Annotated in this window: 92 protein-coding genes and 2 pseudogenes (1 of these 94 running past the window's edge); 26 read left to right on the forward strand and 68 right to left on the reverse strand. The window is 50.9% G+C overall.

Annotation, left to right across the window (positions count from 1 at the left end; genetic code table 11):
- The 7 genes from RIC29_00155 to RIC29_00185 form a co-directional block, all read right to left on the reverse strand.
- Positions 1–1,780, reverse strand: a 1,780-nt coding sequence (locus RIC29_00155) for a peptidase domain-containing ABC transporter (GenBank protein MEQ8733307.1), incomplete at its 3' end; no start/stop codon positions are given.
- A 196-nt stretch (positions 1,781–1,976) separates the two neighbouring features.
- Complete coding sequence (locus tag RIC29_00160) at positions 1,977–3,362, reverse strand: sigma-54 dependent transcriptional regulator (GenBank protein ID MEQ8733308.1); 1,386 nt, start codon at positions 3,360–3,362, stop codon at positions 1,977–1,979.
- Positions 3,363–3,522: 160 nt separating this feature from the next.
- Positions 3,523–4,335, reverse strand: a complete 813-nt coding sequence (locus RIC29_00165; GenBank protein ID MEQ8733309.1) for an alpha/beta hydrolase — start codon at positions 4,333–4,335, stop codon at positions 3,523–3,525.
- A 249-nt stretch (positions 4,336–4,584) separates the two neighbouring features.
- Complete coding sequence (locus RIC29_00170; GenBank protein ID MEQ8733310.1) at positions 4,585–5,226, reverse strand: VOC family protein; 642 nt, start codon at positions 5,224–5,226, stop codon at positions 4,585–4,587.
- 44 nt (positions 5,227–5,270) lie between these two features.
- A complete protein-coding gene (locus tag RIC29_00175) occupies positions 5,271–6,557 on the reverse strand; it encodes a nitrilase-related carbon-nitrogen hydrolase (GenBank protein MEQ8733311.1) in 1,287 nt (428 codons plus the stop codon).
- Between the two features lie 39 nt (positions 6,558–6,596).
- Positions 6,597–7,325, reverse strand: coding sequence for a CpcT/CpeT family chromophore lyase (locus RIC29_00180; GenBank protein ID MEQ8733312.1), 729 nt, complete (start codon positions 7,323–7,325; stop codon positions 6,597–6,599).
- Between the two features lie 41 nt (positions 7,326–7,366).
- A complete protein-coding gene (locus RIC29_00185; protein MEQ8733313.1) occupies positions 7,367–8,848 on the reverse strand; it encodes an FAD-dependent oxidoreductase in 1,482 nt (493 codons plus the stop codon).
- 148 nt (positions 8,849–8,996) lie between these two features.
- Between RIC29_00185 and RIC29_00190 the strand changes: the two genes are divergently transcribed.
- From RIC29_00190 to RIC29_00205, 4 genes are all read left to right on the forward strand, one after another.
- Positions 8,997–9,521, forward strand: a complete 525-nt coding sequence (locus tag RIC29_00190) for a DUF305 domain-containing protein (GenBank protein ID MEQ8733314.1) — start codon at positions 8,997–8,999, stop codon at positions 9,519–9,521.
- Between the two features lie 25 nt (positions 9,522–9,546).
- Positions 9,547–10,296: a glutaredoxin family protein gene (locus tag RIC29_00195; GenBank protein MEQ8733315.1), complete on the forward strand. Its 750-nt coding sequence runs from the start codon at positions 9,547–9,549 to the stop codon at positions 10,294–10,296.
- A gap of 570 nt (positions 10,297–10,866) precedes the next feature.
- Positions 10,867–11,016, forward strand: a complete 150-nt coding sequence (locus RIC29_00200; protein ID MEQ8733316.1) for a hypothetical protein — start codon at positions 10,867–10,869, stop codon at positions 11,014–11,016.
- Positions 11,017–11,205: 189 nt separating this feature from the next.
- Positions 11,206–12,453 carry a class I SAM-dependent methyltransferase gene (locus RIC29_00205; protein MEQ8733317.1) on the forward strand — a complete coding sequence of 416 codons (1,248 nt, stop codon included), beginning with the start codon at positions 11,206–11,208 and terminating at the stop codon, positions 12,451–12,453.
- 35 nt (positions 12,454–12,488) lie between these two features.
- Here RIC29_00205 and putA read toward each other — a convergent pair whose 3' ends face one another.
- The 4 genes and pseudogenes from putA to RIC29_00225 form a co-directional block, all read right to left on the reverse strand.
- Positions 12,489–16,031 (reverse strand): bifunctional proline dehydrogenase/L-glutamate gamma-semialdehyde dehydrogenase PutA, encoded by a 3,543-nt coding sequence (gene putA, locus RIC29_00210; protein ID MEQ8733318.1) that lies wholly within the window; start codon positions 16,029–16,031, stop codon positions 12,489–12,491.
- A gap of 69 nt (positions 16,032–16,100) precedes the next feature.
- Positions 16,101–17,627 carry a sodium/proline symporter PutP gene (gene putP / locus RIC29_00215; protein MEQ8733319.1) on the reverse strand — a complete coding sequence of 509 codons (1,527 nt, stop codon included), beginning with the start codon at positions 17,625–17,627 and terminating at the stop codon, positions 16,101–16,103.
- 40 nt (positions 17,628–17,667) lie between these two features.
- Positions 17,668–18,945, reverse strand: a pseudogene (locus RIC29_00220) (glutamate-5-semialdehyde dehydrogenase).
- Positions 18,946–18,995: 50 nt separating this feature from the next.
- On the reverse strand, positions 18,996–19,787 hold the full coding sequence (locus RIC29_00225) for a pyrroline-5-carboxylate reductase (protein ID MEQ8733320.1): 792 nt from the start codon (positions 19,785–19,787) through the stop codon (positions 18,996–18,998).
- 232 nt (positions 19,788–20,019) lie between these two features.
- Between RIC29_00225 and proB the strand changes: the two genes are divergently transcribed.
- Positions 20,020–21,180 carry a glutamate 5-kinase gene (gene proB / locus RIC29_00230; GenBank protein ID MEQ8733321.1) on the forward strand — a complete coding sequence of 387 codons (1,161 nt, stop codon included), beginning with the start codon at positions 20,020–20,022 and terminating at the stop codon, positions 21,178–21,180.
- Between the two features lie 9 nt (positions 21,181–21,189).
- Here proB and RIC29_00235 read toward each other — a convergent pair whose 3' ends face one another.
- Positions 21,190–21,672 carry a MarR family transcriptional regulator gene (locus RIC29_00235; protein MEQ8733322.1) on the reverse strand — a complete coding sequence of 161 codons (483 nt, stop codon included), beginning with the start codon at positions 21,670–21,672 and terminating at the stop codon, positions 21,190–21,192.
- Between the two features lie 210 nt (positions 21,673–21,882).
- On the opposite strand from RIC29_00235, the gene RIC29_00240 reads away from it, so the two are divergent.
- Genes RIC29_00240 through RIC29_00250 form a run of 3 tightly spaced genes read left to right on the forward strand, consistent with a single transcriptional unit; the run spans position 21,883 to position 26,722 of the window.
- A complete protein-coding gene (locus RIC29_00240) occupies positions 21,883–23,664 on the forward strand; it encodes an N-acetylglutaminylglutamine amidotransferase (protein MEQ8733323.1) in 1,782 nt (593 codons plus the stop codon).
- Between the two features lie 6 nt (positions 23,665–23,670).
- Positions 23,671–25,437 (forward strand): N-acetylglutaminylglutamine synthetase, encoded by a 1,767-nt coding sequence (gene ngg, locus RIC29_00245; protein MEQ8733324.1) that lies wholly within the window; start codon positions 23,671–23,673, stop codon positions 25,435–25,437.
- Positions 25,418–26,722 carry an osmoprotectant NAGGN system M42 family peptidase gene (locus tag RIC29_00250; protein ID MEQ8733325.1) on the forward strand — a complete coding sequence of 435 codons (1,305 nt, stop codon included), beginning with the start codon at positions 25,418–25,420 and terminating at the stop codon, positions 26,720–26,722. Before ngg ends, RIC29_00250 begins: the two co-directional genes overlap by 20 nt.
- 21 nt (positions 26,723–26,743) lie before the next feature.
- On the opposite strand, the gene RIC29_00255 is transcribed toward RIC29_00250, so the two are convergent.
- From RIC29_00255 to RIC29_00265, 3 genes are all read right to left on the reverse strand, one after another.
- Positions 26,744–28,222 (reverse strand): peptide ABC transporter substrate-binding protein, encoded by a 1,479-nt coding sequence (locus RIC29_00255; GenBank protein MEQ8733326.1) that lies wholly within the window; start codon positions 28,220–28,222, stop codon positions 26,744–26,746.
- A gap of 163 nt (positions 28,223–28,385) precedes the next feature.
- On the reverse strand, positions 28,386–28,565 hold the full coding sequence (locus tag RIC29_00260; protein ID MEQ8733327.1) for a DUF3008 family protein: 180 nt from the start codon (positions 28,563–28,565) through the stop codon (positions 28,386–28,388).
- Between the two features lie 11 nt (positions 28,566–28,576).
- Positions 28,577–29,101: a universal stress protein gene (locus RIC29_00265; GenBank protein ID MEQ8733328.1), complete on the reverse strand. Its 525-nt coding sequence runs from the start codon at positions 29,099–29,101 to the stop codon at positions 28,577–28,579.
- Positions 29,102–29,335: 234 nt separating this feature from the next.
- On the opposite strand from RIC29_00265, the gene RIC29_00270 reads away from it, so the two are divergent.
- Positions 29,336–30,895 carry a L,D-transpeptidase family protein gene (locus RIC29_00270; protein ID MEQ8733329.1) on the forward strand — a complete coding sequence of 520 codons (1,560 nt, stop codon included), beginning with the start codon at positions 29,336–29,338 and terminating at the stop codon, positions 30,893–30,895.
- Positions 30,837–31,853, forward strand: a complete 1,017-nt coding sequence (locus RIC29_00275; GenBank protein ID MEQ8733330.1) for a hypothetical protein — start codon at positions 30,837–30,839, stop codon at positions 31,851–31,853. The genes RIC29_00270 and RIC29_00275 overlap by 59 nt, the downstream gene beginning before the upstream one ends.
- Positions 31,854–31,999: 146 nt before the next feature.
- Here RIC29_00275 and RIC29_00280 read toward each other — a convergent pair whose 3' ends face one another.
- From RIC29_00280 to RIC29_00290, 3 genes are all read right to left on the reverse strand, one after another.
- Positions 32,000–33,562 (reverse strand): ABC transporter substrate-binding protein, encoded by a 1,563-nt coding sequence (locus RIC29_00280; protein MEQ8733331.1) that lies wholly within the window; start codon positions 33,560–33,562, stop codon positions 32,000–32,002.
- 127 nt (positions 33,563–33,689) lie between these two features.
- The gene (locus RIC29_00285; protein ID MEQ8733332.1) at positions 33,690–34,073 is read right to left on the reverse strand and encodes a hypothetical protein; all 384 of its coding nucleotides are present in this window, start codon (positions 34,071–34,073) and stop codon (positions 33,690–33,692) included.
- A gap of 11 nt (positions 34,074–34,084) precedes the next feature.
- The gene (locus RIC29_00290; protein MEQ8733333.1) at positions 34,085–35,185 is read right to left on the reverse strand and encodes a class I SAM-dependent methyltransferase; all 1,101 of its coding nucleotides are present in this window, start codon (positions 35,183–35,185) and stop codon (positions 34,085–34,087) included.
- A gap of 325 nt (positions 35,186–35,510) precedes the next feature.
- Between RIC29_00290 and RIC29_00295 the strand changes: the two genes are divergently transcribed.
- The 3 genes from RIC29_00295 to RIC29_00305 are packed head-to-tail and all read left to right on the forward strand — an operon-like array spanning position 35,511 to position 38,846.
- A complete protein-coding gene (locus tag RIC29_00295) occupies positions 35,511–36,515 on the forward strand; it encodes an alpha/beta hydrolase (GenBank protein ID MEQ8733334.1) in 1,005 nt (334 codons plus the stop codon).
- 17 nt (positions 36,516–36,532) lie between these two features.
- Entirely contained in the window at positions 36,533–38,053 is a 1,521-nt protein-coding gene (locus RIC29_00300) for an FAD-binding protein (protein MEQ8733335.1), read from the forward strand.
- Position 38,054: 1 nt separating this feature from the next.
- The gene (locus RIC29_00305) at positions 38,055–38,846 is read left to right on the forward strand and encodes an alpha/beta hydrolase (protein ID MEQ8733336.1); all 792 of its coding nucleotides are present in this window, start codon (positions 38,055–38,057) and stop codon (positions 38,844–38,846) included.
- A 26-nt stretch (positions 38,847–38,872) separates the two neighbouring features.
- Here RIC29_00305 and RIC29_00310 read toward each other — a convergent pair whose 3' ends face one another.
- The 3 genes from RIC29_00310 to RIC29_00320 all read right to left on the reverse strand — a co-directional run bounded on the left by RIC29_00310 (position 38,873) and on the right by RIC29_00320 (position 42,510).
- Positions 38,873–40,399 (reverse strand): ABC transporter substrate-binding protein, encoded by a 1,527-nt coding sequence (locus RIC29_00310; GenBank protein MEQ8733337.1) that lies wholly within the window; start codon positions 40,397–40,399, stop codon positions 38,873–38,875.
- A 50-nt stretch (positions 40,400–40,449) separates the two neighbouring features.
- Positions 40,450–41,433 carry an alpha/beta fold hydrolase gene (locus RIC29_00315; protein MEQ8733338.1) on the reverse strand — a complete coding sequence of 328 codons (984 nt, stop codon included), beginning with the start codon at positions 41,431–41,433 and terminating at the stop codon, positions 40,450–40,452.
- Between the two features lie 69 nt (positions 41,434–41,502).
- Positions 41,503–42,510, reverse strand: coding sequence for a phosphotransferase (locus RIC29_00320; protein ID MEQ8733339.1), 1,008 nt, complete (start codon positions 42,508–42,510; stop codon positions 41,503–41,505).
- 345 nt (positions 42,511–42,855) lie between these two features.
- On the opposite strand from RIC29_00320, the gene RIC29_00325 reads away from it, so the two are divergent.
- The gene (locus tag RIC29_00325) at positions 42,856–43,755 is read left to right on the forward strand and encodes a LysR family transcriptional regulator (GenBank protein MEQ8733340.1); all 900 of its coding nucleotides are present in this window, start codon (positions 42,856–42,858) and stop codon (positions 43,753–43,755) included.
- A 29-nt stretch (positions 43,756–43,784) separates the two neighbouring features.
- On the opposite strand, the gene RIC29_00330 is transcribed toward RIC29_00325, so the two are convergent.
- From RIC29_00330 to RIC29_00380, 11 genes are all read right to left on the reverse strand, one after another.
- Positions 43,785–45,041, reverse strand: coding sequence for an MFS transporter (locus tag RIC29_00330; GenBank protein MEQ8733341.1), 1,257 nt, complete (start codon positions 45,039–45,041; stop codon positions 43,785–43,787).
- Between the two features lie 82 nt (positions 45,042–45,123).
- Entirely contained in the window at positions 45,124–46,221 is a 1,098-nt protein-coding gene (locus RIC29_00335) for a hypothetical protein (GenBank protein ID MEQ8733342.1), read from the reverse strand.
- On the reverse strand, positions 46,218–47,570 hold the full coding sequence (locus RIC29_00340; protein ID MEQ8733343.1) for a DUF1552 domain-containing protein: 1,353 nt from the start codon (positions 47,568–47,570) through the stop codon (positions 46,218–46,220). Before RIC29_00340 ends, RIC29_00335 begins: the two co-directional genes overlap by 4 nt.
- Positions 47,567–49,204, reverse strand: coding sequence for a DUF1592 domain-containing protein (locus RIC29_00345; GenBank protein ID MEQ8733344.1), 1,638 nt, complete (start codon positions 49,202–49,204; stop codon positions 47,567–47,569). The genes RIC29_00340 and RIC29_00345 overlap by 4 nt, the downstream gene beginning before the upstream one ends.
- 65 nt (positions 49,205–49,269) lie before the next feature.
- Positions 49,270–50,475: a hypothetical protein gene (locus RIC29_00350; protein MEQ8733345.1), complete on the reverse strand. Its 1,206-nt coding sequence runs from the start codon at positions 50,473–50,475 to the stop codon at positions 49,270–49,272.
- 39 nt (positions 50,476–50,514) lie between these two features.
- Complete coding sequence (locus RIC29_00355) at positions 50,515–51,018, reverse strand: CHRD domain-containing protein (GenBank protein MEQ8733346.1); 504 nt, start codon at positions 51,016–51,018, stop codon at positions 50,515–50,517.
- A gap of 64 nt (positions 51,019–51,082) precedes the next feature.
- On the reverse strand, positions 51,083–53,149 hold the full coding sequence (locus tag RIC29_00360; protein ID MEQ8733347.1) for a PQQ-dependent dehydrogenase, methanol/ethanol family: 2,067 nt from the start codon (positions 53,147–53,149) through the stop codon (positions 51,083–51,085).
- Between the two features lie 172 nt (positions 53,150–53,321).
- Entirely contained in the window at positions 53,322–55,652 is a 2,331-nt protein-coding gene (locus RIC29_00365; protein MEQ8733348.1) for a TonB-dependent receptor, read from the reverse strand.
- Positions 55,653–55,779: 127 nt separating this feature from the next.
- Positions 55,780–55,968 (reverse strand): hypothetical protein, encoded by a 189-nt coding sequence (locus RIC29_00370; protein ID MEQ8733349.1) that lies wholly within the window; start codon positions 55,966–55,968, stop codon positions 55,780–55,782.
- Between the two features lie 87 nt (positions 55,969–56,055).
- Positions 56,056–57,603, reverse strand: coding sequence for a tannase/feruloyl esterase family alpha/beta hydrolase (locus tag RIC29_00375; protein ID MEQ8733350.1), 1,548 nt, complete (start codon positions 57,601–57,603; stop codon positions 56,056–56,058).
- A gap of 255 nt (positions 57,604–57,858) precedes the next feature.
- Positions 57,859–58,068, reverse strand: coding sequence for a hypothetical protein (locus RIC29_00380; GenBank protein ID MEQ8733351.1), 210 nt, complete (start codon positions 58,066–58,068; stop codon positions 57,859–57,861).
- 207 nt (positions 58,069–58,275) lie between these two features.
- Here RIC29_00380 and RIC29_00385 point away from each other — a divergent pair, with 207 nt between their 5' ends.
- On the forward strand, positions 58,276–60,972 hold the full coding sequence (locus RIC29_00385) for a bifunctional acetate--CoA ligase family protein/GNAT family N-acetyltransferase (protein ID MEQ8733352.1): 2,697 nt from the start codon (positions 58,276–58,278) through the stop codon (positions 60,970–60,972).
- 193 nt (positions 60,973–61,165) lie between these two features.
- Here RIC29_00385 and RIC29_00390 read toward each other — a convergent pair whose 3' ends face one another.
- The 4 genes from RIC29_00390 to RIC29_00405 all read right to left on the reverse strand — a co-directional run bounded on the left by RIC29_00390 (position 61,166) and on the right by RIC29_00405 (position 65,990).
- Positions 61,166–61,900: a hypothetical protein gene (locus RIC29_00390; GenBank protein MEQ8733353.1), complete on the reverse strand. Its 735-nt coding sequence runs from the start codon at positions 61,898–61,900 to the stop codon at positions 61,166–61,168.
- A 118-nt stretch (positions 61,901–62,018) separates the two neighbouring features.
- The gene (locus tag RIC29_00395; protein ID MEQ8733354.1) at positions 62,019–63,623 is read right to left on the reverse strand and encodes an MBL fold metallo-hydrolase; all 1,605 of its coding nucleotides are present in this window, start codon (positions 63,621–63,623) and stop codon (positions 62,019–62,021) included.
- Positions 63,614–64,507 carry a ribose-phosphate diphosphokinase gene (locus tag RIC29_00400; GenBank protein MEQ8733355.1) on the reverse strand — a complete coding sequence of 298 codons (894 nt, stop codon included), beginning with the start codon at positions 64,505–64,507 and terminating at the stop codon, positions 63,614–63,616. Before RIC29_00400 ends, RIC29_00395 begins: the two co-directional genes overlap by 10 nt.
- The gene (locus RIC29_00405; GenBank protein ID MEQ8733356.1) at positions 64,500–65,990 is read right to left on the reverse strand and encodes a thymidine phosphorylase family protein; all 1,491 of its coding nucleotides are present in this window, start codon (positions 65,988–65,990) and stop codon (positions 64,500–64,502) included. The genes RIC29_00400 and RIC29_00405 overlap by 8 nt, the downstream gene beginning before the upstream one ends.
- Positions 65,991–66,095: 105 nt before the next feature.
- Between RIC29_00405 and RIC29_00410 the strand changes: the two genes are divergently transcribed.
- The gene (locus RIC29_00410; protein MEQ8733357.1) at positions 66,096–67,190 is read left to right on the forward strand and encodes an ATP-dependent 6-phosphofructokinase; all 1,095 of its coding nucleotides are present in this window, start codon (positions 66,096–66,098) and stop codon (positions 67,188–67,190) included.
- An 85-nt stretch (positions 67,191–67,275) separates the two neighbouring features.
- On the opposite strand, the gene ccoS is transcribed toward RIC29_00410, so the two are convergent.
- The 11 genes from ccoS to RIC29_00465 all read right to left on the reverse strand — a co-directional run bounded on the left by ccoS (position 67,276) and on the right by RIC29_00465 (position 80,434).
- Positions 67,276–67,479 carry a cbb3-type cytochrome oxidase assembly protein CcoS gene (gene ccoS, locus RIC29_00415; protein ID MEQ8733358.1) on the reverse strand — a complete coding sequence of 68 codons (204 nt, stop codon included), beginning with the start codon at positions 67,477–67,479 and terminating at the stop codon, positions 67,276–67,278.
- Positions 67,479–69,695, reverse strand: coding sequence for a heavy metal translocating P-type ATPase (locus RIC29_00420; GenBank protein ID MEQ8733359.1), 2,217 nt, complete (start codon positions 69,693–69,695; stop codon positions 67,479–67,481). The genes ccoS and RIC29_00420 overlap by 1 nt, the downstream gene beginning before the upstream one ends.
- Before the next feature lie 77 nt (positions 69,696–69,772).
- Positions 69,773–70,285 carry a FixH family protein gene (locus tag RIC29_00425; GenBank protein MEQ8733360.1) on the reverse strand — a complete coding sequence of 171 codons (513 nt, stop codon included), beginning with the start codon at positions 70,283–70,285 and terminating at the stop codon, positions 69,773–69,775.
- Positions 70,282–71,754 (reverse strand): cytochrome c oxidase accessory protein CcoG, encoded by a 1,473-nt coding sequence (ccoG, locus tag RIC29_00430; protein MEQ8733361.1) that lies wholly within the window; start codon positions 71,752–71,754, stop codon positions 70,282–70,284. The genes RIC29_00425 and ccoG overlap by 4 nt, the downstream gene beginning before the upstream one ends.
- Before the next feature lie 3 nt (positions 71,755–71,757).
- A complete protein-coding gene (gene ccoP, locus RIC29_00435) occupies positions 71,758–72,630 on the reverse strand; it encodes a cytochrome-c oxidase, cbb3-type subunit III (GenBank protein ID MEQ8733362.1) in 873 nt (290 codons plus the stop codon).
- Positions 72,620–72,784 carry a cbb3-type cytochrome c oxidase subunit 3 gene (locus tag RIC29_00440; protein MEQ8733363.1) on the reverse strand — a complete coding sequence of 55 codons (165 nt, stop codon included), beginning with the start codon at positions 72,782–72,784 and terminating at the stop codon, positions 72,620–72,622. Before RIC29_00440 ends, ccoP begins: the two co-directional genes overlap by 11 nt.
- Before the next feature lie 10 nt (positions 72,785–72,794).
- Positions 72,795–73,517 (reverse strand): cytochrome-c oxidase, cbb3-type subunit II, encoded by a 723-nt coding sequence (ccoO, locus tag RIC29_00445; protein MEQ8733364.1) that lies wholly within the window; start codon positions 73,515–73,517, stop codon positions 72,795–72,797.
- Between the two features lie 12 nt (positions 73,518–73,529).
- Positions 73,530–75,026, reverse strand: a complete 1,497-nt coding sequence (gene ccoN / locus RIC29_00450; GenBank protein MEQ8733365.1) for a cytochrome-c oxidase, cbb3-type subunit I — start codon at positions 75,024–75,026, stop codon at positions 73,530–73,532.
- 1,045 nt (positions 75,027–76,071) lie between these two features.
- On the reverse strand, positions 76,072–78,675 hold the full coding sequence (locus tag RIC29_00455; protein ID MEQ8733366.1) for a TonB-dependent receptor: 2,604 nt from the start codon (positions 78,673–78,675) through the stop codon (positions 76,072–76,074).
- Positions 78,676–78,708: 33 nt separating this feature from the next.
- Positions 78,709–79,059, reverse strand: coding sequence for a hypothetical protein (locus RIC29_00460; protein ID MEQ8733367.1), 351 nt, complete (start codon positions 79,057–79,059; stop codon positions 78,709–78,711).
- A 172-nt stretch (positions 79,060–79,231) separates the two neighbouring features.
- Positions 79,232–80,434, reverse strand: coding sequence for a methyltransferase domain-containing protein (locus tag RIC29_00465; protein MEQ8733368.1), 1,203 nt, complete (start codon positions 80,432–80,434; stop codon positions 79,232–79,234).
- Between the two features lie 346 nt (positions 80,435–80,780).
- Here RIC29_00465 and RIC29_00470 point away from each other — a divergent pair, with 346 nt between their 5' ends.
- Positions 80,781–81,752 carry a formylglycine-generating enzyme family protein gene (locus RIC29_00470; protein ID MEQ8733369.1) on the forward strand — a complete coding sequence of 324 codons (972 nt, stop codon included), beginning with the start codon at positions 80,781–80,783 and terminating at the stop codon, positions 81,750–81,752.
- A 205-nt stretch (positions 81,753–81,957) separates the two neighbouring features.
- Here the strand turns inward: RIC29_00470 and RIC29_00475 are convergent, their stop codons facing one another.
- The 4 genes from RIC29_00475 to RIC29_00490 form a co-directional block, all read right to left on the reverse strand.
- Entirely contained in the window at positions 81,958–83,505 is a 1,548-nt protein-coding gene (locus tag RIC29_00475) for an ABC transporter substrate-binding protein (protein MEQ8733370.1), read from the reverse strand.
- Between the two features lie 97 nt (positions 83,506–83,602).
- Complete coding sequence (locus RIC29_00480) at positions 83,603–83,929, reverse strand: hypothetical protein (GenBank protein MEQ8733371.1); 327 nt, start codon at positions 83,927–83,929, stop codon at positions 83,603–83,605.
- Positions 83,929–84,699, reverse strand: coding sequence for a MarR family transcriptional regulator (locus RIC29_00485; protein MEQ8733372.1), 771 nt, complete (start codon positions 84,697–84,699; stop codon positions 83,929–83,931). The genes RIC29_00480 and RIC29_00485 overlap by 1 nt, the downstream gene beginning before the upstream one ends.
- Before the next feature lie 355 nt (positions 84,700–85,054).
- Positions 85,055–86,536, reverse strand: coding sequence for an aldehyde dehydrogenase (locus RIC29_00490; protein ID MEQ8733373.1), 1,482 nt, complete (start codon positions 86,534–86,536; stop codon positions 85,055–85,057).
- Positions 86,537–86,859: 323 nt separating this feature from the next.
- Between RIC29_00490 and RIC29_00495 the strand changes: the two genes are divergently transcribed.
- Positions 86,860–87,756, forward strand: a complete 897-nt coding sequence (locus tag RIC29_00495) for a LysR family transcriptional regulator (protein MEQ8733374.1) — start codon at positions 86,860–86,862, stop codon at positions 87,754–87,756.
- A 52-nt stretch (positions 87,757–87,808) separates the two neighbouring features.
- On the opposite strand, the gene RIC29_00500 is transcribed toward RIC29_00495, so the two are convergent.
- The 10 genes from RIC29_00500 to RIC29_00545 form a co-directional block, all read right to left on the reverse strand.
- Positions 87,809–88,774 (reverse strand): phytanoyl-CoA dioxygenase family protein, encoded by a 966-nt coding sequence (locus RIC29_00500; protein ID MEQ8733375.1) that lies wholly within the window; start codon positions 88,772–88,774, stop codon positions 87,809–87,811.
- 156 nt (positions 88,775–88,930) lie between these two features.
- The gene (locus RIC29_00505) at positions 88,931–90,442 is read right to left on the reverse strand and encodes an AMP-binding protein (GenBank protein ID MEQ8733376.1); all 1,512 of its coding nucleotides are present in this window, start codon (positions 90,440–90,442) and stop codon (positions 88,931–88,933) included.
- Positions 90,443–90,498: 56 nt separating this feature from the next.
- Positions 90,499–91,245 carry a glutathione S-transferase N-terminal domain-containing protein gene (locus RIC29_00510; protein MEQ8733377.1) on the reverse strand — a complete coding sequence of 249 codons (747 nt, stop codon included), beginning with the start codon at positions 91,243–91,245 and terminating at the stop codon, positions 90,499–90,501.
- Positions 91,246–91,287: 42 nt separating this feature from the next.
- Positions 91,288–92,334 carry a hypothetical protein gene (locus RIC29_00515; protein MEQ8733378.1) on the reverse strand — a complete coding sequence of 349 codons (1,047 nt, stop codon included), beginning with the start codon at positions 92,332–92,334 and terminating at the stop codon, positions 91,288–91,290.
- A 208-nt stretch (positions 92,335–92,542) separates the two neighbouring features.
- On the reverse strand, positions 92,543–94,891 hold the full coding sequence (locus RIC29_00520; GenBank protein MEQ8733379.1) for a TonB-dependent receptor: 2,349 nt from the start codon (positions 94,889–94,891) through the stop codon (positions 92,543–92,545).
- Positions 94,892–95,355: 464 nt separating this feature from the next.
- Positions 95,356–95,697, reverse strand: a complete 342-nt coding sequence (locus tag RIC29_00525; GenBank protein ID MEQ8733380.1) for a hypothetical protein — start codon at positions 95,695–95,697, stop codon at positions 95,356–95,358.
- Positions 95,698–95,751: 54 nt separating this feature from the next.
- Positions 95,752–96,888, reverse strand: a complete 1,137-nt coding sequence (locus RIC29_00530; GenBank protein MEQ8733381.1) for a class I SAM-dependent methyltransferase — start codon at positions 96,886–96,888, stop codon at positions 95,752–95,754.
- A 205-nt stretch (positions 96,889–97,093) separates the two neighbouring features.
- A complete protein-coding gene (locus RIC29_00535; protein MEQ8733382.1) occupies positions 97,094–98,611 on the reverse strand; it encodes an ABC transporter substrate-binding protein in 1,518 nt (505 codons plus the stop codon).
- Positions 98,612–98,818: 207 nt separating this feature from the next.
- The gene (locus RIC29_00540; GenBank protein ID MEQ8733383.1) at positions 98,819–99,592 is read right to left on the reverse strand and encodes an SDR family oxidoreductase; all 774 of its coding nucleotides are present in this window, start codon (positions 99,590–99,592) and stop codon (positions 98,819–98,821) included.
- A 297-nt stretch (positions 99,593–99,889) separates the two neighbouring features.
- Positions 99,890–100,663 carry an SDR family oxidoreductase gene (locus RIC29_00545; GenBank protein ID MEQ8733384.1) on the reverse strand — a complete coding sequence of 258 codons (774 nt, stop codon included), beginning with the start codon at positions 100,661–100,663 and terminating at the stop codon, positions 99,890–99,892.
- A 357-nt stretch (positions 100,664–101,020) separates the two neighbouring features.
- Here RIC29_00545 and RIC29_00550 point away from each other — a divergent pair, with 357 nt between their 5' ends.
- Genes RIC29_00550 through RIC29_00560 form a run of 3 tightly spaced genes read left to right on the forward strand, consistent with a single transcriptional unit; the run spans position 101,021 to position 103,022 of the window.
- Positions 101,021–101,662 (forward strand): glutathione S-transferase family protein, encoded by a 642-nt coding sequence (locus RIC29_00550; protein MEQ8733385.1) that lies wholly within the window; start codon positions 101,021–101,023, stop codon positions 101,660–101,662.
- A gap of 26 nt (positions 101,663–101,688) precedes the next feature.
- Positions 101,689–102,735, forward strand: a complete 1,047-nt coding sequence (locus tag RIC29_00555) for a class I SAM-dependent methyltransferase (GenBank protein ID MEQ8733386.1) — start codon at positions 101,689–101,691, stop codon at positions 102,733–102,735.
- Positions 102,736–102,770: 35 nt separating this feature from the next.
- Positions 102,771–103,022 carry a hypothetical protein gene (locus tag RIC29_00560; protein MEQ8733387.1) on the forward strand — a complete coding sequence of 84 codons (252 nt, stop codon included), beginning with the start codon at positions 102,771–102,773 and terminating at the stop codon, positions 103,020–103,022.
- Between the two features lie 85 nt (positions 103,023–103,107).
- Here the strand turns inward: RIC29_00560 and RIC29_00565 are convergent, their stop codons facing one another.
- The 4 genes from RIC29_00565 to RIC29_00580 all read right to left on the reverse strand — a co-directional run bounded on the left by RIC29_00565 (position 103,108) and on the right by RIC29_00580 (position 107,635).
- Complete coding sequence (locus RIC29_00565) at positions 103,108–104,283, reverse strand: MFS transporter (GenBank protein MEQ8733388.1); 1,176 nt, start codon at positions 104,281–104,283, stop codon at positions 103,108–103,110.
- Between the two features lie 127 nt (positions 104,284–104,410).
- The gene (locus RIC29_00570; GenBank protein ID MEQ8733389.1) at positions 104,411–106,129 is read right to left on the reverse strand and encodes a CocE/NonD family hydrolase; all 1,719 of its coding nucleotides are present in this window, start codon (positions 106,127–106,129) and stop codon (positions 104,411–104,413) included.
- 114 nt (positions 106,130–106,243) lie between these two features.
- Positions 106,244–107,035 carry an alpha/beta fold hydrolase gene (locus tag RIC29_00575; protein ID MEQ8733390.1) on the reverse strand — a complete coding sequence of 264 codons (792 nt, stop codon included), beginning with the start codon at positions 107,033–107,035 and terminating at the stop codon, positions 106,244–106,246.
- 45 nt (positions 107,036–107,080) lie between these two features.
- The gene (locus RIC29_00580) at positions 107,081–107,635 is read right to left on the reverse strand and encodes a cupin domain-containing protein (GenBank protein ID MEQ8733391.1); all 555 of its coding nucleotides are present in this window, start codon (positions 107,633–107,635) and stop codon (positions 107,081–107,083) included.
- A 327-nt stretch (positions 107,636–107,962) separates the two neighbouring features.
- Between RIC29_00580 and RIC29_00585 the strand changes: the two genes are divergently transcribed.
- Together RIC29_00585 and RIC29_00590 are read left to right on the forward strand one after the other, a co-directional pair.
- Positions 107,963–108,349, forward strand: a complete 387-nt coding sequence (locus RIC29_00585; protein MEQ8733392.1) for a cupin domain-containing protein — start codon at positions 107,963–107,965, stop codon at positions 108,347–108,349.
- Between the two features lie 84 nt (positions 108,350–108,433).
- Positions 108,434–109,213: a helix-turn-helix domain-containing protein gene (locus RIC29_00590; GenBank protein ID MEQ8733393.1), complete on the forward strand. Its 780-nt coding sequence runs from the start codon at positions 108,434–108,436 to the stop codon at positions 109,211–109,213.
- A gap of 30 nt (positions 109,214–109,243) precedes the next feature.
- On the opposite strand, the gene RIC29_00595 is transcribed toward RIC29_00590, so the two are convergent.
- On the reverse strand, positions 109,244–110,476 hold the full coding sequence (locus tag RIC29_00595; protein MEQ8733394.1) for a malonyl-CoA decarboxylase family protein: 1,233 nt from the start codon (positions 110,474–110,476) through the stop codon (positions 109,244–109,246).
- A gap of 231 nt (positions 110,477–110,707) precedes the next feature.
- Positions 110,708–111,405, reverse strand: a pseudogene (locus tag RIC29_00600) (IS6 family transposase).
- 189 nt (positions 111,406–111,594) lie between these two features.
- Here RIC29_00600 and RIC29_00605 point away from each other — a divergent pair.
- Positions 111,595–111,768: a hypothetical protein gene (locus tag RIC29_00605; protein MEQ8733395.1), complete on the forward strand. Its 174-nt coding sequence runs from the start codon at positions 111,595–111,597 to the stop codon at positions 111,766–111,768.
- Positions 111,769–111,856: 88 nt separating this feature from the next.
- On the forward strand, positions 111,857–112,774 hold the full coding sequence (locus RIC29_00610; GenBank protein ID MEQ8733396.1) for a DUF1838 family protein: 918 nt from the start codon (positions 111,857–111,859) through the stop codon (positions 112,772–112,774).
- Between the two features lie 161 nt (positions 112,775–112,935).
- Here RIC29_00610 and RIC29_00615 read toward each other — a convergent pair whose 3' ends face one another.
- Positions 112,936–114,654, reverse strand: a complete 1,719-nt coding sequence (locus RIC29_00615; protein ID MEQ8733397.1) for an amidase family protein — start codon at positions 114,652–114,654, stop codon at positions 112,936–112,938.
- A 340-nt stretch (positions 114,655–114,994) separates the two neighbouring features.
- On the opposite strand from RIC29_00615, the gene RIC29_00620 reads away from it, so the two are divergent.
- Positions 114,995–115,343: the 5' portion of a hypothetical protein gene (locus tag RIC29_00620; protein ID MEQ8733398.1), read on the forward strand. Its footprint extends 719 nt past the window's final position; only the first 349 of its 1,068 coding nucleotides appear in the window; it begins with the start codon at positions 114,995–114,997; its stop codon lies beyond the right edge, outside the window.

Genomic DNA, 115,343 nt, shown 5'->3' on the forward strand with positions numbered 1-115,343 from the left:
GTCTGTCTTTCGCGCCCTCCGGTCTGTCTTTCGCGCCCTCCGGTCTGTCTTTCGCGCCCTCCGGTCTGTCTTTCGCGCCCTCCGGTCTGTCTTTCGCGCCCTCCGGTCTGTGCGGATCATCATCAAGCCGACCATTATTCATATGGTAAATACGATCCGTCAGCCTGAGAATGGAAGGCCTGTGACTCACGACAATGCAAGTCGTGTGGCCCTTTAAGCGGTGTAAAATATCTCTCAGGTAGGAATCACCATCGTCGTCCATAGCGGAGTTGGCTTCATCAAACAGCATGATCTTAGGCCGGTCGAACAGAACCCGCGCCAGCGCAATGCGTTGGGCCACACCGCGCGGCAGCAGATCTCCTGCTCCCGCGCCCACTTGGGTCTGATAACCAAGCGGCATCTTGCCAATCACAGCCTTCAAACCGACCATATCTGCAATAACTTTGGCCTGCTCTTTAAGTTCCGGTCGAAACGTTGTGATGTTTTCTAAGATGGTGCCGCGATAAAGCGCTTCGCGTTGCGGTAAATAAGCCACTTGCCCATGAAGACGTGCCGGACCACTTTTCAACAACGGTTCACCATCAATGAAGACTTCACCTGTTGTGGGTTGAATGAGCCCTCGGATCAAGGTGAGCAGAACAGACTTGCCGCTGCCGTTAGGCCCTGCGATGCCGATAATTTCGCCGGGCGCGATATGCAAATTAACGCTATCAAGAACCGTCTCACCGTCGTCCGTAAACTTGAAGGTCACATCACGCAGCGTAATCTCGCCTTCAATATTCAAGCGGTCATGGCTTACATCGTCTTTCAGATCGCGATCCAAGGGCATATCAAAGATCGTCCGGAATCTCTTTCGGGCGTTTTTAATGGATTGAAAACGCGTCCAGAAGCCAATCACACCGTTCAGGGGTTGCAAGGCGCGCCCCGCAAGCAAGGTACAAGCCGCGAGCGCACCAATGGTCAGCGTGCCATCGATCACCAAGGCCCCCCCGTAAGCGACCACGGTCACAATGCACACTTGGGTCAACAAATGGCCCATGTCGGTCATCAAGGACGCCAGTTCATCGACTTTGAGGCCAGCGTTAATTTTACTTTCCTGTAACCGTTCAGAGCGGCGCTGAAGAAGGTTCTCAAAGGCCATGCTTTTCACAGTGTGAATGCCGTTCAACACGCCAATGATGTAGCTGTATCTGTCTTCTTCTTTTTCAAGCTGCTCATCCATCCGCGCTTCTAGACGCCGGCCCAGCGCCAATGTGCCGAGAAAAAATACCACCGAAAGCGCAACAGGAATCACCACAACACTGCCGCCCAGCGTAAAGATGAGACCTAAGAACAACAGCGCAAATGGTAAGTCCAGCAACGTCAGAACCGCTTGGCCGGAATAGAAGTCGCGCAATTGATTCAGGGCACCGAAACGTTCGGTATGAACGCCAGAGCCGGTACGCTCAAAAGCGCCGATATCGGATGCCAACATATGCTCAAAAGCTGCGCAGCCTGCGGTGTATTCGAACTTCGCCCCCACGCGCCCCATAACGTAGGACCGGGATAACCGCATCAGCGCCTCAAGCAGCACAGCAATGCCAACCCCCACAACGAGCAGAGATAAAGTGCTAACACTTTGGTTGGGGATGATGCGGTCATACACTTGCAACAGGGCAAGAGGCAGCGCCAAGCCAAGCAGGTTAATAAGAACCGTAGAGACCAACACTTCCCCACGGGACATCAATATTTTTGGGATAGAGTCCTCAAATAAGGGTATTGCTGACGTCGGGTGGTTCATAAAATACCTTTGAACGGAGTCTGTTTGGGCGCTCAGTGATGCGCAAAGACCATTGATCGTAAGTGATATCCGATCGGATACACGTAATCATTGAAAAATTCGTAAACTATTGTAATCAAAACAAGATTTGACTCGCTTACTTTACAAATTCGGTCGTAAGGTTCTCTATGCGCGACCTAATAACAGCCGCTTAACCCTAGGTTTCCACCCATTCGGCCCGCTTGCGATAAATTGTTGACGGGCTGACCTCCAGAAGCTGGGCTGCTTGGACAATATTACCGTCACACTTCTGAATGGCAGATTCGATCGCCTGGCGTTCAACTTTCCACAAAGGCAACACATCTAACTGCGCATCCAGACTCTCTTTTGCAGATGCTGAAACCTCTCTGATGTTAGCTTTAGACCCCGTTTCATTAAGACCCAGAGTGTCTGAAGTGAGGTCCGCGGTGTCATTTAAAACGATTGCGGAGCGAATTTTATTGATGAGTTCCCTGACATTACCAGGCCAGGGATGGCTGAGCAGCCGGGCTTGGGCATCCTCGGTCAAATGCGCAGAGTGGCCGCGCTCCTCCTGCCCCAGATCAGCAGCAAACTTAGCTGCGATTTCAATAACGTCATGCCCACGATCCCTGAGGGATGGCAGGTGTATGGGGATGACATTGAGCCGATAGTATAAATCGTCCCTGAAAGTGCCGCGCTGCACTTCCTCTGCGGGGTCACGGTTGGTCGCACAAATGACACGGACATCGACCTCAGAAACGTGATCTGACCCTACTTTCTGGACCTTGCCGGTTTGCAGAAACCGCAACAGCTTGGACTGCACGTCGTACTCAAGTTCACAAATCTCATCTAAAAAGAGAATCCCGCCGTCCGCAGACGAAGCGGCGCCGTTGCGGTCTACCGTGGCCCCCGTAAACGCGCCTTTTACGTGACCAAAAATCTCGCTTTCAAGAAGGTCTTTCGGGATCGCGCCACAGTTCAGCGCCACAAATGGTTTATTCGCTCTGGGCCCCTGGTGATGGAGCGCCTCAGCACAGAGCTCCTTGCCAGTTCCGCTCTCCCCGGTGATCAGCACCGGGGCCTTGCTTTTGGCCGCAAGTTCGATCAGGCGATACACTCCTTGCATGGGCTTTGATGACCCAACAAAGCTGTGGAAACGACCACGTTCTTTACGACTCTTGAGCTCAGAAATCTGACTTTGCAGGGTTTGGGTTTTGAGAACATTAGACAGTGTTGTCGTTAAACGGCTGCTGCTGAAGGGCTTGACCAGAAAGTCATCCGCCCCGGCGCGCATGGCCTCAACAGACATGCTCACGGACCCATGAGCCGATATGACAACCACAGCCGTCTCTGGGTGATTGGTCTTCAGAGACTTCACCAGCTCAATGCCATTTGCATCGGGCAGCTGAACGTCGGTGACGACCGCATTGAATACGGTTTCGGTCAGCTGCGTCTGAGCTTCTGCGCCGGTGTTGACCACTGTGACCGCAAAAGAGTCAGGGGCGAGATAGCTGGCATACAGCTGAGCCAAAGCGGGCTCATCCTCAATGATCAGTACTTTATTGATGTGTCCCGGAGTCATGGATGCTGTGTACCAAAATTATGAGCCAAGTACACTCAATACAATTATTAGATGTAGAGACTGTTAAAGCGCCGCATTTGCGCAGCAGAGCATTAACGTTTGGGGCGGCGGAGCGATGCAAGAAAGCCTAAGACCTCAGGCGAAGCGCTGAAATTGAGGGCTAAACTGTTAAGCTGTGAAGATAGCCGGCCACCTTCTCGACCCAGATTTTTGGGTGGGTATCAGTGATATCCACACCGCCACCTTCGATTTCGATATAGGTAAAATGCGGGCAGAGCTGCATGGTCTTTTCGGCCAGCGGGTAGAGGATGTCGCCAGTGTTAAACAGGGCCAGGGTTGGCTGTGTGACCTTCTGCATAGCAGCGGCGCCATCATAGTTAAAGGCGGCATGGTGACCATACCAAAATGGACCCCGCCCGATGAGAGGCTGCACCACATAGCCGGTACAAAGATCGAGCCCGTCGGGCTGATCTTCGACCCACTTCAGGCGCTTCACAAACATATCTGAGAAGTGTGAACCATCGGCTTTGGGGGCAAAGTTTTTTTCTTCTTCCAGCACGGTATCGATATAGCTTTGCTGCTCTTCCCGGCTCATGGGGCCAGGCCCGGACAACACCAGAGACCGCACCCGATCCGGATAAGCGATGGCGGCTTCCATGGCGATTTTACAGCCGGTGTGGTGGCCGCCAGCATGGGCCGAGGCCAGCCCAAGGTGATCAAGCACGGCAGGAATAGCCTTGGCATAATCGGGAATAAACGGCGGCTGGGATGGCGGGTCAGACATGCCAAACCCAGGCGTATCAATGCCGATGGTGCGGATGCCAGCTTCGGCCAACAGCGGATAGACCTTATCGAATTGACGACTCGTTAAGGGCGACTGTGAGCATAAAATCAAAGGCGCGCCATCGCCGCCGCTGTCTTGAAAATGAAGTTGGCCGAACGGGCCATCAGCGTATCCACGTCGCAAAGTCATCGTTTTAAACCTTCTTAACTAGCGCTCACCTTGGTTCGAGAATTTCTTGTTGGGGCCTCGGTCGTGGAACGAGCCCATGCACAACTGGTTCCGCTCAAACGAGCCCATGGACGTATGATCGGAGGAACGAGCCCATGGAACACCCCAGACGCACCCCCTTGTAACGAGCCCATGCACCAAAGTATTTCCCGGAAAACAGAGAATTCACTTGAAAATAACAATTTATATTGTTATGGTGTCTTGCGATGATCATTCAGGGATGTGTCGAATGGTGGGTTCGACTTTCTTGAGGAAGAGCGGCATGGGGTTTGACTCGGCGACAAACAGACCCACGCCATCTGCATCTTTCATCCAGAAACGTGTCATGCGTCCGGCGGCGGTGCGTTCGCCCTCTTTGACAATCACATACCCGTCCTCAGCGGCGGCAGCTTTGACCTGGTTGAACGCCGCATCTGCGTCGGGCGTTAAAATGAACAGACCAATCGCCCCATAGGGCTTGCGCGCCGTCTCAGGAATGGCCGGGGCCTCAGGCTTCTTGATATGGGGCGCGATCAGGGCGAGATAGCTTGAATTGGCGTTGACCTGATCACTGTCCAGCGCCGGACGCAGCACTTCAAAGTCCATCGCTTCACCGGGCTCAAAGCCGAGCGTCCATTCCAACACCGGACTGGCCACATTGCGCAAGCTCTCGCTCAGACGCATCCCAAAGATGTCGCGGTAAAGTTTCAACGATACATCAACGTCGCGCACCATGATGGTTGAACGCCACGCGATTGCGCTCTCCAGCTTGGGCTCTGTTGCCGGCCAGGATGGCGGCGTCATGGTCATGGTTTGGGCGTTGGCTTGGCTGGCACATAAAACCATCACGACAGCCGTCAAATATGTCTTCATGTCCGTCTCTCCTTGTGCGCGCGATATTTTCTTATGCCACGCCCTTATGCCACACCGGGGGCTTTCAAGACGCCGCGGTCCACCAAGCTCTTGATGGTCTCACGCAGCAGGTCATCGTGCTCACTGGCGTCCTGAATGGGTGTGTCTGTGAACGCCCCGACGGGGGCAAACTCAGCCGCATTGTAGGTCAGGCGATGCACCGGCACCTGCAGCGCGCCCAACGTGTTCTGCGACCCCAGACCGGTGCGCGCCTGACGCAGGGCATCAATATCAATGGTCGCGGTGATGAAGCCTTCGCCGCCATCTTCGGCTGCCGCCATTAGTTCACCACGAAAATCGATAATCTCTGACGGTTGCCGGGGTGAAACCTCCGCTGTTTCATCCTCGCCCACCGGACCTAAATTTGACAGCAGGACATAGGCCATGTTTTCGGACGCGCGAACACGGCGGGTCATGGTGCTGACGCTTGGACGCACGGCACCCGGAAACTCCGGCGACGCGGTCGGATTGACAATCAGCTCGGCCCCTTTGAGGGCAAACCCGCGCATAACTTCGGGCTGTTTGACGTCCAAGGCCACCATGCTGGCGAGCACGCCGATCTCTGTGTCCGCCACCGGAAACAGACTGTCCTCGCCAAAGGCGTCCAACCAGGCGGGAAGAATATCGCCCGGGCGGGTTTTCACTGTCGGGTCATTGAGTTTGCGATAATTGACGATGAGATCGCCGCTGGGAGAAATAATCATACCGCTGAGAAAATAACGGCCTGGGAAAGCCGCAATGCGTTCGGCGGCGTTGATGGCGACAAAGGCGTTTGCTTTTTGCGCGGCCCGGCCCAGCTGTTCGATCTCCGGGCCGTTGGCCTCAATGGAGCCCTTGATCCATTCCTCGACACCGGCGCCCGCCGGGGCCGGCTGCAAGCAGAACTCAGAGAAGGAATACAACTTCGCGCCAACCTCGTCCGCGCCGCGCTCAATCCACGCTGCCACCCGGTCAACATTGGTCTGCAAACCATCAGGACGGAATTTTCCATTGCTGTCAAAGGCGGGCGTCGCGACCGTCTGCACACAGGCGGCGCGGTACAAAGGCACTTTAGGCCCCGCCGCCTCGATACCCGGCTTGACATTTATTTTTATACCACCGTAACGCCCGGCATCTTCATCACTGACGGGTTTTTCATCTGCTGCCTGAGCCGCACGGCCACCGGTCGCCGCAAGCGCGCCGACAGACAGACCCGCGCCGGCGAACAAAACATGGCGGCGTGTTGGGTCGTTCCGGCTTGCATCGTTCAGTGTTGCATCACTCCGTTTTGACTCATTTTTTTGTGAGGTCATGGGACCATCCTTTAATGTGGGCCTTTTGTGTCAGCGGGCTTACTGAACGCGGTCTAACTTATGGAAGTTGAAGTTGGCCATGGTCATAACCACAGTCCCGTCGTCCAAGCGGACAATTTTGTCGCGGAACCAAAAAGAACTGCCGTCAATCACGGCTTCATAGCTGAAAGCCTGGCCGCCAAAGGCACAGGCGTTTGTGCGCATGGGCATATGATAGGCGTTACCGCGTTGATCGACGATCAAATCGCAAATCTCTGGAAATGCGGAAATGTCGTCCGGGGTCAGACCCTCTAACATAGACAGGTCTTTATACGCCCCGATGTATTTTTCCCGGTCTTTGAAGTTGATCAGGTTAACGCGAATGACTTCTTCTTCCTGATCAATGGTGAGATTATAGATACGTTGGCGATAGGTCTCACTCGGATCACCATCGCGATACTCTTCAACGTACAAAACATTCTCACCCAATGCTGGAAAATCGATGCGGGCGTAGTGAGAGGTGACGTTAAGATAGCCGCCCATGCCGGAGTTATCGACGCGCCACACTTCACCAGTGAAGTTATCTTCGCCCATGCGCGCTTCGACCTCTGCCACCTGTTTGTCGTTGTTATAAGTGCCGGGCCACCAGGTCATGATCTGTGCGAGGTCTTGCTCCAGCGGGCTTTGAGCCTGAACCGGGGCGGGTGCGAGGGCTGCCCCGAGTGTAGCCCCAAGCGCAACCCCACACGCAGCCAAGACGAGTGCTCTGTAGTAAGTGCGTAAACTCATATTCAAGTCCCCTCTAGATATTCCGCTTCAGGTGTTCCGGGTTAGAGGCGATCAAGAACCTCAAACGCCGCCCGTTCGCCGGACTCCATCGCGCCCTCCATGCCGCGGTCGGTGGCAGAGGTATGCTCACCCGCAAAATGGATGCGGTGCCACGGTGTGGCGAGTGTTGTCGCGAACGAAGTGATTTGACCCGGCTTCCAATAGGCATACGCCCCGCCCGCAAAGATGTTGCGGTTCCACGACCAAACCTTGACCGGTTTTAACGCCCCCCTGGTGCTGGGTCTGATCTCCGCCAGCTCTTGCATCATAAAAGCCACCGCATCATCCGGCGGCATACGATCCATGAATTTCGCCATATCGCCGTTGACGAAAGAAATATAGCTGGTCACGTCATCGGGATTGGACGGATCATTCTTTAGCGCCATGAAGCGCCCCATACTGCGGTCGGTCCACATGCTCGGCGGCAGGCCATCGTCTTCCCAAAACTTGCGGGTCGGCACGAAGTGGACTTGAAACACCGGAGTATACCCGAGGTTCTTAACCGCATCAGACTGGGTACCCTGCAAAGACGGCTCAACAGACACAAACTTTAACGCAGAATAGGGCAGTGACGAGATGAGATACTTCGCCCGGTGAATTTCGCCGTCGCGGGTATGCACTTCCACGCCATCGGGCAGCGAGCGTATGCCGGTGACATGGGTCTTAAACCGGATTTCCGTCTTTAGGCCCGTGGCCATGGCTTCGGGGATGCGCTGGTTGCCGCCGACGCCGGCTTTTGACCCACTGCCATCGCCCAACGCACCAATGACTTGCCCCCAGGTGGCAATTTGGAACCACATTAAAACAGAGAGATCAAAGACGTTGGAGCCGTAGCTCATGTTGGTGCCAGAGCCGAGGTGTATGGCGGGATCAGGCACACCACGCGCTTTGAGGAAGTCGTAAACAGAGATGTCGTATTTGGCATACGCTGGATCTTGCCAGGCTTCTATATCGCCTTCCGGCAACGGGTTGGCCGCGCCATAGGCCGTGAACTGATAGAAATAAGGTGGCATCGCCCGCGCCGCCGGATCGACAAACGGGTTCTTGGCGTGCCCTTCCCACTCATCGACCAGGATGTTCTCGTTATACAGGTGATACATCACTTCGCCGTCGCGCGGCTCGGTGCGGGGGCGCGCGGGTTCAAGCGCAACGCCGTAACGCGCGGCTGCATCTTTTAATCTGGCGTAGCCGCCGCCAATGCCACTGCCGCCCATTTCCGGATGACCCGGCACTTCGTTCTCGGGCGCGGTATACAATCGGCCACCAATGCGATCTGTGCCTTCTAGCAAGGTGACGGAGGCCCCCATCTCTTCGAGCAGCAAAGTGGCGTTAAGACCGGACAGCCCGGCGCCGATCACAATGACGTCTGAAGCGTTGCGGGCATGGACAGCGCGCGGCATTGACGTGAGTGCTGCTGTCGCGAGTCCAACCTTCAGAAAGCTGCGCCGGTTGGCGGTGTACGCCTTAAAGTCTGACTTTTTCATAGCTGTCGTCACTCCACGGTCGCGGAAGAGGTCTTTAACTTATCCCAAGGAAGGGCGTTCGAATAGACAGCATTGCGGGAACTCTTCGCCTGTTATTTCGTTGAACACGCAAGACGGTAAAATTGTCGTTATTTTATAGGAGCCCGCGATGCGCGAGACCCAAAAAACCTACGTACGTTTTTTTAGCATGATTGCCACATCCATGGCTGTGATGTTTGGACTGATGTATCTTAATTCCTACGAAATGGCGCATGTGCGCTGGAGTGAGACACGGTTTTACATGACCCTCATTATGGGAGCCGGCATGGCTGTGGTGATGTTGAGTTTCATGCTGGGCATGTATGAGAATTCCAAAGTTAACGCCTTGATATACGGCGGCAGTGTGGTGGTTTTTTTGGCCTCACTGTGGTTGGTGCGCAGTCAGTCGACCGTTGATGACACCTCCTGGATGACAGCCATGATTCCGCATCACTCCATCGCCATCCTGACCAGCGAACGGGCAAATATCGACGATGCACGGGTTCAAGCTCTCGCCACCGCCATCATCGCGGCGCAACGGCGCGAAATTAAAGAAATGGAATGGATGCTCAAAGACATTGAAGCAAACGGCGTGGCCAAAACTGCAGCAGAAGCCGCAGCCCGCCCGGTCCCTAATTTTGAAGTCAATAAATAGAAGTCAGCACATAGAGGTTTCGACAATGACGAATACGACCGCCCCGATCCAGGCCGCTACAGTGTATCGCATGGTGACGGACGAGCACATCTGTCCGTTTGGACTGAAAACCAAGGACCTGATGGAACGTCAGGGGTTTAGTGTAGAGGACCATTGGTTGGAAACGCGCGACCAAGCCGATGCCTTTATGGACAAACACGACGTGAAAACCACGCCGCAGGTGTTTATCGGCAACGAGCGGATCGGCGGTTACGAGGCGGTGCGAAAGTATTTTGGTATGGCTGTCAGGGATGAGGATGCAACCACCTACAGACCAGTTATCGCCGTGTTTGCTATGGCCGCCTTAATGGCGCTGGCAGTGAGTTGGGCGGCTTTCGGGTCTGTATTTACCGTGCGGGCTGTGGAGTGGTTTATTGCCATCAGCATGTGCATTCTCGCCATTTTAAAACTGCGGGACCTGGAAAGCTTTTCAAATATGTTTTTGGGCTATGACCTGCTGGCGCGGCGGATGGTGCGCTATGCCTATGTCTACCCTTTTGCGGAAGCAGGCGCCGGCGTGCTTATGGTGGCCGGGGCGCTAACCTGGGTATCGGCCCCGGTTGCGTTGTTCATCGGGACCATCGGTGCCGTGTCTGTTTTTAAAGCCGTCTATATTGATAAACGAGACCTAAAATGTGCCTGTGTTGGCGGCAACAGCAATGTACCCCTCGGCGTTATCTCGCTGACTGAAAATGTAATGATGATCGCCATGGCACTCTGGATGCTCTCAAAATAGCTCTGAACGTTTTTGCACGCGTCGAAGCAATCCTAGTGTGACGGAAGAGTCCTTATGTGACGGAACATTGTATGGCGACCGGCGTTTAAACAGTACGCAACAACAAAATTTCAATTGAATGCAAAGGTTCCGAACGATGACTGGGTCTGATCCCCGAAAACCAAATTCACCGGTTCAACCGCCCACGCAACCCGAGCCGGTCAAAGATCCGACACGACCTCCTCCGCAGCCGCCCTCTGTGCCAGACGAACCACCGGTGAAACAACCACCGCCTGATGAGAAGCCGCCTAAGCCTCCTAAACCGCCGGTGCCACATGACCCGCCGATCACAGAACCGCCGCAACCTAGACTCTAACAGTAAGGCTGGTGCTGATAGTTTGGGCTAAAGGCTGGGGCAGAGATTGATGGGAACAAAAACGCGCACAGATCGTTCGTTTTATTAAGAGGCCAGCCTGTCTGACGGTCTCGTTAGACCGCGCCGCTCGCGCTTTAATGACATGCACTCTCGCAGTGTCATTTCGCGCACGTCACTGGTTATATTTCCAACGGAAAAAAAGAAGGAGTTACGTTATGTCTCAAGACCCAAAAGATCACGCTGGGGAGAAAACACCATCTGAAATTCGACAAGGCGAAAAGGGGCACGGGGTGCGCTACGTTCTGGTCATCTCTCTTGTAGGCGCACTTGTTCTGCTGTTCGTCGTGATGGCGGTTTTGGGTTAACAGATAGACCTGCACACAAACAATGAGTGTTTTAACAACTTAAAGTCTGTAAGTGTGTATGGCTGAAAATCAGACATGAGACACCTAGCGGGGTCGTTGCACGAGAAGTGTCGTTGCATAGGCTTGGGTCTCAATTTAGTGTAACCTGATGTCTTAAACCTGCTCCCGCCAGATCGAGATACTCGCCCCATGTCCGTCCCATTACCACCGGATTCACGTTCGCTTTATCGCCATGGCATGATGCCCGAGATCAACCATGATGAGTCGGCGCGGGTTAATGTGCTGGCCTCACTCAACGCTTCAGTTGCGGCCACATTGAGTTCTGGCGTCAAGCTGGCCTATGAGCATGACGCTAAGCCCAAGTTGACAGCTGAAGAGCTTGATCTCACAGACCCCAAAGTCCAGACCGGTGCCACGGTGCGCAAAGCGATCTGGTCGAGCCCGGTGTATCAATCCTGGGCGAGCCTGCGCCGCGCCATTCAGGAGATGAATCGCCAGACCGCGCGTCATATCGCGCTCCGGCAATTGGAGGCCCTGCGGCAGCAGGCTGCGGCCTTGACCCACGCAGAAGACTCGACAGACGCCACCTTGCGCCTAAATCCATTATTCAAGGTGCCGCGCTATCTTGTTGAGGCTGATAATCATCTCCAGCCCGGAGGCTATCACACTGAAATCGTGCCCGGTGATCTGACGGCGGCGGCCACCTATGATATCGCGACCTTTGTCACAGCGATGGGGATGTTTGGCGCGAAAGGAGATTCGGGCGGACGTGGCATGGCCAAATGGCTGAAGCAGCATCATCCCGACTTCAAACCAAAACGAATTCTTGATATCGGCGCGGCCCACGGCAACAACACACTGCCGCTGGCTGCCGCCTTCCCTGAGGCTGAGGTCGTCGCACTGGATGCGGGTGCGCCGATGCTGCGTTACGGTCAAGCGCGGGCGCACTCCATGGGGTTTCCGAATGTACGCTTTATCCAGGGAGCCGCTGAAGACCTTGATAACTCCCTCGGCACGTTTGATTGGATTCAGACCACCATGGTTTTCCACGAAACCTCCGGCGTCGCGTTGCCCAGGATTTTAAAGCAGATACATGGCGCGCTTAATCCGGGCGGACTGACGCTTAACCTGGAGCAACCCAATTTCACACCTGACACCCCCGTGTTTGATCGGTTTTTACGCAACTGGGATGCCTGGTATAATAACGAGCCGTTTTGGGTGCAGTTGCATGGCATGGACTTTCAAGCTGAGCTGCACGCCGCCGGGTTCGCCCCAGAGAACTGCATTGAAGGGGGCGTCAATCCAGACCTGGAACCGGGCCATTACCCCGCCTGGGCTGGCAAAATCAGCCGCCATGATCATGAGCATGTCAAACCAACGCCTGAGAAGCAGGGATACAACGGCGAGGCGTGGTACCTATTTGGGGCCTGGAAGTAAGTCCTGACTCATTTCATATGGCGTGAAGGCCTGACTCACGCCTCCACAGCACTCAGCAGCGCTGCGTTTCCGCCGGCGGCGCTGGTATTCACACAGAGGTGCCGCTCCAGAACGAACGCAGATTCTGCGGCTTCTGAATCTAACAGGGGGATGATCATACCCTCACGCTTGGCAAGTGCTTGCCGCGCTTTGCGCATCGTGTTTTCCGCGCTGGCCAAGGCGACGCCAGAAAATCCAGTAAGATGCTCAAGGTCCGCAAGGTTCAGCACACCCTCAAGGCCAAGCGGCCCGGTATATCCAGGTACGATAATCACGGGAATACTCCCCACCCGTCTTGCTGCACCTGCCTGCAGCAGCGCTTGCTGGAGCGTCGGTCCAAGACAAAGTACTTTTCCTCTCGGGAACGTAAACAGCCGGTTCAACTCTCCCGTCGGGCCGGGCATATCTTCGATGGAAAGCGGCTCCGCGAGAGGTTCTGGCACTTCATCTAACAACGTCTGAACCTGGTCTGAGGAGAGCGTAGGCTCCAGAGCTTTCTCAGTGGGCTCGGCGGTTGCCTTAAGCTGCTTGCGGAAGCGGGACACATATAGGGGGCCGCCGGCTTTTGGACCCGTGCCAGACAGACCCTCACCTCCAAACGGCTGAGTCCCGACAATAGCCCCAACTTGGTTTCGGTTGACATAGAGGTTTCCAACCCTCAATCGGCTGATCAAGCCTTCGATGCGATTGTCAATTCGCGTGTGTAGCCCGCAGGTGAGGCCGAACCCCTTCGCGTTAATATTGTCTATCACTTCGTCAAAGGCATCCGCCTTAAACGGCGCGACATGCAGAACTGATCCAAACACTTCGCGGTCCAGATCTTCAATACCGTTGACCCGGATCAGGGCCGGACCTAAAAACCATCCGCTGTCTGGCGCGTCTAATTGCTTGATCAGCCGGCCATCTTGCTCTGCCGCATCCACATAGCTTTGCATGTCAGAACGCGCGGCTTCGCTGATCACGGGACCAACATCTGTCGCTAAATCCCATGGATTCCCAAGTGACAGTTGATCCATGGCACCGGAAATCATCTCGACATACGTCTCGAAAACATCTTCTTGAATATAGAGGATGCGAAGCGCCGAGCACCGCTGACCGGCTGACTGAAAGGCTGAAATAACAACATCGCGCACGGCTTGCTCAGGCAAAGCGGTTGAGTCAATGACCCCAGCGTTGAGTCCACCGGTTTCGGCAATCAGCGGCACGGCCGGTCTCGCATGATCCGCCAAGCGTTTATGAATCGCTTGGGCCGTCGCTGTAGATCCAGTGAAACACAGACCCGCAACACGCGCATCCGCCGATAAACCCTGTCCGATGCTGCGCCCTTCTCCGGGCAGGAATTGCAACGCGCTCAACGGCACGCCAGCTTTGTGAAGCAATCGAACGGCCAAATGAGCAATCAAAGGTGTGGCTTCAGCCGGTTTGGCGATCACAGCATTGCCAGCGATCAGAGCGGCCGCCACCTGACCCGTAAAAATTGCCAAAGGGAAATTCCACGGCGAGATACAGACCACCGTGCCCAACACATCCGTACTCGGTGGGGGCTCAGCCTGCGCAGCATAGTAGCGCAGGAAATCGACGGCCTCCCTCAATTCGGCAACGGCATCGGCTTGAGTCTTTCCGGCTTCTCGAGCCAGCAGGGCGAACACCTCGCCATAGTATTCCTCGAACAGGCTCGCTGCATTCACAAGTACTTGCGCACGTGTTTCTGAACCGACTCCAGCCCATGGCGTGGCGTCTGCAAAGGCCGCTTCCACATCTGCGCTCCGAGCCATTGTCACTTGACCGACAACATCCTTCGGATCGGCAGGGTTTGTGATGTCCTGCACGTCTTCGCTATCAGATGGCGTAACTGCTAGCGGCCCGGCGCGCCAGTTGTGGGCCGCGAAATCGTGGCGGGCGCGATCAAAATCCATGACATCAGAGGCGTTGCCGAGATCCCAGCCCCGCGATGCATCGCGCTCAGGATGATATAAGGCATACGGCAGCTTCAAGCCTGGCACCGGCCGGTCAAGCTGGCCATCAATGCGGCTAAAGGGGTCAGCCGCGATCGCCTCTGGCGACAGTCGGGGATCAACAATCTGGTTGACGAAAGAGGAATTGGCCCCATTTTCAAGCAGCCGCCGCACCAGATAGGCCAGCAAATCTTTGTGCGGCCCCACGGGGGCGTAAATGCGACACCGCATATCGTGCTCTTTCAGAAGCAGGTTATGGAGCGATTCACCCATGCCATGCAGCCGCTGAAACTCATAATCTTTACGCTCAGGATCAAGATGCATAACAGCCGCAGCCGTTTGCGCATTATGGGTCGCGAATTGAGGATAAATCCGATCCGTCATACTGAGCAGTTTTTTGGCACAACAGATATAAGAAACATCGGTGGCCACGCGGTGCGTAAACACAGGAAAATCTTCTACCCCGTCTATCTGGGCTTGCTTGATCTCGGTGTCCCAATACGCGCCCTTCACCAAGCGGACCATCACTTTCCGGTCTAAGGTCACTGCCAAATCATATAGCCAGTCGATGACAACGCTGGCCCGTTTACCATAAGCTTGAATCACAAGACCAAAGCCGTCCCAGCCCGCCAAGCGTTCATCGGAAAGCGCGGCCTGCACAACTTTCAACGTGACTTCGAGGCGATCTGCTTCCTCCGCATCCACGTTGAGTCCGATGCCATGGTCTTTCGCCATGAGGGCCAATTGGATGAGCTGCGGCACCAGTTCATCGTACAACCGGTCCATCTGACTGAATTCAAAACGGGGATGCAGAGCGCTGAGTTTGACCGAAACTCCTGGCGCGTCTTGAATAGCTTCGTAAGGCCCGCCGCTGCCGATAGCTTTAATGGATTTGGCGTAGGCTTGAAAATACTCCTCGGCTTCCGAGGCCGTGAGTGCTGCTTCACCCAGCATGTCGTATGAGTAAAGATAGCCTTTCTTCTGTTCGGCTGCGCCACGCTCCATTGCTTCTTCGATGGTCTGGCCCAAAACAAACTGATCACCCATCTCTTTCATAGCTTGCTTAACGGCAATGCGGACGACTGGTTCGCCAAGTCGTTTGACCGTGCGGTTAAGAAGTCCCAGCACACTCGCTGAGTTATCATCGTCCAACACACGCCCTGTAAGCATCAGGCCAATGGTCGAGGCGTTTACAATGGTCGACTGAGATTTGCCGAGGTGATCATCCCAGTCGTAAGGCGCGATCTTGTCTTCGATAAGGGCATTCATGGTGCCTGGGTCGGGGACACGCAGTAGAGCCTCTGCCAAGCACATAAGGGCGATCCCCTCATTTGTGGACAGACCGTATTCGGCCAGAAACATTTCCATCAGGCCAGGCTTGCTATCCGAGCGTATCGCCTTGATCAACTTGACCGCTTCTTTGCCTATTGCCTCCCGGTCTGCTTCAGTGATCCCTGAATGACGAATCAGACGGTCAATCACATCGCGCTCATCAAGCCGGTGCAGGGCGCGGACCGACCCTAGGGCCCCCTCGCCGCCTTTAGCCTGCAGTGATTTAGACGCACCTGTAGAGCTGATGTGCATACGGTTTCTCCAGATAAAGTCCGGTGGCTATTAGGGTGTCACAGCCTCCGGATGAATGATTAGCCTGATTTAGCTAGCGACGGACTGTGGATTGTCCTGAACAACGCCGTTTTCAATGAGGTCTTCCATCTCATCGAACCGCTCAAGAACACGCTTGACCGGCGCGGTAGTGGCAAGGCTGACAGCCACGGCGGCAATGGTACTCATGATCACACCGGGAATGATCTCGTACAATATCTGCGGCAGACTTTGCCCGCCGATTTCGATAGGCGCATAAAGCCAGAACAGCACCGTCACGGCACCTGCAATCATACCCGCGAGTGCCCCTTCACGGTTAATCCCACGCCAATACAAACTCAGAAGCAGAATGGGGCCAAACGCCGCCCCGAAACCTGCCCAAGCATTACCAACCAGCGACAGGATGTTGCTTTGTGGATCCAAGGCCAAAAGAATCGCCAAAATAGATACAGCAAACACGCACACGCGGCCGACGAAGACCAGTTCAGTCTGCGACGCATTGCGGCGCAGAAATGTTTTGTAAAAATCCTCAGTCAGAGAACTGGATGAAACCAACAACTGACTTGAAATCGTGCTCATGATCGCAGCTAAAATTGCTGCAAGCAGAAAGCCACTAATCAAAGGATGAAAGAGCACCTGTGAAAGCACAATAAAAATCGTCTCAGGGTCATCTACGACGGCTTGGGTATTTGTCACATAGACCAACCCGACCATACCGGTCAGCACTGCGCCTATGACTGTAACAACCATCCAGAACATTCCAATATGGCGTGCAACCGCAACATCCTTGATGGTTCTGATGGCCATGAACCGCACAATAATGTGCGGCTGTCCAAAATAACCAAGCCCCCAGGCCATGCTTGAGATAATGCCAAGCACTGTGGTGCCAGCGAACCAGTCCGTTAGAGTTGGATCAATCGCTGTCAATTGCGGGCCCAATTCTCCGATGCCGCCGATTTGGGTTAAAGTGACGACAGGCACGAGGATCAAGGCGATGAACATAATGCACCCTTGAACAAAGTCGGTCAGGCTGACGGCAAGGAATCCGCCGAACAGGGTATAAGCCACAACCACACTGGCCGTAATCACAAGGCCAAGTTGATAGTTGAGGCCGAACGAAGCCTCGAACAACTTGCCCCCGGCCACCACTCCGGCTGAGGTGTAAAGGGTAAAGAAAATAACGATCACGACTGATGAGAGAACGCGCAGCATCCGTGTTTTGTCTTCAAAACGTTTTTCAAAAAAATCCGGAATGGTGATCGCATCGTCGGCAATTTCGGTGTAAACGCGGAGCCTGGGGGCCAGCAGGCGGTAGTTGAAATAGGCACCTATGGTTAAACCCACCGCAATCCACGCCGCGCCTAATCCAGACAGGTAGATCGCACCGGGAAGGCCCATCAGCATCCAACCGCTCATGTCTGAGGCACCGGCTGAAAGCGCCCCGACAGCCGGGTGCAGCTTGCGCCCGCCAAGCATATACTCGGACACGTCACTGGTGGATTTTTTGTAAGCGTAATATCCGATCGCCATCATAAGGACAAAATAGCCGCCGAGTGATGCGAGTGCTGCGGAATTCATGATGTCTCCGTCCGTTTAATTGTAAAGTTAAGGCGCAGAATTAACCTCGGACCTGTCCGGTGCCATATACGAGGTACTTAAAACTTGTAAGTTGCTCTAATCCCACGGGGCCACGGGCATGCATTTTGCCTGTCGCAATACCAATTTCTGCACCCATGCCGAACTCACCACCGTCAGAAAATTGGGTGGAGGCATTGTGCATCACCACTGCAGAATCAATGGCTGTCATAAATTTACGCGCCGCTTCCATATCCTCGGTGAGGATGGCATCGGTATGCCCAGAAGAATGCGCCGTCACATGTTCAATGGCCTCATCAAGGCCATCGACTACTTTGATGGAGACGATGGCCTCAAGGTACTCAGCCCCCCAATCACTATCATCGGCAGGCTTGATGCGCGGGTCCAAGCTGGTCGCGATGGAATCCCCGCGCAATTCGCAACTTGTTAATCTGGCCGCAATAGCGGGAATGGCCTCATCGGCGATTGCCCGATCTATGACTATACTTTCCGTGGCGCCGCATATCCCTGTGCGGCGCAGCTTTGCGTTCTCTACGACATCGATTGCTTTGGTGAGATCTGCAGCGGCGTGAATGTAGCTATGACAATTACCATCCAGATGCAGCAGCGTCGGAACACTTGCCTGATCACGGACCAGTTCAACCAACCCGCGACCACCGCGAGGGATCACTAAATCAATGTGCTCGCTATCGGAAAGAAGTATGGATACCGCCGAACGATCCGTGGTTTGGATACGTTGAATAGCGTCAATAGGAAGCCCAGCCGCCGACAGGCCCTCTCGCATGCACTCGACAATGACCGCGGTTGAATGACGGCTTTCGGACCCTCCCCGCAGAATGATTGCGTTGCCGGACTTTAGACAAAGCGCGCTGGCATCCGCCCCGACATTCGGACGTGACTCATAGATCATCCCAATCACACCAATGGGCGTCGCAATACGCTCAATCTTAAGACCATTTGGCCGGTCGAATGTCGCCAAGACACGGCCCACAGGATCCGGCAATGTCGCGATGTCCTCAAGCGCCTGCGCCATAGCTTCGATGCGATCTTCGCTCAGGCGTAACCGATCAATGAATGACTCTGGCTTTTGATCCCGGATCGCCTCAACATCCTGCGCGTTCGCTTGGAGTAATTGAGTGCAGTTGCTTCTTAAGGCCTTGGCCGCAGCCCGCAGCGCTTCGTTCTTTTGTTCAGTAGAGGCTGAGGCCAGGATGCGAGCGGCATGCTTCGCCGTCCTGCCTTGAGCCTTTACGTCGTCAACAATGATATCTTTCATATGGGTCATAGGGTCTGTTCTATGGTGCCCTGAAACGGGCTGCCGTTCTCCATTTAACTAAGGTGCAGGTAAGGTTATCGAAGTTCGATTGATCGGTCGTAGGCTGCTTTAAGAGTTTGCTTCATAAGGGTGGTCAACGTTCCGTCCCCGTTCAAAGCTTTAAGACCGGCCTCTGTGGTACCGTTTTTACTGGTAACAGAGTTGCGCAAATCATCCAGAGACTCCTGGGATCCATCAGCCATGGCAATGGTGCCTTTGAGGGTTCCCAATACCAAGTCTCTGGCTTGCTCCTCCGAAAAACCCAGCGCTTTTGCAGCCTCAACATAGGTGCGGGCAATTTCAAATACATAACCAGGACCACTGCCAGCCACGGCGGTAAACCGGTCCAGTTGATCTTCATTGTCGAGCCAAATGAAGCGCCCGGCTGCTCCCATTAGCGCTTCAACAAGAGCCACATGGGATGTTTCAGCCTGGGCATTTTTCGCGAGCCCACTGACACCCTGACCGATGGCCGCTGGAAGGTTCGGCATAATCCGTATGACCGGTGTATTGGGTAACAAAGCATTAAATCGGCCCATTGAGAAACCAGCTGCGATGGACACAACACACCCTTCTGGCGCTAAGAGATGGGTGACGGAGGGCAATACATCCTCGATCATTTGCGGCTTCACAGCGACAACCAGAGCATCAAAGCTACCCGGCTGCAGATCCTCACGCGCGGCCAACCGTGAGCCTGGAGGTGCCTGGGCCAATGCGGGATCTACAATTGTAAACTGAACAGACTCAACACTTACCCACTGGCTTATGAGAGCGCCGCCCATTTTTCCGCAGCCCACCATGACCACCTGAGATGTATTTTGTTGCATTGCACCATATTGAACTGTTTCGGATTGGGGTGACCTAACATATTTAACTTTGAATTCAAATGATAAAAGCGTGGAATAATCGCATTAAAAAACAAGAAACCCTCATTTTTAAAGAATTAAAGGCTAATTCAGCACATCTGTATTTAGAACTTAATTTTGTATTCAAATAAGTTGCTACGCTGCACAAAATCCAGTAAAGAGGCCGCTTCCTTGACCACCTTAGGAGTTTTGAGTGTCCAAGCGAAAACGAATTGTCGTTAAAGTTGGCTCTAGTCTTTTAGCAAATGAAGAAATGCTGACCCCGCGTTGGGCTTTTATCCAAGTGCTATTGGATGACATCGCAAAACTCCGCGTTGACGGTTACGAGGTTGTGCTCACGTCATCGGGTGCCGTTGCGCTAGGATTGAATACGATAGGTGTAACCGCTGAAGAGGCTGGACTGCGTGACCGGCAGGCCGCCGCTGCTTGTGGTATGCCGGTTCTGTTGAACGCTTACAAACAAGTGGCTCACGAGCAGCGGTTCGATATTGCACAAGTGCTCGTCACCTTGAGGGACCTGGAAGAACGCCGCCCCTTTCTCAATACCAAAAACACAGTTCACCGACTGCTTGAAGCCGACGTTATGCCGATTGTGAACGAGAATGACTCCGTCACCACCGAAGAACTGCGTGTCGGCGATAATGACCGGCTGGCCGCTAAAGTGGCGCAAATGATCCAGGCAGATTATTTAGTGATTTTAACTACAGTGGATGGGCTTTACGACCGCAATCCGGCAGAATCAGGCGCACAGATTGTTGAGACTGTGGAAGATGTATCCCGGTATCTCGAAGTCGTCCAAGGGGTAAGCGCGCTCGGCAGTGGCGGGATGCTAACCAAAATGCAAGCCGCAAATATGGCTCAAAACACCGGATGTACGACACTGATCGGCCACGGCGTAGCTGACCGCCCCGTGCATTCTCTCATCAATAACAAGCGCATCCACACGCGGTGTATCGCTCATGCAGAGCGTGAACCCGATTGGAAAGTCTGGCTGACGGACCGCCTGCAAGTCGCAGGCAGCGTGGTGATCAAACAAGGCTCTGCGGATGCACTGGAAACCGGGTCTCGTGGCCTCAGCCGCGGAGATATCATTTCTATTCAAGGTTCTTACAGTAATGGCGACGTCATCCATATTTATGATGAAGCCGGCGTTGAGCGTGCGCGCGGCCTCTCGAATTTTACGGCTGAAGAAACGATGGTCCTGGCTCGTAATCCGGATGGAGCAGCGAAAGATATTCTTGGATATCAGACCAGCGGTACGATTGTCAGCGTCGACAATCTTGTCGTTCTGGATGACCGCCATTTGCCTTGGGATACGCCCGAAGAAGGCGAGTTTTTAACTGTAGCTGGCTAACCCACAGGTTTAATCTGACGGTTTATCTAATTCGCCCAATTCCAGGATCGGCGCGGCCTCAATCTGGTCAGCATCCATCATGGCGGCCAGCCGTTGCACCGCAGCAACGAGCATACTTTGCTCCCAGCTTTCAAGTTGATTGAACGCCTGAAGAAAACCTGATTGCAGTGGTTCAGGGGCATTCTTCAGCCGCTGTCGACCTAAATCTGTAATAACCACATCGATGGAACGCTTGTCGGTCGCAGCGCGCTCACGTATCGCCAATCCGGCTTTTTCAAGGCGGTCCACGATGGATGTGATTGTGGCTTGGGAGAGGTGAACTTGTTTTGCGATTTCTGATGGACGCGCAAAGCCATGAGCCGCCACCGCACTCAAGACAAGAATTTGCGGCGACGTGAGGCCGGTTTCTTTGGCCAAACGCTTGGAGTGGAGATCGATCGCCCGCGTAATGCGTCTGAGTGAGATCAAAACTTCATTGTGATAGTTGTCCATGATGAGAAGATATCACGGTCAACAACATGTGTTAAATCCCAGCTGGCTTTGGTGACACTCTCTCAGGCTTCTATACGATCGCGCCGACCTTACCGTCACAGACTTTCGTGTGATCATTGAGTACGTATTTCCGGTTCACGCGTTATTTCATCCCATAATACGTCTGATAATTTGACAGGCAGGGGGGGTGCTGGGCTATCTATTACAGTTATGTGTGGCATCGCGGGCGAGATTACGTTTGACGGAAGCACGGCATCCGCTGCGGTTGTCGATAAGATGGCGGACGTCTTGCAAAAACGCGGCCCGGATGGCCAGGGACTATGGGCCCAAGGCCGGGTCGCCTTTGGGCATCGTCGTCTTAAAATCATTGATCTCAGCGAAAACGCCCAACAACCGATGGTCGATCCCGACCTGGGTCTGACCATTGTATTCAACGGCTGCATCTATAATTACCGCGCCTTGCGTAAGACCCTGCAAGACAAGGGCTACCGGTTTTTCGCCCATTCCGACACGGAAGTGATCCTGAAAGCGTTCCATTTTTGGGGCGCTGACTGCGTTGATCATTTCCATGGCATGTTTGCCTTTGCCATCTATGACCGCGAGACCGGACGCACCACGTTTGCCCGGGACCGCCTGGGCATTAAACCCTTTTACTACGCCGAGGTTGCCGGTGGGCTGCGCTTTGCCTCCACCCTACCCGCCCTGGTGGCCGGCGGGGGTATCGACACAAGCATCGACCCGGTGGGCTTGAATCATTACATGAATTTTCATGCCGTCGTGCCACCACCACGCACGCTGCTGAACGGCATCAAGAAACTGCCGCCAGCCCACATCATGACTGTTAAGGCCGACGGGACACGCGCCCTGAAGCGGTACTGGCAGGTCGATTATAGCCGCGGTGACGCCGAGACGAATATGGATGAGACCGCCTGGACCGATCAGGTTCTTGAGTCCTTGCGGGTGTCGGTCAAACGCCGCCTTGAAGCTGATGTGCCGGTCGGTGTGTTGCTCTCGGGGGGCGTCGATTCAAGTTTGATTGTTGGCTTGCTGGCGGAACAGGGTGCGAAAGATCTCAACACGTTTTCGGTCGGCTTTGAAACCGTCGGAGAAGAGGCCGGCGATGAGTTCAAATACTCTGACATCATCGCTGAGCGGTTTGACACGACGCACCACAAAATTTTTGTCGACAGCGCAAAACGGTTGTTGCCCGAACTGCCTGCCTGCATCGCGGCCATGTCGGAACCGATGGTCAGTCATGATTCCATTGGATTTTTTCTTTTGTCCGAGGAAGTGTCAAGGCATGTGAAGGTGGTGCAATCGGGCCAGGGCGCCGATGAAGTGTTCGGTGGTTACCATTGGTACCCGCCGATGGTTCACTCTCAGTCCCCAACGGACGACTATGCCCGCGTGTTTTGCGACCGGTCGCATGCTGAGTACCGCGAAACCGTGACGCCGCGCTTTTATGGTGATGGGGATGACCACGCCCGGGCTTTTATTGCCGAGCGTTTTGCTGAACCCGGAGCCACAAGTGGCATCGCGAAAGCCTTACGCATGGACACCCACGTCATGCTGGTCGACGATCCAGTGAAACGGGTCGATACGATGACCATGGCCTGGGGACTCGAAGCCCGCGTGCCGTTTCTGGATCATGAGGTGGTTGAACTGGCAGCGCGTATTCCGCCCGCCCTGCACATCAAGCACGACGGCAAGCATTTGCTGAAAGAAGCCGCGCGGCGGGTTATTCCCGCCTCAGTTATTGACCGGCCCAAAGGGTATTTTCCGGTGCCGGCGTTAAAGTATCTGCGCGGCTCCGTGCTCGACATGGTGCGCGAGGTCGTTACTGATAAAACCTTCACGCAACGCAATATCGTGCAATGCGGCTATATCGACCGGCTGCTCGAAAATCCGGATGATCACATCACGCCCTTGCGTGGCTCTAAACTGTGGCAAGTCGCGCTGCTGGGACTTTGGCTCAACGCTCATGACCTTTAAAACGCCATGACTGCATCTCAAAAAAAATCAGGCACGCAGCGGCGGCGTAAACCGGTCCCGCGTGTGCGGCAGCAAAATCTTTTGCCGATCGCCGCTGTCAATCAGGTTGGTGATCCCGATGCCTTCGTGGAATGTGGATGGGGACGGCTGTTCTTTGCACCGACCTTTGATCAATCCGGTGTGCTGGCTGACATGTTGCGTGCCGAAGAACCAAATGCCCGTGACATTGCTTTTCATGTTGCAGACCCACAAGTGCTTATCTCTCATGCCCCCCAAGACATTTTTCTCGATCCGTCAAAAACCTACCGGATGTGGCTGAACCGCTATAAACCTCGACGCACCCCAATTAGAGGTTTCTTTATCCGCCGGTTACGCAACCGTGCTGACGCGGAAGCAGTCAACAACATCTACACCAAATGCAGTATGGTTCAGGTTCCAAATGCGTTTTTGCAAAACAACCGTGCCTCGCGGACGCGCATTTACCTTGTGGCTGAGGATGAAAAAACCGGTCGCATTGTCGGTACTGTCACAGGCATTGACCATCACCGCGCGTTCAGTGACCCGGAAAAAGGCTCAAGTCTCTGGTGTCTGGCGGTCGACCCGGACACCCCCTTCCCCGGCATCGGCGAAGCGTTGGTGCGGTACCTGATTGAATTTTTCCAGGCCCGCGGCCGAACATATATGGATTTGAGCGTCATTCACGACAACGCTAGCGCGATCAACTTATATTCCAAGCTGGGCATGGAAGAGTTACCTCTTTTCTGTGTGAAAAAACGCAACGTGATCAATGAAAAACTCTTCATTGGGGACAGTGCGGACTCACGGCTTAATATTTACGCCCGCATCATCACGATCGAAGCGCGACGCCGGGGCATTCAGGTGGGCGTTGAAGACGAAGATCAGGGACTCTTTGCCCTCACCTTGGGGGGGCGGACCATCCATTGCCGTGAATCCCTCTCAGATCTAACCAGTGCGGTTGCGCTCAGCCGGTGTGACGATAAAGCCCTCACCAGTCGGCTGTTGCGCAGGGCCGAAATTGCTGTTCCAGCGCAAATGGAGACCGCAGATCCTGAAGAAAATGAAGCCTTTCTCAACACGCATAAACGTGTGGTTGTTAAACCCGCAGAGGGAGAACAGGGTGCCGGTATCAGCGTAGATATTCGCACAGCCAGCGAGTTGGTCATTGCGATTGACGCCGCAGCCGCTGTTGGTGATACTGTCTTGATTGAAGAGTATCGCGAGGGTCTCGATTTACGGATCATCGTTATTGATCACAAGGTTGTCGCCGCGGCTGTTCGCCGACCAGCCGAGGTCATCGGCAACGGCACTGCGACCGTGGCCCAGTTGATCGAATCCACAAGCCGGCGGCGGGCCGCAGCAAGCGGTGGCGAAAGCCATATCCCCATGGACCGCGAAACCGAACGGTGTGTGAACCAAGCTGGTCATGACATGGATACCGTCCTGCCAGCGGGAACCAAATTAGCGGTGCGTAAGACGGCCAACCTGCACACAGGTGGTACCTTACACGATGTGACTGATATTCTGCACCCTCAGCTCGCAGAGGCCGCCATTAAGGCGAGTCAAATTCTGCGCATCCCCGTGGTCGGTATGGATCTGATTGTGACATCCCCGGACCAGCCGGATTATATGGTGATTGAGGCCAATGAACGGCCAGGCTTAGCCAACCACGAACCGCAGCCGACTGTAGAACGTTTTATTGATCTCCTTTTTCCCCAAACCAAACGGCAACCCCATGACTCCCAAGCCCAGTAAAGCAAAGACAAAATCCCTCAAGTCGAAATCGCCAAAAGCACGCACGGTAAAAGCAGCGCAATTGGCTGCAAAAACGGGAAAAACAAAGCACCCTAAGTTTGGCGTGCCTTTCATCGACACCGAAGCGATGATGAATACGTTGCTAGACTTGCTCGCCATTCCCAGTCCGGCTGGCTACACCGACAACATTGTGCATTACGTGTGTGAACGCCTGGCCGGGCTTGGTATTGGGCATGAACTGACACGGCGCGGAGCAATTCGAGTCACGCTGAAGGGCAACACTGCGTCACCGTCACGCGCGGTCATTGGCCATGTCGATACGCTGGGCGCGCAAATCAAACGTTTGAAGGAAAATGGTCGCTGCGAAGTTGTGATGATTGGACACTGGTCTTCCCGTTTCGCGGAAGGGGCTCGCGTGACCATATACGGCGACGACCGGAGTTTCCGAGGAACGCTTTTACCCCTCAAAGCTTCAGGCCATACCTTCAACAAAGAGATCGATACTCAACCCTCAGAGTGGACCAATATTGAACTCCGCCTCGATGAAAACGTATCGAGCATTCAAGGCTTGCTGGATCTCGGTGTGAACGTCGGTGATATCGTAGCAATTGATCCGGCACCGGAATTGTCTTCCGGAGGCTATATTTCATCTCGTCATCTCGACGACAAAGCCGGAGTGGCCGCCATGCTGGCCGCGCTTAAAGCCATCAAAGATAAAAAACTTAAAGTCGCTGTAGACACCAGCTTCCTCTTCACGATTTCCGAGGAAGTTGGTTCTGGAGCATCAGCCGTGTTGCACGGAGACGTGGCAGAGCTTGTGGCCGTTGACAATGGCACAGTTGCACCCGGACAAAATTCATCCGAGTTCGGCGTTACGATAGGCATGGGCGATCAGACGGGGCCGTTTGACTGGCACTTAACGCGCCATCTCATCGGCTTGTGCAAAACCCACAGCGTGAAGCACCAACGGGACGTCTTCCGGTATTATCGTTGTGACGCAGCATCGGCAGTTGAAGCAGGCAACGACATTCGCACCGCATTGATCACTTTTGGGATTGATGCCAGCCATGGCTATGAACGCACCAATATCGATTCCATGGTCAGCGTGGCCCAACTGCTAAGCTTGTATGTGCAAAGTTCGCCAGCCGTACATCGCGATCAGGTTGGGATGACTGGCCCACTGGAGGACTTCCCATCCCAACCGCAAAAAGAAATCGAATTACCTGAGCTCTCAGACCTGGACACTGCGTTTCCAGACCTAGGGACCAAGGCGACACGACGATAAGTCTGTTAGAATAAGACCGACTCAGTTCGCTATTTTTCCGAGATAAACCGACGGATTAATTGCCCCAGGGTTAAGCACAAAACCTGTAACGTCGCGCCGCACCACCGCGCGGGCTTGGTAATGAAATAAAGGTGCGACTGCGGCATCAGAGAGCATCAGGGCTTCGGCTTCGGCAAAGAGTGCCGCCCGGGCCTCTAGATCCGTCGCCTCAAGAGCGGCGGTGAAAGCGGCCTCGAAGGCGGGATTTTGATAACGCCCATAGTTTAATTGAGCGGCATCACTTTCAGACAGCAGAAACAAAAAAGACTCAGGCGCGTTAAATAACGCCCAGCCAGCATCTGCGACAGCAAAGCGACCGGACTCAAGATCATCGAAATGGGTTTTAAGGTCCGTGGTGATAAGGCTGGCCTCGGCATAGATGCTTTTCCAAAATGCCTGCAGTGCTGTTGCGACCTTGCGATCATCGGGGGTTTGCCGAACACGAAAATCAAACCGCAACGGTGTCTCAGCCGTATACCCAGCCTCGACCATCAGTTGCCGCGCCTCGGCAATCCGCTCCTCTTGCGCTCGTGTATCCGTCTCAGGTCCACGATACCCGGTAACAGCCCCTGGCACGAAGCGCGCTGCAGTATCGACCGCACCACTGAGAACTCTGTCTGCCAGCAATGAGCTGTCAACAGCCAATGCCAGGGCGCGACGGACCTCTGCCGAATTGAACGGTGCCTGTTGAGTATTAAAAACGAGGTAAGACACCCCAAGCGCCGGACCGGAAGCAGCCTGGCTGGGATAGTTTTCGTCTAGCCATTCGCGCCGATTTGACGGATACCAAGGATGGAGATCAAGCTGGCCGGATTGAAATTGTCGCATCGCCGCTTCATCATCAGAAAGCGGCACATAACTGATCTGTTCAAGTTGCGGTTTGACAGCGGCACGGTAATAGGGATTGCGAACCAGCCGAATGACCGAGCCCGCGACCCACTCCTCAATCATAAATGGGCCATTAAACAGAGTTGCGGTGTCACCGTCTGGCTGAGGAACAGCAAAAGGCATTGCCAACATCTCGGGTAAGTTGGGCGTTGGGCGTTCCAGGCTGATCCGGATTGTCTGTTCATCAAGAGCGGTCACGCCAAGATCCGCTAACGGTCTGCGACCGCTGCTGACATCACGAGCGTTTTCAATAACATAGAGCAATGGTGCAGACGGTGAGGCTGTTTTGGGGTCAAACAGGCGAAGAAACCCATTAACAACATGTTGAGCCGTCACAGCTGCGCCATTAGACCAGGCGGCGTCAGGCCGTAAAGAAAACGTATAAGTATAACCATCTTCAGAGACAGCCCAGGAGTCAGCCAGCCCAGGCCCAGGACGACCATCAGCCCCTGGATAGGTCAAGCCCATGTAAACGTCACGCAACACAGCCCACTCGTCTGTCATTATGGATTTGTGGGGATCAAGAGTCCCTGGGTCAGCCTGTAAACCGCGCCGCAGGTGTGATGGATCCACCTGTGAATCTGGCGGGATTTTCTGCTCGGTCGAAAAATCACATGCCGAAATGAAAAGTGAGAAGCAGGAGATGAGAAGAAGACGCGTGTAATGAATCAAGATACTTTCCGCTGATAAAATTCTGTAGAGAGGCCATACCTTAACAGGTTGAGACCCTTTTTTTCTATGCCTTCTCTGGCAATTCCTCTCTTTTCGTCGAGGCTAAATCTTCGAGTTCTTCTTCCGTCATGGACTCATACATCTCTTTCGAAGCACCTTGTAAGCTGCTCTTCGAAGCGTCGCCGCGTTTGACGGCCAGGGCTGCCCCAGCAGCCTTCTGCTGGGCTTTAGATTTAGCATCCATCTTCAAACTCCCTATTTAGCAACCAGCACCGGACATTGTGCTTCAACGATGACGCTTTGGGAAACGCTCCCCAAGACCAAGCTTTTGAGCTTGCCGTGGCCGCGACTTCCGATAACGATAAGGTCTGCATTTTTATTTTTAGCGTAATCCACAATGTCTTTGTCGGCTGTCGCAACGCCAATGTGTTTATGCACGGCACCAAAATCTTTGCCCGACACTTTGGTCGCGAGCTTATCCAGCAGGAGTTGTCCAAATTTTTGTAGAGTCTCGTTTGCGATGATAACAGGCGGCATAGCTGCCCCGTGAGGTGTTCCAGCGGCAACGGGTAACACCTCAGAGTCATTCAGATCATCGGCGATTTCTTTCTCAAACCCTTCTTTTTTTGCAATGTCCATAAGGTCGCTGATTGAGGTGCCTACGAGAAGAGAATGCACCAAATGAATTTCACACTCTGGCGATGTGAGTGATGCAGCGAGATTAAAAGCTGATGTGGATTGATCTGATCCGTCTATCGCAACAACAATTCTCTTAAACATAATGAAAAGCCTCCTTTGTCATACTAGGTTAACGACCTGCATTTGAGATAGTTCCCAAAATTTACCCTCATGAAAGGTGACGGGCTATTCGGGACGAAAAACCCATCACGTTTATGACCTCTTGACCGCCCCGCACGCCGATGGGCGCGCTTGAACACAAATAACACGGCACACTGTGCCGATTTGAGATAAGTGGTAAGGTTCAAGAGACGGCCAATGAAGGAGTCCAGCGACATGAGATACCTGTTTTTAAGATCAGCTTTGCAGGCTGTTGCTGTTGCTGTCGCTGTCATGATTTTGGCAACTACACAGACCGGGATGGCTGTACAGGCCCAGACACCGCAAAGCCCATCGGATGTCACATGGCTTGCCCCGCAAGCTGTGGACGAATTTTATAGCCAAAAACCCGATCAGCAGTTTTGGGCAAACGAGGCTGACTACGACCAATTGATTGCGGCATTGCAAGGGCTTGAACCGCATGGCCTGAACCCTGAGCATTATCATCTCAAAGATCTCATTGCGCTCAAGGCCGATCTCGTGGCACGTGACCGGATCGCAACGGACGCTTGGTTTTCAGCCGCCGCGCATATGGTGTACGGCAAACTTGACCCGGTATCGGTTGAACCGGATTGGACAGCCGCCGGACGTGAGGCCGATTTACCAGCGTATCTTAGCTCTGCTTTGGAGCAGGGCAGCATTGCCACAAGCTTAGACGCCCTCGCCCCCAAACAACCTGGATACAAGGCTTTGTTGGAGGAGTACGGGCGCGTCCGGGCACAGGTGAACACACCGTTTGAAAAAATCTCCGGCGGAGAGACCCTGAAACCGGGTATGTCGGGCCCACGGGTCAGCACCCTGCAGGCCCGGCTTATTCAATTGGCGCTTTTGGATATTGCCCAGCAGACTGGAACCATGGATCTTGAAACAGATGCTGCGATCAAAACCTACCAAGGCCAGGCTGGTCTGGAAGCAGACGGCCTGGCCGGTCCGGCAACACTGGCGGCTTTGAATCGCGGTCCGGAAGGTGAAATGCAGCAGCTGCGCGTAAATTTAGAGCGGTGGCGCTGGCTTCCAGATGAACTAGGCCGCCGTCACGTGCGAGTCAATATCGCCGATTTTTCGGTGACGACCTGGGAAGACGCTGCACCGGTGCGGACTTATTTGGCTATTGTTGGAAAATCATACCGCAAAACGCCAGTATTTTCGGATCGTATTCAATATGTCGTGCTAAATCCATGGTGGGAAACACCCCCCAGTCTGGCGCGCGCCGACAAACTTCCGGTTTTTCAGAAAGACCCTGAGGCCGTTGAGCGTTTAGGCTTTCAAGTGCTGAATGCTGAAGGCGGTATTGTAGATGCCGCAACCCTCGACTGGAATGCCCTCTCGGCGCGCAATTTTCCCTATCGTCTCAGGCAGGCCCCTGGGACGGAGAATGCGCTCGGCCAAGTGAAGATCATGTTTCCCAACAAGCATAACGTTTACCTGCACGACACGCCGACCCGCGGACTATTTGCCCAGCGTCAGCGCGCCTTCTCTTCGGGGTGCATCCGGACTCAGGATGTTGTTGATTTGACCGCATGGCTGCTGAGCGAAACCCCGAATTGGGGCCGGGACCTGCTTGATCAAACAATTGCCACTGGTAAAGAAACCCGCGTTAATTTAGCGTCCCGCGTTCCGGTCCATATTCTCTATTTCACGGCCGTTAACGAGAGTTATGGTGGCGTAAGATACCTTGATGATGTCTACCAAAGAGACGGTGCCGTGCTTGCCGGCCTTAGACAAAGAGTGGAATAAAGAGATGCGTGTTACGAGCCTTGGCTGGTACCGTGCGGTGTTATCAGCTGCCGGTTTTTTCTTTGGTCTGCTATTGATGAGTCCCCAGATGGCGTCGGCATTTCAGCCTGAGCGCGCTGATTTTACTATCTCTTTCAGCGGGCTAACGAGCGACCTCCGTATTCTTTCCACCACGATGATGCCGGATGGTGTCCTTACTGTAAACACAGAAAGCGAAGCCACAGCATCCAACGGTAAGTTGATGCAGGGACGTCCGTCTTGGGTATGGAATGCCCCGTCTCAACCCGGCTTATCGGTTTTGACTTTCACCAACGGGACAGACCGTATCACCCTGAATGTGTTCGTCTTGACCCCTTGGAAAAACGGCAAGCAGACAGATTTGAATGGTTACAAAATTGGCCGTTATGACTCCTCCCCCTTCCGGGGGCTAGCAGCCTACGAAGCCCCGACGGGTTTCATTGAGGTCACACCAGAGCTGCTCGATACACGCGTTTCCCCTCATTTCACCCTGCGCCAGTTTCTGTGTAAACAACAGCCAGGGCATTACCCGGCATATGTGCTTATTCGGCCCGGGATGTTGATGAAAATTGAACGTTTACTGGAAGCCGCGAACGCGAAAGGTTGGGCTGCGGAAACCTTCAACGTCATGAGTGGTTTTCGCACACCCTATTACAACAAGCTGATTGGTAACACGACAACCTCCTCCCGGCATTTGTATGGCGGTGCGGCAGACGTGTTTATCGATAATGATGGCGACGATTACATGGATGATCTCAACGGCGACGGAAAAGTCACCACAGCCGACGCCAGGGTACTTGCTGATTTAGCCAAACAGCTTTCAAACACGCATGCAAAAGACTGGCGCCCCGGTGGCATTGCGGCCTATGCAGAAAACTCAGCACACGGCCCTTTCGTTCATGTGGATGTGCGTGGCTACCGGGCTCGGTGGGGCAAATAATAGAGGTTTTGTGATGTGTGAGATGGTCTTTGCCGGACAGAACTGCAGAACGGATTAGATCACCTCGACACGACTTCAGATGACGCAGTTTTGTAAGTGGAAAAATTGTTCGAAAGGCATTGTCTGGAAATAGATTAGCACGGTCGTTAATTTATAGACGGCGTAACCCGCATTTCTTCAAACAAAATCCGCCCAGTTTCACTCTTGAAGTCCAATATGCGAGGGGATAGCGCATTCAAACTGACATATCGGACCAGAGGCAAAGACGGTGCCAAGTCATGATGACGAGACATAAGGTCTTTGAGCCTTGCTTCGCGAACAGCCTCATCTAGTATTGAGTCAGAGTCTATAATCTCGTCTAAAAGCTCGGGGGCACAGAAATGCGTCCGGCCCACGCCACCCGAAAATTGCTTGAGGGCACGACTGACGTCCCCGATCTGATAGTGACTCCAGACCGCTGAAAAGGCATCGATTCCGTCCCACGCGCCGGTTTGTATTCGACGCGAAAAATCGGCGAAAGCGAGCGGTTGCAGCTTCGCGTTTACCCCTATTGCGGCCCAATCTTGGGCAACCTGCTGGAAGATCAGTGAGTCAGACGGAAATTGACCACTGAAGACTCCAATCACCAAATCCAGACCATCGCTGTAACCCGCTTCCGCAAGCAGGGAACGGGCGGCTGTTGGATCAAAAGCGTAGGGCTTGATATCCGGGTTATACCCGAGAACCCCTGGGGTTCCGCCTTGAGTGGCAACTTCGGTCGTGCCACTTAATAGATTGTCGACAATCCGGTTCTTATTTACCGCCATATTCAGCGCCAAACGAACCCGACGATCAGTGGTTGGTGATGATCTACCACCACAATTGTAGAAAGCTATAGCCAAATTTATGGCATGCGGTTGACGGTAAATTCTATATCCCGCCGCTTCCAATAGCGAAATCGAGTCTGGGTCAATACTGTTCGCGATGTCCACCTCACCGGCCATGAGACTTTGCATACGAGTGACTGAGTCCGGACGAAATATGTATTCTACGCGATCAATTTGTTTCGGTGCCCGCCAAGAACTTTCTTCATTGGTCATCGTAACGTGTGACGCCCCGCCACGCCCCCAATCCAAAATTGAATACGGGCCTGTACCGACGGGGTGTTTTGAAAATGCAGTTCTGCCCATGTCGATCCAAACATTCACGGGAAAGATTGGGATAAGACTCAATTTTCGAGCAAGCAGACCGTCTGCACGATGCGTTGTGATCTCAACAGTAAACGGATCGATGATTCGCGTTCCGGCAATGGAACTGACCTCACTTGCGATTGGGTAAACCAATGCCTCTGGAGCACGGAGAAGGTTCAGCACATCGACAACGGAAATGGCATTAAAAGGTGACCCATCATGGAACACAACATTACGTCTCAACCGGAACACCCATGTGGTATCCGAGGTGATGGTCCACGACTCAGCAAGGGCGGGACGGACAGTGCCATCACCATTAACACTGGTCAGACCATCAAAAATAGAAGGTATCAGTCCATTGCCACTGTCGATGGCCAGCGGGTCAGCATAAGACGTTAGCGGTGTTGAAGCCGCGATGCGTATCGTCTCAGCGGTGACGCTGTTCGAGATAACACCAGTAACAATAACCAGATTCGCGATTTTTACTGCAGATCGCAAAAACGTTCTGAGAAGGTCTAACATGCCTATAACTTCTCGCACTGTTAAATTCCTCTCTATGAGCAACTTGTCACTTAAGAGCACCGGCAATGGCTAGACATAATTTTTTAATACATCGACATTTCTGTCGCAGAAACTGCCGCTCTGTCGCCCTTTTCCACAAAGAGCTTTAGTCATCCGCTTCGGGATCTTTCTTTTTATCCGTCAACCATTTGAAATGATTTTGATCTTCGGGAATCTCTGTGTCGGGATAGAGGCAACCGTAGATACGATTGACAAAACGAAGACGCTGCTCCTCAGCGTTTTTTCCGAATTCTTCGTCTGGTTTGAACGTCTCAATAAGATCAGGTGTGACGACGCCTTTGGTAGCAAGAAGCTGTTCCATCACCATTTGCCGGTCGCGATTGGTCCATATTTCGCCGCCCAGCAACAAAACAATCTCCAACAGCTTGTCAATCATCGGGTCTTTAAAATACTGAGGGTGCGTTTTATCGAACCCGGGCAGGTCTTTAACGTATTCAGTTTCCGCCTCAACGGCTTTCGGATCGCCCACCAAATCCTCCTTTACACCGGTTTATCGCACACACGCCCATAGACGAGAATGTCCTCGGGATCTTCGTATCGTAACGTGAATCCCAAATTGCGGAGTTTGTCTTCGATGTTACTGCGGACAAATTCTGGTGCGTAAGGCTCGCTGTTGTCGGCAGAATCGATAGAGCCAAGCAAATCGGTATACTTAAGTCCTTTTTGATCTTCTTGAAGCGTCGGAAAATCTGAAATCCAGAAGGTCCCCCCTGGGCGTAACATGCGATAAACATTAGCAATGGTCCGATCAACCACCGGGGTCGGCACCTCATGAAACAAGATGTGCACTGTTACTAAGTCATAATGATTTTCCGGTAACTCATCCAAATCTTCGCCGGCTTTCTGGAGAAAATGAACGTCGACATTTTGCTCAGCTGCACGGTAATGCGCATACCTAACCATCGGCGCAGATATGTCGCTACCCCAAACTTCTGCCTCTGGAAACTTGTGTTTGAGCTGGCACGTCAGTTTGCCAACCGCACACGCAAGGTCCATGACACGCTTAACCTTACCATCTTTGGGAACAGAGATTTTCTCTGCCATGGCTTTATGGAGATAGTCGTCCTTAGTGACGTTACCTGCAAAAATGCGGTTTCCATAGTCATAGCGCAGGCCGGCAAGAGGGTGCCCGACATAGCCATCATTTTGGCGATGGGTTTCAACCTTGGTATAGTTTGGGTAAACGTAATTGGGATCCCAGGTGACTGACCCCGGCCCTGTTTTATCGGACTCCTCAAGAAGGCGGAGGAATTCTTCCTCGCGCAATCCGTAAGACTCAGAAATGCGATTCCAAAAGGCTTCTTGTGTCGAACGATAGACCCGCGCCCAAACGCCAGCATCCGGCACTTTTTCACGGACCACCTTTCTTACCGCTTCAACTGACTCCTTTGTTGGCTCGATGGCGATTTTTTCTTCTTGAATTGCCTCATTCGCTTTGGGATGGACGTGCTTAGCTCTGCCCCATAGCAGAACACTGCGTAGGTCCTTAACGTAATTCAAAAATGTTTCATCCGCCCGGGTCGTCATGGCGGGTGTTGGCCCGACCTTGCCACGATCTGGATACTGATTACTTAAAGCCATAATCCGTCTCTCCGATCACCGTTAAAGAAACTATATCTGTCACTAAGACTGGCATGGAAAGAGCCCTGATTTCCAATTTAAATTTTGCAAATTAAAGTTTCCGATCTGTATCCCTGGCCGTATCAGTGGAACACGCCCTAAAGTGGTGCCATTCGTCGAAAGAGATTTCAAATCAGACACGCCATTACTTGCGTGGACAATGATAAATTTCTTTTATTGGTGATTAGCATTACTAGGGTTTTATTGCCCAATAGGGCTTACCTACACTGCGAGCGCTGCTTACATTAATCTACCGACGTGACGGCGATAAAACGGGAGAGGTTTGATGCGCTTCAAAGACCTATGTACAGCTGCTTGTGTGGCGCTCAGTGTGGGTGCGACCTCTGCCCATGCGGCATCAACACCGGTGCCAAGCCTTCCTTTGGATGATCTAAGAAAGACCTACAAACTACCCAACTCACAGTTTGTCGATCTTGACGGCGTCAGCGTTCATTACGTTGATGAGGGCGAAGGAGATACAATTATTCTACTTCATGCCTCTTATCACAGCCTGCGGTCATGGGATCCGCTTGCTGCTCTTCTGAAAGATAAATTTCGTATTGTGAGGTTTGATTTTGCTAATGCGGGCCTAACGGGACTCGACCCAAAGCAACAGAACTCCATAGAACGCAACATAGACCTGCTTGAACGCCTCATTGAGAAATTAGACCTTAAACAGTTTGCCCTGATCGGCACCTCAAGTGGCGGCGTCGTTGCCTTTAGATACACTGCCGTCAATACGGACAAAGTGAACAGGATGGTTCTGATCAACTCCGCCGGACTGCCCAGAACACCTGAGACCAATCCGCTCGGCGACCCTGGCTCTGAAACACGGCAACGCATAGAGGAACTCAACAAACCCCGATCGTATTGGCAGGGGCTACTCGATAACACCTTTAGAGGGGGACACACGCCCCCCGCGTGGATGGTGAATATGGCCTACGATATGAACCGCCGCGAGGGCCTTGGCGAAGAACTGCAACGCTACACCCGGGCGTATCGCACCGGCGATCCACAAATGCTGTTGAGCCAAATCACATCCCCCTCCCTGATTATCTGGGGCATGAACAACCCAACCGTTGTGCATCTGGAAGCGGAGGTGTTCCAACATTGGCTGACAAACGCCCCATCTCTTATCCGCAAAATACCGGATACGGGGCATTATCCCTATGTGGAAGAGCCCGAAATTTTCGATACGCTGATAACCGATTTCCTAACCGGCGCATTGGACGGCGACTTGCGTCAAACCGTCATGACTCCGATGAGTCAGATGGACAAAATTAAAGAATAAGCTCAGGAGCGAACAGCATGGCAGAACGAAAAGTCCCAAACCTTTTCAGAGTGGATTACGACGCCGGCCCCGAAGGACCGCCACAACAACTGGGTTTAGAGAGCGCAGCAGCGGCAGACCGCGCCTGGGACGTCATCATCATCGGTGCTGGTTCTGCCGGTATGCCCGCTGCGCTTTTTGCGGCAAAACGCGGCGCGAAGGTTTTGGTGATTGAACACTCTGGTGCAGTTGGCGGAACACTGCGACTGGCACCCGCGCAAATGAGTGCCGCCGGGACCAAGTTACAGAAATCGCTGGGGATAGACGATACACCGGAAGAGCATTTTGCAGATGCCATGCGAATCAGCCGCGGTACGATCAATCAAGACCTCGCGAAACTGGCGATCTGGAACGCGGGAAAGATGTTCGACTGGCTTATGGATGGTGGCTTCGACATGATGCCAGAGTGCCCGTCAAAGGGGAACACACATGAGCCGTTCAGCAAGGCCCGCTATTACTGGGGCCGCGAATTCGGTCGATCCATCTTGAAAGTCGTTGAACCGCAGCTCATGGAGGCCGTGAAGACGTGCGACCTGACGATTCTTCTGCGGCACGAAGCTTTGTCCTTGCTCCAGCAGGACGACGGCACGGTGACCGGTGTGATCGCAAAGGATATTGAAGGTGTTGAACGCTCTTACACAGGGCGGAGCGTGGTCATTACATCGGGCGGATATGCCGCCAACACAACCATGTACGAAGAACTGTCGGGCCAACCACAATATCAAAAATGGTGGTCGCCCTTCAGTCAGGGACGAGGCCATCAACTTGGCCTCTCTGCCGGTGCATACCTGCGCGGCATTGAGAACTTTATGGCCAGCTTTGGCATTATATTGGAGTCTGATCAATACCCAGCGAAGGCACTCGGACGGCCCAACAGCTATCCAGAAGTGCGGCAGCCTTGGGAGATCTACGTGAACGCGCTTGGTCAACGGTTCGTGTGTGAAGATTTACCGAGTGTGGATGCTCGTGAACATGCCCTGCTTAAACAACCCGGCATGCGGTATTGGGTCATCTTCGATCAAGACATTTTAGACCAAGCCCCGCCGGTGGTAGAAGGCTGGACCCAAGACCAAGTCAAAGACGCCTTCGGCTCCACCTATTCGTTTTACAAAGGTCAAAGCCTGGCAGAACTGGCGGCGGCCGCCGGAATTGATGCCAAGGGTCTGAAGGATACAGTCGATCTTTATAACTATGGCATTGGGGCCGGACATGATGTGTTTGCACGAAAACACAGCCCGCTGCCCATCGGCAAACCGCCATTCTATGCCATACGGGCGCAAGGTTGTGCGATTACGGGCGCAGCTGGATTGGCCGTGGACAATGACCTTAGGGTCATACGGCGCGATGGATCGGCAATCCCAGGGCTCTACGCTGCCGGAGAAATTCTTGGTGCTGGGGTGTTACAGGGCAATGCCTACGTCGGTGGCATGATGGTGACGCCGGCCTTAACCTTCGGTAAATTGCTTGGTGAGAAAATTCTCCCCCTTGGTAATCAGTAAAATGGCGGTGAAAGAACATCGCGGTTATGTGGATGGAAAATATGGACTTATGCACTATCGCCAGTATGGCGAAGGCCCCCCTCTTCTATTAATTCATCAGACTCCCTGGTCCTCACAGCAGTACAAAAACGCTGCACCCTTTCTGGCAGGCAACTGCCGGGTCATTGCGCTGGATAGTCCTGGATATGGAGAATCTGACAGCCCGCCGGACGCCCCGAGCATTCCGGATTATGCGGATAGCATCCCCGGCTTCCTGGACGGCTTAGGTATAGTTCAAGCTGATGTCCTCGGACATCACACAGGCGCACTGATTGCTGGGGCATTTGCCGCGCGTCACCCGACACGACTCAACCGACTCATTCTGCACGGCGCACCTGTGTATGATGAAAGTGAGAGAGTGCAGCGATTGAACAACAAACATTTTGATCAGAGCCCCAAGGAAGACGGGAGTCATTACCTGGATTACTGGGCTCTTCTTCAAAGAGTCATTGGCCCGAACGCTAAATTGAGCGGCCTTCATATGGGCGTCCTGAGCTTTTTTACAAACGGCGAGAAAGAGTGGTACGGCCACACGGCAGCGTTTACCTATGATTTTGCAGCAGACATACCGTCGATAAAATGCCCCACGCTGGTTGTTTCAAACACAGCGGACATGCTCGCGGCCCACGCTGAAAGACTACGCGGCTTGAGACCTGACTTTGACTATGTGGAAATTTCCGGTGGAAGTTCAAACATCATCTTTGATGAGCCGAAAAGATGGGCAGACCCGATTACGGCTTGGTTGACCACATAGATAAACAGCGCTCTGGGCTGGGGTATTTATTGTCCGTTCTTCAAGCTGACCAAGTCATACTGAATGCCGCGGCTGGTGAGCGCGATGCCATCGACGTTTTGGCCTGCAGCGGCAAACTCTGCACCCGTCACAAGCCAAATTGCTGGGGCGATGTCATGGAGCATGGCCATAAGGTCTTGCAACAACGCTGTACGCCGTGTGGGATCCATCTCAACTGATATTGCATTCAAGAGCCGTTTGGTTTCTGGCGCGCAGAAAAAAGGCTGTGCCTTCAGGCAGCCCGTGTAAGTCTCTGCCCGGATGCCGTCATAGTACGCACTGTTATCCCACGTCAATGAAAACGCATCGATGTCATCCCATTGATTGGTCAAAAACGCTGTGAGCCAGTTGGCGTAGGGTATCGACCGCAGTTCAACCTTCATCCCTATGGCTTCTAAGTTCTGGGCGACGAATTGGAACGCCAGAGAATCACCACCAGCGATTCCCGTTGCGACCTGGATTTTTAGAATGCGGTCAAAATCAAAATCCGCCTCTTCTAACAGAGCCCGGGCACGCGTTGGATCGAAGGGCCAGGGTTTGACTTCTGGATTGTGGCCATTGACACCGGGCACTGCGCCTTGGCCTGAAGCCAACACCTCCCCCTGATAAAGATTGTTTACGATGGCCTCTCTATTGACCGCCAAATTCATCGCCTGTCGCACCCGCCGATCTGCGACCGGGGATGACTCATTACCAATCACCCGAAAAGCCAAACCTGACACCCCTGGTGCTGTTCGCGTATAGGTCTGGAATTGCTCGCCTTTCAGCTGACTCACATCGTCGCTGCTCATTTGCTCAGCGACATCGACTTGGCCCGAGCGGAGCGCTTGCATACGCGCAACAGGGTCCTGCATGACAAATATTGTCAGGTCATCAATAGCAACAGGTGCCCGCCAAGAGCCAGAGAAACCGCGAAAGTGGACGGTTCCAGCACCCCATTCTTCAAGCTGAAAAGGACCGCTACCAATTGGTTCTTGCGCAAAGCTGTCGACACCACGATCTGCCAGTGCGCCCGGCGGAAGCATCCACAGGAGGCTGGCTCGACGATGCAAGATCGGATCTGGTTTCTCGGTCTCTATCAGAACTGTCAGCGAATCAATGACTTCAACAGCAGTAATACCTTGGACCTCAGAAGCCGTATAGAAACGCGCGCCCGTCTCACTCTTCAGGAGCGCGATGGACGCGGTCACTGAGGACGCATCAAACATTTCACCGTTATGGAACCGGACACCTTGTCGCAAACGGAACACCCATTGGGTTGGCGATATAGATTCCCAACTTTCTGCCAGCGCTGGTTCCACATTGCCTTGGTTATCAATCCGCGTGAGCGTGTCATACATCAGCGACCAGATTCCAACACCCGGCTGCGATACAGCTGTAAAGGGAATTCCTCTACTGGGTGGAATGGCGGTACGCGCAACTTTAAATGGCTCAGCAACCGCACTGTGTGGGAGCGATACACAGACCAGAATAAGTTCGGTGAACACACTCTGAATCAGAAACTTCATCATCATGAACAGCCTATTTATATAGATAAGTAGAGTCGTGACTGCGCGCCGCTAAATTAAGATAAGAACACTCTTAACTTCTCAGCAATTTGGTCGGCCCCAACGTCAAAGACGTCTCGTTCGAGATCAGGCAACTCAACCATTCGCACATCGGATATAAATGCGGCGGCCTGCTTCGAATACTCTAAAAGGTTTTCGTGGGGCTGAACGATCAAGGTCGGCTGTGAGATCAGCGGAAAACGTTCAGCAACGTCGTACGTCCAGACCCCACGATAAGGCCACCAATACCGATCAAGCGGCTTGGCCTTCTCCACAAAAACCTCGGCCGCACGCTCCAACGGGACGCGGCGATCGCGTTTGCTGACCACAAAGGTCCAAAGGCGCTCTAACTGCCCCATGATATCTTTACCGTCTTCCGTAATGCGGGGCCGCGCTTCAATAGCGGCCAATCGCTCCAGTCGCTCTTCAGGCGTGCGGAACGGTATGCCTGAGATGGCAAGGCGGCCAACTTTTTGTGGTTGAGCAATCGCCAGTTCTGCAGCGAGAAAACTACCGGTGTGGAACCCAAAAACATCGACAGGAGTTTGCCCACCGAGATTGAGACTCTCAATGCCATCCGCAAACGCAGTTGCATATCCGGCCATATCCATCGGCTCCGGGGGCCAATCAGACATGCCGTTTCCAGGCGTATCAAAAGCGACAACCTCTCGGTCTGTAGCCATTTCTCTGATGAGCGGCTCATATTCCACAGACGAGGACGGGTTCTGATGCAACAGCACCAACGATGGCTTTTCTGATCGTCCAGAGGTGGGCAAACCTCGAATGAAGTGCAACTGTCCAAACCTGCATTCTGTATAACCACGCTTAACGGAAATCCCATCAACTGAAGTTTTTTGAGTCACGCCAGAACCTTCCGATGACTTTGTATTCTGCGCCTGCACTGAGCGAACAGATCCGAGGCCAAGGGCACCCGCAGTTAACATGAGCGCACCCGCACCAAACCGAGATAATATCTTCCGTCGTCCGCTGAGTGTCATCATTGTTCTCCGTTTCGTTTCTCTGCTTAACTCAACATTACATCAAGCAGCCACAGAGAATGATACCTTAAGTTAGATATAACCGAGTGACTTAGCTCGCTCTGCTATGGAGTGGGCAAACCACTCTAAATTTCGGAACCGCAATGGAAAATGTCCAATCTGATTGACGTGTTTTGCAAAGCCAGAAATGAGTCGAAACTCTTTTGCCAATAAGAACAACGGTAACAGCTCATTCTCTGTTTCGGTCAACTGTCGAATCTCATTGTAACCTTCCAGAAATTGGTCAGCATACGCTTTATCTAGATTGCCATAGTGATTGCCCCACACATAACAAGCAATGTCTTGCACGTAGTAGTCTTCACCGCTGTTATCGAAGTCCAGCAACGTAATGCCGTCAGCGTCATCGACATGAAAGTTGTTGAAGTGGAAATCTCCATGTCCTGGACCAAAGGGAATATCTGTGCCCTTAAGTTCAACGACTGCGGCGTAGAGTTTTGCTGCGACAGCCTCGTATAACTCGGCATCACCTGGCCGATCGGAGACGAGACGCCGTAAATACGGCAGGTTTTCTAAGTAGTCAGTTGGTGGGTTAGTCCTTCGTCTATAAGGCGGGGTAAAGTCTTTCCCAGCCAGATGCATTTTGGCGAACAGGGTTCCCACTTCACGGGCCTGCCTCCGGTTGGGGGCATCTCCAAATTTACGTCCTTTGGCCCATTCAAACAGGGCAACCGCGCGGGCACCTTCGGGAGCCTCAACCACAAGGCTCATATCGCCATTTTGCTGCACAATAGGAACAGAAACAGGGAGCCCTTTGCGTTTTAGGTGCATCAAGAAAGACAGCTCGTAAAACACATCATCTGGCATACGCCAGCCGGTGCGCCAGACGCGACACGCGCCGATAAAGGAGTGATCCCACACCTTGTAAACATCATTCATGCCACGGTGGATGAGTTCACAATACGCTTCAGAACTGTAAGTGTGATGCTTGCGGAGAATATCGATGAGATGTTCATTATCGACCACCGAATGAATAGCACGTATTTTGATGTTTTCTTGGGTGGACGATGAACCGTCAATCATCTTTCAAAACCTCACGCAGCCACGACCTTTAAGTGTAAGCGAATGCTGCTAAAGGCCAATGAAAATTATAGTCTTGTGGCAAAGAAGCTCAAACTGTGGCTATACATCGATAAGCTTAGCTCTCGCAGACCAAACTGTTTGAAGTCGGGATAGGCTTTGGACAGCCTGGACAATCGCAGAAAGCCTGTTGAAACGGAGCCCTGTGGCACCTAGCTTCGGACTGATAAATTGGCATAGGATACCGGTGTCGATGATCAGCGCATCAACGTCACATGGCCTAACGTGAATCAGATGACCACTGTTCTGCACGCTGCCGAATATTTTAAGTGATTAGGAGGTTGTTTCATGGAAATGCAGCAACTCAAGCGGTTTCTTGTTTTAACTGAAACGAAGAATTTTCACACTGCTGCTGAAATCCTTAACATGACACAACCCGCCTTGAGCCAAAGCATTAAAAAGCTTGAAGACGCGATAGGTGAGCCGTTGTTTCTGCGCGGTTCGCGAGGTGTTGAAATTACCGAAAGCGGTATGCTTCTGATCCCTCGCGCCAAGCTGATTCTAAAATTGCGCAACGAATTCGAGAATGACCTCGACACCATTCAAGAACGCCGCAACGCCAAAATTTCAATTGGTGTCGCACCTTATTTTACCCGCCGGCTCATTCCAGAAGCCTTAAACGCTTTCCTAGAAAAACAACCAGATGTCCTTATTGATGTATCTCAAGGACGCACTGTTGAACTTGTCGAAGCGCTTCAGCACGGCGCAATTGATATGGCCTTTTGCAGCATGTGGCCGGCGCTAAAAGACGACGCAGATATAGGCTTTGAAAAAATTTATGCCGAGCAGTTTTCGGTTTTCGCGCGCTCTGACCATCCTATATTCAAAGGATCAGAGGACCCTATCAGTCAACTCAATTTATACCCTTGGGCCGTCCATGACCGTGACATGATAGGCGCTCACTTTGCCAAAAAGCTCCAAGAAAAAGGATTTTCTGCGCCAAAGTTTCCCGTCGCCACACTGTCCTTGCAGATCATCATGTCACTGGTTTGCACGTCGGACCACATTGCCGTGATGTCTAATGACTTTGCCCAGGCAGAATTGCAATTGGGTAAAGTGCGCGCCATCCCGACAGATCTGGTTCATATGGAACGGCAAGATGGAATTCTTACCTTAAAAGATGCGCCACAATCGAGAGCACTGCGTGCATTTATGGAAGAACTACGACGCGTCTGCCTGACAAGTTAACCCATTGAACAAGGTATTATGTAAGGTGATTAAGCACGGGCATCCGAAAACTCTTTAGGATATTGCCCAAGAAACAGTTGAGAAATGCCGCCCACGACGAAAAGTGCGGCAGCGGCAAGCAAGACAGGTCCGTAGGACCCAGATGCATCAAAGCCGAAGCCAAACATGAGCGGACCGATGGCCGCGCCAGCGATCACTGGTGAGAAGAGAATACCATAAAGCTTACCATAATGGCGCAATCCAAAGTACCGGGATGTCATATACGCGACTAAATCAAACTCTGCTCCACCAGCAAATCCAACAAGAATGGCAGCAATAAGTGGACCCGACGGTCCGAGCACATCTAGGCCCCAGAGCAGACAGCCAATGGCCGGTAGCGCCATGACGACTGTTGACAAAACAGAGGCTCGCACATGATCCAGAAGAATGCCCGTAAGAATACGCCCGAGAAGAACTGAAAGCCCAATAGAGCCAGCCATCGAGGCGGCCTCTGCCCGAGACAAGCCATCATCGGTCAACATTGGAATGAAGCTAGAGATGAATCCCGAAATACTCGTTGAAAAGAATAGAAACGAGAACGCAATGATCCAGAACTGCGGCGTTTTCAAAGCCGCAGTTAGGTCCATTCCCGACTGCGGGTTAACGTCACTGTTGGGCTGAGCTGCAGTGCTCTGGGTGCTCTCGCGCATAAAAAACCAAAAGTAAACCAACGGCAGAACAACGACGATCGGCACTAACGCAAGTGCCAGATAGCCACCACGCCATCCATATTCTGCGATAGCCCATGTTACATAGAGCGGTCCTACAGTGGCAAAAAGCCCTGTTCCCATTAGAGTTAGTCCGAAGGCGAGACCGCGTTTCTTTTCGAACCAACTGCTCACAGCGCGGGTCCAGACGACAGGCGAAGTCCCGGCACCGAGGATGCCGATCAGCGCATAGGCAAGATACAATCCCCATAGCGTGCCTGCCAAACCAGCCGCGCTGGCGACTGCCACAGACATACCAAAAACAGACCAGAGCGCTACCCGCCTTGGCCCATAGTTGTCTGTCAAATAGCCAGCGAGAGGGCCCGCAAAAATGAGCGTGAGATAACAAAACACAGTGGCGCTCTGAATGGCTCCCCGAGACCACCCATAGGCGTCCTCCAGCGGCCCTACAAAAGCACCAATGGTATAGATCGGCACAGCTGTAATGCCACAAGTCACACCCATTGCAGCGACGAGCAAGACCCGCCACCCTGTTTTAAACTCCTGTACTGAAGTCATCGTGCCACTATGGTTCGTCATGCTTTATGGATACTTTCAATGTTTTGGTTCATCGACAGAGAGGCTTTGCGAGCAGGGTCTAGAGACGTCATTAGGTATCTCGCTAAGTCCGGGATCGACGAAGCCCAGTGTCAACCGGAATGATACGCCACCCATCGCCAATACGATAACCAACAGCGATTCCGTTGCCTTTCATATCGCCGGGCTTTTGATCTCTTGTATGGGTATAAAGAAGTTGTCCTTTATAAGACCATTGCATTTGGCCTGCTTCATTTTCAACGATGACCCAGTTTCCGACCGACTGTTCTTCAGGCTTAGCTAAAATTGCCCGCCAATTCGCTTTCATACACGCTTCAGGACACGTCTGCGCCGCATTGATGGCATTGATATCAACGGGTGCATAAATGGTGAGTCCCTCTTCATTGGCATAGGCCAACCCAAGGTCGACTTGTTCGACAGTGATCCACGGCGGCAACCCAGGAGCAGGTTCAAGGATGACCGCAAACCACTCACCCTCTAGTCCATGCCCATGTATGTCTTGCGGGTCATTGTCTTTGTCGTAAGTAAATAAAGGGTCCCCATTATAAGACCACTGGCGCGCACCTTCAGCGATGGTTTGGATACTCCAATCACCTTGATCAAATGCGAGCCATGGAGCTTCAAAAGCGGACCAATGGTTTGGCAGCATCCGTTGCGCTTCAGCACTGGCGGAAGGCGTCCGTGAATAGAGTGTGCGCCCTCTGTGGTCAGCTAGAACTAAACCGAGTGCCGTTGTTTCGATTGTCATACCAGCTGGCACTTGCCGTATTTCGAATAAAACTTGCCAACGCCCCCGCGCCTGCCCGTCTCCGAGCCGTGCTTGAGGAAATGTATCTTTCACATAGGTGTAGAGTGGTCTGTCTTTATAGGCCCACTGGAATGAGTCATCCGGACGCTTGATGACGCTCCACACCCCCTGATCCTGCGCAGTAGCAGGGGCTTGCAAAGGAGCCCACGTCTCCAAACAACCCTCAAGGCAGGTCACTTCGCCCGCAGCCGCCTCGGGTTCATTCCAGTACAGCGACTGTTGCGCTTCTGTCATGAAATAAACGCCAGCGCCTGTCCTTTGAACCTGAATTCCCTCTGGAACACCGCTGGACTGCGCACTGGCTGTTGTCGTATAAATCGCCAGAGCGCTTAGGATCGCTAGAAGCTTCATCATGCCAAGATTTCAGCGATCGGGTTAGAGGTTCGCAAAGAACGGGTTCCCCACTCAGCTACTGGAACATCCATGATCTGCATCAACGTCAAACCAATACGGGATTGAGGCGAAGCACTGCCCTTAACATGCATGCCTGTCTTGACGCGCCCACCAGCCTTGCCGATCGTAAGACTTGGAATTCCAATCACGGAATGAGTTTTGGCATCGCTGGTGTCAGTTTGGGCAAAAATAAGCATGTTATCTAGGAGCGTTCCGTCACCTTCTCGAATATTAGAGAATGTATCCAGCATGCGCGACAGAGCTTCGAAGCTCCTTTCATTGAACCACGCCGTTTGCACCTGATACCCAAGGTGATCATCGGGCGGCTCTTCGTGGGACAGTATATGGTGGGTAAACGTCGTTCCCTTAACCCGTAACTCTGATGCCGCCTGACAATACATCATATTGAACACACGCGTCTGATCACAGGCAAGTGCCAGTGCTAGAATCTGCGCCATGGCATCATGCGTGTCATTGACAGCCTCCACCTCGTACCCCAACGGGCCTTCCTCTGGCTGCTCTGGTTTGTGGCACGCCTCCATCGCCGGTGGCGCTGATAGCGACACTTCCAGTTGCTGCTCTAGCTCACGGACTGATGTGAAATACTGATCCAATCGCACCTTGTCATCATAACCGACCGTTTGCACCAATCGTTTGCGGTCTTCCTCCACAGCAGACAAAACGCTTTGCCGCAACATAACGCGGGGGTCTGGTTTGAAATCCTTATCAGCCGGGTCTCGAAATTCCGGGCCAAACAGTCGAAGATAGAAATTCAAAGGCGATACTTCAGCCGCATTATGATTGCCCACGCTCCGATAAGAGTAACTGTCTATCGGATTACCCGTACTTGAGAGTTCAAGAGACTTAAACCGGCTCTGATTACCGATCTTATCTGCAATGATAGTATCTAGTGTCGGCGCAGGAATCATCCCAAAGCCCTGCGGAACACTTCCCGTCTTCCCGGCGACCCATCCTGTATAGTGAACCGCACTAGCGGCACCATCGAGTGGTGTGTTGAACCCGCTAAAATAGTTTATGTACTCTTTTTTGTACGGCTCAAGAGACGTGCATTCGTCAATGAATTCATAGTCGCTTCCGTCGAGGGCCCGCATACCGCGTCCTGGTGTATGCCCTAGCCCCCAAAACCAAGTTCCGAATCTTAGTGGCATTGGTGCGCCCGAGGCCAAAGCAGAGCCCTGATCATTGAGGAACAAATTCAGAAATGGCACACCGACGCCCACGGTCGCTCCAGCAAGGGTGCCGCGCAAAAATGAACGTCTATTGGGTTTATGTGTCTTCAGGAGAGTCATGAGTCTGAGCCTTTGCTTGTCGTCTTCAGATTTCCCACTTGTGTTTCTGCGCTGCTATCTAATTGTGGCGCAGTAACCGCAAAGAAGTTTTCACTTGCGGCAACCGAGTGAAGTAAGGGTTTAAACCGGTACCCACTTTCGGCGAACTGATTAATGAGAAAACTAAGCCAATCTTTCTCCTCAGGGCCTGGTTTACGCGCCAAACCATAGGCAAGCGTTTGTTCAACCAGACAAACCGGAATTGCAGGATTCTGACTTAAGGCATCGGCCAATCCAAACTGGTTGGCATAATCAATACCATCAAGGTTTCCGCTGACATCAATCTCGAAGCCCATATCTTTCGTTCTGTATTGCCCCGCACCATCATAGTTCTCAAGAGACAGGCCAATGCCGTCCGTGAGCCTATGACACCCTGCACAAGATGCTACAGAATTATGTACATCGAGACGTTCTCGGGCCACCAATTGCTGCGAACTGGGCTCATTAAAGACGCTAAAATCTATGTCAGCAGGCGGTTCAGGAATAGTCTGGCACAACAGTAACTCCCGAACAGCTTTTCCGCGGATGGTTGGAGAACTTCGACCCGGGTGTGAGTGTAACGCGATAAATCCCGCCAGTGATTGAATGCCAGAGCGCCCTTCACTGTCTGCGAATTCGTAGGGTGTCCACAGATCGGGTTCTGACACTGGAGTTCTATAAACACGACCCAGGGGCCCACTCATAAACGTCTTTCGAGTGACAAATAAATCTCGGTAATCCGCATCGTCATTTAGCAAGTGATGTTCGATCGTAAGGAGCAATTGCTCCCGCGCATCCTCCGTCGCTTGCGGATCAAATGCCGGATAGATGAGATTGTCTTTTTCAAGATGATCAAACTCATCAAGATGAAGCATGTCAGCAAAAAAAGCTTGCACACCACGACTCAGGCGCGGTGACTGCATCATACGACCTAGCTCAGCTTCTAAGCCTTTTGAGGTGGAAAGGGCACCAGACTCCGCAGCATCCAGCAAAACTGCATCAGGTGTGGTGTTCCACAGAAAGAAACTCAACCGGGCCGCTTTCGCATAAACGGTCAGCTCTACATTCTCCGCCGAGACATCTTCCACCTCGTCTATGACGAAGAGAAATTTAGGGCTGACCATTAAAGATGTAAGGCCGAAGGCGAGACCCTCGTAGAAATTGCCGAGTTGTTTGCTGGCTGTTTCGGTCAAATCAATAGCTTGTGAGAGTTCTGATTGATCAAGCGACCGGCGAAATAATAGTCGACCAACGGGCTCTAAAAATGCCCTTGCGCAAGCCTCATCTGGTCCATCAATTCGGGCTGGTTCACAGGGCATGAACAATCCACGGTTCTGTTCGTTTAAGACCTGTTCTGCAATGGAGTGAGCGAGTTTTTCATATTTATCGAAACTCGATGCCGAAATGGTTGCGTTACCAGCACCAATGGAGACCAAGCCATCCTGGCGGAGAATCGGATCGAAACTTCCCGAAACGATAATGTGGTCACCAAATAAGTCTGAAACGACGTTGCGGTATTGCTGTTCTGTTAAACGGCGCAAGGTTGGTTCCGCACCTTCAATGACCGGTACCGGCTCACTACAGGCAGAAATGCCAAATAGGAGGGCTGTTGCCATCAACATCGTCTTCATACTTGAAGACCGGTGAAACCTAGATTTCTTGCTCTGGTTAATCTTATCGTTCATTTGCGCACACTGGTTATATTTTCGGCCAATCGTTCAGCATCACTCTGATCATCATCCGTAATAATAAATCCTGCGACTGCATCGAAGGTGAAGGCCGATGACAACGCCGTGCACTGGCCGGTTTCAGGATCGGGGTAACCGTCCGCAAGCTCGTGGGCGGCAACATACATAGCCGGACAACTATACTGCCCGACCGGAACATTATGCTGCACCTTCTGTATATGATCCCAAAAACTAGAGACAGGGTGATACCCCGCCCAAAGACCTTTTGCCCTCGTACCTTCCTCTGAAATATCCATTTCTATGCGGAAGTCGCGGAACACCATATCTGTAAAGCCATCATTGCCATGAAGCGGCAGAGTCACGTCACCAGATTCTGTGGTGAGCACGCCATCGGTTATCTTGCCTGATACCGTGTCGCCATATCTGTTCTTTATTGTTTGATAACTGCCGTAGGGAACAATGCGTCCGACCGTATCAAAATTCAAATCCGTTGCTGACAAATAAAATGAAACCTCAACGTCGTCATCATTGCGTGGGTCGTCGACATTTTTAACATCAATAAGAATAATGCCTTTGCTCTCATCCTGACGCTCACGATTGGCGTGGTGTTCGAGATAGCCTTCAGACCTATAGCCATACACACAGCCCATCAAACGATAGAGTTGGTTATCAACACCTGTCGTCTTTCCATCCGGTGTTTGAAAGTTGCCATGAGCACAGCTTTTGGGTGTTGCGCTGCCGTCCTCATTCCCGTCAAGATTCATCCCATAGGAATACTTGCCCGTGACCGTGCGCATGGGGGGATCTATGACCGATTCCGGATGCCAGCAAACATCCTCTCCATTTGGGCCACGCAGGTATTGGTTAGGCCGTCGCGGCAAATCTAAGACTTGTAGCGTTCCGCCCCCAGTCTCTATGTCTTTTTCTTCAGGAGACAAGCCGTTAAACCAAATTTCATCATTTCCAATGACGATGCCTTCTGGACATTCCTCCATATATTCCGTGTCGTATATGGCCGTATACCAAGATTCGACAACAAAACCGAGCCGGTTTGCCTCCGCCGCATTCGCTTCGTTGGCCTGGCCTGAGAAGCAGCCCGCAACCAATGCAATAGCAGAAATTTTAACAGAACTCATCGACATCAAACCGAACTTCAGTTTTGAATCCACTTTCGCTTTTACTCCTGTGCTGCAGATCATGTCTTTCATCCCTAGTCCGTCAGTCTCGGTCTTCATAATTTAATTGTATTCGGTTTTCTTAAAACCGGGGGGCGGCACCGTATCCAGTTTGCCGCGCAATTCACCGTGATCATAATTCTCTGTTTTCAGAAGGACATACGTCCACCCAAGCAGCATGTATTGGACATGTGAATCAGATACCTTGAGAGACCCCGTGATCGGACTCTCCAAACCATTGATACCCAAATCAATAATTGCGACCGCATTGGTGCCTGGCTGCGCCGGTCCATGAAGAGTTATGCCCGTGGGAGGTGATGTGAGATTTTCGTATTCCACCTCCCAACTGATTTCCATCGTGTTGAGGTCGAAGCGGACTTTCGCAAACCCTGCCCCTTCACTTTGTGTCAGTATGGTCTGGTGATCTGCAGACAGATCCGCTTCAAATAAGCGGATACCGCCCCAGGCATCTTCAGACTGGGCCGGTAAACTGGCAAACAGAGTCATCAACATACCACCAAACAGCATGCTTGTTTTGTGAATGAACCGGGTTAATTGCCAAACCATAGTCAGGTACCTTGCTCCAACTTCCTGTTGGGTTGCTGTGTTTGCCCTGTAATTCTTGTTGCCTTCACTGCACCGGACCAGAGTCTTGCATAAACGCTGACGTACCGGCTTTTTGAGACTCAGATATTACGTACTGCCGGATCGCCTCGGAAATCTCCGGATTTAAAACATCTTGAAAGGATACCATTCCGACGCCCGACAACAGGCCATCAATAACAACGTCATTCCATAACCCGTTGTCCATATAGTCGGAGAATCGCAAGTCAGGCTGAATCTTATTCCCTCGGGCTTCCCGTCCATGACAGGCAAAACAGTACCGGTGGAAAACTTTGCGCCCGACAGCAACGGATTCTGAATTCACTTCTTCTTCAGGCGGATCACGCAACACTTCCGGCTCATATGTATACGCCGGTAGTGTGGCTGTCCCACCAAGCTTAAACGCGACCACGCGGTTCGCATGCGGCAAGTCAGATGGGCGATAAACTGGGCCCTCCATCATAGTCGCAGCACCTCGGCCAAGAGCGATCACAATATATTGATCGTCCCCGATCTGGTAGGAAATAGGTCCTGCGATTCCGCTATTCTGAACATCAGACGACCAAAGAACTTCGCCAGAAGAGGCATGATAAGCCTCAAAATGACCTGTGCGGGTGCCCCTAAAAACCAAATCACCGGCCGTCGCTAACAGGCCACCCCCACTGCCTTCGACACGCCACGCTTCACTTTGCGTCGCGGGGTCCCACGCAAGAAGATAACTGCCTCTCTGCCGTTCTTCACCAACACTCGAAAAATCCATTGTTATGCTCAAGTCATAACCCAGATTCCAAAAACCTACAGCATGTTCAAACGTAGGATCATTCTGCCATAAGAACCGGCTATCAAGCGTCGGGATGTAAACAAGCCCTGTGTCCGGACTGTAGGCCATCGGATTCCAATTGTGCCCTCCGGATGGCCCTGGCTCAATATAAACCGGTTCAGCACCAACATTTCGCATGCCAGGGTTTTCGATTGGCCGCCCCGTTATAAGATCAACATGGCTGGCCCAATTCACACCCGTAAACGGCTCCGCGGAAATCACCTTCCCTGTTGAACGGTCCAACACGTAAAAGAAGCCGTTTTTGGGCGCTTGCATCAAGACTTTGCGCTCTACACCTTCGATCTCAATGTCGGCCAAGATGATCGGTTGAGTCGCGGTAAAATCCCAATTGTCACCTGGGGTCGTCTGGTAGTGCCAAACGTACTCGCCAGTATCGGGGCGCAAAGCGACAATAGATGATAGATAGAGGTTGTCTCCACCCTCAGGAGACCTAAAGGCTGCATTCCAGGGCGTGCCGTTCCCTGTACCAATGTACAGCAGGTCTAAATCGGGATCATAGACGACCGCATCCCAAACTGTTCCACCACCGCCAATTTTCCACCACTCCCCGGACCAGGTTTCGGCGGCAACACGCATCGCGTCATTTTCAAACCCTTCGGCCGGATCTCCAGGAATCGTGTAAAAACGCCAATCCATTTCCCCAGTATCGACGTTGTATGCCGACACATAGCCACGCACGTCATATTCAGCGCCCGCGTTACCGATAATCACCCGGTTTTTAACGACGCGCGGGGCACCCGTGATCGTATAGGCTTGGTTGGGGTCGGTGGTCACCGTTTCCCATACTTTTGTGCCGGTCTTCGCATCAATGGCGATGAGCCGGCCATCAAGCGTACCAACAAAAACTTTATTGTTCGCTACGGCTGCGCCACGGTTCACCGGCTGGCAACATGCTTTGAGAAGTGTCTCGGGAGGAACTTCAGGGTCAAAGTACCAGACCTGCTTACCTGTCTTGGCATCCAAGGCAAAGACTTTACCCATAGCTTCGGTCACGTACATGATGCCGTCGACGACGATGGGAGTTGCTTCGACGACATTGTGATCGTTGAGATCAAAATACCAGTCCAGCGCAAGATCACTGACACTGGAAACGTTTATTTGGTCAAGGGGACTGAAGCGTTGTTCAGAATAAGTTCTGCCGTGGGACAACCAGTTTCCCGGTTCGGAATCTGCGCTTACAAGCCTTTCATCCGCAAAAACATATGCGCTAACTGTCGATGCAAACAACACACCGACTGCGAACTTGACGAACATGGAAAGCGATCCCTCTTAAGTCAGCATCATTGACACACGACAGTGGATAATATTTCAAAATCTCTACTTCATTGTTTCTACTTCTGGCTTCTCATAAAGATTCTCACTCCGTCGACCTATTATTAAACAAGGATGCGGCGGAGTGAGAAATCTCTAGGAGAGAAGTTTATACTTAGAAGTTGTAGTTCATCCTCAGGCCGTAGGTCGTCTTCTTCGGCAGAGCAATGTTAAGCGCCGTTGGCGTAAAGGTTTGATAATCAAAAGCTTTTTGCGCTTGGTCGGGTGTTTCGTCGCCAAGGATGTTCTTGCCCCACAACTCGATACGCATGTCCGCCATGTCGATGCCGATACGGGCATTGAGCAGGTATTGCGAACCGGTGTTGAGCAAGTTGGCCCGGGTGATGTACTTTCCACCAATGTACAGAAGGTCAGCACCCATATACCAATCCATCGAGCTGTTCAAAGCACTGGTGTAAGTCCCGTTGATGAACCCTTGAGTCCTCGGCGCCTGTTCCAGCCGGTTACCAACCACGTCCGTGTCAGCACTTATTGATGCAACAGACAGGTCCAGCCCACGCTTGATCGTCGTATCGTTGATGGAGTATGCCGCGGAGACGTTGAACTCGTCGGTCACTTGGAAGGATGTTTCGAATTCAATACCCTTCATGTTTGTCTTGCCTAGATTAGTCAGGACGGTGCCGATAAACAACGAAGGCTGCAGTAGGGTGATCGACTGCGGGGTCTGCGCATCGGAGATCGAACCGGTGTAAGCGGTCAACGTCACGGTACCGCGTCCATCCATGAACTTGGACTTGATACCAACATCGAAGGAATCCAACGTCTCTTGTTCGACCTCGAGGCTTGCACCCGTCGCCGCCTCGACCGCTTCCGCAACGCCCGGTGCCAAGCCACCTGGAGAGAGGTTGGAGTTGAACGCACCCGGGCGAGACCCGCGCGCCCACAATGCGAAGATCATGGTGTCATCAGACACGTTGTACTTGAGAGAGACACGCGGCGTGAAGACATTCCACTTACCCTCCACCGGCGTACCCGGACCTGCTGCGTCAGTAGCCCAGAACCTCGGTGAGTCTTTGATCTTGTCAGTCTGGTAGCGGCCTTCAAGTCCGACTTCGAAGTCGTCTGTCACATCGTAGTACACGCTCGCAAAGGCAGAATATGTATTGGTCTGGCGGCGGGCGCCCGGCAGAACCAACGGCGCGCCGAGAGACACATCCCCGATCACCGCACCGACGTCAGAGAAATAAAGGTAGTTGCCGCCGATGCTCCAGCGCAGCCGGTCATCACCGGCCGAGGAAATACGAACTTCTTGCGAGAAATCGCTGGCTTCGCCCTCAAGGCTATAAAGCCAAAACGAATCTGGTCTAAGGGCAGGATTGCCAGCGGCAAACGGATTCACGAAGTTCTCATTCGACCATTCTTGCTGGATGTTGGCATCCTTGGTCCTGTTGTACCCAGTAGTCGCTTCAAGGGTAACATCGTTTTCGAGGGTATAGGCGACCTGCAGATTAGCGTGGTAGTTTATGCTTTTCAGCCCCGGCTTAGTGTTAAAATCACCAAACTGTAGGGCTGGAACCGTCAAATCCAGCCAGCGCTGGTCGACGAACCGTGCGTGTGAATCGTTATCACTCGCTTCAGGAACGGTGCCACAGAACCAATCGAAATCTCCATCGCCATCAACGTCACACGTGTGATCCTCGGCAATGAAGCGGATATGAGCCCCTGGGTTGTCCCTATATTTATACAAGTTGCCGACAGCCCGGATTTCAAGTTGCTCACTGGGGGTGAATTTGAGAGTGCCCCACAGGCTTGACGTCGTCTGGCCACCGAGCGGTTGACTCGTGGAGGAACTTTGATATTGCGCCCCCTCGTTGCGGTGCTCACCGCTGAGCCGGAAAGACACTTTATCTTCCACAAGCGGTCCTTCAACGGACAGACCGAGACGGGTGGTATCGTAGTTGGCGTACTCCGCGACGGCACGACCGCTCCATTCGTCTCCGGGTTCGCGGGTGGTCACACTGATGGCGCCGGAGAACGTGTTACGGCCGAAGGTCGCTGTCTGCGGCCCCTTCAAGACTTCGATGCGCTCGATGTCGAGTGTACCCGGCGTATTTCCGCTGTAAATGGGAACACCATCAAGGAACAGAACGGCGGCACTTGAGGATTGTGCGAAATTGTTGATCGAGAGACCACGGATCACATACTGGCTGCTTGCACGGTCCTGCCGTCCGGTACCGCCGAAGTCGGTATAGAACATGCCAGGCGTCATGCGCGACATTTCTTCCATGTTCTGCAGATTGTACTTATCAAGCTGAGCAGCACTCAGAGCCGTGATCGACAACGGCACGTCGAGCAATGTTTCGTCACGCTTACGCGCGGTCACCACAATTTCTTCCAGCGCAAGACTTTGAGCAGCTGTCTCTCCCGCGAACGCCATTAATGCCAGTGCACTTGTAAGTGTAAAGAATTTATTCTTGCTAAGCATGCTTAGCTTCCTCCCCAATTGTTCATACTCCCCAGGACCTAACACGCCGTGAGCACGTCACCCTAAGTTAAGTAATTTTAATGTCAAAATTCCGTGACGTTATATCCAATGCTTTCTGTGAAGTTAGCTATGCAAAATATTTATATGGTGATTCTTTAGCAATCAGCGGCGGCTCATCATCCGCTTTCTCTGCGGTTAAACGCCCTGAACGATAATGTTCATCAGGCGAAAGATAAAATTTCACACTCGGTGATAAGTATTTTTCATCACACAATTTGAAGAAGATTGCCTTACCGGAGACGATTATAAATCTCATCCGTGGAACTGGCGGGGCGCGTTTAATTGTAGGTTTAGGACATCTTAAGTCAGCTAGCCGATGCAATCATTACGCTTGCGATTCATGTTATTTTTTCACCCAGCTCGCCGGATTAGCAACATCACCGACACCGTCATAAACTGATGTCGCGGGGTATGGGAATATTCTGCGCCCTGTCACAATGGTGTCCGGGTCTAATGGGTGAGCGATATAATTGAACGGTTCCGCTGTTGTACCGTACACATCGAGACTTTCCGGCGCTTTATCGTCTTCGACCCAGCGCTCGAGAGCATCCAGATAATCTGCGGTATTTACACCGTTCCCGCCACGGCAATGGTCCATGCCAGGCATTAAGAACAAGCGGAGAAAGTCTGGCACTACGTCTTCACCAAAAGCGTCCACCTGGGCATTGTAAACATAGAAAGAGGACGCGGGAGTGGCGTCCGTATCGGTCCAGCCATGATAAAGAATGACCTTACCGCCCCTGTTAATATAGGTCTCAAGATTTTTTCCATCAGGACCGAAGTCTAGAAGTCCACCAACTGGGCTGCCTGACGCACCGTGTTTGGCGTAATCAAAATCTGCCAAGGTCGCGTCGGGACCGATCTTGCGTTCAACCGTAAACTGGGCGCTTCCGGCACGTCGCGGTCCACGGTCTCCAGTGCCGATGAACCCTGCAATCCAATCCCGCTCAGAACCTTTGGTGTAGCCAAGAGCGTAAAAGGGAGAGCCATCGGCACGGCGGGCACCGTCATAGATTTTGTTGGCTGCATCGATTTGTTCTGCAGTTAAACAGCGATCTGTTTGTGAACCTTCACAACGCAATGAGTCCGGTTTGAAGGTGCAACTCAAAGGATCGCCGACGACGCCATCCTGAACACCATCATCCATGTCACAACGCTGCAGCACTGATTCGGCAAGAAGTGTGATCGCATCGACCGTTAAAATGGGGGTTCCGTCCGCACGGGTATTCGAAGCATAGGCAAAAACATTATGCGGTGTAACCATCTGAGCCGCCGGAGCGCCAGCAATGACGCCATCATAATCATCAGGATACATCAGAGCTTCGGTTAAACCTTGACGCCCACCGGTCGAACAGCCGCGAAAGTATGCGTAGTCTTGGGCGCGGTCATAAGCTGCCGCAATAATAGCTTTTGTGAGAAGCGTTGCGCGGTGCGTCGCGCGATGCTGCCACTCTTCAACCAATTCTTCGTTGAACGTCCACTCCCGCGGGTCTTCACCCGGCGCGAGGCTATGGCCCATATCTGTTGTGGCTACCACATAGTTACGCGATAGGGCGTCGGCACCCTGGTTGGTGCGGATCACACCGCAAAGACCGCCGCATCCGGTAAAGAGTAGGCGGCCATTCCAGTCCGATATAGGCAACTGGATTTCAACACCTGTGGAAGGGGCGATGGTCGCCAATATATGGCAGTGCGCAGGCTGCCCATCTCCACCGTTCGAGACAACCGCCGCTTTGGTTATTGACACGGGGGCACCAACAGCAGGGTTGAAATCTTTCCCAGCAAGAGCTTCACAGGACATTGTAGCCAAAGCAGCAGCGTTAGAAACAGCCATTTGAGCAAAGCACACTAGAAAGACCGCGAAGAAGGTGTTTGTTTTAAGTCGTTTCATTGATGTCTCTCACTCAGGCATAATATTTCTATTTTATTTTCAAAGGACCGTAGTGCGTTGGACCGCTATATGGGTTCGCATTATCGCACAAATTTTCCATCCTTGAGCCAAACCTCACCATCAATTGTAACGATGCAATCAATAAGAAGATCGCGCCATCGTAAATAACGCCCTGTGACAACTCCACTCCTAATAACCTTATTGTTGATAGCAGTTTGCTATACATTTACACACCCATCGTCTGCCCTCAACAGATCACCTGCATCCATACTTTTGAGCAGGATTGGTATTGGCAAAGTTAGTCCCTTGGGTCCCTGCAAGTTGATACAACATATAGGCAACCGCACTGTTGTGATCGACGCCAAGACCTTGGTTGTACATGCCGCTCTGATTATCAATGCCTGCAGCATTTTCTTGCTCTGCGGCAAGACGTTCAGGCGTCTTACTCAGAGCCAGAATTGCCAAAAGAAAAGCATTGCCAATGGGATCACATTAATCGGATTATAGACGATCATTGCCTGTCTCAAGCGGATGAGGCTTTCGAAAAGGACAGTGCAGACTCAGGCGTCGCGTATACTCAGTCTCTCGGGAATCTCTAATCCCTGAAGTAATCACCTTCTAAAATTTTTGGTGATTGAACATTGAAGCCAATGAGTTTAACCACGAACCACTATGACAATTAGAAATTTTAACGCCCTTTTTCGTTCACAATCTATTGCCGTGATTGGCGCATCAAATAGGCCGCGCAGCGTCGGCCAGGTTGTGATGAGAAACTTGTTAGCTGGTGGTTTTTCTGGACCGATTATGCCGGTTAATCCGCGCCACAAATCGGTGGCTGGAGTGTTTGCCTATCCAGATGTGGAGCATCTCCCGACTACCCCTGACTTGGCCGTCATTTGTACTCCGCCGCAAGCCGTTCCAGACGTCATCAAGGCCCTTGCTAACCGTGGAACCAAAGCAGCGATCATTCTGACAGCCGGCTTGTCCGCACAACAAGACGGTACCGACACGTCGCTTATACAAGCCACGCTCGAGGCAGCACAGCCGCATCTCATGCGTATATTAGGTCCAAACTGCGTGGGATTGATTATTCCTGAGTTAGGGCTAAATGCCAGTTTTGCTCAGGGCTCCATCGCATCGGGAAAGATTGCATTTGTTTCTCAGTCTGGAGCGTTAGCAACAAGCATTCTTGATTGGTCGAGAACAAAGAGAATAGGATTCTCTCATTTTATCTCTTTGGGTGAGGCTACCGACATCGACTTTGGAGACACCCTCGACTATCTTGCTAGTGACCCTAAGACTGACGCAATTCTGCTTTATATAGAAGCCATTACCGCGTCTCGTAAATTTATGTCTGCCGCACGGGCCGCGGCACGTAACAAGCCGGTAGTCGTGGTCAAAGCCGGACGCGCGCCGGAAGGGGCCCGTGCCGCAGCCTCGCATACTGGAGCTCTCGCCGCAGCAGATGACGTCTTCGATGCCGCGATACGCCGGGCGGGTATGCTCCGAGTTTACACGATTCATGAGCTATTTGATGCGGTTGAAACATTGGCGCGCGCTAAACCGCCGAGCGGCAACCGACTGGCTATTCTTACAAATGGCGGCGGACCTGGCGTGATGGCTGCAGACGCTCTGTCGCTAAGTGGCGGAACCCTAGCGTCGTTATCAAAAGACACACTTGCTGCCCTAGATTGTGTGTTGCCGAGCAACTGGTCCCAAGGCAATCCTATAGATATCATTGGAGACGCACCGCCAGAGCGCTATGTCGCGGCACTGGAGATTCTGCTGCGAGACCAGGACATAGATGCCATTCTGTTCATCCATGCGCCCACCGCAATTGTGCCGAGCAGAGAGATTGCACAGGCCATCGGGAGGCTCCTAAAGGAAACGGAGAAAACCGCACTTGGGTGCTGGCTCGGCGGCGACGGTCTGGATGAAGCAGAAAGCCTCTTTGCCAACGCTGGTATAGCGACCTACGAAACCCCGGAAATGGCAGTTGCCGCTTTTTTGCAGCTCATCAACTATCAGCACAACCAACGTCAACTGATGGAGACACCGTCGCTTGGCACTCAGCATAAATCAAGCAATGCATCTGAGGTGCGTGAGATTATTACGAAAGCACTTGAGACAGGCCGGGAAATGCTGACAGAGCCTGAAGCAAAACAGGTTCTGGCCGCCTATGGCATTCCCGTCGTCGAAACATGCTTGGCAGACACACCTGAATCTGCAGCCGAAAAAGCAATAGAAATCGGGTTCCCGGTCGCACTGAAAATCTTATCGCCGGACATTTCACATAAGTCAGACGTTGGCGGCGTTGTTCTAGATTTAGCAAATGAAGAACAAGTACTAGACGCTGCTATCAATATGAACAAACGCGTCCGCAAAGTACACCCGACCGCAAAAATTGAAGGATTCACCGTTCAGAAAATGGCGCAACAGTCAAACGCCCATGAAGTCCTTGTCGGAGCATATACCGACCCCGTCTTCGGACCTGTCGTCATGTTCGGTCAAGGTGGAACAGCCGTCGAGGTTGTCAAAGATCGCGCGGTAGCCCTGCCTCCTCTCAATTCAGTGTTGGCACGCGAGCTCATCAGCCAGACACGAATTTCACGACTTCTAAAGGGCTACCGGAATGTGCCACCAACGAACCTTGACGCGTTATCCGAATGCCTCGTGCAAATCTCGCAACTTATTGCTGATATTCCTGAGATCATGGAATTGGATATTAATCCGCTATTCGCCAATGCGGAAGGAATTCTCGCGCTTGATGCCCGGATCAAAGTGAGCCGATCAGTCTCATCTGACTCGCAGCGCTTCGCCATTCGCCCTTACCCGCAAGAGCTTGAAGAATGGATCGCTTGGGACAGTCAACGTATTTTACTGCGACCGATCAGACCAGAGGATGAGCCTAGTCATTCCGTATTTTTTAAGAAACTCTCTCCCGAGGACATCTCATTCCGGTTCTTTGGCGCGATCCGTGAAATGCCTCATTCACAATTGGCGCGCTTCACACAAATTGATTACGACAGGGAGATGGCTTTTGTTGCAGTGCGGAAGACAGATTCGGATATTTCGGAAACACTCGGTGTGGCAAGGGCTGTGACTGATCCGAATAACGAAACTGCAGAGTTTGCAATTGTCGTGCGGTCCGACCTATCGGGCCGAGGGCTTGGAAAAATACTTCTTGAAAAACTCATCGGATATCTGAAATCTCGCGGCACCATTACCGCTGTCGGTGAAACCTACATCGGAAACACCCGCATGCTTGCTTTGGCTCGTCAGCTTGGCTTCCAGGATCAGAAAATAGCTGACAAAGACATCGTAAGGTTACAGCTCGACTTGCAGAATGCGAAGATTAGCAACTCATAGGGCCAATCGGTCCTCACCGCAGCCTAAATTTAATTCCCGGTTAAAGCCGCTTCAAAGCCCAACATGAGACGTGCACCATTATAGCGCAATTCAGATCATAATTTATTATTGCCTGCTAGAATTTAATCAGGCCCGTGACTTCCCTCACAAACGTCAATCGCCTGGCAGCGGAGTGGTAACAGCAAGCACATGTCTAGTGCCCCCCGCCAGTGACCACTTGAGGCTTCCCAAATACTACGTCTTTATCATGTTGAACATTGACTGCGTTCAACGCCGCAGCAAGGTCTTCGTAAAACTGGCCGCGCACCTCATATAGACCCTCAACATGCAACGTCACCTCATGTTCTCCAAAAGTCTTAACGTTGGTTCTCGCGGATGGCAGCGTATGCACACGCACGTCATGAGCCCCTTGTTCGCGAAGGATTGAGTCCGCCGTTTCATGCTGTTTTTCGTCGCGTATTGAGACCCACAGGAGAAGCCCTCCACGGTCTAGCTGATCGGACAGGTATGCGGCGTGACGATCAGATAAAAACATTGCGAGCATCGTACCAATAAGACTGCCAAATCCGCCAGCTGCAGCGGCGGCGGCAACTGTTGCGGCCAGCGTTCCTCCGCTTGCAACAACAAAGCCAGTCGCAGTGATTGCACCGATGTAGAGCAAACCACTGATAACAGCGCCTTCCGCCTCCCCCATAGCTTGTCGCGACACGTAGGCTGCGCGAGGAGCATCAGGATTATCGGCCAAGCCTTCAAGACGTTGATATCTATGCGCCATTTTTTCGTCAACGGCCGTGCTATCAGCCAGCAGGCTGATCTGCGCTCGGTCAAACCCATGGAGCATCAACTGACTGATCGCGTTCTCCAAATCCTCTACGCGATCAAATATACCTACAATTTCTGTGACCCGCTCTCGTTGAGGCTCTGCCATGGCTAGCTCCCTGCTACATAAACTGCTTTGCCGTTTGTAATAATCACTACGCAGTAGCAAATCCTTGATCGTGATCAAGCTACGCTTGTTAAAATTCCTAGGATGACCTTTCCCCTGCTTATTTTTTCGCTGGCTTATGTACTGCTTTGATCTGAGAACTTAGGTTTTCAAGAATTTTGCGGCGTTCTTTATCATTTTGCGCCTTCTCTAAAGTATGGCGGAGTGTGAGAACCGTATCTGCATAAAGATTATGCCAGTCGGCCACTGTATCTGCAGGTTCTATGAGTGGGGGGCGCTTGGCGAGTGTCTTGGCTCCTTTGTTTTTGCTAAGTCGAACCGTTTCGCCGATGACAGGCATTCTGAGCGGAAAGTCTTCTCCGTAGGTGGCACGGACTGTACTCGCAAAGCCAAGACGAGCTTCTTCTTCCCCATGCACTAGAAAGAGATCATTGTGAATGGGCAACCTGTCTCCAAGCCACGTCAAAAGGTTGTCTCGGTCTGCGTGACCAGAATAATCGTCAATCAGTTCAATGCGGGCGCGGATCGCGATTTCATCACCATGTATACGCACCATCTTACGGCCCTCAAGCAGTAGGTGCCCCATGGTACCTGGCGCTTGATAGCCCACCAACAGAACGGTGACGTCTCTGCGATGTAAATTATTCTTGAGATGGTGGCGGATACGACCTGCATCTGCCATACCGCTGCCCGCCATAATGATGGCACCGCCGGTCAGGCGGGCGAGGCTCTTACTTTCTTCTACATCGCGGACAAACTTAACGTTTGCTCTGCGAAAAGGATGAGTGCCCGAAGCACCTGCTAAGCCCTCGAGATGCTGATCAAACACTTCCGTGGCACGGGTTGCTAGGGGTGAGTCCACATATAAAGGTACAGTCGGCAATGCCCCCGAATCAAATAAGGCATCCAGATCGACAAGTAATTCTTGAGTCCTTTCAACAGCGAAACAAGGGATGAGGACGAGACCTCCCTTTTCTAATCCATCCCCGATGATCTTACCTAACCGGCCACGCCGCTCTTCTGCCGATACGTCATCTCTCACGCGGTCGCCATAAGTTGTCTCCATGACGACAACATCAATATCTTTTGGAGCGTCCGGATCATCATGGAGGACCTTACCTCCTGGTCCAATGTCTCCAGAAAACAGCAGCGACAAAGGTGAGGCTTCGCCAGGCAGATCAACCGACAGCTCGATACTGGCCGACCCTAATATATGCCCCGCGTCCCAATAGCGAGCACGCATCCCATCCGCAACCTCAAACCAAACACCATAATCTGTGGGCACCAGTTGACTGAGCGTCGCCTCGGCATCCTTGCGGGTATAGATCGGGTGAACCTCAGCTTTACCGCGTCTTCTATTACGCCAATTGAGGCGTTCCACTTCCATCTCTTGAATGTGCCCGCTATCAGGCAACACATAACTGAGCAGGTCGCAGGTGGCTGCAGTCGCGTGGATATTTTTCCGATACCCCGAACGCACCAACTTAGGTGATAGGCCACAGTGATCAATATGCGCGTGCGTTAGAAGTACGGCATCAATCGTTTTGGGATCAAATTGCAGTGGACCATAATTAAGCGCTCTCACCGTCTTTGTGCCTTGAAAGAGACCGCAGTCGATCAGGATCGTTGCAGCTGCCGTCGAAAGACGAAAGCACGACCCGGTAACGATACCGCAAGCACCATGAAAGGTAAGAGTTACAGACATTTTAAAACAGCCTTTGCTAATAAGGGAGCGAGGGCAATACCATTGGTCTGGTGAGAAATGCCGTCGCACGAAACAATTGCATCCACTCCAGCTGCCCGCATGACAGCTGCGTCTTCCCCACTAAACAAAGCATGGGTGGTATAGGCCACAACCGACGATGCCCCCTTTTCTAAAGCGGCCTGGGCGCAAGCGATTATTGTCGTTCCTGAACTGATAACATCGTCAAAAATGATCGCACGCTTGCCCGTTAGCCTCGGAGACTCTGGGAGTGCCAGATCAACGGTTCTGTCTCCATGGCGGATCTTACGGCCAACCATCCAAGGGCATCCAGCGGCTTGTGCAGCGATGCGGATCAAGGGTGCTGATTCTTCATCCGGGCCGATCATTACCACATGGGCAACATCGTAAGATTTATCCACCGCCGCACCAACAGTGCTTGCAGCAGAACTAGCAACGGCCTGGATTCCTGGGAAGACGTCGCTAATATTAGGGGTCCGGTGCAAATGAGGGTCGACTGTAACAACGGCGTCCACCTGTGCTGCAATCATGCTGCCAATAACGCTTTGGCTCACGGCCTCACCGGGATGAAACGCAATATCTTGGCGCATATAGGGGAGATAGGGTGTTACGAGAACAACCTTGTTAGCACCCTGATCCCGGGCGGCGCTCACAGCCAAAAAAAGATCCACGAGCTTTCCATTTGGACGGTGCAAGGATCGATAGAGGATGATGGTTGAGGGGCAAACCTCCACGCGCACTAAGGACTCACCATCAGGAAACATATGATGGCTGATCTCCGACACCGTCGTGTCTAAGGCTACCGCAAGTCTGCTTGCTGCGGGCAGGTCTTCAGAAAAACATATTATGATCGGACCATCAGACATGATGCAAGGCGTATCCGTTATCGTCTTCAGCCATAGCTTTAGCGTGAGCAAAATCCGTCTCAAGCGCAGAGTAAACAGTGTATAGCCCTTCACCCCTCTCCACTTGATCCCCGACCCTTTTATGCAAATCAAGGCCGGCACCCTTAAAACCTGGCGCGCCTGCTAATCGCGCGATCCGCGCAATACGAAAACAGTCAATTGATTCAATCTTCCCGCTTGCTGTAGCTGTCACCGCATGATGCAAGTTACCCAACGCATATTTGGCAGGTGGCGGCCCTTGGTAAGCGATAATGCGTTCCATGGCCGCTAATGCCTCACCCGAATCAAGTAAACTACGCGCCTGCTCAAACCCCTCTCCACCCCGTAGTTCCGGGTCAAATTCAAGAATGTGGCCTGCAAGCAGAACTGCGCGTTCGCGTAAATCTGTTGGTGCTCCATCCTCGCATCGCAGGACAGCCATAACGTCTCTTGCCTCCAAGAAGGGTCCTATCCCTCGACCAATAGGCTGTGAACCGTCAGTGATGACGACATCCAGATGTAACCCCGCCTTTTTAGCGACGTACTCAAAGAGCTTCCGTAAACGAATGGCCTCGCCACGCGATCGAATTTTTGCAGTTGGGCCGACTGGCATGTCGATAAGAAGGTGCGTGGATCCAGCCGCAATTTTCTTAGACAAGATAGATGCAACCATCTGCTCTGGCGTATCAATGGCTAAGGGGCGCTCAACTGAAATGAGAATGTCATCCGCTGGGGAAAGGTTGACGTGCCCGCCCCATGCGAGGCAACCGTAAACCTCACCAACCATCTCTATGAGACGGTCAATCCCGACATCCACGTTTGCAAGAACCTCCATTGTATCAGCAGTGCCCGCCGGAGACGTAATCGCGCGCGATGATGTCTTCGGAATGGGCAAGCCATAGGCCGCAACGATTGGCACCACAATCATGGACGTACGGTTGCCCGGGATACCGCCAATACAGTGCTTATCCACAATTATGTCTTGCTGCCAATCCATACGGCTGCCGATGCCTGCCATAGCCAACGTAAGGTCCAGCACCTCCTGAGTTGTCATGAATGAGGCACAGGCCATAAGAAATGCTGTGATTTCCATGCGCGAATAACGGTGGCCAGCAATATCGTGAATGATGGCATCCAGCTCTTCTCTACAAAGAGTCCGCCCATAAACCTTGGATCGAACATGATCCATGCTGGCAGGAGGCGTGGTCGGCACAAGATCAACAGCCGTTCCTTCTTCAAGACCAAGCTCAACGAATGTGTTTGTGGAAAGGCCGATTTCATCACCGCGCAAAAGATGATCACCGTGAACAAGGTTCACCGCCGCCATAACTTTGCGCTCCGACGTGCCAACGTAAGCTTTGTTCATGCCTCTAAAGGCTTCAGGCTGATAACTCTGGCACTGGTCAGACAAGAAAACGACGTTCTCACCGAACGTTTCTATCGGGACGCGTTTTACTTTCAGCATACTGGGCCGTGACCTTCCTAAATCTGACGTGTATTGTATCCCAATATCCGTCTGTATGCACTTTGATGGGAATCAAATACATATGGCTGCAAAAGACATTTTGTTGTGGCTCTAAAACGCAGAATCGGCGTTTTAACCAGTGGCGGCGACTGCCCTGGGCTGAACGCTGTCATTCGTGGCGTCACACAACACGCCACAGAAAACTATGACTGTGCGGTTGTGGGAATTCATGATGGACATCACGGACTGCTCACTTCTCCGCCCCAAACCGAAACATTGTCGCCCGCCTTGTTTTCAGGTGAGCTCCTAAGAGCCGGAGGAACCATACTCGGGTCGACGACCAGTGGCGACCCGTTTGCGTACCCGATGCCCGACGGAAGCACCCGTGACCGTTCAACAGAAATCGTTGATGCGATAGCAGCGCTTAAACTAGATGGTCTTGTCGTGATCGGTGGTGATGGCAGCATGCGAATCTTTAATCGCCTGCTAACCTCGGCTGGCGTGCCATGGGTGGGTGTGCCCAAAACGATCGACAATGATGTGCCTGGAACGGATTTTGCGGTTGGCTTTTTTACAGCGGTTGATGTGGTCGGTGGCGCGCTCGATCGGCTTCAATCCACAGCTGCAAGTCACCGGCGCATCATGGTGCTAGAGACGATGGGGCGAGAGTCCGGTTTCCTTGCTCTTTTTGGTGGCGTTGCCGGAGGGGCAGATGCCATCCTGATTCCCGAGATGAAGTACGACATTGCAGATCTTGCCGAACATGTGTGTCGCATCCGGTCTGAACAGAGAGCCCATGTCCTGATCGCTATTGCAGAAGGTGTGCCCGACCCAAGGGGAGAGATCGTGACCCTGCCCTATTTTGGGTCTAACCAAGCTTTTGGGGGCGTAGGGACCGTGCTTGCTGATGAACTTGGCAAACTCATAGACGTTTCAACGCGCTGCACGGTACTTGGACATTTACAACGTGGCGGCTCTCCGTCGATGTTCGATCGCCTTCTGGGATCAGCACTCAGTGTGCGGGCCGTTGACGCCCTCATGAGTGCCACATCACCGCGCCTCGCAGCCTGGCGGGCTGGTCAAGTGACAGATATACCCATGTCAGAGACAATAACTGGACCACGCAAAGTCGACGCTGGCAGTGAAATGCTCTCAGTCGCAAAAGGGTTGGGTGTTTATATGGGTTCGCCGCGCCTCTGAGCGAATGGCGTAAGATAGCTGCTTAAATCATACCGCGCCTGATTGCCTCACTATAAGGAAGCGAACTTCCACTGACAACGTCACGCTAGGAGTCAGAGTTATCAGACTCGCGAGATTTTTCAGTGACAATACGATCTGGCTGAGGCGGAAGATCGTCCTCGAATAAGATACGATATGCCGCACCGTCTAGGTCTGAGTATTGCCCCGACTTAAGCGTCCACAAGAACGCTGCCAATCCTAGCCCCCCAAGTAAAAGCGCCGCCGGAATTAGGTAAACCAACGCATTCATTATATTTCTTTCCGGGAAAAACCACGCAGAGCGTTTGCTGTCACCACAAGAGACGAGCCAGACATAGCTACAGCAGCAATGAGAGGTGTGACCAAGCCTGCAACCGCAAGCGGTAAAGCAATCACATTATAGACGAGAGCCAAGGAAAAATTCTCCCGCACGCGGCGATTTGCAATTCTCGCCGCACTAATAATTTCTAGTACCGTTGAAAGCTTACCACCAAAGTAAACTATATCTGCAGCATTCTGGCTAATATCAGTAGCTGTTGACGGAGAAAGTGAGACATCTGCGGCCGCTAGCGCTGGAGCGTCATTGAGGCCATCACCGACCATAGCGACCTTATGGCCTTGCGCCTGCAGATCACGCACGAACCTGATCTTATCTTCTGGAGACTGACCAGCATACCAATCGTCAATGCCAACAGTCTCCGCTGCGCTCCGGACTGCCTCTGAGCGGTCACCAGAAAGGAGAATAACACCGTAACCTTGGGACTTTGCCCATTCGACGACTACATCAGCGTCTTTGCGAATATGGTCTTGGAAATAGAATGGAACTTTTTCACCCTTTGGTTTTCGTAACCATAATTCAGACACCGCAACCGCCTCATCCGACGGTGCAACAGTCTGAGGTACACCGCACCAAAGGCGGCTACCTAGGCGAACTTCTCCGCCGGCGGTCTGCATGACGAGCCCCAGCCCCGGTGACTCTTGCACATTTTTAGCCGGAGAAACGACTCCAGCATATTCCGTCAATGCTCTCGCAAGCGGATGGCGGCTGGTCGCCGCAAGGGAGGCTGCCAACGCGAGATCAGGGCTATCAATGTCATGAGTCTTCATAATTTTTGGAGCACCCATAGTGAGGGTTCCCGTTTTATCGAAGACCAGGGTGTCCACTGAACTTAGGCGTTCGAGCGCATCTCCGCTCTTTAGCAATGCGCCTGCTTTGAGCAAACGCCCAGACGCGACGATTTGGACCGCTGGAACCGCGAGACCGAGGGCGCACGGACATGTAATAATCAAGACAGCGATTGCTTTCATAACCGCTCCGTCCCAAGGACCACCGGAGATCCACCACCCAAGAAAAGTTAATGTGGCCGCAATGTGTACAGCGGGGGCATAATAATCCGTAAGCCTGTCTGCCAAACGCACGTACTTGGAGCGGTTCTGTTCTGCACTTTCCATCAAATCAACTACATGACTTAGAAAAGTATCTGTATGTGATTTTTCTACTCGGATTTCGAGCAGCCCTGTGAGCACCAGACTACCAGCGAATATCACATCTCCAGGCTGCGCTGCCTCAGCCGCACTTTCTCCCGTTAGAATGCTCTTGTCTATATCTGAATGACCAAACTTGATGATGCCATCGGCTGGTATGCGATCGCCGGGCAGAACTCTGACAACCATTCCCGGTTGAAGCGCATCGGAGGCAACGGCTTTGGTGCTGCCATCAGGGTCAATAACCGTCGCACTCAGCGATTGAAGTGCAACAAGGTTTTCAGCTGCTGTGCTGGCTCTGCTGCGGCACCGGTAATCCAGGAAACGCCCTACCAGAAGAAAGAACAACAGCATCAGAGCTGCATCAAAATAAGCATGGGGGCCACTGATCGACGTTTGCCAAACGCTAACAACAACGGCAAGCAACACAGCTAAAGAAATTGGGACATCCATATTCAATCGGCGCCCGACTAAAGCCTGATAGGCGGATACAAAAAATGGTTGGCCCGCGTAGGCAACAGCCGGCAAAGCGATTAGGGCGGATATCCAATGAAACAAATCCCGTGTTGCGGCATCCATATCAGACGCTGCGCCAGCCCATACGGATACGGACAACAACATAACATTAGCCCAGGCAAAACCAGCAACACCCATGGCTTTGAGCAGCGTCTTCCCCTGACTGTCTGACAACTGCTCAACAACTTCGGCCTTAAAGGGCATCACTCGGTAGCCCAGATCACCGAGCAGCGTTACCAAGTCCAGAGCGGTTACCCCAGAGTCCTTCCATGAAATAGTGAGGCGCTTGGTTGACAGGCTTAAGCGCGCTTTAACTCCGCCTGGCCGCCCGTTCAGCGCCCGCTCGATATGCTGTATACAGCCTGGGCATGTCATATTTTCCACGAGAAGGTGAAGCACAAACGGATAATCCGGTGAGCTAATAACAAAAGCAGCAGGATCAGCATTAGGATAATCAAGAGGCGTTAACTCAGGGGCTTCAAACATATCTGCGGGCAATGAGGCAGATGCCGGACAACACCCTGAAGAAGAGGGTATAACCGCAGCGTTAGCACCCAGTGGGCTCATCGGATTACGGTACGGTAAGTCAGAACATACGGACGCGCGAACTGATTGATTTGAGACGCGTTGTATTCAGCGATCAGCCTTACCGTCCATTGCCCTGCCAGAGGCACACTGGTCGCTGCAGTGTAGACCCCAGGCCCGGTCTGTTGAAGAAAAACAGAAAAGTCGTATCCTTGATGCACAGGACGAACAAATTCCGCGCGGACGTTCAAGTGGGTCAGAGCAATGTTGCTTGAGTCCAGATACTCTGCACGGATATTCGCGACTAATCCACCAGGTCGGTCAAGGTTCGTAGATACGGACCAACCCATGGCCTGCTGCTCATCCACGGCCTTTAAAGTCTCATTAAATGCAAGACCATCGACATAAGCCTCGTCTTCAGAAACGCCGTTGAAGGTCGAGAGCGCGAGGATAGCCATTGTTGCGTTCACGCCGATTACTACGGCAAAGAAAGCGGTTATCCACCAAAAAACATGACGCCCTGTGACCAGTATCTGAGATCCTGTTCTCACTGCCGGCCCCCACTAAATACAGATTCTTTCGTCGCTGTAATTTCACCTTTGATATCAGAGACTTTAAATACGATAGGCGTTTGACCGCTCGGACGGTGTTCTGCAGGCAGAGTTACAAACACTTTGATGGCTCGCAGATCATCACCGGGAACATTAACCATCACCTCTCCCTGCCCCGATATGGGTAAACTTACAGCTGACAACGTCGTCCCCGGCAAGCCCTCTATTGAGATAAAATACTGTTTCTCTTCGCGAAGCTTGTTAAGAATTTTTACCTCATACCCATTACGCACGCCGCCATCTGACAAAGCGACATAGGTGGGGTTGCGGTCCTTGAGGACATTTAAACCGACCAGAGGCCGAGTAATTAGACCATACAGCATTATAGAGCCGACAACGGCGAGGATGATTGAATAGGCAACTGTACGCAGTCTTACGGGCCGGAAGGGCATGGTCTTACCTTCCTGGCGATATTGAATTGCTAGATCATTATCATAACCGATTAAGCCCAAAGGGCGGTCGACTTTGGCCATAACGTCATCACAAGCGTCGATGCATAAAGCACACTGTATACACTCGAGTTGTAAACCGTCCCGAATGTCGATCCCCATCGGACAGGCTGCAACACATTGTTTGCAATCGATGCAGTCCCCTCGTCCGTCCCACGACGCGCCCTTTTTATGAGCGGCACGAGGTTCACCACGATCAAACCGATATGTAACAGCTAGGGACTCATCGTCAATCATCGCAGACTGAATACGGGGCCAAGGGCACATATAGATGCACACTTGCTCCCGCATGAGTCCGCCAAGTGAGTATGTGGTGAAAGCAAAAATACCAATGAAGACATAAGCCGTGAACGGGGCTTCAAGATTGAACAATTGTTGAGCCAAAACAGGCGCATCTGCAAAGTAGAAAATCCACGCACCACCCGTGGCGATCGCAATGATGAGCCAAATAATGTGCTTGAAAATCTTCTTACTAGCTTTTGAAAGGCTCCAAGGTTGCTTATCAAGCCGAATGCGTTCGTTACGATTGCCCTCAACAGCACGTTCGACCCAGACAAAAAGGTCGGTCCAAACGGTTTGAGGGCAAGTGTAGCCACACCAAACACGTCCGGCCAAAGCCGTAACTAAAAACAGTCCAATTGCAGCAAGGATCAGCAATCCAGTGATGTAGTACACTTCTTGTGGCCAAAGCTCGATAAAGAAGAAATAGAAACGCGAATTGGCAAAATCGACAAGAACGGCTTGGTTCGGTGCACCTTCACCACGATCCCACCTCACCCAAGGTAAGATGTAGTAAATCCCCAGGGTTATGGCCATCACGGCCCACTTTATCCACCGAAACGTTCCGTTCACCCGTTTAGGATAAATCGGTTCGCGCTTTTTGAAAAAAGAGCGTTTGTCTTTGCGGTTTACTGCTTCAACATCGAGAATGTCGATGGGGTGCCCATAAGACTTGTCCACGTATTATTCACCACCACCAAGGGCATGCACATATACCGCCAAAGCCTTTATCGTAGAAGGATCTAGCCGTTCACCCCACTGCGGCATTGTACTATTGCGCGCATTCGCAATCGTCGATTGGATACTCTCGCGATCACTACCATAAAGCCAAATCTGGTCGACCAAACTCGGCGCACCTTGCTCGCGATCACCAGTACCGTCAGCAGCATGGCAGGACTCACAGTGTGTAACGTAGAGCCCTTGACCACGAGCAGCAGCAGCCTCTGAACTGGGTTCTTGATCGCTAATTAATAAAACGTAATCTGTTAAGTCTGACAGCTCCTTTCTATCGACCGTACCCACCTGCAAGAAAGCTGGCATTTCGCTGTAACGGCTATCGAAATTTTCATTCCGGATACCATGAGTGATTGTATATTCAATATCGGACAACGCCCCACCCCAGAGCCATTCATCGTCGTTGAGGTTTGGATAGCCAACAGCACCCTGCGCACCAGAACCATGACAAGGTGCACAATTATCGCCAAAAGCAGCTTCGCCACTTGCCAGCGCGAACGTAAATAGATCTGGTGTCGCCTCAATTTCTTCAAGAGACGCTTGCAACAACTTCGCCTTGATTGGCTCACGGCTTTTCTTGATAGCTTCAACCTCTGCCATCACATTGGATCTCTGTGACCAGCCAAGCATGCCTTGCGTATAGGATGACACCATTGGCCAAGCTGGCATGGCAATCCAATACCCAACAGACCAGATGATCGATGCATACAGGATATAGAGCCACCAACGGGGGAGCGGATTGTTTAACTCCTTGATGCCATCCCATTCATGCCCCGTTGTTTCGACGCCTGAGAAAGAATCGACTTCGCGATTATTCGCCATGGCTGTGATCCTCTTCTAATGGCATCCTTGATGCGCGATCAAACTTGTCCTTGTTGCGCGGCCAAAGTGCGTAGCCACAGACCGCAACAAATAAAATTAAGAGGTAGACTAACCCCCAAGACTGGGCGAAAGCAGAGGCCGTTTGATGTGTCATACATGGCCTCCTAACGTTTAAACGCTTCAGCGTCGTATTGAGAGAAATCGACCAACGTGCCCAACATCTGCATGTAGGCGATGAGGGCATCAAGCTCGGTAAGTTCTGCCACTTTGCCATCGAAGTTGCGGACGATAGCGTCGGGATAACGCGCTAGAAACGCATCATAATCAGCATCCGGATCCGCCTGCACTTTGGCGTCATCAACCGCATTTGCAAGCATGTCGTCTGTATATGGCACGCCGACCGTTCGCTGCGCTTGAACGTGATCCTCAAGGTTGCCCACTGTTAGGCGCGTTGTCGCCAAAAATGGATATCCGGGCATTATCGACTCTGGAACAACGCTTTGTGGAGATTTAAAATGATCCTGATGCCATTCATCCGAATACTTGCCACCCACGCGAGCTAAGTCAGGGCCGTTGCGCTTCGACCCCCACTGGAAGGGATGGTCGTACATACTTTCAGCTGCCAAGGAATAGTGGCCGTAGCGTTCAACCTCATCCCTTAGTGCGCGGATCATTTGGCTGTGACAAGTGTAGCAGCCCTCACGAATGTATATATTGCGGCCTGCAAGCTCCAGCGGAGTATACGGTCGCATTCCCTCAACCTTCTCGATAGTGCTCTTGAGATAGAATAATGGTGCGACCTCAACTAGGCCGCCAATAGAAACAACAATTAGAATGCCGATCAACAAAACGATCGAATTCTTTTCAAAGCGTTCGTGGTTCAACATAGCGCGCCCTCCTCAAACCGCTGCCGCTTGGGGAGTGCCCCCCAGCGATGAGACGCTCGTCTCGTTACGAACATCACCACGGGCCGTCCGCCAGAGGTTGTAGGCCATGATCATGGCCCCGAAAGCAAACAAACCTCCCCCAAGCGCCCGGATCAAATAGAAGGGATGCATAGCTTCCACGGTCTCAACAAAGCTGTATTCAAGAAATCCAAGACTATCGTAGGAGCGCCACATGAGGCCTTGAAGAATACCCGATACCCACATTGAGGTGATGTAGAGCACGATACCGATGGTCGAAATCCAGAAGTGTAGATTCACCAGCTTGAGGGAGTAGAGTTCTTTGCGCTTCCATAGCCACGGCGTCAGGCAATACAGGGCACCAAAGCTGATGTAACCGACCCACCCCAGCGCGCCAGAATGAGTATGGCCGACTGTCCAGTCTGTATAGTGACTCAGCGAGTTAACGGCCTTGATGCTCATCACTGGCCCTTCGAACGTGCTCATGCCATAGAATGCGATCGCAACAACCATCATTCGTACAACTGGGTCTGTGCGAAGCTTGTCCCACGCGCCAGATAAGGTCATGAGTCCGTTGATCATGCCGCCCCAAGACGGCATCCACAACATGATGGAGAAAGTCATCCCCAACGTTTGCGCCCATTCCGGCAGAGCTGTGTAATGCAGGTGATGCGGTCCAGCCCAAATGTATAAGAAAATCAAGGACCAAAAGTGAATAATAGATAGCCTATAAGAGTACACAGGCCGCTCAACACGCTTAGGTACAAAGTAGTACATGATCCCTAAGAAACCTGCAGTCAGAAAAAATCCGACAGCATTGTGGCCATACCACCATTGGGTCAAAGCATCCTGAACCCCTGAGAAAACGGAATAACTTTTGGCCCCGGCCAAAGATGCAGGAACAGCCATGTTATTCACCACATGGAGCATTGCCACTGTGACAATAAAGGCGAGATAAAACCAGTTGGCGACATAGATGTGAGGCTCTTTACGCTTAGCCAATGTTGCCAGGAAAACAATAAGGTAAGTCACCCATACGATCGTAAGCCAAAGGTCTGCATACCACTCGGGCTCTGCGTACTCCTTCGATTGAGTAATGCCCAAAACATATCCAGTAGCTGCGATCACAATAAATAGTTGATAGCCCCAGAATACAAACCAGGGCGCAAGGTCTCCCGCCAAACGTGCACGACAAGTACGCTGAACCACATAAAAAGATGTCGTGATCAATACGTTGCCACCAAAGGCAAAAATAACTCCAGATGTATGGACCGGTCTGAGGCGACCAAAGCTTGTCCAGGGCAAATCAAAGTTGAGAGCCGGAAAAGCAAGTTGTAAGGCAATGACCAGACCAACCACAAACCCAACTACACCCCAAAACGTGGAAGCAATCACACCCGCCTTGATCACATCATCGCTATAAGAAGTAAGGTCTGGCGGGCTCCAACGTGAGGGGTTGTCACGCCCGATAATGCGATGACCTAAAGCCATGATAAAAAGGAAAAACGCAATCGCATATATGGCCGCATGAACTACCACCGGGTCTGAACCAGCTCCTCCGATCCAGAAAAGACAGCCAAAGATGGCTACGATAAGAGCGCAAATGAGCCCCGTATCTTTGCTATTAAGCGTATCTATACGCGCTGTTAATTGGGTCATTTTTAGGCGCTCCGACGTCCCCGAAACTGAAACTCCAGTTACCGATATAGGAGTGCAGACGGCACCTCCTTGACAAAAATCAACAAGGCTTGGTCTTCTGTTTGAAAATGAGGTCTATGCGGACCGCCACAGGCTGATGCCATGTGGCGTTATGCCATTCTTATTTGCAGAAAATTGAGCTCCATAGCCCATGCAGTGTCCAGCGAGTCAGGCCAGAATTCTTCGAAAATTCCAGTAATAATTGAAGATTTCTCTGTAAATTCTCTATTTTAATAGCAAAATTATATGAGAATGTTCTCCCATGGCTGCTGACACAGTCAGCCAAGATTGCCAGAAAGAAAAACGTCGTAAATCGGATCATCCCAATCCGATTACAAGTGATCAAAGGCTATTTCAAACGAATGAGATTTTCGCAAGGGACAGCTTACACCAGAACGCAGTCTGCTAAGTATTGACCTGCATGGAGAACTCGCCGGCATCCTAAGCATCTGTTCTGGAGTGCAAAAAACCGCCAATCAACCGATTAGCGGCTTAGAGCGAGTAAAGATGGTTGCGGGAGGGCGCAGCCACCTTTACAGAACAATTTTCACGATCCGCTATAATTAAATGATTCCAAAAAGTCTAAGCTGCTTCAGCTTCGTTCCTTTAAAAAGAAAACACTCTCTTAGGCAATTACTCCGACCTGTTTCATTGATGCTAATGCCAGACAAACTAGTCTGAATATGGCCATTAGTTCGAACTAGGTCTTATAAACCAGACGCATATCATTCTACGCGCCGATAATACTGACATTTGTGGTGCAATAACCGAAAGAAATGGGCCCGAAGCCTTACGGCTCCAGGCCCACTGAACACCGATCTTTATTCTTGGGAGAGAACTAGAAATTGATCGATGTTCTGATACCAAATTGGCGCTTTTGTTGTGGGTTGATGGCAATGCCTTGGAAACCATTGAAATTGAAGTTCCCGGCGTCATAGCCAAAGTCAATTGTCCGAGTCACACCGAGGTAGGTATCGGTGTCAAACAAGTTGCGTACATAGAATTCTACTCGGAAATCCTCCTTCGACACACCGGCTCTAACATGAGTCAGGAAGTAATCCGGGCCCTCAATAATGTTTTCAAGGTCAGCCCAGTATTCGCCCGAGTAGATAAAGTCCCCACGGATGAACCAGTCCCAAACATCATTCAGTTGGTCGGTATAAGTGGTGCTCAGGTTACCCTGCCACTCCGGATACCGAGTCGCCTCCAGACCGTTCATATTTGTCAGTCCGGTTTGTTGAACGGCTGATCTGTTATTGAAGTCAGTCCATTTATTCTGCTGCCAGCTAACATTCAACTGAGCATTCCAATTTTCGGTGATGGCAAAACCGGTTTCAACTTCAAGACCGTAAAGCTCTTGGCTGCCAGATACCGAAACGCCGAGACTGTTTGAGAAGGAATTGGGAATGCGGTCGCGCAAGGCTGGATCCTCAGCGTCCCTAACATAGGTAACACTCAGGAAACTGGGTACATTTTTCCATTCGTAATAGTAGGCCGCTGCATTGAAGCGCAACCGACTATCCAACAGGGACTGTTTCCAGCCAATTTCATAGGAGTTGAGCTTCTGGGCTGGCGTTGATCCTGCAGCTTCTCCTCCCGGCAACTGGGCTGCGAGCTGAGCACATTCGGAGGCCGTCGACTGCTGTCCGGTTAGGGGATTGGTGTAGGGCTGCAAAAAGGTTTCGTTGCTACAGATGGCAACCAAGCCGTTCGTCGCACCCGGCAGAACACCCTGTGAGAACTGAGCATAAACATTGGTGTCATCGGTCGGCTGATAGCTCAAAATCACACGTGGCGTGATTTCTTTGTAGGTATCAACAAAGGAAAAGCCGGATTGCTGAACCGTGCGCTCGTCTTCCGAATAGCGCGCTTCAACGTCCAGAGTAATTTCTTCGGTAATATCGTAGGAGACAGACCCGTAGACAGCCCAGACCTTAGCTTCGTTACCGCCTGTCGGGGGCAACGTAAATACACCCGGGCCACTTGTGGCACAGGCCCCAGATTGCAACGAAGCAGTACAGTTCCCTACAAGAAGCCCACCGGCCCCACTCTGCAGGAAGGTTTGATCGTAATAGGTCAAGCCGCCGAGCCAGCGGAGTTTATTTTCCTGTGGTGAGCTGAGTCTGATCTCGGCGCTGTAATCCTCGCCGTATTTAGGATCCACTGAGTACCAGCCCGATGCATCGCGGCGGTCGTAATCACGTAAGAAGTTCACGCCGGTTTCGTTCCAGCCACCCAAAACCGTGAGGTTATAGCCATCCCAAAAATCTACCCCACCGTTGAACGAGACACGTTTCTGATACCGCTCCATGCCGAAGCCATCAAGCGTTGGCACGTTGGGAACAAAAGTTACGTCAAGAAGCGCCGTTTGTATCAGGTCAGGTTGCGGCCCGATGAGAAGTTGAAACGGGCTGGCGACAAAGCCGACACGACCGGGTTGGGCCAAGGCCGCAGGAAAGATGCTTGTCTCGCTGGAAAAAGTCGGTCCGTTCGGATCACCAATTCCAGGAACTTCGCCGCAGAAGTAAGGCTGCAAGCCGTTTTGTCCAGGCGTAATTGTCAGAGGGCTTCCATCCGGCGCCAGGCGGTCATAAGACTTACCCGCACAAGAATTTGCATTGATGAAATCATCCGTGCCGATGAAAGCCGCAACGGCTGGACCATCATCATCTTTCTGGTAATTCGCACGTAATTTGAAAAACGAGTTTTCTGTGGGTTCGCCGTACAGCACGGCGCTCACACTGCGAGTAGATTCATCACCGAGGTCGCCCCCGTCGGTCGCCGTCCATTCTGCGCCACGATGGTAGGCGCGCGCATTCAGTGAGTACCCCAGCTTGCCTTCTATGATGGGACCGTTGAAAGACGCATGGACATCAAAATTGTTATAAGTGCCAGCAGTGGCGTTTATCTGGTTTTCATACTCTTCAAGACTTGGGTTTTTAGTGATGTAGTTAATAGCACCCGCAAAGGTATTGCGCCCAAAGAAGGCCGACTGTGGGCCTTTAATGACTTCGACACGCTCCAAATCACCCAACCCGATGACATTGGAATTCCCAAGCATAAAGATGCCATCAACGAAGAGCGAAGTCGGCGCCAGATGATCGCCCGTCCCCCCTGCTCCGGTTACACCGCGCAGACGAATTAGGGAATCAATACGTCCTGGAGTCGAACCCGCCATGCGTGTTTCAAACACCAACCCAGCGGTTTGCTGAGCCAAGTCGCCGAAATCCTGAAAACCGCTGGCCACAATATCATCGGCGGTGTACGCCGTAATGGTGAGTGGAATTTCCTGCAGACTTTCTGATCTTTGCCGCGCTGTTACGACAATTTCTTCAACAGCAAGCTGTTGGGCAACCGCTGGTGAAACGACCGATTGGCCGCCAAGCATGCTGGTCGCCGCTACCGTGCCAAGAAGCAAAGTTCTGATAGATGTAAAGCGCATATGTAAATCCTCCCCAGAATTTAGGTGTTAGTCTTATTTATTGTCGCGGGTGAAGGCCGCAGACACGGGCAAATCGCCTTCACGCAGCAAAGGCGAATAAGTCAGATCAATGAAACGGTCTCGGTCCTTCTGCCATTCGACCTCTTGCTCCTCCGTCGGCATGTATTGTTCGACCATCGCATTGGTGACGCCTTTATCCTCGAGGAGGGCTTCGAGCACCTTCATGCGGCGGCGGTTCGACCAAACTTCCGCGCCAATCGCAATCAAGCTTGTCATCATATTGTCTAAGACTGGGTTCCCGAGAAAAACAGCCCGTTCTACATCTGACGGAATGAAGTCAGACGCATAGGTCGGACGGTCGGTTTTGAGTTTCGTCGTTGCCATTTTCAATGCCTCTTCGTTATGCTGATTTGTCTCGTAAAACAGATAGGATTCTGTACAAGGTTAACCGGTTTCATAATTGACGCTGAACTCAACACGCCCAATGCCCCTCTAGAAATCGCCTTACTTCTTTTGCTGGTAGCCGCTACTGCTATGACAGAAGTCAGAAGAGCGTCTAAGCGGGTTTGATACCAAGGAGGTTGTTCGGCCCAAGCCACGCTGGCGGGCCGTCTTCCGTCGCTTCAAAACCGGCATCGCGCATGGCGGCAAGTAAATCCAGTCCTTCGTATTCATCCCACCAAACCTCATTGTTCCAGCGCATATCCCAAAAGTGACGATACTTTCTGTGGGCTAAAGGCGACGGTTTATTGCCACCAGTATAGTAATCAATCGGGAAAAAGACGCCGCCGGGGCGTAGAACCCGGAAGGCTTCACGGACATGCTGCTTAGAAATTTCCGCCGGCATTTCATGATGCAAAATGTACGACGTAACGATATCGAAGCTATTGTCCTCGAACTTCATATCTTCGGCCAAGCGCTGGGCAAGATTGATGTCAACACCCATATCCACAGCCCGCATGTGACCATATCGGACCATAGGCCCACCAGCATCAATACCCCACACTTCCGCGTCTTTGAATCGCTCCTTAAGTGCAACAGTCATTTGGCCGATCGTACAGCCAACATCTAACACGCGCTTGACTTTGCCGTCTTGCGGCACCGGAACCGAATTCGCGTAGACAGAATGCAGTTCATCCTGGTTATTCCGACTTGTGTAGAAATTATTTGTCCCATGATGGAACACATAACCACCCAGAGGATCACCGACGTAGCCACCTGGCATGATATGAATTTCGTGCTTTGTGTGGTCCGGCAGATCCATATCAGGGTTCAGTTCAAGGGTGCCTGGCCCGATGTTATCCGCCGCTTCCAATTCAGCGAAATATCTATCCGCGTCCGCGTGGAAATGATCCTGAATAGTTTTCCAGCTCAGGTACTGGTTATTGAGCCATGTATGTGCGGCAAGCCCCAGAACAGTATCATTATCGGCGATGTCCAAGATGACATCTCTTGGTGGATCAGATTTAGGATCAACGCCCCTTTCCTCAAGACGAGCATTCATCCGCTTGGGCGCCAAGGTCCGGAAGCCCGTCTGAGTCCAAATTCTGAAACCTGTTAGGAAGTCCTGCTGACTTTCAAGATCAAGCGTCGGCAGCCGTTCGTTTCTGCCCTTTGTGCCTCGATCTTCCACATCTCCTTTAAAACCGATCGCGGTAGAGGCACTGGTAGCGGCAACCGCTTTTTTATTTGTAAGCAAGGACATAGCCCCTGCACCTAGACCTGCGACGGCGGGAAACAATGTACGACGATCAAGCATATTTTCCTCCACTACATGTGACAAAAATATTTAACGTCTGCAGAGGAAAATTAACCAATACAATATCACTACTAATGCATAGGGTTATTATATTGGTGCGCCCATCACACAAAGAATAGCCTAGGTAGTCTAATGCAGGAGTAAGACTGCTACGCTGTTAACGGATCAAATGATTGCGGTTGGACCACGTCGCGATAATAGAATCTATGAAATCGCCTGAGCACCTTGACGTAACAAACCGCCCCTCGCCATCGCAAAAAATGTGCGCCACATAACTTAAAGAGATTTTTTCGACCACCTACAGAATTTACGGTGACTCTGATTATACGGGAAGAATGGGTAGATCATGGCTAGATTGATTTTTTCGGTCGCAGTGATGGTGGCCGTGATTGTGCTGCACTGGAACACACCGTTATCGGCGCAGGCCGTGCAATTAAGTCCGGGCGCAGTATTCCGTGATTGCGTCGACTGCCCGGAGATGGTGGTAATCCCAGCAGGGAGTGCCTTAATCGGGTCAAAGCAAGAAGAAACAACGCGCGAGGGATTCCCCGAAAATCTTTCCGGTCGGGAAAAACCTCAACATGAAGTTAGAATCACCAAACCTTTTGCTGTCAGTAAATTCGAGGTCACGAAGCGCCAATACGCTCAGTTCGTAAAAGAGACCGACCGAGCCGTCGCAGGAGACTGCACTGTATGGGACTTCGCCACAGGCCGATTCAACAGGCAGCCCGAAAAATCTTGGCTCGATCCTGGGTTTTCTCAGGTCGACGTCGAGCCGGTGGTCTGTGTTTCGTGGGATGATTCAAAAGCCTTCGTTGCTTGGTTGAGCCGAAAAACGGATAAGGCATACCGCTTGCTTACTGAAGCGGAATGGGAATACGCAGCTCGGGCAGGAACAGTTACGACGCGGTATTGGGGCGACGACCGTGATCAAGCCTGTGCGTATGCAAATATTTTTGACCTGTTTGCAGCACAGAAATTGGATACAGCAGAAGCAAGAGCAAATCCGGAGAATCAGTTTCCATGCGTTGATGGCATTATTTTCACCGCGGAAGTAGGAAGCTTTTTACCCAATCCATTCGGGCTTCATGACATGATCGGAAACGCCTCAGAGTGGGTAGAGGATTGCTGGCATGAAAACTATGAGGGTGCGGCGTCCGACGGCTCTGCTCGCACCTCTGGCGATTGCAAACGCCGCGTCCTGCGCGGCGGCGGTTGGGATAACATACCGAGGAGCGCTCGCGCAGCCTATCGCGGCAGGACGACCCCGGATAACAGCTACGTCATTCTGGGATTCCGCCTCGCCAGGACGCTATAGTTAATTCTAAAGTCTTCGCATCGTTTGACCTGAGTTAGGTTTTTCAATCGGGCATAATTGAGAAAATCATACTCATTCTCCCACCTGGAATAGGAGCAAGAGATGAGCCTGAAGGGACTTCTTTAAAAAGGAAACCAATAGTTCAAACTGGTTAATGATTCTGATCAACTAACTAATGCTGAGCGTTCCATGACTTCGAAAATGATTAGTTGGCAAGCCAAATCTTTTCGAGAGGTATACCGTCACTTCTGAGTTCGTAGCCCATGATGTCTGAACGCATTCCGACAATATCTGAGTAGTTTACGAGAAATATAGATGGTGCCTGATCGACAGTCTCCGCCATTATGTCCATAAGCATCTTTTCTCTTTTTGAAGCATCAATCTCATACTGAACGGCTTCCAAGTCTTGCATGATTCGCTGATCACAAAAGAATGGCGTAGGTGTCCTTTTGCAGGAATGAGACTCTAATGCGGGCAATGCGTCAAAATGATTGCGGCTGGACCAAGTCGCGGTAAATGCATCGATATCATCCCAATCGCCTGAACGAATACGGCGTGAAAATTCGGGAAACGACAGGCTGCGGAGTTCGACTTTCAACCCAACTCCCCTCAAGTCTTGCGCAACCTGTTGATACAGTAAGGAGTCTCCTGGAACTTGACCTACCGCAGCTCCAATTACTATTGAGAACCCATCCGGATAGCCACTTTCCGCCAATAATTTTCGCGCAAGCGCAACATCGTAGGAATAGGGTTCAATACTCGGATTAAATCCGAATACCCCAGGCGTAACACCTTGGCTCGCAACAGACATCTGACCCAAATGAATATACTTAACGATCGCCTCTTTGTTGACAGCGTGATTAAGCGCCTGCCTTACCCTTTTGTCCATCAGCGGAGATTCATCGGCATTTATGTTGCGTAGGCCAATACCGACAACGATAGGATTAGGTGTTGTAATTGTCTTATAGCCAGCGCTTTCTAGAATCTCAACGCCATCAGGATCTAAGTTCACTGCAATATCCACCTCTCCTGAGAGAAGAGCCTGCATCCGCCTTGTACTATCTAGCACGACGTCCATCTGAATATTTGTGTAGTGTTGAGATCGGCGCCACGACGAATCAAAAGCATTCAGCTTGATCTGTGTTGCATTTTCACCCCATGAACTGACAACGAAAGGCCCCGTTCCTACTGGTGAAAGTGTAAATTCGGCTTCACCTTTCTCTAGCCAAGCCGACATATCTATGATTCTCAATATGCTCATTCGTCTGGGCAGCAATGGGTCTGGCTTCGTAGTATTGATTTCGACTGTGAGTGTATCGAGAGCTCTCGCTGAACTTATTGATGATAATTCTTGTGCCATATAAAAGCGTTCGGCATCAGGTAACTTCAGGTACTCAAAAATTTCCACTACGCTTTCGGCTGAAAATGGTTTGCCGTTATGGAACAAAACGCCTGGCCTGAGTTTGAAAACCCACCTCGTATTTGTTTCTGCCTGCCAAGAAAGTGCTAACGCTGGTTTTAATTGGCCAGAAATAGTTATCTGCGTTAAACCGTCAAACACAGATGATTTGACGTGGCCACCCGCATATCTCTCGAAGGGATGCCCGAGAATGGGAGTGGTAGTTGAAACGGCCAGACGTAGTAGTTCAGCCTGAGCAGTGCCAGGCACCGGACATGTAAAAAAACCAGTCAGAAGCGCAAACAAGGTGCCAAGTAGTTTGCTAAGCTTTGGTCTCAATAATAAAACGTTCATAAAGGTCACCCAAGTGGCTTTCTCATTTCAGTTGTCTTGCTCTCTAAAACGCAGCAATCCTTTGGTGACTATTATGTCACGGGAACAATGATCTTCTTCACGAGTCACCCATCTTCAAATGAGTGTAATAAGACAGCACATCATTTACTTTTACCTGCCCTTTACTTGCCATTAACGGTGACAAATCTATTTCGAGCAACCTACCGACTTTATTGGCTAAATCAGTTAAGCCGGGTTTTGTTATAGTCCTTTTGGGTTCCGGCAAAGCAACTTTAGGATAGAAATTTATTGAGTTCTTTTCTCGCGCTGGCATCGGGGAATTTCCATCAACCCGAACAATACCTTGACCCACCAACGCTTCCAGAATTTCGGTTAGTCGCAAAGGTGCCGAAGATTCAAATAAAAAATACTGATCTTCGTTCATTACCTTCTCCACTCGTCACTCGATTCTATCTTTCTGACAGAATCGAATAGTAAGGGGACTAAATCTTTGAACATTGATGAATAAGAAACTGCTGAAGCAATGTACTTTATCGTGAGCATCGCGACCGGCTTGCCATCAGGAACGATAGCAACTGCAACTGAAGCTTCCTTTGACTCTTCTTCTTGATAGGCAGCATAGTTTTGGAAACGTGCTACATTCACCCTAGACTTAAATTCTTCTAGTTTTTCAGCAGTCATGCCGGTTTGTTCTATTAAATTGAAATAATTCTTCCGAATTTGTTCACTTACTGCGGCCAAAAAAGCGCATCCAGACGCTGAATTGATTATCGGCTTTTTATCCCCTAAGCGTGAACGCGATATCGCAAAAGGGTTGTCATACTCCGTAGTAATCAACGTCTCAATATCGGTGCCTTTGGGACTTGTTAGTATGATCGGCCAGATAATCTGTTGCGATAATTCTGAAATAACTGACTTTGAGCTGTTGAGCACTGCGTCTTCGACCCCATATCCTATAGATAGATTCATCACACGCCGCGTTAGTCGGTACTTCTTTTCACTCCGCTCTCTAGTTACGTACCCTTCACTCTCTAATGCGTTGAGTATGCGACATACAGCGCCTCGCGATAATGTTCCCTGCCGAACAATATCGCTCACCCTTGCCGAGTTAGAACGATTTAGGATTTCCAAAATAGACATCGTACGAACAGCAGTTAACGAGCTCCTACATGGGTCAATTTGGTATTTCTGCATCTTTAACTCCCAATAAGCGCCCCTTTGTAAAAATGTAAAAAGAAACTCTTATGGACAATAAGAGGAGCAGCGCCTTCGTTCTGGTTTCCGACTGATTATTAGGTGTAAGTAAAATTAGAATAGCCACCCTGTATCTATACTAAGGAGCCTTATCATTGACTTTCATTACACATTAACGATGGATCGTTTGACTTATTGAATGAACTCTCTGATGCGATTGCATAGTCCGTTATCGCCAGAACTGGCGTCAAACCGAAAGCCAATAAAAACAACTCAGTTGAAGTAATCATTATTTTTCCCCACTGACCTTCATAGAAATTATTGCCGCCATTAAATCGTCAAAGAATAGACTGGCTCAATGGACAGGCAGCGGTTCAGAAAGAAGTAAGGTCTTTGACTCTAAGTAAGAGATAAGTCCCTCCTCCCCTCCTTCTCGACCTAGACCAGATTTCTTAAAGCCACCGAATCCAATTGAAAAATCTGCTCGCGGCCCATTTTGTCCTATTGTCCCAGTCCTAACCTGGCGCGCAACACGGTAAGCTGCTTTCAAATCGTTTGTGTATACAGCGCCACCTAAACCAAACGCGGAATCATTAGCTATACGCACAGCTTCCTCTTCATTGTCGCAGGGAATGACAACGATGACAGGGCCAAAGATTTCTTGCTGAGCTATAGCCATCGAATTATTTACATTTGCGAATAGAGTTGGCTCGATGAAAAAGCCGGTCTTAAGGTCTTGTGGGCGTCCCCCACCGAAGACAAGATCTGCTCCCTCGTCTTTTCCCTTCTGTATGTAGGATTCCACCTGATCTAACTGCCGTTTCATAGCTAGTGGGCCCATCTGCGAGTCTGGATCGTGAGAATATCCTACCTTTATGTTTTTCAGCTCAGATGCCAATAAACTAACCAACTCATCGTGCCGCTCACGCGAAACTATAACGCGCGTAAGTGCCGCGCAGTTCTGACCGGTCATGTAACATAGTGCCGGAGCTAAACTTGCAGCAGCAGCATCTAAATCATAATCATCTAGAATAATGGCGGCTGACTTCCCCCCCAGTTCCAACGTTACGCGCCCAATGCGTTCACCACACACTGAAGCAATGCGTTGTCCTGCAGCGAGGCTCCCAGTGAAACTAACTTTATCGACTCTGGACTGCCTTACTAGGTAGTCCGAGACGTCCCTTCCTGCGGTGAGAAGGTTGATCACTCCAGCAGGAAATCCAACTGCATCTGCACATTCTGCAATAATATATGCCTCAATGGGCGTTTCTGGTGCTGGCTTCATAATTACAGTGCACCCTGCTGCTAGCGCAGGTGCTATTTTGTTTAACATAGTGATTAGCGGGACGTTCCAAGGCGTAATAGCTGCCACGACACCAACCGGTTCACGGATCAAGTACCCGGCGCCTACTGCAGTTGGTCTTTGTTCCGCAAACTTGAAATCTGAGATCATTTCGGCATGTCGATCTAGTGTATTAATGGCGTTCTTCGACATCATCTCCGCCTTCGAGACCAAAGCGCCCACTTGTTCAGTAAACGCTATTGCCAATTCTGGTATACGTTTAAGAAGTTCTGTCGCCAAATCTCTCAAGTACTTAGCTCGTTCTTCTGGGCTGAATGAAGACCAGGGCCCTACGTCAAATGCTTGTCGAGCTGCTGCAACGGCCCGGTCAACATCTTCTGTCTTAGCCTCTGCAACACGAAATACAACTTGTTCTGTATTTGGCGAAACCACATCAATGACATCCTTGCTGGACGGCTCAACCCATTCACCACCAATATAAAACTTATTGAAGTTAGATACATCGATCTTTGCAGCGTCATTTATGTCAGTCATCTCTTGCCTATTTTCTTTAATATTTATCTAGAGTTTTATGTCGAGGTCGTGATCGCCGTACTCATTCAAAAGATTCAACCGCATAAAAAATCTACGGCACTTAGCTGATACCAGTGGCCGTTCAGTGACTCCTAAAACTATATAAGACAAATTCGACAGATGGTTTTTCCCGCTCCTAGGATGTTGATCTATTATTAATGCCGCTGATCAAAGCTAAACTGAGTGTGGTTTTCATCTTGCAAATGCCTTCCAGTATTATGATACAGTACTCGAATGGAGACATCCTTTAGCCCAGTTCCACTTAGTCTTTGAGTTGCGGTTCAATGGACCTAAGGCAACTCAAATACTTTCTGACTGTCGTGGAAGAGTGCGGTTTTATAAATGCATCAATCAAATTGAATGTTGCGCAGCCATCTATAAGCCGAAGCGTCAAAATGCTAGAAGAGGAGCTGCAAGTGGCGCTCTTATTTAGAACTTCTCGCGAGGTCAGTTTAACTTACGCAGGTGAAGAACTAGCTCGACGTGCGAAACTTATTCTCAACGAAGTAGAACGAACTAAATCAGAAATATTGGCAATTGGGGCAGGGAAGAAAGGGCGCCTAATTTTTGGAACTGCAATTTCTGCATCAATTCCTTCAATAATTAAATGTGTTGCAAAAACTGCTGAAAAATACCCAAATCTAGACATTAATATTTGCGAAGATGTGGTTGAAAATTTATGGGGCGGTTTGTTTGATGGTTCTATAGATATGGCGGTGACGACGCTCTTTTCAGCAGAAGAAAAAGGTCTTGCTTCTATAGCGTTATATGATGTTCACGTTTTGGCCGTTTCCCACATTTCACACCCAATTGCCAACCACGGTGGATCACTTGAAAATCTTGCGGATTACAAATGGGCGGTCCTAGATGCGGAAGGTATACCAAAAAATATTAGCACTTACTTTAATAGGGCCGGAATTTCTCCGCCAGAGCATCCCGTAAGGGTCTCCACACGATCCGCATTAATAACTCTACTAAAGACTGGAAAGTACTTGGCGATAGTGCCTGACGTATGGGTCAGAGAAGAACTCAAGAAAGGTGAAATTATCCCGCTATCTAAACCTTTCTTCGACTTGACGGTTAGAGTTGGACTTGTCTATCGCAAAGACTTTGTCATGAACGAACCTGCCAAAGACCTAATCGAAACAATTTGTTCTCTAAAGGAAATTGACTTCCAATAGAAAGAGTTTCATTGGCTCAACTGTTGTTGAATTTAGGGTCAAATGCTGACGACTATTCGCTAATGAAGCTTGAAACATCAACTTTCGAAAGCCCGCCTCTCTCGTTCTTGATGCGCACTGACGGTTTAAGACCTTCTCTAATCTTATTGCCATCAATGCCCGGAGACCAGGTCGCAGAAAAGCCGCGTGGGAAATTCTCGTCTGTATCACGGTCGCCGTTCTCTGACCAAAGCAATGGGAATAAAGGGCCTCCTGGCTTTTCACCTTTAATCATCTCATCCCAACAGATACCTGCAAGGTTGATGCAATCTGGACGAGGATTCCAGGTAATATCGTCACCGAATATTCGTACGGATAACGCGTGACGCCAATCATTACTCGGATTGCCTGACGAATAATGATGAGCCCAAGGATGAACGATTAGCATATCGCCCGGCTCCATATCCCAAGACAAGAAGCGAACACGAGGGTCACTGCGGAGAGCCTCGCCATCAGGATGAGAGATCCGGTCTGGGGGCTGCACCATTTGGCGCGCATTAAACCCAAACAGCCAATAGCGTGCATCGTATTTAAACGAACCCGCAATGACTTCCAAAGAATTTGCCTTAGTTATTGGAGTGAATGGTATCCACAATGAAGGCACCATTACTCCATCGACTGGCCAGCCCATCCGATCCGTGTGCCAAGGTGTTGTTGCATCTGATTGAGGAGGTTTCGAAAATATTTCATCAAAATAGAACCTGACAGCTTTCGAAGCTATCGCTTTACCGCATGCTTCGGCCATTGGTGATTCAAATATGAAATTCCTAAACTCTGGTATGCACCGAGACATATATCTGTTGTGATAAGTTGGTAGCAGACCGAAATCTTCCCGATCAATCATGATCCGTTCAGTGAGAGTCTTTAACGGCTCTAGCCATTCAGGATCAAATACTTTTCTCAGACAAACAGCACCATCTCGTGCGTAAGTGTCGATATCTTCTTGGCTTATCGGTCTAATAGGGTGCTTATTCAACATCAACTGTGCTTTCCCATCGCATAATTCCTTATCTGTGATTGTTGTCACTTAGAAAGTAGAGGTGCAAATATCAATATTATATACACCAATCGCTTTTCTGAATAAGGCGAGGTTCGGTATAAGCTATAAGCTGAGAGGAATGATTAAACGTTATAACTAAGTATTCTGCGACTCTAATTTGGTGAACCAGAGGTCCTTGTAACGGTCACGCAAAAGAGCCTTTTGCACCTTCCCCATCGCATTACGAGGCAGCGAATCAACAAACACTATTGCTTTTGGGATTTTGTAATTGGCCAGTTGATTTTTTAGGGCGCCGATTACCTTTGACTCAGTCAAGTTGGCACTTCCATCCTTTAGCGTGACGATAGCTAATCCAGCTTCCCCAAAGTCAGGATGCGGCATTCCCACAACCGCTGACTCATCGACCCCTAGTATTTCGTCGATACAACTTTCTACTTCCTTCGGATACACATTAAATCCGCCCGAAATTATCATGTCTTTAGCCCGACCAATAATCGAAATCATTCCATCTTTTGCAAATGACCCGATATCACCGGTTTTGAAATACTTATCAGATGTAAAATTTGCGGCGGTTTCGTTTGGCTTTCCCCAGTATCCACTGAACACATTAGGGCCTTTGATTTCTATCTCTTGGTTCCGTGCATTTAGGCGCAACTTAACATCAGGTAGGGGCCAACCGACTTTACCAGCGCGGCGAGGTTTATCGGTATGTGCGCTGGTTATCATACCTGCTTCTGTCATCCCATATCTTTCAAGTATCAGGTGCCCCGTACGCTTCTCGAAATCGTTAAATGTCCGTTCAGGCAGTGGAGCAGAACCGGATACAAACAACCGCATACCCTTACATACTTCCCGTCCAAACTCTTTACTCGCAAGCAAACGAACATAGTATGTCGGAACCCCCATAAACACGGTAGCTCTCCGCAAATCTTCGATTACATGTTCCGCAACAAACTTTTCATGAAACAGAATAGCTGTTCCATTGAGTAAGGTAGTGTTCAATGCCGCGAATAGACCATGAGTGTGAAAAATAGGTAAGGCATGTAGCAACACATCTTTTGGTCCGAACTGCCATAACTGATGCAGAGTCTTCGCATTTGATGAGAGGTTCCCGTGGCTTAACATCACTCCTTTTGGCCGACCTGTCGTCCCTGATGAATATAGGATCGCTGCTAGATCATCTTGTGTGTTTCGATAGATTTCCTCAAACGGCTCAATTTCAGCGGCAAGACTAACCAGCGTACCGTAGCCATCGACTTCAAGCGTCAAAAATGCTTTTACAGCATGTTTTTTTACTATCGTCGGCAAACTCTTGGAGTCCGCTTCCCCGACAACCACTGCTGGTTTCGCGTCGTCGATAAAATACTCCAACTCGTCAGAAAGGTAAGCAGTATTCAACGGCAGATAGACCAATCCAGCACGTAAACACGCTAGGTAAAGTGCAACCGCTGTAATTGATTTTTCGACCTGGACAGCAATGCGATCTCCAGGCCTAGCCCCTTCAGCGATCAAAACGCCAGCCAATCTAGCAGACAAAGAATCTAGGTCGCCGTAAGTCAGTATTTTTCCCTGGCGTTCAATCAGCGCCGGTGAGAACGAGTCACTAGGGAAGTGGGATTTGAATAACGCATAGAGATTTGCAGTCATACGAACTTCACATGTCTTTTAAACGAATCACTTGGCGAATGGCGCTATCTTGGTAGCTAAGCAGTTTCATACCACTGTGAAGGGATCGGTATTGCACGTTGGTTAGAGAGAATCTTCGCGCGCCGCTCTCGTTCCTCTTGAGAAATTTCGCCAGCCTCCTCGTTTGTACTAATACCAAGTGCCATAGCTTTTTTTACAGCTGGCCGATCAGAAATACGCTGCATCCATTCCTGAACTTTTGGGAAGTCGGTAATATCGTTTCCGCGTAATTCCCAAAGACTGGCCCATGGATAACTTGCCATGTCTGCGATGGTGTACTCATCTCCAGCGAGCCATTCCCTACCGAAAAGTCCAAGATTAATTACACCGAACAAGCGGTGAACTTCGTTATCAAAGCGTTTGATAGCGTATGATTGGTCTCCGTTTTTCTCATTGTCAGCGGCACCATGGAAATGATTTTGCTCACCCATTTTCGGCCCTTGGTTCGCTGCTTGCCAAAGCACCCATTTCACGACCGCATATTTTTCTCTTGGCTTTTGCGGCCAAAACTTACCCACTTTTTCAGCAAGATACATCATGATCGCACCTGACTCGAATAGGGCTACTGGCTCACCTCCACCGGTAGGTTCGTGATCTACCAACGCTGGAATCCGATTATTAGGTGAAATCTTCAAAAAATCTGGGGCAAACTGATCGCCTTTGTTAATACGAACCGGTGTAATCGTATAAGGCAACGAGCATTCTTCTAACAGAATCGTGACTTTCTTACAGTTAGGTGTAGGAAAGTAAAAAAGCTCAAACATTTTGATTATCCAGTGCTAGGGGTGATGACTGCAAAAAACCGGTTACGCGCTAACCCTTTTAAACTGGCGAAGATCGCCGGTCTTACTAATGGCCAAGCCAACACCACTTGTAACGTTATTGGAATTATTTGCTGCTGTGACGCCGTAGTAATATAGGTAAACTGCAGAGCCGTTCATGACTAATTGAGGTGTTTCAACACCGCCATCGTCCCATGCGCCGCTCTCTCCAGCATGTAAGATGGGTTCCTCATACAAGTGACTCCACTCTATACCGTCGTCAGAGTGAGCGGCACAGATAGATCGATCTGAGCTCGCTGAAGTAGCTGAGTAGATCATCAGCCATTTCTTGCCTTCTGCTAATGGGTTAATTGATATGTGACGGGACATCACCCCTTTTGCATCGATCTTTGTCGGAGGCGTTGACCAGATTATAGGCCCTCTTACGTTCCATGATTTAGCATCTTTGGAAACGGCATATTCCGTGACAAATTCCAAACTGCCCCAAATTGTGGCCGTGTAGTATATACGAAACTCATCATCATCAATCACGCCGTTAGGCCATGTCTTAAATGTATAGTCTCCCAACTCTACGGCAGCGCCACTAGGCGTATTAGCCCGTATCTTTGTGAAGGAGAAACCATCATCGCTAATAGCTAAGCCGGGTCTCATGCAATACCCACGTGGAGTGGTGCCCTCATAACCGTTTGGAAACTTAATGGGTTTTATATTCAGCGTTTGATGGTCACCACCAAAATACCAAAGGTACCACTTGCCCTTATTATATGTGACATCCATCACACCAATGTGAGCACTATCGAAGTCTCCTTCTGCTTGGCTTATGTCTAGTATACTGCCAGCGTGTTCTGGTCCGTTATGACGAAACCACTTAATACCATCTTCAGACGTCGCAACCGCGATACGTCCTGACCCCATCGAGGGTGCGACGTCACGTGGGAACTCACTGTCACGGCAGTAGTACCACATCATCCACTTATTTATTTTTGGGTTCCACCGAACGACAGGTGCCCCGATGGCAAAGTCGTCACATCTCCCGGACGGCCCAACATCGAAGACTTTCCCTAAATCCACGTTATGTTCCTATTGCTTCTATCTTTGGGGCCTACGAGGCTCTCTACGAGCCATTAATATCTATACTCGCACGACGGATTATGGTCCGAATTTTCCCTTCAGGGATGAAAGCCAATCTGAATATCAAGAACCTCTTGTCAGGGCTCACCTACAAGAAGAGGCAGCACGACCTTGCGGAAGTGCTACCCCTAAATGTTGGTCAGAATGACTAAAAGTTGACGCGCGCTTCGATACCAAAGGTCCGCTTATCGTCATACGTAACAGCGATTGGGGACGTAAAATTCGATGGATCCAAAATAATTCCGGTATTGACCGCAGAATCATCGTTAAACACATTGTCCACGTAAGCTGTCACCGAATACCGATCAGACTCCACCCCAGCACGTAGGTTGGCACGATGCTTAGATCCTACATACGCTACGTTCGTCGGAGGTGAAACAGTGTATTGCTTGGACTCATATCTATAGTTGCCACGCAATGTCCAATCCCAATCTTCGGTCAAGGGCTGCACGATATCAACGGTCAGAGTTCCTTGCCAATCGCTTTGACGAGGTAACGAATAACCACTTAGATTTAGGCCTGTATTGCCATTAGAATCAACAACGATGCGGTCCGCACATGCTGGGATATTAGCGCACTTCGCCACATCCGTGCCCCCGTTAACAAAAGCACCGTCTTTGAAACTTGGATTTGAGTAGGCCAATCCAATCCCAAATGTCACCCCATCTGCAACGATCGCAGCTACACTTGATTCGAAGCCATAGGCTTTTGCGCTTCCAGCATTCCGTATTGCTGAATTAACCCCAGCAAATCCCAGGAGCTGCAAACTCGAAAGGTCAGAATAAAACACTGCTGCATCTAGCCCCAACCGACCGTCGAGAAAATTAGTTTTGATGCCAGCTTCGTATGTCCAGTTTACTTCTGGATCATATTGTAAATCTGCTGCACCGACTACGAGGGAATTAAACCCACCTGCTTTGTTTCCCTTCGCGGCGGATGTGTAGAGCTTGGTTTGATCAGTGACGTCGTAGTCTGCTGTAAATCTGAAGCTCCAAAAATCCCAACTGCCTTCAATCCCGTCCGGGCCATCAGCATCACTTGGAAACCTAAGAAAGCTACCGATCTGATTTTGAAATTTTTTCTGATCCGTCCATCGAGCCTCAGCCGAAACGGTGAACTGCTCAGTGACATCAAAGTCAACCAAACCAAAACCCGAAAGCTCTCTATCCTTTAGACGAGCATCTTGAAAGAAGGGTGGATTTGTAGGGTCACCCTGGCCAATGGGAAAGGGCACTATCGCAATTGCTCCTGCCGGAACGTCACCGTTATCGACGACGATAGTAAAACCTCCGAGCCGATTAAAGCGTGAATAAAATCCACCGAAAGACCAACGGACGTTTTCGTCTTCGTTGCTTGAAAGACGTAACTCTTGGGAAAAGGCATCGTCGTCTGCATCAGACAAGCCATAAGTCGACAAGTTAATAGTAGGTGTTGGACCTCCAATCAAAGGATAGGCGCGACCGACACCCGTACCATCCCGATCTATTCTCTGCCCCTCGCTTCCGTCCATATATGACGTTACGCTGGTCAACGAGACTGGCCCCATATCGATTGAGACATTTCCTGTTGCCATGAACAATTCGCGCTTGTTTCCGAACAACTCGAAATCAGGATCGCCCGACCTCGGCGTGCCATCTGAGTCACTAAAATCAGGCACTTTTCCGCACAGCGTAGTCTGAAATGCTCCCGCTGGTGCGCCACAGTTGCCGGTTGTAAGAACTCTGAGTGGCTGGTCATAATCATCGTTACTGTAATATAAGGTAGCCAAGATGTTCACAGACTCAGTTGGGTCAATTTCGAACGCTGCTTGAATTGCCTTTTTTTCATAGCCCTCAAAATCCACGCCGCTTATCGCATCTTCCCTTGTGCCGCCAAAGCTATCGAACCGACCAGAAAGACGAACGCCAAGCTTTCCATCAACAATCGGTCCACTTACTGACCCTTGAATGCCGTACCGATCATGATTTCCTCCCTCTAATTTGAGAGTGCCTTCAAACTCATCTGATGGGCGTTTAGTGACATAGTTTATTACGCCAGAATAGGCATTGCGCCCATACAAGGCACTTACAGGTCCTTTTACAACTTCAACACGCTCTAGGTCGAGAAATGTTACGTCGACCATATTCGAGTTCGCGAGATAAACTCCGTTATAGAAAACTGAGACATTGTTCTCTGCAAAGGCACCGCCAGTGAGGTTCGTTAACCCACGAATGACCGGAAAATTCAACTGCCCAGCCCCGAATTCACTGATCGACAGGCCAGGCGTAAGGTCAATTATATCCCGTAATTCACTGACGCCTCTGTTAGCAATGTCCTGTGATGTCAGAGCCGTGATTGAGAGAGGTATGTCTTTGAGACTCTCTTCTCGTTTACGTGCTGTAACCGTGATTTCTTCTAAGGCCACCTGAGCGGCCACCTCTGGCACACACAACAAGACGAGTGATAGCGCCGTTGCGCTAAACAGTGAGGCCTTACCGCTATATAGATATTGAGACACTTAGAGCTTCCCCCATTCAAGGACTAAAAAATTAAGTCTGAAATGTGACTATATTCTCGGGAAGGGGCAAATATAGTTAAGCTATCGATCAATGCGAATTACGTATACGACATAAAGCTATGTCTGTTCTTATTTGCGATAAGAAAGCAGGCGGTCAAATGCTTTTGGCACTAATTAAAATATGACTGAAAAGAATGGAAGCAGCCACTTTGAGGCTGCTATAGATGTGTTGCGCCTCATACGAATGCAATCATGACACTGCTCAAGATGGAAACGCTTAAGACTTTGTAAATGTTTGAGTAACGGAACGTAGTAAGCTTGCTTTTGATTTCTATTTTTCTGACCGCCGCAACATGCGCTGGAACGCCGAGTCCTTCCGGGTGAATATGTGGCATCACATTAGAACAGCGCTGATACGCAAAACTCTTAGAGGTAAACCAAAAACGTTTGTCCTACGCTGATCTCTATTTTTCGAACTTACGGTCTGTAGCCATAGTTTTCCCACCCGTATTATTCAAATCTTGGAAAACACGGTTGATAAAGGCATCGCGCTGCTTCTGCCATTTCTCATTCTTTTCTTCAGAGGGCATGTAGGTCTCAATCATATCTTCTGTTACCCCCTTGTCCTCTAGAACGGCCTCCAGGACATTGATACGGCGCTTATTGCTCCACACCTCTGTAGCCAAAGCAATCAAAGTAGTAACGACATTATCGAGTACCACATTCCCAAGAAAAACGGCCTCGTTGACGTCAGCTGGGAAATAATCCGACGTATACGTCGGGCGGTCATATTTTTTCTTGCTCATTGCACACCTTTATTGAGTTATATCTTGTTGCTAGGTTATTCAGGCGAACTGGCTTTATGCCGCTTTCACACCTAGTAAATTACCACCTGGCATACCGGCAATGCGTGCGGGGCCATCTTGAATTTCAAAGCCTGCATCTCGCATTGCGCCAGTGTAGTCCATATCAATATAGTCAAGTGCCCACGCTTCATGGTTCCAGCGCGTGTGCCACCACAGCTGGACTTTCATTCCAGCTGATAATTTAGGAGCTGGTGTACTCGTATTGATGTCGTTGGGGTAATAGATACCGCCCGGTCGCAATACTCTGTAGGCTTCCTTAAGGATCGCGCGCGTGCCTTCTTCAGCTGCTTCATGATGCAAAATATATGATGTAACGATGTCGAAGTAACCGTCCGGAAATTTAGTGTCTTCTGCGGGCCTCTGCCTGAAATTCACTTCAATGCCAAGGTCCACGGCACGTTTGTGAGCGTAGCGCACCATTGGTCCACCGACATCGACGCCCCAAACCTCGGCGTCAGGAAAACGTTCTTTCAAAGCGACCGCATGCTGACCAATCGTGCAGCCGAGATCAAGAATTCGCCGCACTTTACCATCTTCAGGCACAGGCACCTGCTTAGCGTATTTCTCATGAACCGCATCTTGATAGTTAGTGCCTCGATAAAAATTATTTGATCCATAGTGGAAAATATAGCCGCCAAATGGATCGCCCACGTAGCCACCAGGCATTATATGGACTTCATGCTTACAATAGTCGGGGATATCCAAGTCTGGGTTGAGTTCTAATTTGCCAGGACCGATATTGTCAGCCGCCTCCAACTCGTCAAAATACGTGTCTGCATTATTGTGGCACTCATCGTAAAAGTTCTGCCATGTCATTTTATGGCAACTTAACCATGTGCGTGCACTCATGCCCACTATCGGATCACCGTCCACCAATTCAGCGACTTCCTTAAATGACAGATCTTCTTCTGAATCTATACCTTTCTCCTTCAGAATTTCATCAACGCGGACATTCGCAACAGGAAAAGTTTCCCGTGCTGTCCACGTGCGGAAGCCAGTCAAGAAGTCGTCACGGCTTTCCAAATCAAGTTCGGGCAATCGTCTATGACGGCCAATGGCACCTCTGGACTGAAAGTAGTTACCGCGTGATTTTTTAGGTGCAACGCCATCGTTTTTGACTGATGATTCCATTTCTACATTCTCTCCTATAAACTTTTAACGCTAGCCCCAATTGGCGACGAAAATTCCGTCTTTTAGCAAACTTACTTCGCTAATTATTTCCGACACCGTGAGGTTTAAACTCGCCGAAACTTGCCTGTATCTTTTTGCCCGCACTACACTAGCCAAAGCCTCTTGAGCAGCGCTCCCCAAAGCGATGGCACTACCTGCAACCCCATTAATTCAACTCCACATTCATACGATGGAAATAAATTTGATCTGTAGTAGCGGCAAAACTTTTTACAGTTGGCGCAACTGCGAACACGCTTGAATATTGGACCAGCAGTATTGTAGGGGCGAGCTCATGCATTTCCTGCATAATAGATTCCAGCGACTCTCGGCGCTGGTTCTCATCGACCAGCCGCCCGCTATCAATTATTCTCTTTGTTAATTCTGGGTCGCAAAACCACGGCATTGGATTCAGACATGAGGCGTTTTCAATTGTTCGACTGACATCCCCCAGGTAGTAATTGGACAAACCTGTGGAGAACGCATCGATATCGCCCCAATCTCCAGATGCTTGGCGCCGCATAAGATCTGACATTATAATTGGGCGCAGTTCCACATTGACGCCCACCGCCGCCAAGTCCTGAGACATAACTTGGTATACTAAGCTGTCTCCAGGCACTTGGCCCGGGGCGACGGCAATCTTAAGGTCAAATCCTTGCGGGTACCCTGCGTCGGCCATTAAGGCACGCGCTCTAATCGGATCATACGAATACGGGTCAACATCCACCAGATGCCCAATCAGCCCCGCCGTGGCAATCTGCTCCGCAACTCTCAGTTTCCCACCCAACAGGTTATTTGAAATACTTTTCTTATCTATAGCGTAGTTCAACGCATGACGAACCCGCTGGTCCTTTAAAGCAGGGTTTGAGCCGTCCGCTACGCGCAAAGCCACCGCCATATTAATGGGCTCTGGCTCCACAATGACTCGAAAGCCGTCCGCCTCTAAAACTTCAATCGCGTCCGGGTCTATACCTGCTGCTATGTCTACTGAGTCTGACAAGATCGCCTGCAGACGCGTAACAGCATCTGGAAATGTATCAATTATCACACGCTCAATTTGAGCCGATCTACGCCAGGAGCTCGGAACCGCTATTAGATCGACGGAACGACCACTCTTGCGCCAGCCCTCAACTTGGAACGACCCTGTGCCGACCGGTGACATTGCAAACTCAAGGCGAGAGACATTATCCAGAGCTTTGCTAGGAATTATCTTCAAGCGCGCCAGCTTTCGCATCAACAGACCATCGGGCTCGCTGGTCTCAATTTCAACCGTCAACGGATCGATAGCGATCACTTTGTCAATCGTGCCCGCCTCTCTTTTGACCCCAACCGTCGCGTCATCGGTATTTGCAATCAACAATAAGCTGTAGACAACGTCATCTGCGTCAAATGTGGAATTATCACTAAAAACCACCCCTTCTCTTAACTTGATCCGCCAGCGTGTGTCACTTAAAGGCATCCAATCTGTCGCCAGTGCTGGCTCCAGGGCACCATTCCGCCCAATGGAGGTCAACCCGTCAAATATGGACGGTATGATGCTATTGGCAGCATCAAACATTAAGGGATCAGCGAAGTTCCTTGGTGCAACGGCAGATGCAACACGAACTGTAGGCACTTGAGCCATAACCGAAGGTACGCTCAAGACAACAAATACAAGAGCAAGAAACAAGGTGCGGATATGGTTCATTTCATCCTTGAGGCAGATAGTGAGAATTCGTCAACAGACCGCCTCATAATTGTGGTTATATTGTAAAGACCATCATCAATAAGGTGTACTCAAAACTGGGCCTTGGGGTCGCCAATGTCTAATATAGATTTTGCTTGGTATTATAGCTTTTCTCTATACAGACTTTGACGCCCGCACGGCTACGACAACAGTAGCCGGAGCAACCTTCTATAACGCCCTGTTCTGCCCGCCATCCACCTCAATTATTGAGCCTTGGCAGTAACCCGATGCTGGCGAAAGAAGGAAAGCGACCACTTTGCTATGCTCTTCTGGGGTGCCTAGCCTTGCAATACCTAGCCGTTCCGTGGCGCGCTTTATCCCGGCTTCTTCAGTAATACCGTCTGCATCCGCCCTATCTCTTATTGTCTGCAGAGTGGAATCCGCCGCGATGAGCCCAGGGCTAACGCCATTCACTCTCACGCCCTCCTTGATGCCAATTTGGGCAAGAGACTTCGTGATACTAAATAGTGCCGCGTTAAAAGATCCGCCAATTATTGCGGCAGGAAAAGCCAAGCGTCCTGCGACACCTAAAACATTGACTATCGTACCTTTGCTTTTCACCAACTCTGGCCAGCACGCTCTAGAGCACCTAACGGTCGCCATATATTTGAGTGCAAACGCGTCTTCCCAGGCGCTATCAGGCAAATCTACAAAGGACCCTCTTTCAGAATGGCCGGCATTGTTTACCAGTCCATCAATGCGGCCAAAACGGTCGAGTGCAGCCGCTACGACCGCTTTAACCTTATCACCGTCCCGCAAATCTGCTGTTACCGCCAAATAGTTTTCAGGATCTGTTGCAGCCAGCTCCTCCAATTTTTCAGTGGACCTAGCAGTAAGCACTACCCGAGCACCCTCGCTTCGTAGATACGTTGCGATGTCCCGCCCCAGCCCCTGGCTTGCGCCAGTAACAATAATAACCCGACCGTCTAATTGCAAATCCATCGCCTAGAATCTCTCCATCATTGAACCAGCCGACAAGTAAACCCTATCGGTCTTTTGGATCTCTTACCTGTTGTACTTTTAAGCATTGAGCACGCAGTTTTCATCTGCGCTCCAGCCCCACACCAGCGACTGACTATATTGGCAATGCTGGAGTTCTCTACGATAGTTTGTCGTCAATCTTCGACAGTCGAACTTTGTGCAGCTCGCAAATTTAGTGCTGCTCGACAACAAATTAGTGTTGCCAAGCAAAATAGTATGGGTCTTCACACTTCCATATAGTGCCGCTGAAAAGGCCTGCTATAGCGCCCTATTCTGCCCGCCATCGACCTCAACGATAGCTCCTTGGCAATAGCCCGATGATGGCGAAAGAAGGAAAGCGACCACTTTGCTGAACTCCTCTGGAGTCCCTAGCCGTGCAATACCCAGCCGTTCCGTGGCGCGTTTCAAAGCGGCGTCTTCAGTAATACCATCTTTACTCGCGTACTTCTTTAAATCTCCTAAGGTTGACTCTGCCGCAATAAGGCCTGGGCTTGCGCCGTTCACTCTAACGCCCTCCTTGATGCCAATTTGGCCAAGAGATTTCGTGACACTAAACAGGGCAGCGTTAAAAGACCCGCCGATTATAGCGGCAGGAAAAGCCAAGCGTCCTGCAACACCTAGAACATTGACTATCGCACCATTGTTTTTGACCAACTCTGGCCAGCACGCCCGGGAGAACCTGACGGTCGCCATATATTTGAGTGTAAACGCATCTTCCCAAGCGCTATCAGGCAAGTCTGCGAAAGCCCCTCTTTGCCAGTTTCCGGCGTTGTTTACCAATCCATCTATGCGGCCAAAACGGTCTATTGCCGCTTTTACGACTGCATTGATTTTATCGCCATCACGTAAATCTGCAGGAACTGCCAAATAGTTTTCAGGGTCTGTTGCGGCCAGTTCCTCCAATTTTTCAGTGGACCTAGCAGTTATTACTACTCGGGCCCCCTCACTCCGCAAATACATTGCGATGTTCCGTCCTAGCCCCTGGCTTGAGCCAGTTACGATCACAACCCGGCCATCTAACTGTAAATCCATACCTTTATGTTCCCCTCAATATAGATCTGGCAGACAAGCAAACCGTCGTGGTCTTTGAATCGCCATCCTCTTGAACGAAAGCAATGAATACGTAGTGATTATTTGCGCTCAGGCTCGACAGTTAAGGCCGACTATATTGGCTACGAGCGAATTTTCTTCGGTAGTTTGTCACCAGAATTCGACAGCCGATTTTTGCGCGACTGCCACATTGAACGCCTGGCGACAACAGACTACCGATGTCGAAACGGACTAAGGATCACGAAGAAGTACCAACGATAAAAGCGCTTTGCGATGTCATTTTCGCGATCTGGAAATGCGGCCCCTATACTCATTGTTTAATTTATCGGGAGACTTGAAATGAATACAATATATGGATTTGCAATGTCACCCTACACATCAAGAGTGATATTGGCTTGCCGGGCTGGCGATATCCCTTACGAGCTCACACCTCCACCAGGGGGATTGAAGTCTGACGAGTTTCTACCCATGAGTCCCTTTGGCAAAATCCCTGTTTACAAGGACGAAGAAGTAACTCTCTGTGAATCAGTTGTTATTTTAGACTACTTAGACGAACGATATGACGTTACCGCAAGCGCTAAGAGCTCAGCAGCGACAAGAGCAAAAAGCCAACTTTACGTAGCTTATGCCGACTTATACTTGCAGCCAGCGATCAGCGCTCTTTTTCGGCTTTGGGTAGGTGGCGACCGGAGCAAAGAAACTGCATCGGAGTTGAGCAAGGATGTCATTAAATCCCTAAAAGTATTCGACGAAGACGAGCACTTTACTGATCGGAGCCTTGAGGTTCTAAGCAAAGCCGACTTTTGTGTTGCTCCTGCGCTGACATTCATGGAGCAGTTATATCAACGCTTTGAACTACCTAATCCATTGCCAGAATTTACAAGAGTTGCTCAGTACTGGGAGAGGTTATCATCGCACCCAATAGTCGGCGGGCATCTTGAAGTCGTAAACGAACTGCTAACCAAACGTTTAGATGGATAGAGCTTGGCCACATTTAGGAGATACTTATGTCATTAGATATTTTGCAACGTGGGCGGGCTAAGCTAAGTTTTATTTGTTCAGTAGGCATAGAACGAGCACGCACACGCTCAGCCGTTTACGGCGAGGTGAAAGAGGCTGTTGATAACGGTGAAAGTCTACCCGAGGACCTGGATGAGCGAGCGGCAAAAATTGAAGGCCTGCTGAGAAATTCTGACAACTACGCCAACTACTTAGCCGTTCATAAATGGCACCTTCGCAACACAACTCAAGCTGCTTTTGATGCCTTTGAGGAAAACAACTCCGCTCTTATCGAAGAACTTGATAAAGGTCTTGATGGAGACACGGTGTTAACCGTCGACGAGAATCTGGTACATCCGGAGTATTGGAAGCACGATTTTCACGCCACCACTGGCGGCTATGATGGACATGAATATATGGGATTTATTCATGGTGAACTCATTCACAAGTGGATTGTGGATGCAGCATATGGCGGGGCCATGTTCGCGCAACGTTTCGATGCAACCGGAGAGACCCCAAAAAGGGAGTACCGCAGAATTCTGGATATGGGATGCGGCACAGGCTACTTCACGCTTGCTCTGTCACAAAGGTTCCCTGACGCCGAAGTACATGGGTTGGATTGCTCAAGACGAATGCTGGAGTATGCCTGCAGGGTGGGGAACAGAGAAGGGCAGGCCTGGCAGCTGCATCATGGCTTGAATGAGAAGTCCGGCTTTCCAGATGGACACTTTGACCTCGTAACCTCTTACATACTTCTGCATGAACTTCCAGTTGAGGCGATGAACGCAACATTCAGGGAAGTATTCAGAATTCTAGAACCAGGTGGCGACTTTATGATGTCAGACGCAACGCGGTACGAAGCGATGGACCCCATCGCTGTTTGGCAGCAGGACACTAACGCCGTTCGAGAGATCGAACCGTACTGGCGCGAGACCGCATCTTTGGACTTTGCCGAAGTGGCATCTGCCGCAGGATTCGAAAACGTCGAAAGCTATGGTACTGGGCCGGGTAAATACCCCTGGATTGTGCGCGGAACCAAGCCCGCTGACGCATAAGTATTGTTAGCTTAACGAGGAAGACGAGTAGAAAAATGGAAAACAGCTCAGACGCATACATTCGCGACCGACTAGAGACCATTACAGAGGCATATTTTTCTCTGGCATCCGAAGTATGGGTTGTTCTGGACCGTCTCTATTGTATGGAGGAAGCTCTTAAAATATCTGGCATCGACATTAGCAAAGATATTGAAACGCTCACTCCAGATGGGGAATACAAAGAAAAATTAGATCAAAAAAGAACAGAGTTTGTGTCAGGTGTATTTAAGGCACTCGAGAGAAATTAGATTAGGCTCAAACTAAGCTTCCAAACCCGTTTTCCCTAACTCAAATTGAAGCGATTAGAAGCTTGGGAGATTCTCAAGATGCTTCTTACTTATGCGAACACACGTATCTGTATGCTACTCCGCAGAGCGGAAGAGCTATTGATGCGCTAATAAAAATCGGGGTGAGAATTCCGTGATCAGCCAAATTACTTGCTGCCGCCATGCCCAGAGACTGACCAACAAACAAAACACACGCAAACAACGATATTCCAAGTGGCCGGAATGTTGGAATTAATTCGGACGCCCTAATCTGAAACGTACTGTGAAGTAGGTAACCGCCGATCCCCACTAAGAGTAAAGATGGAACAACCACTACTAACATGCTGTGCGCAAATAGCAGGGATACAAACCCTATGCTCACAATCATACAACTAATGGTGACAATAGTATTCTCGTTTAGTTTTACTGAAACTTGCCGTGCAATTAGGGCGTAAATCAAACCGCCCACCCCGAAAGCTGCGGCCATAAAGCCAGCAACTTCAGGTTTCAACCCATAGGTTAGCACCAAGTATGTTGGTAGAAAGCCAACGGCTCCAAAAAGAAAAACACCTTCCAAGAAGGTCAGTAGCAGAATGAGAGGATTATTCATCCGCTTTAGGAGTGTTGTCACTTTAAATTTCGCTGTGGAGACTCCCGGTGTTTGATGCGTCTCCAATTGAAAACTAATATGCATTTTGTAGGCAAGCATCAAAGAGATTGCGGACATAGCTACGAATAGGTAACGCCAAAGATCCGGAATTGAGGCCGCAGCCCCACCTAAACTGGCACCAAGTATTCCACCTGAAATAGTTCCAAATAGCAGTTTAGCCAGGGGAAGCCTCCGGTTGTTATACTCGAAGGTATTGCCGACCCAAGCGATAGATAGGGGTACGATAGGAGCTGCCGCAAGGCCCCACATCGCTCTAAGGACTATTAGGCTTTCAACGTTCGGGGCGAATGCACATGATAAAGTCAGCACAAAGCATACGAAGGTCATTCTGGAGACGATTTTCGGTATGTTACGACCAGACGCAAGTTTCCACGTTATTAATTGCGCGAAACCGTACGTAAGAGTGAAAACGTAAGCGCTCGCCGAGGACAGGGATAGCGATACCGAGAATTGGTTAGCGATACTCGGAACTAAGGGGTCACAGACACGCATACTCATCATCGTGAGAAAGCTAGCGACCGCCATTAGCATTACAGGTTTCTGCGCCTGCGCGTCGTCCTTTATAATATCCATTGAACTCATAGAGTTACTTCGCTCTTAGATCCGAAACTCGATTAAGCTTGTGCACAAATAGGAGCGCTAGCCCCTACCAGGATTTCTCTATCTTTTAAGCGCCATAAAGCTAGTTCGGATAATTTCGCTAGGCCTGCAAAGGAGGAATGTGCCCCCCAGACATGTAAGTTCCGATCCGATTACCTCGGGTGATAGGTAGCAGTAGGTGTGACGGATGGTCTGCGTCATGCAGAATAGTCACTCGACTAGCACTAGACCTAGCCAAGTGGCCGACCCCCACCGCATGCAAAGCTGTCTCAGGCTTCTCGTCGTCAGCGCACTTGATGGTTAGAGAAATTCGCTCGCCTTCTTTAAGCAAAATGCCGTAAGGCCGAATTTCGATATTGAATTCGTAAGCGCGGCCTGGCTCTAAATATTCCCGGCTTTGATGGGTGTGATAGGGTTGCCAAGGTTTTGATTTTTCTTCATCACGCTTACGTTGAGAACCTCTCAGCCACCCTCTCGTTAAACGCTTGCGCTCACCGTCTGCTGAAATGTGAAATAGACTCACAAACCAAAGGCACTCAGTGTTAGTTGTTGAAGCCCATAGATTTAAAGCGATTGGACCACATATCTCAGTATTTTCCCTGATTGGAGGGGAAGTAAATTCGACTTCGCCTCGCTTGTATGGCGAGTCTTCAAAAGCGGTCGATGTCTCGGCGGGCCAGAATTCGTGCTCACTCAGCAAGCCATTTTCGTGTAAGTAAAATGGTGTCCATCGTGTTTCGGGGAACGGCCATGCATCACCACTTTTCCATTCACCGCTCCCTTCAATAAACACATTTACCAGCGCTTCTTCTTCCCAGCCGACAGCGGTGTCCTTTAGCCAATGATCAAACCACCTAAGGGATTCATAGGCATACTGATAAATAGGACGGTCTAGATAAGCGGCAGGCCCGATCGTTAACCTCTTTGGGCCGCTCCAGTCAGCCCAACTTCTTACATCACCTGGAAGATGCAAACCGTACATACCCCAGCATCCGCCAAAGTATCCAGCAACTTCTGTCTCAGCTTGAGGGTCCACAGACATCTCCCTGAAGAGATCGCAGTCAAACTGATTTATAATAAAGCTGACAATAAACGGATTCCGCCCACTGCGTGCGTTTTTAAGCACATCAACAAGAAACGGCACTGCGCAAATCTCTTCGTCAGCCAGAGCACGCGCGACTGCTTCGTCGTACGCCTTGTCTCCCATAGCTTCCAGTAGCGGGTTTTCAATGCGTGGATTATCAAACTTGGCGACCCAATGCTGTAGAAAACGCCAAGCCATAATACCACCATGACAATGGCGATCCCTGTAGATATCCGTAACAGCAAACGGAGCAAATATTGCCTTTAATGCTGGTGGGTTTTGTGCGGCCACAAGCTTTGCGACAACTGAGAAAAAGGAAGCACCAAACATACCAACGTTTCCATTGGACCATGGCTGCTTCGACAACCAATCAATAGCATCACAAATATCTTGGATAGCCGCTGGTGAGACGTACTCGAAAGCCCCTCCCGACTTACCTGTCCCCCTAATATTGGCTACAACATGTACATAACCTCGACGAACATAAAAATTCGGATCACCCATCTCGATGTGACCACGCGTCAAGCTCATAGCTTCAGGATGGAGGTACTCAGAGACAAGTTGATCAGCTTGCCGATAGGCGTGCACCCCAAGAATGACAGGGAACTGGCCTGATTCACTTGGTCGAAATACTTCGCAATCCAACGTAAATCCAGCACTAACGGGAATGCTAATATTTTTTTCGTGTATTACGCTGTATTGGCGGGTCGAGGTTTCCCAATCTATCGAGTACATGTTTTATGCCCACCTAATAATTATAAAAAAAAACGACAATTGCTAGGATTCTATGCCACCTACGTGTTCCGATGGTCGCCACGAATTATTGAGAAATCCTGAGTGCGAAAAATCCTATTGCTTAAGAAAGCCGAGAACTCTCTTGGCGAAATCTTCCGCCTCAACTATGGGTGCGAAATGCCCCCCTCTTTCGAGGGTTTCCCATTGCGCTGAATTAATTTTCTGCGCGAGTTCGGCCGAAAGATGCAGAGGCGTCAGCACATCGTCTCGAGCTGAGATTACTAACGTAGGACAGGTTATTTCCCCAATTCTGGCGCGCCTATCAAAGGCCCTGAGAGCCGCTAAACGTCTCTCCAAAATGTGTACGGGAATGTTTGGATTACTGAGCGCTTTAGACTCTCGAGAGGCAAGTGTCGCCTCATTCTCCGAAATCCAATACGAAGGCCATAAATATAGGTTTGATGCTTTGGTGTACGTCTCCAGCCCATTCACCCTCAACAGTTCCTGCCTAATCTCAAAACATCTTTGGAAATAGGCGTCATAGCCAGCCCACGTGGCACTTAGAGTTAAGGTTTTGACCCGGCTCGAAAAGTCCTGGGCGGCGATCTGCCCCATTGCCCCCCCCGTTGAGTGTCCAATGAAGTGACAGGCCTCAATGCCGAGGGCATCCAGCAACTGGATCGCGTCCAATGTCATCTTGTCTACAGTGTACTCAACATCAGATTTCGTACTTTTGCCACAACCGCGATGATCGAAGGTAGTGACTTGAAAGAATTCAGCAAAGTAAGGCTTTACCTTATCCCAAAAGTCAGCCGTCCCCCCTAGGCCCGAAGCAAACAATAACGGTTCACCCGTGCCAGCTTGCTCATAGTAAATTTCAGCATCACCGATGCTCGCATAAGGCATACTTTTTCTATCTTTTCAAAATTGGACTTGCAGATAAAAACTCAGTTAACTTGCTTCAGTACCAAGCGAGCGTTCAATCTCATATACATCTTCAGGCCTATCAAATGGATCCGGCGCCCCCTCTCCGTCTTGCACTTTTCGACCGATCTGTTCAAAAAAGTTTTCTAAGCCCCCCGGCGAGATAACCCACAACATGGTTAAGTCCTCGCCTTTATCTGCAAAAATTTCATGCTCCACATCAAGTCCTAGAAAACATGAAGTGCCGGACTGTAGCGGGTGCGTCTCACCATTGACGTAAACGCTTCCCTTTCCCCTAAAACAAATTTGCAACTCCACTTGCGCGGGATGTGAGTGCCGCCTCACGCGACCTCCATTAGCGATGGTTTGATATCCCATTGAAAAGCCTTGGTAGTGTATAGCTTCCATAGGCAGCATCGCCTCAGAAAAGCCATTAGCTGGCACGGGTTGCCAGTACTTAATTCCATCGCCAGGTTGAGTAACAACACCGTGGCCACGCGTGTCTCCCATAGGCGCGGTCATTCTATCGCCAGGTTGAGTTACAACAGCCTTCTGACCCGCATCTTCCTTAGGACTAGTCATAAGAATAATTCCAGCTCAATTTCTTTCAATTTGGATAGTGCAGGGATTAAGCAAGCGCACCCAATATATTGGCAAAGTTCGGCAGGCGAGTTGCAGCACTTGAAGACTGTACGGATTATCAAAAACACGGAGAATGACGTGGTCTTTTTTAGTGAAATATCATGCTGGCTTGCATAACTTGGACGCAGAAATATGAACCACATTCGCAGGGTCGTAACAGGGCACGACGACAATAATCAATCCGTCGTCATTTCTGACGGCACACCACCACGAAGTCTACAGCGACCATCAGGACTAACTACGACTTTGCTCTGGTCAAGCACAGAGATGCCTATTGCTGCCAGCGATGACGATAAAGACATGGGCGATTTAGATTACGGCATCCCACCTTCACCGTCGGGGACTATCTTTCGGATTTTAGAGTTTCCACCAGAAAATTTGAACCCAAGCCCTTCATATGATTATCTGAAAGAAGATGGTGCGCACTCCCAGGCAGAAAAGCCTCATCCAGGAATGCATGAAACAGAAACGGTGGACTATGCCGTTGTTATTAGTGGCCGGATAACTTTGATTTTGGATGCGGAAGAAGTCGATCTAAAGGCAGGAGATGTTGTGATACAACGTCTAACCAATCATGCTTGGTCCAATCGCGGCACAGAATCTTGCAGAATAGCCTTTGTTCTTGTTGATGCGCAGCCCAGATCAGGTAAATAGGATTCAGTTGAAAGAACCATATGATGTGCAACAATTGGAACACGTTACAATCATACTATACTAGACAATCCATTAGGGTCTATCATGGACAACGATCTTCCGGTCCGGTCTGTTTCCAGGGCCATTGAATTATTACAGTACATAAATCGCGAAGATGGCCCCACCCTACTCCAACTTCAACATCTCTCAGGCCTACCTTACCCGACAGTTGGTAGGCTCGTAAAAAGTTTGGCCTTGATAGGTCTGGTGGAAGCAACCCCCAGCACCAAGCGATACTACCCAACTGGTTTGGTGCTCACGCTATCTTCTGGCTTCCAAGAGGATGACCAACTTGCTGAATCTGCTAGCCCCGTTTTGTCAGAACTTACAAGAACCCTCAATTGGCCAACTAGCTTAGCAATCCGAGTTGGCGGCAGAATGATGATCAAGCAGTCAACTCACAGAGAAACGAGCCTAGTCTTATCGCATTATAACGCCGGCTTTACCTTGCCATTGACCGAGTGCGCATCTGGACTAGCTTATCTAGCATTTTGCAATGAAGACGAAAGAGATACAATCCTAGCTGGTCTGAAAGATCACCATCCCGCATCTAGTACAAAAGGCACTGCTCTAGCCAAGAGGATCGACAGTCTAGAAAAGATTCGTGACCTGGGCTACGCGACCTTTGATAGAACGATGCTATCAAGAGAACCTGGCAAAACTTCAAGCATTGCCGTACCTGTACTAGTTAACGACGTAGCCGTTGCTGCTGTTGCACTGGTCTTTTTTGCTAGCGCAATGAAAATGAGTGAAGCAATTGAGAAGTACGTAACAAGACTGCAAGAGGCCGCCAATGAGATCGGTCGCCTATCGCAAGAATCTTAGATTTCCCGAAACCTGTGCAGAATGGTTTAGTCAATCACCATCGGCTCTTATAGCTCTGGAAGTGGAAATTTGACCATACTTTAAGAGTCTAAGGTGGTTACGCTCCATATACTCTAGGTCATAGAGATAGTTGACCATCACGCCGAATGAACTTTTTTGGCCAGCTGTCGACAAATTAGCATCTAAACAAATTCTTTCGAGCCGTGCACCATTGTGTAGATGAAAACGTGCGACCGGGTCTAATACCTCGCCCTTACCGTTTTTTGCATTGGTTAAATACTCAGCCGCTAATGAGACTAGATTTTTTGTGTCGTGGGTATCGGAGTTTTTGCCCATTTTCCGCACCCAAGCTGCAAAACCTGGCATGGGCGATAATGTTACAAACTTTTTCAGTTGCGGCAGCTCTTGACGCATTTGTGCGACAACGCTTTTGATCAAAGTATTGCCAAAGGAAATACCATGCAGTCCAGCTTGACAACTGGATATTGAATAAAAAACTGCGTGCGTTGATTCGTTTTCTACTGTTGTAGTCCTTTCTTCGGACAACAAAGGCTCAATTGATGCGGGCATGTCACAAGTTAACGCTACTTCAACGAAGATAAGAGGGTCATTAGGAATACGTGGATGAAAGAAAGCGTAGCTCCGTCTATCTGGAGGCTCAACTCGGAGGCGAAGGGCTTCCCAACTTGTAATAGCGTGGACGGCTTCATATTGAATCAGCTTCCCAAGAATTGAGGCTGGCGAATCCCAATCTAGTTTTCGTAACTCCAAGAAACCAGGGTTAAACCAGGAAGAGAATATGCGCGAAAAGTCAGTGTCTAAAGCTTCAAAGTATGCACTTTCTGACCCTAGCTCGAGAAGGTCTCCACGCATTCTGATTAGTCGACGCGTGGCGTCCTCCCCATGATTAAGTCGCCGGATTAAAATCTGCCGCCGAGATTCTGTCGCAAGATGAAGGATTTGTAGATTTCTCTCAGATTCACTCTGTTGATAATTTTTTAGGGCGGCGTCGATCGAATCGTTGTCTGGACGATAAAATTCTGAACTCAGTGACAAATAGAATTCTTGTTTCTCATCAGGTAGACATTCAGCGTAGAGGGACAAAATTTGATCTGCTAAGATCGCACCTGATTTTTCGCCCCAAGATGACACCAAACGCTCACAAAGTTTTGTCATAGTCTCGACCCGCGACGTCTCTTGTGACAGCCCTAGTATCCGCAAAACATCTAAAAGACTTTGACGCATTACATCTGTGAATTTCACAAGCTTGCCTTTGGATTCAGTTCCTACACGTAACAGCGTTTTAGCCGTTCAAACCTAAGCATTTATGCAGAGGGAGAGTGCCTGTGTCTCTGTACTAGTCACCAAAACTCGACTACCGAGTTGTCCCTCCGGCAGTGTCAGAGGAAAATGGCTTGAGCTGCCGGTCTACGCCTCTTAGGGTACTGTCAGATTAACGCAGACAACCCAATAAGATGCCAAAACCCTAGTCGTTCAGGCAGCTAGGTTTAGCCATTCGCGCAGAGCAGCTGCACGATTAGTTTTGAAGGTATTGGCGTTATTTAGATGTCGGCCTTGATTGAAGTGATTGTGAATCGAAGCGTGAATGGAGACAAATTTCTGAAGCGATTTGGTGCTCCTGAATTTTGCCATCCCTCGCTCTCGTCGTAGAAACGGCTGATGTGAGTTTTCAGCCCGATTGTTGAGCCATTGACCAGTTAATTGGCGATGATCAATACCTAACTCCTTCATTGCAGCGCGATATGACCCAAGCTTATCGGTGACCATAACTTTTGGGCTTCTGTACTTTTTCATTATTTTGCGCAAAAACTGAAGCGCTGCCTTCCGATCTCTTTTCTTGGTGACAAAAGACTCCAGGACTTCGCCTTCGTGATCTACGGCACGCCATAAATAAAAATTCCGGCCACCTATCTTCACAAAAACCTCGTCTAGGTGCCACCGCCATTGAGTATGGGATGTAATCTGAGCAGAACGCTTCTTTCGTACCTCAGCCGCAAACAAAGGGCCAAACCTGTTCACCTGTAACGGATCGTCTCATAACTGATATCGACCCCCCGTTCATGGAGGAGGTCTTCGACTTGCCGCAAAGAAAGAGGAAAACGCACATACATCATCACGGCTAACTTGATGATCTCAGGCGAAGTCTTGAAGTATTTGAATGGATTTTTCATCCGAGGACGCTACGAGCCTCTAACCGGCGGCTCAAGCCATTTTCTTCTGACACTGCCTGTGGCAGGCTGCCGACGATGATCGAGAAATTAATGAGGAAGAACTATTGCGCATAAAACGTAACTGCGCGTTCGTTACAACACTAGCGAAGCGAGCAGCAACGCGAGTGATCGAAGCGATGGGCGCCGGGCATGTCCGACGACAATCCCGCTCATACATCGTTTTCAGACACATTGGCTGGTGGGGCTCATCGAGCGCTCCAGTGGGATATTAACGGTACTCTCTGGGGCAAGCAATTATTTGGCCTAAATGATAACAAGTCCGAGCTCGAACGCCGCACCGATGCTGCAAATAACCGACAGTAAATAATTCATACACAAGTGCTTCAGAAAACAAAGCGTTTGTCATGAAACACACAAGTTACTAGATCAATGGACCGTGAAAGGATTAATAATGGACAAGTTGAACATCACCCGGCGTGAGTCAATGACGCTCGGAGGAGGAATGCTCGGCGGCTCAATAATGGGCGGAATGATGCTAGGCGGCGCTTCACCAGCTTCGGCAGCATCTATTGATTTAGATAAGCCAGGGGTCCGTGCGCGCACTCGCGCTAAAATCATGGGCTCGACTGCGGCGGAAGACGTGCACACCTTTATGCGCATCCACTTCTACGCCTATCCTCATGAGGGTAACCTTATTCCTCTCTATACCATGAACAATCTCAACATCCGCCGGTGGGATCCTCAGCCTGACGGCTCATTCAAAGTAAAGGTCTTTGAGTGCGGTACGCTGTCGAAATTCGATACGGAAGAACCTCTGGATTACTGGGACAATCCAATCACCGGCGAACGGATTAAGGCCCATCACTTCCGCGGCGGACCGCTGAGTTTGACGATCGCCAAGGACGGTTCGATTTCCACCGGAGCCGAAGCCACAGTCAAGCCGGAACCACTGAACTATCAGTTCATCGACGACAGTGTCTTTATGCTCCAGGCATCTGCCTTTTCCTACCCTAATCCGTTTCAGCCCGACGAATGGCCCAAAGAGTCTTCCGGTGCGGAAGCGTTTTGGGATTCACATTACATTTATATGGCTAAAGTCAATGAAGTGACGAACCCGGACATTTCTCAAGCACCAGCCTATATACAGTTACAAAATATGACATCATGGTCACCATGGCTGCGCATGGGGCAAACACCGGGGCGCTCTTGGGGGCGTGGCTTCGGTAAAAAGATCGCTGGTGTAGATGACATTCCAACATTCGCCCGGGCCGACCTTGAACGGCGTCATCCGCAGATCTTTAATCTCGACTCCTGGACGGAGCTAGTTGACGAGTGGGGTGATTACAAAATGGAAAATTCGCCTGATTAAAATAAAGACGTTAAACAAAGAACGACATCTAGATAACGCTAGAAACTTCAAGGCAGATCGTGCAGTTGCGCTGCGCGATTGTTGTGAGATATTTGCTTCTTATACTGGAGCTAGGTTGCGCTGGAGCGGATCACCGAAGCAGTGATCCTCGCCAATGCCGCCTAACGTGGCAAGGCCAGCCCTTCACGGTATCCGAGCTCGGGCGGCACACGACGCTGGGTCGCCCGCTCGAACGCATAGGCCAGCGCCAGCAAGCGCGGCTCGCTACAGGCCGTGCCACTGAACGTGATGCCAAGCGGTGCGGGCTTGGGCTCGAACCCGTCTGGGAAACCGCCGCCGTTGGCGACCAAGCCGAACGGCACGGTGACGGACGGATAGCCCGCCTTGGCCAGAAAACTGGTGCTGCGGCGACCTGTGAAAATCACCGCGTCGAGGCCGTGTTTTTCGAGCGCTGCGTCCAGGCCCTCGGCCCCTGCGAGACGAAGATCATCTGCGCGGTCCTGTTCATAACGGGCGCGATCTTCCGCCAATGTAGGATCCATCTCATCTGAAATGTCCATAGAGCCTTGACCGTAGCGCAGCGTGCCGAGGTTTTCGTTGTCAATATTCCACTGCCGCATCTCCGTGAGAGTCGCAACGGGAGCCGCTGGTCCGAGACTGGCCAGCCAGTCGTTGATGTCCCGCTTAAAGCCGTATTTGAGCACCACCGAGCACTCATCGTCCTCGCCTTTGAACAGCGGGCCGGGTGAACACGACCCGCGAACCAGGACATTATCCTCCCACGCTTCGGCTATGGCACTCGGAATATCAGCAGGATCAACCACCGTGGCACCAAGTTCACGTAGGACCGCGACAGCCTCGTTCATCATCGCTACTTGATCCTCCGGTAGGCCACCGCTGGGTTCATCCGCCCGCGGCAACTTGTGGGGCTCGACAAACCAGGCGCGGGGCACACCGATGCGGGCGCCCTTGAGCGCGCCTTTGTCTAAGAATGGCGTGTAATCGCGTCCCGGCGGTGGATCGCACACGCCGGTGGCAGGGTCATTGGGGTCGGGGGTGGCACTTTCCATCGCCCCGAGCATGATGGCAGCATCCGTGACGGTGCGCGCCATCGGCCCAGCAGTGTCATGATCGTACGCCACGGGGATCACGCCCCAGCGGCTCACCCGTCCGACCGTCGGTTTGACGGCGGCCAGCATATTTGCGGAGGCTGGCTCAATGATGGATGTGGTCGTTTCCGTGCCCACATTGGCGGCCCAGAAGCTAGCCGCGGTGCCGCCACCCGACGACGAACTGCCCGTTGGTAAAACGCCGCGACCGTCGTTAAACGGCGGACGCGGTTCGCGACGGATATCATATGGATTAAAGGCGTGACCGCCGATAGCGGAGTAATTGTTGGCCATGCCGAGGACCATCCAATTGGCCATTTCCGTTAGCACGGTTTTGGCAAGGATGATCGCCCCGGCTTCGCGCAGGTTGGCCACCAGGGTGGCATCGTAAGGCGGGAAGAAGCCTTCCAGCGCCAAGGTCCCGGCCGTCGTTGGCATATCGATGGTGTGGATGTTGTCCTTTATCGCGATAGGAATGCCGTGCAGCGGCCCCCTAACCTGGCCAGCCTTGCGTTCGGCATCGCGTTCATCGGCAACTTCCAGTGCGGCGTGATTGACCGCGAGGCTCGCGTTGATTTCGTTCTCGTACTTACCCATGCGGACGAGATATTGGGTGGTCAATTCGCGCGAGGTGATCCGACCTTCTTCCAGCGCGACCTGCATCTGCGGAATAGTGGCTTCGACGACGGAGAAATCTTCGGCATGGGGTGATGCGCATGCAAGCGTGACGCAAATGACGGCAACAGTTGCAAAGATTTTGGCGAGTGCCATAGCACACTCCGGACCAGGAAAAGTAAAATGATAATCCTTATAATACGTGACGTAGACCGCAACCTCAAGGCGGCGGCACATGACGTTTACCTTACTGCCAGTATTTCGCCCTTCTCCTCGTCTGCGTTCTGGTAGCGGTGTCAACGCTGGAGCAAAAACACGCCTTACATTAAATGGTGTTGTCATCTAGATCAGGTATTCGAAAAATTGGCGGGTAAACTTGCTGCCTTTGACGTGCGGCAGACCAGAAATGTGAAGTATTGGGGTGTCCCTTCTCTTTACCTCATCCGCAAGCTCCCATGGACTTTTTTGTTTTCTCGGTTTCTGGCAGTCTACGTAAATGGCTGATCATTTATTACTTCATCAAGCTGTGTCGCAGATCGGGCATAAACTTGGCACTGACTGGCGTGATATTCAGCCGGATCGCAAAGATCGCAACTACCTTGCTTGGGAGATGTCTCGTGATGTCTGGCGTCATGTTTTGCACGGAATTAAATCTGGGCATCTTCTCGCGTTCATAGAGTCAGATATTGGCCGGACGCCAATTCCTCGCACTACTTGGCCAGCTATTCCTTCCACGTCGGACATCAAAAGAAAAACCTTCGCCTCTTTGTTTGAAAGCACCGCGCTGTCATTAGATTACAACACCTCTGCTGGAACTTATCTTGATTCAAAGAACGTTACTCACG

The sequence above is a fragment of the Rhodospirillaceae bacterium genome (assembly GCA_040219235.1).
Lineage (GTDB): Bacteria > Pseudomonadota > Alphaproteobacteria > Rhodospirillales > Rhodospirillaceae > WLXB01.

Bases quoted from the DNA above. Each gene is read 5' to 3' on its own strand.
- RIC29_00525 (MEQ8733380.1), bottom strand. From the start codon at position 95,697: ATGAGCAAGAAAAAATATGACCGCCCGACGTATACGTCGGATTATTTC.
- RIC29_00325 (MEQ8733340.1), top strand. From the start codon at position 42,856: ATGGAAATGCAGCAACTCAAGCGGTTTCTTGTTTTAACTGAAACGAAG.
- RIC29_00350 (MEQ8733345.1), bottom strand. From the start codon at position 50,475: ATGATCTGCAGCACAGGAGTAAAAGCGAAAGTGGATTCAAAACTGAAG.
- RIC29_00360 (MEQ8733347.1), bottom strand. From the start codon at position 53,149: ATGTTCGTCAAGTTCGCAGTCGGTGTGTTGTTTGCATCGACAGTTAGC.
- RIC29_00605 (MEQ8733395.1), top strand. From the start codon at position 111,595: ATGTCCGACGACAATCCCGCTCATACATCGTTTTCAGACACATTGGCT.
- RIC29_00560 (MEQ8733387.1), top strand. From the start codon at position 102,771: ATGGAAAACAGCTCAGACGCATACATTCGCGACCGACTAGAGACCATT.
- RIC29_00195 (MEQ8733315.1), top strand. From the start codon at position 9,547: ATGACGAATACGACCGCCCCGATCCAGGCCGCTACAGTGTATCGCATG.
- RIC29_00440 (MEQ8733363.1), bottom strand. From the start codon at position 72,784: ATGACACATCAAACGGCCTCTGCTTTCGCCCAGTCTTGGGGGTTAGTC.
- RIC29_00300 (MEQ8733335.1), top strand. From the start codon at position 36,533: ATGGCAGAACGAAAAGTCCCAAACCTTTTCAGAGTGGATTACGACGCC.
- RIC29_00260 (MEQ8733327.1), bottom strand. From the start codon at position 28,565: ATGGATGCTAAATCTAAAGCCCAGCAGAAGGCTGCTGGGGCAGCCCTG.
- ccoS (MEQ8733358.1), bottom strand. From the start codon at position 67,479: ATGAATGCGTTGGTTTACCTAATTCCGGCGGCGCTTTTACTTGGGGGG.
- RIC29_00390 (MEQ8733353.1), bottom strand. From the start codon at position 61,900: ATGGCAGAGCCTCAACGAGAGCGGGTCACAGAAATTGTAGGTATATTT.
- RIC29_00470 (MEQ8733369.1), top strand. From the start codon at position 80,781: ATGGCTAGATTGATTTTTTCGGTCGCAGTGATGGTGGCCGTGATTGTG.
- RIC29_00345 (MEQ8733344.1), bottom strand. From the start codon at position 49,204: ATGGCAACAGCCCTCCTATTTGGCATTTCTGCCTGTAGTGAGCCGGTA.
- RIC29_00185 (MEQ8733313.1), bottom strand. From the start codon at position 8,848: ATGAAAAAGTCAGACTTTAAGGCGTACACCGCCAACCGGCGCAGCTTT.
- RIC29_00485 (MEQ8733372.1), bottom strand. From the start codon at position 84,699: ATGCAGAAATACCAAATTGACCCATGTAGGAGCTCGTTAACTGCTGTT.
- RIC29_00295 (MEQ8733334.1), top strand. From the start codon at position 35,511: ATGCGCTTCAAAGACCTATGTACAGCTGCTTGTGTGGCGCTCAGTGTG.
- RIC29_00575 (MEQ8733390.1), bottom strand. From the start codon at position 107,035: ATGCCTTATGCGAGCATCGGTGATGCTGAAATTTACTATGAGCAAGCT.
- RIC29_00555 (MEQ8733386.1), top strand. From the start codon at position 101,689: ATGTCATTAGATATTTTGCAACGTGGGCGGGCTAAGCTAAGTTTTATT.
- RIC29_00310 (MEQ8733337.1), bottom strand. From the start codon at position 40,399: ATGATGATGAAGTTTCTGATTCAGAGTGTGTTCACCGAACTTATTCTG.
- RIC29_00165 (MEQ8733309.1), bottom strand. From the start codon at position 4,335: ATGACTTTGCGACGTGGATACGCTGATGGCCCGTTCGGCCAACTTCAT.
- RIC29_00225 (MEQ8733320.1), bottom strand. From the start codon at position 19,787: ATGCAACAAAATACATCTCAGGTGGTCATGGTGGGCTGCGGAAAAATG.
- RIC29_00500 (MEQ8733375.1), bottom strand. From the start codon at position 88,774: ATGTTGAATAAGCACCCTATTAGACCGATAAGCCAAGAAGATATCGAC.
- RIC29_00170 (MEQ8733310.1), bottom strand. From the start codon at position 5,226: ATGAAGACATATTTGACGGCTGTCGTGATGGTTTTATGTGCCAGCCAA.
- RIC29_00290 (MEQ8733333.1), bottom strand. From the start codon at position 35,185: ATGGCTTTAAGTAATCAGTATCCAGATCGTGGCAAGGTCGGGCCAACA.
- RIC29_00610 (MEQ8733396.1), top strand. From the start codon at position 111,857: ATGGACAAGTTGAACATCACCCGGCGTGAGTCAATGACGCTCGGAGGA.
- RIC29_00535 (MEQ8733382.1), bottom strand. From the start codon at position 98,611: ATGAACCATATCCGCACCTTGTTTCTTGCTCTTGTATTTGTTGTCTTG.
- putP (MEQ8733319.1), bottom strand. From the start codon at position 17,627: ATGAATTCCGCAGCACTCGCATCACTCGGCGGCTATTTTGTCCTTATG.
- RIC29_00200 (MEQ8733316.1), top strand. From the start codon at position 10,867: ATGTCTCAAGACCCAAAAGATCACGCTGGGGAGAAAACACCATCTGAA.
- RIC29_00365 (MEQ8733348.1), bottom strand. From the start codon at position 55,652: ATGCTTAGCAAGAATAAATTCTTTACACTTACAAGTGCACTGGCATTA.
- RIC29_00265 (MEQ8733328.1), bottom strand. From the start codon at position 29,101: ATGTTTAAGAGAATTGTTGTTGCGATAGACGGATCAGATCAATCCACA.
- RIC29_00550 (MEQ8733385.1), top strand. From the start codon at position 101,021: ATGAATACAATATATGGATTTGCAATGTCACCCTACACATCAAGAGTG.
- RIC29_00565 (MEQ8733388.1), bottom strand. From the start codon at position 104,283: ATGGATATTATAAAGGACGACGCGCAGGCGCAGAAACCTGTAATGCTA.
- RIC29_00615 (MEQ8733397.1), bottom strand. From the start codon at position 114,654: ATGGCACTCGCCAAAATCTTTGCAACTGTTGCCGTCATTTGCGTCACG.
- RIC29_00335 (MEQ8733342.1), bottom strand. From the start codon at position 46,221: ATGATGAAGCTTCTAGCGATCCTAAGCGCTCTGGCGATTTATACGACA.
- RIC29_00395 (MEQ8733354.1), bottom strand. From the start codon at position 63,623: ATGTCTGTAACTCTTACCTTTCATGGTGCTTGCGGTATCGTTACCGGG.
- ccoO (MEQ8733364.1), bottom strand. From the start codon at position 73,517: ATGTTGAACCACGAACGCTTTGAAAAGAATTCGATCGTTTTGTTGATC.
- RIC29_00370 (MEQ8733349.1), bottom strand. From the start codon at position 55,968: ATGAGATTTATAATCGTCTCCGGTAAGGCAATCTTCTTCAAATTGTGT.
- ccoN (MEQ8733365.1), bottom strand. From the start codon at position 75,026: ATGGCTTTAGGTCATCGCATTATCGGGCGTGACAACCCCTCACGTTGG.
- RIC29_00315 (MEQ8733338.1), bottom strand. From the start codon at position 41,433: ATGATGACACTCAGCGGACGACGGAAGATATTATCTCGGTTTGGTGCG.
- RIC29_00545 (MEQ8733384.1), bottom strand. From the start codon at position 100,663: ATGGATTTACAGTTAGATGGCCGGGTTGTGATCGTAACTGGCTCAAGC.
- RIC29_00480 (MEQ8733371.1), bottom strand. From the start codon at position 83,929: ATGAACGAAGATCAGTATTTTTTATTTGAATCTTCGGCACCTTTGCGA.
- RIC29_00250 (MEQ8733325.1), top strand. From the start codon at position 25,418: ATGACTCCCAAGCCCAGTAAAGCAAAGACAAAATCCCTCAAGTCGAAA.
- RIC29_00175 (MEQ8733311.1), bottom strand. From the start codon at position 6,557: ATGACCTCACAAAAAAATGAGTCAAAACGGAGTGATGCAACACTGAAC.
- RIC29_00530 (MEQ8733381.1), bottom strand. From the start codon at position 96,888: ATGGAATCATCAGTCAAAAACGATGGCGTTGCACCTAAAAAATCACGC.
- RIC29_00330 (MEQ8733341.1), bottom strand. From the start codon at position 45,041: ATGACGAACCATAGTGGCACGATGACTTCAGTACAGGAGTTTAAAACA.
- RIC29_00495 (MEQ8733374.1), top strand. From the start codon at position 86,860: ATGGACCTAAGGCAACTCAAATACTTTCTGACTGTCGTGGAAGAGTGC.
- RIC29_00510 (MEQ8733377.1), bottom strand. From the start codon at position 91,245: ATGTTTGAGCTTTTTTACTTTCCTACACCTAACTGTAAGAAAGTCACG.
- RIC29_00460 (MEQ8733367.1), bottom strand. From the start codon at position 79,059: ATGGCAACGACGAAACTCAAAACCGACCGTCCGACCTATGCGTCTGAC.
- RIC29_00270 (MEQ8733329.1), top strand. From the start codon at position 29,336: ATGAGATACCTGTTTTTAAGATCAGCTTTGCAGGCTGTTGCTGTTGCT.
- RIC29_00475 (MEQ8733370.1), bottom strand. From the start codon at position 83,505: ATGAACGTTTTATTATTGAGACCAAAGCTTAGCAAACTACTTGGCACC.
- RIC29_00465 (MEQ8733368.1), bottom strand. From the start codon at position 80,434: ATGCTTGATCGTCGTACATTGTTTCCCGCCGTCGCAGGTCTAGGTGCA.
- RIC29_00180 (MEQ8733312.1), bottom strand. From the start codon at position 7,325: ATGAGTTTACGCACTTACTACAGAGCACTCGTCTTGGCTGCGTGTGGG.
- RIC29_00305 (MEQ8733336.1), top strand. From the start codon at position 38,055: ATGGCGGTGAAAGAACATCGCGGTTATGTGGATGGAAAATATGGACTT.
- RIC29_00320 (MEQ8733339.1), bottom strand. From the start codon at position 42,510: ATGATTGACGGTTCATCGTCCACCCAAGAAAACATCAAAATACGTGCT.
- RIC29_00570 (MEQ8733389.1), bottom strand. From the start codon at position 106,129: ATGTACTCGATAGATTGGGAAACCTCGACCCGCCAATACAGCGTAATA.
- RIC29_00375 (MEQ8733350.1), bottom strand. From the start codon at position 57,603: ATGAAACGACTTAAAACAAACACCTTCTTCGCGGTCTTTCTAGTGTGC.
- RIC29_00205 (MEQ8733317.1), top strand. From the start codon at position 11,206: ATGTCCGTCCCATTACCACCGGATTCACGTTCGCTTTATCGCCATGGC.
- RIC29_00190 (MEQ8733314.1), top strand. From the start codon at position 8,997: ATGCGCGAGACCCAAAAAACCTACGTACGTTTTTTTAGCATGATTGCC.
- RIC29_00275 (MEQ8733330.1), top strand. From the start codon at position 30,837: ATGATGTCTACCAAAGAGACGGTGCCGTGCTTGCCGGCCTTAGACAAA.
- RIC29_00505 (MEQ8733376.1), bottom strand. From the start codon at position 90,442: ATGACTGCAAATCTCTATGCGTTATTCAAATCCCACTTCCCTAGTGAC.
- RIC29_00400 (MEQ8733355.1), bottom strand. From the start codon at position 64,507: ATGTCTGATGGTCCGATCATAATATGTTTTTCTGAAGACCTGCCCGCA.
- RIC29_00580 (MEQ8733391.1), bottom strand. From the start codon at position 107,635: ATGACTAGTCCTAAGGAAGATGCGGGTCAGAAGGCTGTTGTAACTCAA.
- RIC29_00590 (MEQ8733393.1), top strand. From the start codon at position 108,434: ATGGACAACGATCTTCCGGTCCGGTCTGTTTCCAGGGCCATTGAATTA.
- RIC29_00540 (MEQ8733383.1), bottom strand. From the start codon at position 99,592: ATGGATTTGCAATTAGACGGTCGGGTTATTATTGTTACTGGCGCAAGC.
- RIC29_00405 (MEQ8733356.1), bottom strand. From the start codon at position 65,990: ATGCTGAAAGTAAAACGCGTCCCGATAGAAACGTTCGGTGAGAACGTC.
- RIC29_00340 (MEQ8733343.1), bottom strand. From the start codon at position 47,570: ATGACTCTCCTGAAGACACATAAACCCAATAGACGTTCATTTTTGCGC.
- RIC29_00355 (MEQ8733346.1), bottom strand. From the start codon at position 51,018: ATGGTTTGGCAATTAACCCGGTTCATTCACAAAACAAGCATGCTGTTT.
- RIC29_00385 (MEQ8733352.1), top strand. From the start codon at position 58,276: ATGACAATTAGAAATTTTAACGCCCTTTTTCGTTCACAATCTATTGCC.
- RIC29_00420 (MEQ8733359.1), bottom strand. From the start codon at position 69,695: ATGTTTGAAGCCCCTGAGTTAACGCCTCTTGATTATCCTAATGCTGAT.
- RIC29_00585 (MEQ8733392.1), top strand. From the start codon at position 107,963: ATGCCTATTGCTGCCAGCGATGACGATAAAGACATGGGCGATTTAGAT.
- ccoP (MEQ8733362.1), bottom strand. From the start codon at position 72,630: ATGGCGAATAATCGCGAAGTCGATTCTTTCTCAGGCGTCGAAACAACG.
- putA (MEQ8733318.1), bottom strand. From the start codon at position 16,031: ATGCACATCAGCTCTACAGGTGCGTCTAAATCACTGCAGGCTAAAGGC.
- RIC29_00490 (MEQ8733373.1), bottom strand. From the start codon at position 86,536: ATGACTGACATAAATGACGCTGCAAAGATCGATGTATCTAACTTCAAT.
- RIC29_00235 (MEQ8733322.1), bottom strand. From the start codon at position 21,672: ATGGACAACTATCACAATGAAGTTTTGATCTCACTCAGACGCATTACG.
- RIC29_00160 (MEQ8733308.1), bottom strand. From the start codon at position 3,362: ATGACTCCGGGACACATCAATAAAGTACTGATCATTGAGGATGAGCCC.
- RIC29_00240 (MEQ8733323.1), top strand. From the start codon at position 21,883: ATGTGTGGCATCGCGGGCGAGATTACGTTTGACGGAAGCACGGCATCC.
- ngg (MEQ8733324.1), top strand. From the start codon at position 23,671: ATGACTGCATCTCAAAAAAAATCAGGCACGCAGCGGCGGCGTAAACCG.
- RIC29_00455 (MEQ8733366.1), bottom strand. From the start codon at position 78,675: ATGCGCTTTACATCTATCAGAACTTTGCTTCTTGGCACGGTAGCGGCG.